General features: G+C 36.5%; 107 protein-coding genes and 1 pseudogene (1 of these 108 running past the window's edge). 59 read left to right on the forward strand and 49 right to left on the reverse strand.

From position 1 onward, the window contains the following. Nucleotides 1-946: 946 nt before the first annotated feature. A complete protein-coding gene (locus C1634_RS14460) occupies nucleotides 947-3,814 on the forward strand; it encodes a M16 family metallopeptidase (protein ID WP_109738771.1) in 2,868 nt (955 codons plus the stop codon). Nucleotides 3,815-3,873: 59 nt separating this feature from the next. Here the strand turns inward: C1634_RS14460 and C1634_RS14465 are convergent, their stop codons facing one another. The 3 genes from C1634_RS14465 to C1634_RS14475 all read right to left on the reverse strand — a co-directional run bounded on the left by C1634_RS14465 (nucleotide 3,874) and on the right by C1634_RS14475 (nucleotide 8,156). Further along, complete coding sequence (locus C1634_RS14465) at nucleotides 3,874-4,950, reverse strand: GNAT family N-acetyltransferase (protein ID WP_103232702.1); 1,077 nt, start codon at nucleotides 4,948-4,950, stop codon at nucleotides 3,874-3,876. Beyond that, nucleotides 4,947-5,945 (reverse strand): polysaccharide deacetylase family protein, encoded by a 999-nt coding sequence (locus C1634_RS14470; RefSeq protein WP_109738673.1) that lies wholly within the window; start codon nucleotides 5,943-5,945, stop codon nucleotides 4,947-4,949. Before C1634_RS14470 ends, C1634_RS14465 begins: the two co-directional genes overlap by 4 nt. Nucleotides 5,946-6,017: 72 nt before the next feature. After that, nucleotides 6,018-8,156 (reverse strand): S46 family peptidase, encoded by a 2,139-nt coding sequence (locus C1634_RS14475; RefSeq protein WP_103232704.1) that lies wholly within the window; start codon nucleotides 8,154-8,156, stop codon nucleotides 6,018-6,020. Between the two features lie 280 nt (nucleotides 8,157-8,436). On the opposite strand from C1634_RS14475, the gene C1634_RS14480 reads away from it, so the two are divergent. Next, nucleotides 8,437-8,922, forward strand: a complete 486-nt coding sequence (locus C1634_RS14480; protein ID WP_228410079.1) for a copper resistance protein NlpE — start codon at nucleotides 8,437-8,439, stop codon at nucleotides 8,920-8,922. Nucleotides 8,923-8,956: 34 nt separating this feature from the next. On the opposite strand, the gene C1634_RS14485 is transcribed toward C1634_RS14480, so the two are convergent. Then, the gene (locus C1634_RS14485; protein ID WP_103232705.1) at nucleotides 8,957-9,604 is read right to left on the reverse strand and encodes an MgtC/SapB family protein; all 648 of its coding nucleotides are present in this window, start codon (nucleotides 9,602-9,604) and stop codon (nucleotides 8,957-8,959) included. A 202-nt stretch (nucleotides 9,605-9,806) separates the two neighbouring features. Here C1634_RS14485 and C1634_RS14490 point away from each other — a divergent pair, with 202 nt between their 5' ends. Together C1634_RS14490 and C1634_RS14495 are read left to right on the forward strand one after the other, a co-directional pair. Further along, complete coding sequence (locus tag C1634_RS14490) at nucleotides 9,807-10,391, forward strand: hypothetical protein (RefSeq protein WP_103232706.1); 585 nt, start codon at nucleotides 9,807-9,809, stop codon at nucleotides 10,389-10,391. A gap of 15 nt (nucleotides 10,392-10,406) precedes the next feature. After that, nucleotides 10,407-10,805, forward strand: coding sequence for an immunity 22 family protein (locus C1634_RS14495; RefSeq protein ID WP_103232707.1), 399 nt, complete (start codon nucleotides 10,407-10,409; stop codon nucleotides 10,803-10,805). A gap of 84 nt (nucleotides 10,806-10,889) precedes the next feature. Here C1634_RS14495 and polA read toward each other — a convergent pair whose 3' ends face one another. From polA to tssO, 13 genes are all read right to left on the reverse strand, one after another. Beyond that, entirely contained in the window at nucleotides 10,890-13,724 is a 2,835-nt protein-coding gene (polA, locus tag C1634_RS14500; protein ID WP_109738674.1) for a DNA polymerase I, read from the reverse strand. Nucleotides 13,725-13,887: 163 nt separating this feature from the next. Next, a complete protein-coding gene (locus C1634_RS14505; RefSeq protein WP_103232709.1) occupies nucleotides 13,888-14,319 on the reverse strand; it encodes a hypothetical protein in 432 nt (143 codons plus the stop codon). Nucleotides 14,320-14,415: 96 nt separating this feature from the next. Then, nucleotides 14,416-14,832 (reverse strand): type VI secretion system tube protein TssD, encoded by a 417-nt coding sequence (gene tssD, locus C1634_RS14510; RefSeq protein WP_109738676.1) that lies wholly within the window; start codon nucleotides 14,830-14,832, stop codon nucleotides 14,416-14,418. Between the two features lie 440 nt (nucleotides 14,833-15,272). Beyond that, nucleotides 15,273-15,686, reverse strand: coding sequence for a type VI secretion system tube protein TssD (gene tssD / locus C1634_RS14515; RefSeq protein ID WP_109738677.1), 414 nt, complete (start codon nucleotides 15,684-15,686; stop codon nucleotides 15,273-15,275). 453 nt (nucleotides 15,687-16,139) lie between these two features. Continuing rightward, nucleotides 16,140-16,946: a hypothetical protein gene (locus C1634_RS14520; RefSeq protein WP_103232711.1), complete on the reverse strand. Its 807-nt coding sequence runs from the start codon at nucleotides 16,944-16,946 to the stop codon at nucleotides 16,140-16,142. 482 nt (nucleotides 16,947-17,428) lie between these two features. Then, nucleotides 17,429-18,295: a lytic transglycosylase domain-containing protein gene (locus C1634_RS14525; RefSeq protein WP_103232712.1), complete on the reverse strand. Its 867-nt coding sequence runs from the start codon at nucleotides 18,293-18,295 to the stop codon at nucleotides 17,429-17,431. A 67-nt stretch (nucleotides 18,296-18,362) separates the two neighbouring features. Continuing rightward, entirely contained in the window at nucleotides 18,363-20,858 is a 2,496-nt protein-coding gene (locus C1634_RS14530) for an ATP-dependent Clp protease ATP-binding subunit (RefSeq protein ID WP_109738678.1), read from the reverse strand. A gap of 263 nt (nucleotides 20,859-21,121) precedes the next feature. After that, complete coding sequence (locus tag C1634_RS14535) at nucleotides 21,122-21,793, reverse strand: hypothetical protein (protein WP_123921468.1); 672 nt, start codon at nucleotides 21,791-21,793, stop codon at nucleotides 21,122-21,124. A gap of 108 nt (nucleotides 21,794-21,901) precedes the next feature. Continuing rightward, nucleotides 21,902-22,309, reverse strand: a complete 408-nt coding sequence (tssD, locus tag C1634_RS14540) for a type VI secretion system tube protein TssD (RefSeq protein ID WP_103231497.1) — start codon at nucleotides 22,307-22,309, stop codon at nucleotides 21,902-21,904. Between the two features lie 357 nt (nucleotides 22,310-22,666). Next, nucleotides 22,667-25,072, reverse strand: coding sequence for a type VI secretion system protein TssR domain-containing protein (gene tssR / locus C1634_RS14545; protein ID WP_103231496.1), 2,406 nt, complete (start codon nucleotides 25,070-25,072; stop codon nucleotides 22,667-22,669). A gap of 47 nt (nucleotides 25,073-25,119) precedes the next feature. Then, on the reverse strand, nucleotides 25,120-26,031 hold the full coding sequence (locus C1634_RS14550; RefSeq protein WP_103231495.1) for a PKD domain-containing protein: 912 nt from the start codon (nucleotides 26,029-26,031) through the stop codon (nucleotides 25,120-25,122). Nucleotides 26,032-26,079: 48 nt separating this feature from the next. Further along, a complete protein-coding gene (locus tag C1634_RS14555; RefSeq protein WP_103231494.1) occupies nucleotides 26,080-26,604 on the reverse strand; it encodes a type VI secretion system transmembrane protein TssO in 525 nt (174 codons plus the stop codon). Nucleotides 26,605-26,615: 11 nt separating this feature from the next. Then, nucleotides 26,616-27,152 carry a type VI secretion system TssO gene (tssO, locus tag C1634_RS14560; protein WP_103231493.1) on the reverse strand — a complete coding sequence of 179 codons (537 nt, stop codon included), beginning with the start codon at nucleotides 27,150-27,152 and terminating at the stop codon, nucleotides 26,616-26,618. A 180-nt stretch (nucleotides 27,153-27,332) separates the two neighbouring features. Between tssO and C1634_RS14565 the strand changes: the two genes are divergently transcribed. The 5 genes from C1634_RS14565 (at nucleotide 27,333) to C1634_RS14590 (ending at nucleotide 32,107) form a co-directional block, all read left to right on the forward strand. After that, nucleotides 27,333-28,004 (forward strand): response regulator transcription factor, encoded by a 672-nt coding sequence (locus C1634_RS14565; RefSeq protein ID WP_103231492.1) that lies wholly within the window; start codon nucleotides 27,333-27,335, stop codon nucleotides 28,002-28,004. Between the two features lie 316 nt (nucleotides 28,005-28,320). Beyond that, nucleotides 28,321-28,611, forward strand: coding sequence for an HU family DNA-binding protein (locus tag C1634_RS14570; protein ID WP_002984212.1), 291 nt, complete (start codon nucleotides 28,321-28,323; stop codon nucleotides 28,609-28,611). Nucleotides 28,612-28,982: 371 nt separating this feature from the next. After that, nucleotides 28,983-30,542, forward strand: coding sequence for an Rne/Rng family ribonuclease (locus tag C1634_RS14575; protein WP_109738679.1), 1,560 nt, complete (start codon nucleotides 28,983-28,985; stop codon nucleotides 30,540-30,542). 231 nt (nucleotides 30,543-30,773) lie between these two features. Then, nucleotides 30,774-31,244, forward strand: coding sequence for an OsmC family protein (locus tag C1634_RS14585; protein WP_103231490.1), 471 nt, complete (start codon nucleotides 30,774-30,776; stop codon nucleotides 31,242-31,244). A gap of 212 nt (nucleotides 31,245-31,456) precedes the next feature. Then, nucleotides 31,457-32,107, forward strand: a complete 651-nt coding sequence (locus C1634_RS14590) for a response regulator transcription factor (protein ID WP_228410080.1) — start codon at nucleotides 31,457-31,459, stop codon at nucleotides 32,105-32,107. Between the two features lie 355 nt (nucleotides 32,108-32,462). Here C1634_RS14590 and C1634_RS14595 read toward each other — a convergent pair whose 3' ends face one another. The 6 genes from C1634_RS14595 to C1634_RS14620 form a co-directional block, all read right to left on the reverse strand. Next, a complete protein-coding gene (locus C1634_RS14595) occupies nucleotides 32,463-33,974 on the reverse strand; it encodes a carboxypeptidase-like regulatory domain-containing protein (protein WP_103231489.1) in 1,512 nt (503 codons plus the stop codon). A gap of 11 nt (nucleotides 33,975-33,985) precedes the next feature. Next, entirely contained in the window at nucleotides 33,986-35,350 is a 1,365-nt protein-coding gene (locus C1634_RS14600; protein WP_109738681.1) for a CsgG/HfaB family protein, read from the reverse strand. Nucleotides 35,351-35,373: 23 nt separating this feature from the next. After that, nucleotides 35,374-35,784 (reverse strand): curli production assembly/transport component CsgF, encoded by a 411-nt coding sequence (locus C1634_RS14605; protein WP_103231500.1) that lies wholly within the window; start codon nucleotides 35,782-35,784, stop codon nucleotides 35,374-35,376. 11 nt (nucleotides 35,785-35,795) lie between these two features. After that, on the reverse strand, nucleotides 35,796-36,530 hold the full coding sequence (locus C1634_RS14610; RefSeq protein ID WP_228410081.1) for a curli production assembly/transport protein CsgE: 735 nt from the start codon (nucleotides 36,528-36,530) through the stop codon (nucleotides 35,796-35,798). A gap of 7 nt (nucleotides 36,531-36,537) precedes the next feature. Continuing rightward, complete coding sequence (locus C1634_RS14615; protein ID WP_103231486.1) at nucleotides 36,538-36,936, reverse strand: hypothetical protein; 399 nt, start codon at nucleotides 36,934-36,936, stop codon at nucleotides 36,538-36,540. 115 nt (nucleotides 36,937-37,051) lie between these two features. Further along, nucleotides 37,052-37,870, reverse strand: coding sequence for a hypothetical protein (locus C1634_RS14620; protein WP_103231485.1), 819 nt, complete (start codon nucleotides 37,868-37,870; stop codon nucleotides 37,052-37,054). Between the two features lie 518 nt (nucleotides 37,871-38,388). Between C1634_RS14620 and C1634_RS14625 the strand changes: the two genes are divergently transcribed. From C1634_RS14625 to C1634_RS14650, 6 genes are all read left to right on the forward strand, one after another. Continuing rightward, nucleotides 38,389-39,018: an NUDIX hydrolase gene (locus C1634_RS14625; protein WP_103231484.1), complete on the forward strand. Its 630-nt coding sequence runs from the start codon at nucleotides 38,389-38,391 to the stop codon at nucleotides 39,016-39,018. Between the two features lie 27 nt (nucleotides 39,019-39,045). Beyond that, nucleotides 39,046-39,852: a lysophospholipid acyltransferase family protein gene (locus C1634_RS14630; protein ID WP_103231483.1), complete on the forward strand. Its 807-nt coding sequence runs from the start codon at nucleotides 39,046-39,048 to the stop codon at nucleotides 39,850-39,852. A 16-nt stretch (nucleotides 39,853-39,868) separates the two neighbouring features. Continuing rightward, on the forward strand, nucleotides 39,869-40,306 hold the full coding sequence (locus tag C1634_RS14635; RefSeq protein ID WP_103231482.1) for a hypothetical protein: 438 nt from the start codon (nucleotides 39,869-39,871) through the stop codon (nucleotides 40,304-40,306). A gap of 6 nt (nucleotides 40,307-40,312) precedes the next feature. Next, the gene (locus C1634_RS14640; protein ID WP_103231481.1) at nucleotides 40,313-41,650 is read left to right on the forward strand and encodes a UDP-N-acetylmuramate--L-alanine ligase; all 1,338 of its coding nucleotides are present in this window, start codon (nucleotides 40,313-40,315) and stop codon (nucleotides 41,648-41,650) included. A gap of 281 nt (nucleotides 41,651-41,931) precedes the next feature. Further along, complete coding sequence (locus C1634_RS14645; RefSeq protein ID WP_103231480.1) at nucleotides 41,932-42,720, forward strand: C-type lectin domain-containing protein; 789 nt, start codon at nucleotides 41,932-41,934, stop codon at nucleotides 42,718-42,720. 11 nt (nucleotides 42,721-42,731) lie between these two features. After that, nucleotides 42,732-43,523 carry a C-type lectin domain-containing protein gene (locus tag C1634_RS14650; protein WP_103231479.1) on the forward strand — a complete coding sequence of 264 codons (792 nt, stop codon included), beginning with the start codon at nucleotides 42,732-42,734 and terminating at the stop codon, nucleotides 43,521-43,523. Between the two features lie 85 nt (nucleotides 43,524-43,608). Here the strand turns inward: C1634_RS14650 and C1634_RS14655 are convergent, their stop codons facing one another. Next, on the reverse strand, nucleotides 43,609-45,447 hold the full coding sequence (locus tag C1634_RS14655; RefSeq protein WP_109738682.1) for a fibrinogen-like YCDxxxxGGGW domain-containing protein: 1,839 nt from the start codon (nucleotides 45,445-45,447) through the stop codon (nucleotides 43,609-43,611). 385 nt (nucleotides 45,448-45,832) lie between these two features. Between C1634_RS14655 and C1634_RS14660 the strand changes: the two genes are divergently transcribed. Then, the gene (locus tag C1634_RS14660) at nucleotides 45,833-46,843 is read left to right on the forward strand and encodes a helix-turn-helix transcriptional regulator (RefSeq protein WP_109738683.1); all 1,011 of its coding nucleotides are present in this window, start codon (nucleotides 45,833-45,835) and stop codon (nucleotides 46,841-46,843) included. A 110-nt stretch (nucleotides 46,844-46,953) separates the two neighbouring features. On the opposite strand, the gene C1634_RS14665 is transcribed toward C1634_RS14660, so the two are convergent. From C1634_RS14665 to C1634_RS14680, 4 genes are all read right to left on the reverse strand, one after another. After that, nucleotides 46,954-47,562 carry a hypothetical protein gene (locus C1634_RS14665; protein ID WP_103231476.1) on the reverse strand — a complete coding sequence of 203 codons (609 nt, stop codon included), beginning with the start codon at nucleotides 47,560-47,562 and terminating at the stop codon, nucleotides 46,954-46,956. Nucleotides 47,563-47,705: 143 nt separating this feature from the next. Beyond that, nucleotides 47,706-48,764, reverse strand: coding sequence for an NAD(P)H-dependent flavin oxidoreductase (locus C1634_RS14670; protein WP_103231475.1), 1,059 nt, complete (start codon nucleotides 48,762-48,764; stop codon nucleotides 47,706-47,708). Nucleotides 48,765-48,877: 113 nt separating this feature from the next. Then, on the reverse strand, nucleotides 48,878-49,582 hold the full coding sequence (locus tag C1634_RS14675) for a DNA alkylation repair protein (protein ID WP_228410082.1): 705 nt from the start codon (nucleotides 49,580-49,582) through the stop codon (nucleotides 48,878-48,880). Nucleotides 49,583-49,685: 103 nt separating this feature from the next. After that, nucleotides 49,686-50,561: an aldo/keto reductase gene (locus tag C1634_RS14680; RefSeq protein ID WP_109738685.1), complete on the reverse strand. Its 876-nt coding sequence runs from the start codon at nucleotides 50,559-50,561 to the stop codon at nucleotides 49,686-49,688. A gap of 307 nt (nucleotides 50,562-50,868) precedes the next feature. Between C1634_RS14680 and C1634_RS14685 the strand changes: the two genes are divergently transcribed. Next, nucleotides 50,869-51,303: a GNAT family N-acetyltransferase gene (locus tag C1634_RS14685; RefSeq protein WP_103231472.1), complete on the forward strand. Its 435-nt coding sequence runs from the start codon at nucleotides 50,869-50,871 to the stop codon at nucleotides 51,301-51,303. Further along, nucleotides 51,304-51,771, forward strand: a complete 468-nt coding sequence (locus tag C1634_RS14690; protein ID WP_103231471.1) for a GNAT family N-acetyltransferase — start codon at nucleotides 51,304-51,306, stop codon at nucleotides 51,769-51,771. On the opposite strand, the gene C1634_RS14695 is transcribed toward C1634_RS14690, so the two are convergent. From C1634_RS14695 to C1634_RS14705, 3 genes are all read right to left on the reverse strand, one after another. Next, on the reverse strand, nucleotides 51,745-52,644 hold the full coding sequence (locus C1634_RS14695) for a LysR family transcriptional regulator (RefSeq protein WP_103231470.1): 900 nt from the start codon (nucleotides 52,642-52,644) through the stop codon (nucleotides 51,745-51,747). The two genes, C1634_RS14690 and C1634_RS14695, sit on opposite strands and share 27 nt — an antisense overlap. 203 nt (nucleotides 52,645-52,847) lie before the next feature. Beyond that, entirely contained in the window at nucleotides 52,848-53,783 is a 936-nt protein-coding gene (locus C1634_RS14700; protein WP_103231469.1) for an alpha/beta fold hydrolase, read from the reverse strand. A 304-nt stretch (nucleotides 53,784-54,087) separates the two neighbouring features. Next, a complete protein-coding gene (locus C1634_RS14705) occupies nucleotides 54,088-54,837 on the reverse strand; it encodes a metallophosphoesterase family protein (protein ID WP_109738686.1) in 750 nt (249 codons plus the stop codon). Nucleotides 54,838-55,028: 191 nt separating this feature from the next. Between C1634_RS14705 and C1634_RS14710 the strand changes: the two genes are divergently transcribed. The 6 genes from C1634_RS14710 to C1634_RS14735 all read left to right on the forward strand — a co-directional run bounded on the left by C1634_RS14710 (nucleotide 55,029) and on the right by C1634_RS14735 (nucleotide 59,790). Next, complete coding sequence (locus C1634_RS14710) at nucleotides 55,029-55,646, forward strand: NAD(P)H-dependent oxidoreductase (RefSeq protein WP_103231467.1); 618 nt, start codon at nucleotides 55,029-55,031, stop codon at nucleotides 55,644-55,646. Continuing rightward, a complete protein-coding gene (locus C1634_RS14715) occupies nucleotides 55,643-56,527 on the forward strand; it encodes an NAD-dependent epimerase/dehydratase family protein (RefSeq protein WP_103231466.1) in 885 nt (294 codons plus the stop codon). The genes C1634_RS14710 and C1634_RS14715 overlap by 4 nt, the downstream gene beginning before the upstream one ends. Nucleotides 56,528-56,529: 2 nt before the next feature. Continuing rightward, nucleotides 56,530-56,817 (forward strand): putative quinol monooxygenase, encoded by a 288-nt coding sequence (locus C1634_RS14720; protein WP_103231465.1) that lies wholly within the window; start codon nucleotides 56,530-56,532, stop codon nucleotides 56,815-56,817. 1 nt (nucleotide 56,818) lies between these two features. After that, entirely contained in the window at nucleotides 56,819-57,571 is a 753-nt protein-coding gene (locus tag C1634_RS14725; RefSeq protein ID WP_228410083.1) for a type 1 glutamine amidotransferase domain-containing protein, read from the forward strand. Nucleotides 57,572-57,735: 164 nt separating this feature from the next. Beyond that, the gene (locus C1634_RS14730; RefSeq protein ID WP_109738687.1) at nucleotides 57,736-58,719 is read left to right on the forward strand and encodes an aldo/keto reductase; all 984 of its coding nucleotides are present in this window, start codon (nucleotides 57,736-57,738) and stop codon (nucleotides 58,717-58,719) included. Between the two features lie 102 nt (nucleotides 58,720-58,821). Further along, entirely contained in the window at nucleotides 58,822-59,790 is a 969-nt protein-coding gene (locus C1634_RS14735) for a cyclase family protein (protein WP_103234817.1), read from the forward strand. 489 nt (nucleotides 59,791-60,279) lie between these two features. Here the strand turns inward: C1634_RS14735 and C1634_RS14740 are convergent, their stop codons facing one another. From C1634_RS14740 to C1634_RS14750, 3 genes are all read right to left on the reverse strand, one after another. Continuing rightward, complete coding sequence (locus tag C1634_RS14740; protein WP_103234818.1) at nucleotides 60,280-60,723, reverse strand: carboxymuconolactone decarboxylase family protein; 444 nt, start codon at nucleotides 60,721-60,723, stop codon at nucleotides 60,280-60,282. Between the two features lie 7 nt (nucleotides 60,724-60,730). Continuing rightward, a complete protein-coding gene (locus C1634_RS14745; protein WP_228410084.1) occupies nucleotides 60,731-61,162 on the reverse strand; it encodes a DoxX family protein in 432 nt (143 codons plus the stop codon). A 63-nt stretch (nucleotides 61,163-61,225) separates the two neighbouring features. Beyond that, entirely contained in the window at nucleotides 61,226-61,798 is a 573-nt protein-coding gene (locus C1634_RS14750; protein WP_103234820.1) for a Crp/Fnr family transcriptional regulator, read from the reverse strand. A gap of 64 nt (nucleotides 61,799-61,862) precedes the next feature. On the opposite strand from C1634_RS14750, the gene C1634_RS14755 reads away from it, so the two are divergent. The 4 genes from C1634_RS14755 to C1634_RS14770 all read left to right on the forward strand — a co-directional run bounded on the left by C1634_RS14755 (nucleotide 61,863) and on the right by C1634_RS14770 (nucleotide 65,705). Beyond that, nucleotides 61,863-62,228 (forward strand): DUF1304 domain-containing protein, encoded by a 366-nt coding sequence (locus C1634_RS14755; protein WP_103234821.1) that lies wholly within the window; start codon nucleotides 61,863-61,865, stop codon nucleotides 62,226-62,228. Between the two features lie 541 nt (nucleotides 62,229-62,769). Next, complete coding sequence (locus tag C1634_RS14760; protein WP_103234822.1) at nucleotides 62,770-64,020, forward strand: quaternary amine ABC transporter ATP-binding protein; 1,251 nt, start codon at nucleotides 62,770-62,772, stop codon at nucleotides 64,018-64,020. Nucleotide 64,021: 1 nt separating this feature from the next. After that, the gene (locus C1634_RS14765; protein ID WP_076356605.1) at nucleotides 64,022-64,849 is read left to right on the forward strand and encodes an ABC transporter permease; all 828 of its coding nucleotides are present in this window, start codon (nucleotides 64,022-64,024) and stop codon (nucleotides 64,847-64,849) included. Nucleotide 64,850: 1 nt separating this feature from the next. After that, nucleotides 64,851-65,705 (forward strand): glycine betaine ABC transporter substrate-binding protein, encoded by an 855-nt coding sequence (locus tag C1634_RS14770; RefSeq protein ID WP_109738689.1) that lies wholly within the window; start codon nucleotides 64,851-64,853, stop codon nucleotides 65,703-65,705. A gap of 291 nt (nucleotides 65,706-65,996) precedes the next feature. Here the strand turns inward: C1634_RS14770 and C1634_RS14775 are convergent, their stop codons facing one another. Continuing rightward, on the reverse strand, nucleotides 65,997-66,380 hold the full coding sequence (locus C1634_RS14775) for a winged helix-turn-helix transcriptional regulator (RefSeq protein ID WP_103231610.1): 384 nt from the start codon (nucleotides 66,378-66,380) through the stop codon (nucleotides 65,997-65,999). 129 nt (nucleotides 66,381-66,509) lie between these two features. Between C1634_RS14775 and C1634_RS14780 the strand changes: the two genes are divergently transcribed. Together C1634_RS14780 and C1634_RS14785 are read left to right on the forward strand one after the other, a co-directional pair. Then, nucleotides 66,510-67,499 (forward strand): quinone oxidoreductase family protein, encoded by a 990-nt coding sequence (locus C1634_RS14780; RefSeq protein WP_103231591.1) that lies wholly within the window; start codon nucleotides 66,510-66,512, stop codon nucleotides 67,497-67,499. Nucleotides 67,500-67,502: 3 nt separating this feature from the next. After that, nucleotides 67,503-67,973, forward strand: coding sequence for a cupin domain-containing protein (locus C1634_RS14785; RefSeq protein WP_103231592.1), 471 nt, complete (start codon nucleotides 67,503-67,505; stop codon nucleotides 67,971-67,973). Nucleotides 67,974-68,351: 378 nt separating this feature from the next. On the opposite strand, the gene C1634_RS14790 is transcribed toward C1634_RS14785, so the two are convergent. Beyond that, the gene (locus tag C1634_RS14790) at nucleotides 68,352-68,816 is read right to left on the reverse strand and encodes a thioredoxin family protein (protein ID WP_228410085.1); all 465 of its coding nucleotides are present in this window, start codon (nucleotides 68,814-68,816) and stop codon (nucleotides 68,352-68,354) included. Then, nucleotides 68,813-70,879 (reverse strand): TonB-dependent receptor plug domain-containing protein, encoded by a 2,067-nt coding sequence (locus C1634_RS14795; protein WP_185145135.1) that lies wholly within the window; start codon nucleotides 70,877-70,879, stop codon nucleotides 68,813-68,815. Before C1634_RS14795 ends, C1634_RS14790 begins: the two co-directional genes overlap by 4 nt. A gap of 123 nt (nucleotides 70,880-71,002) precedes the next feature. Between C1634_RS14795 and C1634_RS14800 the strand changes: the two genes are divergently transcribed. From C1634_RS14800 to C1634_RS26570, 3 genes are all read left to right on the forward strand, one after another. After that, nucleotides 71,003-72,154: a homogentisate 1,2-dioxygenase gene (locus C1634_RS14800; protein WP_103231593.1), complete on the forward strand. Its 1,152-nt coding sequence runs from the start codon at nucleotides 71,003-71,005 to the stop codon at nucleotides 72,152-72,154. A gap of 409 nt (nucleotides 72,155-72,563) precedes the next feature. Beyond that, nucleotides 72,564-74,075, forward strand: a complete 1,512-nt coding sequence (locus tag C1634_RS14805) for a succinate CoA transferase (RefSeq protein ID WP_103231594.1) — start codon at nucleotides 72,564-72,566, stop codon at nucleotides 74,073-74,075. Nucleotides 74,076-74,275: 200 nt separating this feature from the next. Continuing rightward, nucleotides 74,276-74,461, forward strand: a complete 186-nt coding sequence (locus tag C1634_RS26570; RefSeq protein ID WP_109738691.1) for a bacteriocin-like protein — start codon at nucleotides 74,276-74,278, stop codon at nucleotides 74,459-74,461. A 31-nt stretch (nucleotides 74,462-74,492) separates the two neighbouring features. Here the strand turns inward: C1634_RS26570 and C1634_RS26575 are convergent. After that, nucleotides 74,493-74,648 (reverse strand): annotated as a pseudogene (locus tag C1634_RS26575) (IS982 family transposase); the annotation flags it as partial. Nucleotides 74,649-74,879: 231 nt separating this feature from the next. Here C1634_RS26575 and C1634_RS14815 point away from each other — a divergent pair. From C1634_RS14815 to C1634_RS14845, 7 genes are all read left to right on the forward strand, one after another. Then, a complete protein-coding gene (locus C1634_RS14815) occupies nucleotides 74,880-76,154 on the forward strand; it encodes an acetyl-CoA hydrolase/transferase family protein (RefSeq protein ID WP_103231595.1) in 1,275 nt (424 codons plus the stop codon). Between the two features lie 139 nt (nucleotides 76,155-76,293). Beyond that, nucleotides 76,294-77,085 carry a hypothetical protein gene (locus tag C1634_RS14820; protein ID WP_103231596.1) on the forward strand — a complete coding sequence of 264 codons (792 nt, stop codon included), beginning with the start codon at nucleotides 76,294-76,296 and terminating at the stop codon, nucleotides 77,083-77,085. A 237-nt stretch (nucleotides 77,086-77,322) separates the two neighbouring features. After that, complete coding sequence (gene hppD / locus C1634_RS14825; protein ID WP_103231597.1) at nucleotides 77,323-78,453, forward strand: 4-hydroxyphenylpyruvate dioxygenase; 1,131 nt, start codon at nucleotides 77,323-77,325, stop codon at nucleotides 78,451-78,453. A gap of 70 nt (nucleotides 78,454-78,523) precedes the next feature. Further along, the gene (locus C1634_RS14830; protein ID WP_103231613.1) at nucleotides 78,524-78,985 is read left to right on the forward strand and encodes a hypothetical protein; all 462 of its coding nucleotides are present in this window, start codon (nucleotides 78,524-78,526) and stop codon (nucleotides 78,983-78,985) included. A gap of 55 nt (nucleotides 78,986-79,040) precedes the next feature. After that, nucleotides 79,041-80,288 (forward strand): fumarylacetoacetase, encoded by a 1,248-nt coding sequence (fahA, locus tag C1634_RS14835; RefSeq protein WP_103231598.1) that lies wholly within the window; start codon nucleotides 79,041-79,043, stop codon nucleotides 80,286-80,288. A gap of 98 nt (nucleotides 80,289-80,386) precedes the next feature. Next, nucleotides 80,387-80,800, forward strand: a complete 414-nt coding sequence (locus C1634_RS14840; RefSeq protein ID WP_103231599.1) for a GxxExxY protein — start codon at nucleotides 80,387-80,389, stop codon at nucleotides 80,798-80,800. Between the two features lie 86 nt (nucleotides 80,801-80,886). Continuing rightward, nucleotides 80,887-81,711, forward strand: coding sequence for a flavin reductase family protein (locus tag C1634_RS14845; RefSeq protein ID WP_103231600.1), 825 nt, complete (start codon nucleotides 80,887-80,889; stop codon nucleotides 81,709-81,711). A gap of 184 nt (nucleotides 81,712-81,895) precedes the next feature. Here C1634_RS14845 and C1634_RS14850 read toward each other — a convergent pair whose 3' ends face one another. Further along, entirely contained in the window at nucleotides 81,896-82,402 is a 507-nt protein-coding gene (locus C1634_RS14850) for a hypothetical protein (protein WP_109738692.1), read from the reverse strand. A 49-nt stretch (nucleotides 82,403-82,451) separates the two neighbouring features. Next, nucleotides 82,452-83,294, reverse strand: a complete 843-nt coding sequence (locus tag C1634_RS14855) for an alpha/beta hydrolase family protein (RefSeq protein ID WP_103231602.1) — start codon at nucleotides 83,292-83,294, stop codon at nucleotides 82,452-82,454. Between the two features lie 153 nt (nucleotides 83,295-83,447). On the opposite strand from C1634_RS14855, the gene C1634_RS14860 reads away from it, so the two are divergent. The 4 genes from C1634_RS14860 (at nucleotide 83,448) to C1634_RS14875 (ending at nucleotide 87,685) form a co-directional block, all read left to right on the forward strand. Continuing rightward, on the forward strand, nucleotides 83,448-84,221 hold the full coding sequence (locus tag C1634_RS14860; protein ID WP_103231603.1) for a HipA family kinase: 774 nt from the start codon (nucleotides 83,448-83,450) through the stop codon (nucleotides 84,219-84,221). Continuing rightward, the gene (locus tag C1634_RS14865) at nucleotides 84,208-84,591 is read left to right on the forward strand and encodes a DUF3037 domain-containing protein (protein WP_103231604.1); all 384 of its coding nucleotides are present in this window, start codon (nucleotides 84,208-84,210) and stop codon (nucleotides 84,589-84,591) included. Before C1634_RS14860 ends, C1634_RS14865 begins: the two co-directional genes overlap by 14 nt. A 20-nt stretch (nucleotides 84,592-84,611) precedes the next feature. Further along, nucleotides 84,612-85,649: an alpha/beta hydrolase gene (locus C1634_RS14870; RefSeq protein WP_103231605.1), complete on the forward strand. Its 1,038-nt coding sequence runs from the start codon at nucleotides 84,612-84,614 to the stop codon at nucleotides 85,647-85,649. A gap of 194 nt (nucleotides 85,650-85,843) precedes the next feature. Further along, on the forward strand, nucleotides 85,844-87,685 hold the full coding sequence (locus tag C1634_RS14875) for a carbon starvation CstA family protein (protein ID WP_185145136.1): 1,842 nt from the start codon (nucleotides 85,844-85,846) through the stop codon (nucleotides 87,683-87,685). 75 nt (nucleotides 87,686-87,760) lie between these two features. Here C1634_RS14875 and C1634_RS14880 read toward each other — a convergent pair whose 3' ends face one another. Both C1634_RS14880 and C1634_RS14885 read right to left on the reverse strand, forming a co-directional pair. Continuing rightward, a complete protein-coding gene (locus C1634_RS14880) occupies nucleotides 87,761-90,529 on the reverse strand; it encodes a TonB-dependent receptor plug domain-containing protein (protein WP_103231607.1) in 2,769 nt (922 codons plus the stop codon). 212 nt (nucleotides 90,530-90,741) lie between these two features. Beyond that, complete coding sequence (locus C1634_RS14885) at nucleotides 90,742-93,072, reverse strand: ATP-dependent helicase (protein WP_109738693.1); 2,331 nt, start codon at nucleotides 93,070-93,072, stop codon at nucleotides 90,742-90,744. A gap of 276 nt (nucleotides 93,073-93,348) precedes the next feature. Between C1634_RS14885 and C1634_RS14890 the strand changes: the two genes are divergently transcribed. The 3 genes from C1634_RS14890 (at nucleotide 93,349) to secG (ending at nucleotide 97,226) form a co-directional block, all read left to right on the forward strand. Further along, nucleotides 93,349-94,662, forward strand: coding sequence for a M16 family metallopeptidase (locus tag C1634_RS14890; protein ID WP_103231608.1), 1,314 nt, complete (start codon nucleotides 93,349-93,351; stop codon nucleotides 94,660-94,662). A 53-nt stretch (nucleotides 94,663-94,715) separates the two neighbouring features. Beyond that, complete coding sequence (locus C1634_RS14895) at nucleotides 94,716-96,746, forward strand: M16 family metallopeptidase (protein ID WP_103231609.1); 2,031 nt, start codon at nucleotides 94,716-94,718, stop codon at nucleotides 96,744-96,746. Nucleotides 96,747-96,878: 132 nt separating this feature from the next. After that, nucleotides 96,879-97,226, forward strand: a complete 348-nt coding sequence (gene secG, locus C1634_RS14900) for a preprotein translocase subunit SecG (RefSeq protein WP_103231614.1) — start codon at nucleotides 96,879-96,881, stop codon at nucleotides 97,224-97,226. Between the two features lie 52 nt (nucleotides 97,227-97,278). Here secG and C1634_RS14905 read toward each other — a convergent pair whose 3' ends face one another. Continuing rightward, nucleotides 97,279-98,118, reverse strand: a complete 840-nt coding sequence (locus C1634_RS14905) for a glycosyltransferase family 2 protein (RefSeq protein WP_109738694.1) — start codon at nucleotides 98,116-98,118, stop codon at nucleotides 97,279-97,281. Next, nucleotides 98,114-98,725: a recombination mediator RecR gene (gene recR, locus C1634_RS14910; RefSeq protein WP_109738695.1), complete on the reverse strand. Its 612-nt coding sequence runs from the start codon at nucleotides 98,723-98,725 to the stop codon at nucleotides 98,114-98,116. The genes C1634_RS14905 and recR overlap by 5 nt, the downstream gene beginning before the upstream one ends. A 278-nt stretch (nucleotides 98,726-99,003) precedes the next feature. Here recR and C1634_RS14915 point away from each other — a divergent pair, with 278 nt between their 5' ends. The 6 genes from C1634_RS14915 (at nucleotide 99,004) to C1634_RS14940 (ending at nucleotide 103,315) form a co-directional block, all read left to right on the forward strand. Continuing rightward, entirely contained in the window at nucleotides 99,004-99,609 is a 606-nt protein-coding gene (locus tag C1634_RS14915) for an LURP-one-related/scramblase family protein (RefSeq protein ID WP_103234885.1), read from the forward strand. A gap of 22 nt (nucleotides 99,610-99,631) precedes the next feature. Beyond that, nucleotides 99,632-100,123: a hypothetical protein gene (locus tag C1634_RS14920; protein WP_103234884.1), complete on the forward strand. Its 492-nt coding sequence runs from the start codon at nucleotides 99,632-99,634 to the stop codon at nucleotides 100,121-100,123. A 143-nt stretch (nucleotides 100,124-100,266) separates the two neighbouring features. Further along, entirely contained in the window at nucleotides 100,267-101,709 is a 1,443-nt protein-coding gene (locus C1634_RS14925) for an aminoacyl-histidine dipeptidase (protein WP_103234883.1), read from the forward strand. A 14-nt stretch (nucleotides 101,710-101,723) separates the two neighbouring features. Next, nucleotides 101,724-102,143, forward strand: a complete 420-nt coding sequence (locus C1634_RS14930; RefSeq protein ID WP_109738696.1) for a hypothetical protein — start codon at nucleotides 101,724-101,726, stop codon at nucleotides 102,141-102,143. Between the two features lie 204 nt (nucleotides 102,144-102,347). Then, a complete protein-coding gene (locus C1634_RS14935) occupies nucleotides 102,348-102,929 on the forward strand; it encodes an LOG family protein (RefSeq protein ID WP_109738697.1) in 582 nt (193 codons plus the stop codon). Nucleotides 102,930-102,946: 17 nt separating this feature from the next. Continuing rightward, nucleotides 102,947-103,315: a hypothetical protein gene (locus C1634_RS14940; RefSeq protein ID WP_103234880.1), complete on the forward strand. Its 369-nt coding sequence runs from the start codon at nucleotides 102,947-102,949 to the stop codon at nucleotides 103,313-103,315. A 63-nt stretch (nucleotides 103,316-103,378) separates the two neighbouring features. Here the strand turns inward: C1634_RS14940 and C1634_RS14945 are convergent, their stop codons facing one another. Beyond that, a complete protein-coding gene (locus C1634_RS14945) occupies nucleotides 103,379-103,708 on the reverse strand; it encodes a 2Fe-2S iron-sulfur cluster-binding family protein (RefSeq protein ID WP_103234879.1) in 330 nt (109 codons plus the stop codon). Nucleotides 103,709-103,720: 12 nt separating this feature from the next. Continuing rightward, complete coding sequence (locus C1634_RS14950) at nucleotides 103,721-104,776, reverse strand: NAD(P)/FAD-dependent oxidoreductase (RefSeq protein WP_109738698.1); 1,056 nt, start codon at nucleotides 104,774-104,776, stop codon at nucleotides 103,721-103,723. Between the two features lie 153 nt (nucleotides 104,777-104,929). On the opposite strand from C1634_RS14950, the gene C1634_RS14955 reads away from it, so the two are divergent. Continuing rightward, the gene (locus C1634_RS14955; RefSeq protein WP_103232752.1) at nucleotides 104,930-105,700 is read left to right on the forward strand and encodes a DUF3108 domain-containing protein; all 771 of its coding nucleotides are present in this window, start codon (nucleotides 104,930-104,932) and stop codon (nucleotides 105,698-105,700) included. Between the two features lie 281 nt (nucleotides 105,701-105,981). Here the strand turns inward: C1634_RS14955 and pheS are convergent, their stop codons facing one another. Next, nucleotides 105,982-106,992, reverse strand: a complete 1,011-nt coding sequence (pheS, locus tag C1634_RS14960) for a phenylalanine--tRNA ligase subunit alpha (protein WP_109738699.1) — start codon at nucleotides 106,990-106,992, stop codon at nucleotides 105,982-105,984. 127 nt (nucleotides 106,993-107,119) lie between these two features. Then, nucleotides 107,120-107,779, reverse strand: a complete 660-nt coding sequence (locus C1634_RS14965) for a YceI family protein (RefSeq protein WP_103232754.1) — start codon at nucleotides 107,777-107,779, stop codon at nucleotides 107,120-107,122. A 75-nt stretch (nucleotides 107,780-107,854) separates the two neighbouring features. Here C1634_RS14965 and C1634_RS14970 point away from each other — a divergent pair, with 75 nt between their 5' ends. After that, complete coding sequence (locus tag C1634_RS14970; protein WP_103232755.1) at nucleotides 107,855-108,790, forward strand: sulfate/molybdate ABC transporter ATP-binding protein; 936 nt, start codon at nucleotides 107,855-107,857, stop codon at nucleotides 108,788-108,790. Nucleotides 108,791-109,085: 295 nt separating this feature from the next. On the opposite strand, the gene C1634_RS14975 is transcribed toward C1634_RS14970, so the two are convergent. Beyond that, nucleotides 109,086-109,430 (reverse strand): zinc ribbon domain-containing protein YjdM, encoded by a 345-nt coding sequence (locus C1634_RS14975; protein ID WP_103232756.1) that lies wholly within the window; start codon nucleotides 109,428-109,430, stop codon nucleotides 109,086-109,088. 462 nt (nucleotides 109,431-109,892) lie between these two features. On the opposite strand from C1634_RS14975, the gene C1634_RS14980 reads away from it, so the two are divergent. The 4 genes from C1634_RS14980 to C1634_RS14995 all read left to right on the forward strand — a co-directional run. Then, nucleotides 109,893-111,098, forward strand: a complete 1,206-nt coding sequence (locus C1634_RS14980; protein ID WP_103232757.1) for an RsmB/NOP family class I SAM-dependent RNA methyltransferase — start codon at nucleotides 109,893-109,895, stop codon at nucleotides 111,096-111,098. Nucleotides 111,099-111,283: 185 nt separating this feature from the next. Then, nucleotides 111,284-112,951, forward strand: a complete 1,668-nt coding sequence (locus C1634_RS14985; protein ID WP_103232758.1) for a GLPGLI family protein — start codon at nucleotides 111,284-111,286, stop codon at nucleotides 112,949-112,951. A gap of 319 nt (nucleotides 112,952-113,270) precedes the next feature. Then, on the forward strand, nucleotides 113,271-114,941 hold the full coding sequence (gene asnB, locus C1634_RS14990; RefSeq protein WP_103232759.1) for an asparagine synthase B: 1,671 nt from the start codon (nucleotides 113,271-113,273) through the stop codon (nucleotides 114,939-114,941). Nucleotides 114,942-115,183: 242 nt separating this feature from the next. Continuing rightward, on the forward strand, nucleotides 115,184-115,343 hold the 5' end (the start) of the coding sequence (locus C1634_RS14995; protein WP_228410086.1) for a hypothetical protein. 683 nt of this gene lie beyond the right edge of the window; the window shows 160 of its 843 coding nt (coding positions 1-160); its start codon is at nucleotides 115,184-115,186; its stop codon lies off the right edge, out of view.

A 115,343-nucleotide genomic window follows, 5' to 3' on the forward strand; every position in this document is an offset into this window, starting at 1 on the left:
TCAGTGGGGCAAAGATAGAAACTTAACATACACCACGCAACTTTATTTAACATAAATTTTACCTTTTATTAATATTTAAACCTAAAACACTGGTAGGCAGAGAGAAAAATTTTAAACATTTGTTTGGGAGAATGTGTGTGTATGAGGGTTGGAGGGTTGGAGCGTGTTTTGGGAGGGGATTGAGGATAAATCTATAATGAGTAATGAGTAATGAGTAATGAGTAATGAGTAATGAGTAATGGAAGGTATACCTATATATAATAGCAGAAGCTTTTTTGAAAACAACTATTCTTTATTTAAGTTGGGGCTAAAGCCAACAAGGAGGTTTTATTTTTATTAAACGAGCTCCCTTCGACTAAGCTCAGGATTATAGCCCGTTCCTATTGAATTTTTATTGTCTGGAGGATTATATGGAGAGGATCATGATTATTCGTTGACAGGATCATTCAACTACAGATTGCACGGATTTGCACAGAGGATGATCGATATAATATAGATAAGAGAGAAAGCTGATGATACAGAATACATCTATTGACAACCTAAAACCTGGAATTGTAATCTCAAAACTAAAAACACGGAACGAGAAACCCGAAAATCTAATTCATCATTCATCATTTATAATTCCCTCCCCTAGCCCTGATAAGAATGGTTACCCCACAGCTTGCGTTGGAGAGTGGGTGGGTTGAAGGGGCGGAGTGCGCTGGTGCGAGGAGTAAAAATGGATAGCAGGAAAAAGCTCCTAAATAAAAATCATATATTATATATAGTATGAAAAAAATGTGTTTACCTATCTTAATCCCCTTCAATAATGGTTATTCCTTTCTGATGATTCACCTTTTCAACTATAATAATAGATGTAATAGTCATAAAAACAGGTGAACATTTTTTTTGATTCATTACATTTGTACTGCATTCCGGATTCTAAGGAATGAAATGTGTTTTATATATGACAGACAGAAAATATAAAGAAACGGTACATACTGATAAAAACCACAACGAATATATTACAGTAACCCACGACGAAAATAACGTCAGAATCTATACTTTGAAAAATGGCTTAAAGGTTTTCCTTGCTCAAAATTTTGATGCTCCGAGAATACAGACCTTTATTCCGGTAAGAACGGGAAGTAATAATGATCCTGCTGATAATACAGGGTTGGCCCACTATCTCGAACACATGATGTTTAAGGGGACTTCTCAGCTGGGGACTCAAAACTGGGAAAAGGAAAAAGAACTTATTGACCAGATCTCGGGACTATATGAAGAGCATAAAGCTGAACAGGATCCTGAAAAGAAAAAGGAAATCTATAAAAAGATAGACGAAGTTTCTCAGGAAGCCAGCCAATATGCCATTGCCAATGAATATGACAAGGCTATTTCTTCTTTGGGAGCCAGTGGTACCAATGCTCATACCTGGTTTGATGAGACGGTTTATAAAAATAATATTCCGAACAACGAGCTTGAAAAATGGCTGAAAATAGAGAAAGAAAGATTCTCCGAAATTGTACTCCGTCTTTTCCATACAGAGCTGGAATCTGTATATGAGGAGTTCAACAGGGCTCAGGATAATGATACAAGACTTGTGAATTATGAATTGATGGATGCTCTTTTCCCTACCCATGCTAATGGGCAGCAAACAACACTGGGAAGGCCTGAGCATTTGAAAAATCCTTCCATGAAGGCTATTCATAAGTATTTTGATGAATATTATGTTCCTAATAATTATGCCATCGTCATGGTTGGGGATCTTGATTTTGAAGAGACTATTCAATTAATTGATCAGTATTTCGGGACCTTACCTTATAAAGAGCTTCCTAAAAAGACACCGGTTACTGAACAACCTATTACAGAAGTTGTAACCAGAACGGTAAAAAGCCCTACTACTCCACGGACTCAGCTGGCATGGAGAACAGATAGCTATGGAACAAGAGAAGCTATGCTGGCAGATATCGTTGCCAACATTCTTAGCAACAGAGGGGAAGCCGGATTACTGGATCTTCACATCAATCAGACGCAAAAAATGCTTTGGGGGCAGGCCTTTTCTGTAGGTTTAAAGGAATACGGCTATTTCTCCATCGTTGCGGTTCCCAAAGAAACCCAAACTCTGGAGGAGGCAAAAGACCTGGTACTGGAAGAAATTGAACTGATCAAGAAAGGTGAGTTTCCGGACTGGATGCTGCCAGCTATTATCAATGATTTTAAACTGCAGAGAATGAAAGCTCTTGAAACAACGGAAGGACTGGCCACCAATCTTTACGACACTTATATAAAAGGCAGAACCTGGGAACAGGAATTGAATGAAATGGATGAGTATGCTGCTTTTACGAAGGAAGAAGTAGTCAGCTTTGCTAATGATTTTTTCAAGGAAAACTATGTTGTCATCAATAAAGAAAAAGGAGTTAACGACAGGCTGATCAGAGTTGAAAATCCGGGTATCACTCCTATTAAAATTAACCGTGACAGCCAGTCTGAGTTTTTACAGAAAATTTTATCTGAGAAAACTGAAGATATAAAGCCTGAATTCATCAATTATGAGAAAAAGATTATCACTGACGATGTGAAAGGAAAGAAGCTGAGCTTTGTTACCAATAAATATAATGATATAGCACAGCTGCATTTTATCTTTCCTTTTGGAAGTGACAATGACAGAGATCTGGCAATTTCAACTCAACTGCTTCAATATTTAGGAACAGATACTCTTTCGCCCGAAGATTTAAAAAACGAATTTTTCAAAATCGGGATCAGTAATGATTTCAAGACCACGCATGATCAGCTGATCATCACATTGAGCGGGCTGGAAGAGAATATAGAAAAAGGAATTGCTCTTCTGCAACACTGGATGCATGATGTGAAACCTGATCAGGAAATCTATAATCAGTTTGTAGGAACTGTTTTGGAAAACCGCCAGGCCATAAAGAAGGATAAAAACCGTATCATAACAGCTCTTAACAATTATACAAAACTGGGCAGCAACTCCCGTTTTACGGATATTATTTCGAAAGAAGAGCTTGAAAGCAGCAATTCTGAAGTATTCACCGACCGAATGAAAAAGCTTTTCAAATATCCTTATCAGGTATTTTTCTATGGCAGAAATTTTGAACACTTCAAAGGATATATCGGTCAGTATATAAAAACTGAAAGTCTTCAGATAGCGGAAGCCAAACAATATCCGGAACCTGCAACGGGAGGAAATGTCAATTTCATCAACTATGATATGGTTCAGATGGAAATGAGCAAAATCGGAAAAGGAAATCTGGTGAACCCGCATCAGTTTGGAAAGGTCAATGTCTTCAATGAATATTTTGGAAGAGGATTATCTTCCATTGTTTTTCAGGAGATCCGAGAAAGTAAAAGTCTCGCCTACTCTGCCTACGTTTCTTACGCAGCCAACTCTGAACTGAATCATCCTGACTATGTGACCACTTATATCGGAACACAGCCGGACAAATTGATGATTGCTGTAGATACTCTGAATGAACTTATGGAAGAACTTCCTGAAGTGACAATCCAGTTCGAGAATGCGAAAAATGCGGCTCTGAAACAGATTGCCTCAACAAGAGTTACCCGAAATAATATATTTTTCAATACTTTGAGGTTGAAGAGGCTGAATATTTATCATGATTTCAGAAAGGATATCTATGAACAGATTCAGAATTTGAAATTTGAGGATATTAAGCATTTCTATCAGACAGAAGTCAAATCCATACATTTTAATACAGCCATTATCGGTAAAAAAGAAAACCTCGATATGGAAGCTGTTCAAAAAATGGGAACATTTAAAGAAGTAAGTCTGAAAGATATTTTCGGACATTAAGAATAAAAAACCGCTCAACATTGCTGTCGAGCGGTTTTTTTTATTTTATCGTAATTCCCTTACGTCATCATACAATCCCCATCTCCATCCTGATAATCCGGGTTAAAATCTGTGGGAAGCAATTCTAACAACTGTTGGTGAAACAGATATTCTCTTTTAAAATTACGTTCGTAGATGTAAGAAAATTCTTTTGACTGCTGTATCGCTTCGTTCAGTTTGGTCTGATAGCAGGTAAAGCCTTTCACTTTATTTTTAATCATGAAATATTTTAAAAACCGAACGACCTCATCTAATTCAGAATCTGAAAAAAGGTAAGGAATTTTAAGATATCCATCGCGGAGTTGCAGCAGCAAACAAGCTTTGAGCTTATTATTCTGATCGAAAATCTTCACCAAAAAATACTTAAATGTGTCAGCAAAACTTGAAAAGAGATATTTCTCATTTTTCTTGCCTTCCAACACCCATGGATTGTCTATAAAAACATTGATTTCTTCAGCACTGCGCTTGCCTGAAAATTTTGACAGAAAATCTGCACTTTCCTTGTCAATCCGGTCAAGAATTTCATAATTGAAGTCCGGTTTCGGTGTCGATAAGTTCTTTATTGAGATCAACCCGTTGGCAGCAGTATCCAGGATTTGAAAAAGTGGTTTTAAGGATTGGGTTGCTGGTTTTTTTTCAGGAATCATCTTAGCAGCATCGGTTCTGAAGTAATACCTCTTCCCTTCTTTAGGAAAGACATATTCAAAAACACCCATAATATTATAAAGAGCCTCTGCTTCTTTGGTAAATTCTGTAATGGCAATTCTCCCTTCATACTCTTCAAAAACCTTTTTCAGCAATGCTTTTGCGGGTCTTTTTTTTCTGTATTCAGGGTTTACATATAAAGTGCTTAACCACGTGTAACGGATTTCTTTTCCATCAATGATGAAACTATCCGGGAAACATCCTACATACCCAATCAATTTTTCTTCAAAAAAAGCCAGAATAAGCAAAGTGTCTTCGTCTGATGCTTTGGGATTTCTAATGTGAGACAGCGCACGATGCTTGGTAATCGGAAGAAAATCATATTGCTGAAAAGCTCCGGAGGATATAAAATCTTCCAGTTCTTTTCTGTTGAATGTTTTCAGCGCCATCATTCTCTTATAATCGTGTTTTTATTGATCAGTTTTTTCAGTCGGAAGTAAGCTATCTCTTTTTTCAGGATCTGTTTTCCGCTCTCTCCCATTTCCATTGGTATTCTTTGGAAGTTTCTACTCACACTGTCCAGTTTTACGCCTGCACATCCAAAACTGCAATAGATTTCTTCATTTTTAAAGAGTTCATCAAAGAAATCTTTCTGTACTTCAAAATCGGTAAACGGAAATGCAAAGCTTTCATAGAGAAAGCCATTTTCTTTTAAATAAGCAAAAGTCTTATCCGTTGTTTCTATCTGTTCTTTCAAAGATAAATCTCCGTATTTCGGGTGATCCCAGCTGTGCGAAGAGATTCCGAAACCTTTTCGGGTAAGTTCTTTTAATTCTTCGGTGCTTAAGTAGGGTTTATATTTTTTTGAATACGCTTTAAAATCTACCTCAAGTTTTTCAGCAAGCCAGTCCAAAGTATTTTTTTCCTGATAATTGATTGCTAAAATTTTCTTTTGTAAAAAGCGTCTGTCTAAATTTTTAAGCGATAAAACAAAATAAATTTCCGGATCTATGGTTTTCTTTCTCTCGGCAGCATCTGCAAGAAGGCTGGCCTTGCACCTGAACATCATATCTTTATTGTCTATGAAAGCCGGATTTACAAAATTGCAGGCATAGATTCCCTTTCGTTCCAAAATGGGAGCCGCAATATCATAAAACTCTCTGAAACCATCATCAAAAGTCAGCAGGGCAATCTTTTTCTTAGGTTTAAAGTTTCCGGACATAAATCCTTTGAACTCCTGCCAGTCTACAAACTGAAAGTTCTTTGCCATATGATCCAGATCGTCTTCAAACTGTTTTGTAGTCTTATAACGGATCACATGTTTTATATGCGGAAGTTCTTTGTCTGAGATACTGTGATAAAGAGGCAGACAGTAATCCAGCGGAAAAGATTTCCCCATATTATCTGATTCAAAGGCTGCCAAAGCATTGATGATCCTGTCTTTCATCTTATTTAAAATAAAAAAGAATCTATTCAAAACTCAATTCAAATAGATTCTTAAAGGTATAACTTTTATAAATTATTTTATCACCTTCATTTCATCAACAAGCCACTTTGAGTCAGCGAACTTCTCGATGATGAAAAGGATATATTTTGTATCTACCATGATGTTTCTGCTGAAACGCGGGTCATAGTTGATGTCACTCATCGTTCCCTCCCACTGTCTGTCAAAATTCAATCCGACAAGGTTTCCGTTGGCATCAAGCGCAGGGCTTCCAGAGTTTCCTCCTGTAGTATGGTTGGTTGCGGTGAATCCTACAGGAACGTCACCCGTTTTATCTTTATAGTTTCCGAAATCTTTTTTGTTGTAAAGGTCAATCAGTTTCTTTGGAACATCGAATTCATAATCTCCAGGAACGTATTTTTCCATTACTCCTGCAAGGTGAGTCTGGTAACCATAAGAAACGGCATCTCTAGGAGTAGAACCTTTTACTTTACCATACGTTACACGAAGCGTAGAGTTAGCATCCGGGAAGAATTTTCTGTCTTTATCCGTCTGCATCTGCTGAGCCATGAACTTTTTCTGTAAAGCATCAATTTTTGCCTGCATTGAAGTATACTGAGGATCTGCAGCTTTCATATACGTTTCTTTCATAGAAACATACAACTGATAAATAGGATCTTTCTTTAACGTTTTGATTAATTTATCCTGATTAGAAAACGCTTTATCAATATCAGTAGTCAATGCTGCTCCATTTACAGCCGTTCTTCCTGTGATGATAGAGTTTTTAGACATCTCTTCTATTACAGGCATATTCGGACTTTCATCTTTATACTTGTTGAATCCGGCAGGTAAAAATTGCGGTGCTGTTTTATTAACATACAAAGCCAATAGTTTTGCTGTTACTTTAGCATCAAGTTCAGCGCTGTAATCTTTATAGAAAGAGGTTAATTTTGTTTTTAACTTTGATACTTCCTTTTCATCCATTCTCCCTGCTTCCACAGAGGCAACAAAGTCATAATAATCACCAGCAAGCTTCAATGTTTCAGCATTTCTGATCACTTCTGTATAATAAGCATTGTTTAATGCATAAGGAGCCTGGTCGTTGTACAATTTGTTCAACTGATCCAAAGTCGTTTTAATCTCTGGGTTTTTAGCCACCAAAGAACCTTCATACATTACTTTTTTCTCAACAGCATTGGATTTTTTCAATCCTTCTACCTCACCGATCCATTTTTTCCAATAGTTTGCTACTGAAGCAAATTTTGAAGCATATTTGATACGTGTTTCATTATCAACACGCATTTTTTCGTCTAATGTTTTCAAAGCAACATCACGTACAGCAATTCTTGCAGGATCAATATCCTTCATGATTTTCTCTACGCCTATTGCAGGAAGATATTCTGTGGTTTTTCCCGGAAATCCGAATACAAAAGTAAAATCGTTTTCGTTTTTATCTTTTATAGAAACCGGTAAATAGTGTTTTGGAACGTAAGGTACGTTGTCTTTTGAGTATTCTGCAGGTTTATTGCTCTTGTCTGCATAAATTCTGAACATAGAGAAATCTCCGGTATGTCTAGGCCAAACCCAGTTGTCCGTATCACTTCCGAATTTTCCAATGCTTTGAGGCGGAGCTCCTACCAGACGGATGTCTTTATACGTTTCGATCGTGTAAGCATAGTATTTGTTTCCATAATACATAGGCTTTACCAGAATCGACTGGTAAGATTCAATTTTCTGAGCATTTTTATAAACCTCAATATTGTTGTTGATCTTTTTAGTAAGTTCCGGCTCTGTAAGGTTATCCGTACCTTCTAAAATCTGATCGGTAGCTTCTTTTATATCTACAATAAAATCTACTTTTACTCCCGGATTAGGAAGTTCTCCTTCTGTATTTTTTGCCCAGAATCCATTTGAAAGGAGGTCATTCTGAACCGTAGAATGTGCCTGAATCTGACCGAAACCACAGTGGTGATTGGTTAAAAGCAACCCTTTAGGCGAAATAATCTCTGCAGTACATCCGCCATTAAACTGTACTACCGCATCCTTTATACTTGGTTTCTGGGTATTGAAAATATCTTTTGCAGAAATCTTCATTCCCAAATCCTTCATTTCCTTTTCATTCAGCTCTGTAGGAATCCACATTCCGCCATATTGTTGTGCAAATGCCATTGCAGCAGGCAAAAGAAATACAGATAAAAGTATCTTTTTTGTCATAATCAAAATTTTGCCCGAATTTACGAAGAAAAATAAGAATAGCCTTTATAAAACGGGCGGAAAAGTTGTTAAGAAGTGGTTTTTGTAAAATGGGTTGATGATTGGGTTAAAAGTAGAAATTCATGATAAAAATGTAGAAATCTGAATCAGGAGCTATCTAACGTACAACTATCAATCAGCAGCTTTACCCTTTGGACATATCTAAAACTCTCCTCCTATGGCTCAGTTTTTGTTCATTGGAGGTAACTTTATTATTAAAAACATATTTAAATCAATTATTATGATGAAAAGCAAAGTACTCATGCTAGGAATTGCATCCACTCTATTCCTTACTTCATGTTCTAAAAAAGAAACCACTGAAACAAACGGTACTACAGATTCTGCAACAGCGATTCAACCTGCTGCTACAGACAGTATCACAAAAGCAACGCCTACAGCAGCTGGTGATACTTCGGAAAATGCATTGGACTGGGCTGGTACTTATGAAGCGACTGTTCCATGTGCTGACTGCCCGGGAATCAAGACCTCTCTAACATTGAACAATGATAAAACATTCAGCATTACTGAGGAATATCTCGACAAAAATTCAAAGACTCAGGATAAAGGATCTTTTGCATGGGATACTACAGGAAGCATGATTACTTTAAAAGGAAAATCTGTAAATTATAAATATAAGGTTGGTGAAAATATTTTGTTCCAGCTGGATATGGAAGGAAAAGAGATTGATGGTCCCAACAAAGATCTTTATATCTTCAAGAAAAAATAAAGGCTCAGGCCTTTATTTTTTTGTTTTTAGATCATTAAAATTGATACCCCTTAATTTTAGGATCATCTACCAACCGTTTGGTTAATTCTTCATGATGGCTATTTTTGCCTGTAACTCTCCAGATAACGGTAAAACCATCTTGTGAATACTGCTGTCTGATCATCAGATAGGTTAAACGATTTTCTTTAAAGATATTCTCACAATATTTAATGTCCCCTGAGCTGCTCACTGCTATTCTGTATTCTCTTACTTTATTATAATTATCAATAAAACTCTGAAGATAAGTTAAGGCACTTAGAATAATCAGAACCAAAGCAGTTCCCAACATTGCAATATAAACGTATCCGGAACCTACCGCCATTCCGATGGAAGCTGTTGCCCAAATGGTGGTTGCAGTGGTAATTCCTTCAATTTTATTATCTCCTTTGAAAATAACACCTGCACCGAGAAATCCAATTCCGGTAATGATATTGGCAGCAAGACGGTCCGGATTGGCAACGCCTATTTTTATGGAAAGAATAGTAAACAGACAGGCTCCGAAGCAGACGAGAATAAAAGTTCTGAGACCCGCAGATTTATTACGGTATTCACGTTCAGCACCAATGAACAGTCCTAAAATAACAGAAATAAGGATAAGCAGTAATTCATTTTTGACAGCGTAATGGTCCTGAAGAAAATCCATAATTTTTAATTTAAACCTAGAATAAATTTACAATAAAATACGATCGAGAAACTATTTTTGCTGCGGAGATTTTGTGCTTTCATCTCAGAAAATTTATTTCACAAAAAAACTTTTGTAATTTTACATTTTAATAGTTACAATTCTCTCATATAAAAGAGTTACAAAAGAGAATCAACAAAAAGATTGTAATAAGAACCCTCCTATGAAAAGCCTTATTTTTGCATTATTTACGGTATTATCCGGAATGACATTTTTACATGCCCAAAAAGTATTTAATGAAAATTATTCTTTTAAAAGTAGTGGATCAACCGTTGCTTTTGTGCCGATTATCAACAATTTTAAAGATAACGACGATATTACAAAGAAAATTTTAAGGGATACTCTTCAATTAAAATTTAATGATGTAGCTGTTTTGCGGGCTAATATGGATACAAAGGTGATGGATATTTTAAAGAAAGTCGCTGAAAAAGATTATAAATCCAAAGAAGTAAAAATGTTTCCCAATCTTACATCTGTAATAAGTACTGAGGAAATGAATTATATTAAAGAAAAATTCGGCAGTGCGGATTTATTGCTACTTCCGGTTGTTTTCAATGTCAACCAATCTATGGGAATGACTTTTGGGAATTCACTATTCCGGCTATATGACCTTAATAATGGCGATTTTATTCAGCAGTTTTCAGAAAAAATCAATGTTAATATAGGAGATGATGCCGGTTTTGCAATAATGACCGGTATGCTTATCAGCGGTGAAAAATATCACTTGCTAAAAAATATCAAAAAATAATACTTATATAAAATTATGGATAAAGAAATTTCACACTTCTGGTTAGGGTATTTTAAAAATGAAGAAGACTTTTATAGTTTCGTAGAGGAGGATGAAAATTATTATATAGAAGAGGAAAGCGAAGATCAGTATGTTTCCAAATTTGCAGAATCTCAGAACATCAAATGGTTTGATGACGACTTTATAGAGTATGGTTTTGAGGATGAAAGACTTGGACTTTATGACAAGTTTGCAGAATATTCTTACGCTGACCAATGGCTTCCGATCCTGGAACAAAAACTGAATGAACTAAGTCTGGATACTCCAGTGAATGCCATTATTTTTGCAACCAGATTTGCTATTCCTAATCCGGTTTCTACAGAAAACGATGATTTTTCTCTGCATTATGTAGGTCAAATAGAATATGACGTTTAATACCTAGAGATAGATACAATAAAAAACTTCCGCCCAAAAGACGGAAGTTTTTTATTGTATCATTAAGGTATGATGTAGTATTTATTAATGCGCTTCTAGCCAGTTATCTCCTACTCCAATCTCTACCAATAGCGGAACCTGTGTTTTTAAGGCATTTTCCATTTCAGTTCTGATTAGTTTTGAAGCGGCTTCAATCTCATCCGTTGGAGATTCAAATATCAATTCGTCATGTACCTGAAGCAGCATTTTTGTTTTCAGCTGTTGTTCAACGAGTTCCCTGTCTATTTTAATCATGGCAAGCTTTACAACATCTGCAGCACTTCCCTGAACGGGTGCATTGACAGCATTTCTTTCTGCGTGGCCTCTTACTACAAAATTGTTGGAATTGATGTCTTTCAGATGACGTTTTCTGCCTAAAATAGTTTCCACATAGCCCATCTGACGTGCTTTACTCACCTGCTCTGCCATGTATGCTTTCAGTTTTGGATACGTTTCAAAGTAAGCTTCAATCATTTGCTTGGCTTCTGTACGGGATAATCCGGTTTGTTCTGCTAATGCAAAAGCACCTTGTCCGTAGATGATCCCAAAGTTGACGGTTTTAGCCTGACTTCTCTGGGTTTTCGAAACTTCTTCCAAAGGAATTTTAAAGAGTTTTGCGGCTGTAGAAGCGTGAATATCCTCTCCATCCTGGAAAGCTTTGATCATATTATCCTCTCCAGAAATTTCAGCAATTAAACGAAGTTCAATCTGTGAATAATCGGCAGAGATAATTTTCTTTCCTTCTCCAGAAACAAAAGCGCCACGAATCTGCTGTCCTCTCACAGTACGGATCGGAATATTCTGCAGGTTCGGATTGACACTTGCCAAACGTCCTGTAGCAGCCGTCGTCTGCGAGAAATTGGTATGTACTCTGTTGTCTTCCTTATCAATCTGTGAAGGCAAAGCATCTACATAGGTAGATTTTAATTTCTGATAGGTTCTGTATTCCAGAATATGTTTGATGATCTCATGTTTTGAGGACAATTTCTGCAGAACATCTTCTGAAGTTGCATATTGCCCTGTCTTTGTTTTTTTAGCTTTTGGATCCAGCTGCATTTTTTCAAACAGAATTTCTCCTAACTGTTTAGGTGAATTCATATTGAATTCTTCTTCTGAAAGTTCAAAAATCGTAGCTTCTAATTGCTTCAGATCATTTTCAAGGTCAATACTTTCCTGTGCCAGCCATTTTTCATCCAGAGAAATCCCTTCCAGTTCCATTTTTGCCAGTACTTCCATCAGCGGCATTTCAATATTGTAGAAAAGCTCTTCCAGATTTTCTTTTTTCAGCTGTGGCGCGAAAAGTTCATAGAGTTGGAAAGTTACGTCTGCATCTTCTGCCGCATAATCGGTCTGTGTTCTCAGATCTGCATCTCTGAAGCTGCCTTGTTTCTTACCTTTCTTTCCAATAATGGTTTCAATAGATACAGGCTTATAGTTCAGGTATACTTCCGAAAGATAATCCATCCCATGTCTTCCATCCGGATTCAGCAGGTAGTGGGCAATCATGGTATCAAACATAGCCCCTTTAACGGTGATGTCGTACTGTTTTAAAACTTTATAATCATATTTCAGATTGTGAGCAATTTTCAGCAGGTCTTCTTTTTCAAAAAACGGTCTGAAAATCTCCAATGTCTGCAAAACTTCTTCTCTGTTTTCAGAGAGAGGAATATAGTAGGCAAGTCCTTTTTTATAAGAGAAACTCATTCCCACCAATTCTGCTTCCAGTTCGTTTAGTGAAGTTGTTTCTGTATCAAAGCAAACTACTTTTTGCTGTAAAAGATTATCAACCAGCTTCTTTTGGGCCTTAGGATTATCTATAAACTGATACAGGTGATCGTTCTGTTCAATGTTTGATTTTGTAGAAGTAGCCTGTTCCAGCTCTTCAAAATTGGCAAAAAGATCCAGCTGCATGGCCTGTCCTTTCACTTCTGCTCCAGTAGGAGTCTGCTTCACTTCTACTTCGCTAGCAACAACTGTTTCAGCAGGTGCAGAAGCAAAAGCTCTGTAAAGGTTTTCGTACAGTCTTCTGAATTCTATTTCATCAAAGACTTCTTTTACTTTTTCAAAATCCGGAGTTTCAAGATCGTATTGCTCCTGGTGAAACTCTACGGGTACATCACAGATAATAGTAGCTAATTTTTTAGACAAAATACCGCGCTCTGCAGAGGCCTCCACTTTTTCTTTTAGCTTTCCTTTCAGCTTATCGGTATTGGCCAATAAAGTTTCGATGTTTCCGAATTCTTTTAGGAATTTCATAGCGGTTTTCTCCCCTACTCCTTCCAGTCCTGGAATATTATCCACCGCATCTCCCATCATGGCAAGGAAATCAATTACCTGCTTAGGGTCTTCAATTTCATATTTTGCCTTTACTTCTTCAACTCCAAGAATTTCGATATCGCCTCCTTTTAATCCTGGCTTATAAATTTTAATTTTATCGGTCACCAGCTGTGCGAAATCTTTATCCGGTGTTACCATGAAAGTGGTATACCCTTCTTTTTCGGCTTTACACGCTATAGTACCTATGACATCATCAGCCTCATATCCTTCTACTCCCAGAATCGGAATATGCATGGCTTCCAGAATTCTGTGGATGTATGGAACAGCAATTTTGATCGCTTCAGGAGTCTCGCTTCTGTTGGCTTTGTACTCTGAAAAATCAACAGTTCTTACACTCGCCTGCCCTACATCAAAAACAACTGCCAGGTGGGAAGGTTTTTCTCTTCTGATCAATTCGATCAAAGAATTTGTAAAACCAAAGATGGCAGAAGCATCCAGTCCTTTGCTGGTGAGTCTCGGATTCCTGATTAATGCGTAATATCCTCTGAAAATCATCGCATAGGCATCGATGAGAAACAGCCTTTTATCTTGTGTTGCGTCCATATTTTGAATAATGAACAAATATATGAAAATAGGAGTAAAAGTTGGTAGTACAGGACAAGGGTTTCGGGGTATTGAGTTTCGGAATGAAGGTTACGAGGCTTGAGATCGTGAATAGTGAATTCACTTCGCTCGTCAATTCTTTGTATTAACAATCATTCACTTTCTAACAGTCATGGTTTTCGAAATTTATCTGCTCCATTTTGCTTCGATATTTTTCCATTTCTTTGCTGCTTATTGTCACTTTCTTCAGCTGTACCGGAAGTTGTTTTTTGCCGTCAGGACCTATCCATGTTCCATTCATCATGTCGCCTTCTTTTTTTATAATCATCAATCCGGTGAAGTGTTCTTCTACCATTGCAAACTGTTTTTGAGCCCCTTCTGTAACATTAAGTTCTAACCAATTGCTAACGTTATCATACTTGTACATTGCGTTGTAATAAACACCACTTCCACAGTCACTGTCTACGGACTGAAAAAATAATGTGATCGCCATTTTCCCATTAACAGTTCCCTTGTATAAAGTAGAAGAGTTTTGTGCCTGTAAGGAAATAAAAGTCATTGTAAAAGCAAGAATAAATAGAATTTGTCTGAACATGTTTGTTAGTTTTTAATAGATGGTTCTTTATTATTGATAAAAAACAAACAGCATACCAATGGTATACTGTTCCTTTTTTCTTTAAGCTGTGATGGATTATTTACCTCCTGAAGAAGGCCATAGTCCAGCGTACTGAGAAGTACCGTAGTCAATAGTTTCTGCACTGATTACGAAGCTGATCAGCATACTGTTGCTGTCTACTGCATCGAAATCTACTTCGTGCTGAATTACATATCCGTTCTCCCAGTTCAAAGTGATCAATGTTCCTTCTTCGTGAGATTTGTTGAATGTAATTTCTCCTTTTGTTGGCTTGTATTTACCGTTTAACAAGCTTTCAAGGATGTCAGATTTTTCAGTAGCTTCTACTGTTACTTTGATCAATGCGTTAGAAGGGTCTGATGCTACACGTCCTGATACATCTGTAGATCTGGATACGCTGTAGTTCATTTTTAATAATTTTTGCCCTTCTCCTCCGTTGAATTTTAAAATTCCTCTTGAATTTCTTTCTGCCATGATTGTAAATTTTAGTCGTTAGTAATAAATTGTTATTCGATAATTATATAGCAAAGATAACCTCCTTACTTTTGAAAAAAAAGCTTTTGAACAGAAATCTGAAAAAGTGTAGTAGTTCTACGATTTCATGTCGTAATTCTACGACAATTGGATTAAGACAAAAACATAACTCATTATAATCAAATACATTAACTACAATTAAAAATCAAAAATACAACATATAATATCACACTAACAAGAGAGATATTTTGTTAAAAAACGTCTTTTTATGAGGTGAAAAATCTCTCCCGATGATCTTCAAATTATACAAATTGAAAACCAAAAATAAAACTCTGATGGGTTGTTATTTTTTATAATTCTGCATAAAAAAACAGAACAGTATACTCGGATGAGTGTACTGTTCTGTACCAATTTTATTTTTACTAAGATGATGAATAGGCTTAATTACCTGCTGAAGGCCATAGTCCAGCGTACTGAGAAGTACCATAGTCAATGGTTTCTGCACTGATTACGAAGCTGATCAGCATACTGTTGCTGTCTATTGCATCGAAGTCTACTTCGTGCTGGATCACGTATCCGTTCTGCCAGTTCAAAGTGATCAATGTTCCTTCTTCATGAGACTTATTAAAAGTAATTTCTCCTTGTGTAGGCTTGTATTTACCGTTTAGCAAGCTTTCAAGGATGTCAGATTTTTCAGTAGCTTCTACTGTTACTTTGATAAGAGCGTTAGAAGGATCTGATGCTACACGTCCTGATACGTCTGTAGATCGGGATACGCTGTAATTCATTTTTAACAGCTTCTGTCCTTCTCCATTATTGAATTTTAAGATTCCTCTTGAATTTCTTTCTGCCATGATTGTAAATTTTGATCGTTAATAATATTTTGTGATTCGGTGATTGTTTAGCAAATATAGAGGCTCTTTTCTGCTAAAAAAAACTTTTAAATATAAATCTGAAAAATTGTAGTAGTTCTACGATTTCTTGTCGTAATTCTACGACAATAGATTTAACAAACCTACTCAAAACGTTATGAATAAATGATTTTTACTCACGAAAAAATAAAAATAAAAAACAACTATTTACCACATGAGTGAGAAATATTAAGATTTTTTTTAAGAATAATTACCATTTCTTAACAAAGAAAGTTACAGATAAAAATCACTTTTCACATTCATAAGCTGAGATCAGAATCCCTGTACTGTAATTTTTCACTTGCATGCTTAATCAATAAAATCTTGTCAGTAAGTAAGGCCATGATGTACATCATGGCCTTATTATTTGTATTACAGTTTTTGATCATTAGGAAATTAATCTCCAAGTCTGTAAACTAGTACCTGAGTTGATTTTTGGATCAGCTCCATTCCAGCTCCTTTACAATTACCTGATTGACCTCTACCCAAAGCTATTTGCCAGTTTTGATTTCCCGTTATTGTAGTTGCATAGGTCATTGTTGATCCGTGATTAGAAACCCCTCCCTCGATATGAGCTCCAGTGCTGTGAACCCTTGTAGTAGTCCCATTAATAGGAAAATCAACAAAATATGAGCTGATATTACATCCCGGAGCATCATGCTTTGCTTCATAAACAAATGCAATCTGATAGATTCCTTTAGGAAATTTAATTGTATTTGTGGAAGTATTATAAGTTAATCCAGGAATTGAATTTTTTACCATAGACATTGGTACGACCTGTGATTCTCCAGGGTTAAATGCCTGCAAAAAGTTAGTTTGCAAATTTTCTAAACGGAAAATAGCCGGGGCTGGAATAGACAAATCATCTAATCTGCTTGCATTCTTTACCACACCGTTGGTATCAACTACTAAGAGTCCATCTGTAGTAGTATCGCCTGCAGTAAGTCCTTGCAAACGCAAAGGATTTGTTCCATTGATATGAAGTTTGTTGGATGGTGCAGTAGTTCCTATTCCCATATTTCCTGCAGAAGTAACAGCTACATCATTAGCCTGTTGTGCTACAGAGGGCACTCCGGTTTTCGGATTATCTTTAGCTGCATCAATGTTAAAAACTCCTTGTGGATTAGGTGTATGAACACCAATTTGAGAAAATGTTTTAATACAGAACATCATTACAAGAATTACAAAATATTTTTTTTTCATAGTAAAAGTTTTTAAAATTAAAATAAGAAACTATTGCAGTTCCTTAATCAGCAGTAAACCTAAGTCAAATGAAAAAACATCAAATGAAAACCACATCCATCATAGGTATTACATCTATATAAAAACTGATTCTATGAATAAAAAATTGCACAAATCTATATCACACAGTCTTCAAATTCTTCAAAAAAATCCTATAGATTTTACATTTTTTACACCAATGTCATACTTATGTCACATATTAAAAAATTAAAGATATGTGCCTAATACTAAAAAAAATACACTCAAGACATATCAATACACCATTTATATCACATCTACTTCACATGGGTGTATTGTGCACTTAATTATGAATTGTAAATATTTACTCTAAAAATCAAAAATGGAAAAGTAAACTTAGAATTAATCGAGTAAAGTAATATTTTACAAAAAAAAACAATCAGTCAAAAAACTGATTGTTAGTATTATTTTTATCTGACCGTATATTACTGCTGCGTATTTCTTCCTTCTTTTATGGAACGAACCAATATTTTATTTTTTCTTAGCAGAAAATCAGGCATCAGATCCACCGGAAGATAAAAAGGACTTTCTCCTTTTTTCTGCAGCTCTTCTACAATACCTGGGTTCCAGACAAGGATTTTATCCATATCCACATTCAGTTCATCAGCAACTACTTTCAGGCTGAAACCTGCATTGATCTCCGTTTCTGAAAGTGCAGCATCGGTTACTTTTCGGTTTCCATCCTCAAAGAAAACTTTATTGATTCTCGAGGAGTTGTAGTTGCTCAATACACTCTGAAGTTCTCCGGTAGCATAGCATGCGTTCAGGTATTTCTTCACATGATTAATGGTTTCTCCCGGAAGATATTTGGAGAACTCATGGTATTGAGAGGAACCGGCAGCCTGCATCGCTTTGGCAATATTTCCTTCACCACAGTTATAAGCAGCCACAACGGTAACCCAATTGTTATATTTTTTATAAAGGTTGCTTAAAGAAATAGCCGCCGTTTTGGTACTTTTATAGAGATCGGTACGTCCCTGCTCTGTAAGCCCATATTGGTTGGCATGTGCTGTCATCAGCTGCCAAACCCCTACTGCTCCTGCTCCGGACGTGATATTTCTGTTAAAATGAGACTCTATCAGGGCGAGATTTCTCAAATGCTTGGGAAGCCCCTTCTGAAGAAGTAACTGTTCAATAAATTCTACAAGATCTTTATTTGCATTGATGATTCCTTTGTACTTTTTTACACTGCTTTCCGAGGTATCGGAAGCGGCAAGAAACTGTCCGTTTACCAAGATAACGGATCCTAATAATAGAAAACCTGTAAAGATATTTCTGACAATTGTTTTCATTTTAATTTTATTTATAAGCAAAAAGGTAAAAAAACGGATGTGCAAATTCGCCTTTTTGCTTCATCATTTAATCTACTTTCCAGCTTAGCTTTTCTTCTTCATTATTCCAGTCCACATGAATGGTTTGTCCGGATTTCACTTCTTCTCTTACAATCATTTTAGAGATCGGTCTGGCCAGCTGTGCCCGAATAACTCCGGAAATCTGTCTTGCTCCGTATTTGCTGCTAAATCCTCCCAGTGCAAGGTTTCTTACAGCATCTTCGGTGATTGTTAAAGCAATTCCCAATCTCGTTAATGAAGTATGAAGTGATTTCAACTGAATATTAAAGATTCTTTCTGCAATTGATTCTGTGATCGGTGCAAAAGGAATAATCTCTGTAATTCTTGCCAGAAATTCAGGTCTGAATCGTCCTGAATTTGACATGATCTGCATGAGTGATGATGATCCCGGGATTTTACCTTCTTCAAACTGTTTTACAATTTCTTCACTTCCGATATTGGAGGTGAATAGGATCAATGCATTGCTGAAATCTCCTTCTTTTCCTAATTTATCATGAACTTTTCCTTCATCCATAATCTGAAGGAATACATCAAAAACAGAATGGTGGGCTTTTTCAATTTCGTCAAACAAAACAACGGTGTAAGGCTGTTGTCTGATCTTATTTACAAGCATACCTCCTTCTTCGTATCCTACATATCCCGGAGGCGCTCCATATAATAATGCTGCGGAATGTTCTTCTTTAAATTCTGACATATCAAAACGCACCATTGCCTTTTCATCGTTGAAAAGTAATTCTGCCATTGATTTTGCCAGCTCTGTTTTACCGGTTCCGGTAGGTCCCAGAAGGAAGAAAGATCCGATAGGCTGCCCTGGTTTATTCAATCCGCTTCGGTTTTCAACGATAGCATCAGAAAGGATTTTTAGTGCATGATCCTGCCCTACAACTCTGTTCAGGAGAAGAGATTCCATATTCAGGAGTTTTTCTTTTTCCTGAGCCTGAATCTTCCCGATTGGGATATTTGTTTTAGCAGCCATTACAGCGGCCAATTCCAGTCTGTCTACTTTTTCTCTTTTCTTCGCAGCATGCTGTATAAGCTCTGCATAGGTATCTTCAATAATTTTCTGAATCTGATCTACTGGCATAGAGTTGTCTATCGACGGCTGTTCGCTCAAGGAACCCCAAAGAATTGGGCTTATTTTATCTCTCAGCAGGTTATACGTCCAGATGAGTTCATCAGCTTTATCTTTGTTGTCTGCATATTCTTCTTCTAATATGGCATCATAGCTTACTTTCCAGCTATCCAATTCTTTTTCAGAAAGCTCATCAAGCATTTTGATAGCAGCCATTGTTCTGTCTAACAAGTCGATTGCAGCATCCGGTAATTTTTTACCTTTTGCATATCTTTTCGCCAGACGTACACATTCCGGAATAGCTGTTTTTTCCACTTCAATACCGTGGTGTTTTTTGTATCCTTCAAGAAGGACATCAATCATTTTCACACAGGTCTTCTCATCCGGCTCATGAACGGTTAAAACCTCAAAACGGCGGTTGAAAGCCTGTTCCGGCTCTATAATTTTTCTATATTCTTCCTGAGTTGTAGCCCCAATTACGGTAATCTCACCTCTGGCAAGCTCAGGTTTAAGAAGGTTGGCAACGTTTCCGATGCTTCCTTTCGGGTCTAAAAGGGTATGGATTTCATCAATGAAGAGAATAGCTTTTTCAATTTTCTTACATTCATTGATTACTTTTTTCAGGCGGTCTTCAATTTCGCCTTTATAAGAGGTTCCGGCTAATAATGCTCCGGTGTCCAGTTCCAAAAGAGTACCGTTTTTAAGCATTTCAGGGACATTTCCTTTGATAATTTCAGTAGCAAAACCTTCAACCAATGCAGTCTTTCCCACACCAGGTTCTCCAATGATAATCACGTTTGGTTTGCTTCTTCGGCAAAGGATTTCTACCAGCATTCTGAGTTCTTTATCCCTACCGATAATATTTTCAACCTCTCCTTTTCTCGCCTGTGCGGTTCTGTCTACACAATAGCTTTTAATGGAAGGAAAAGAAGAATCTGAATAGTCTGAACCATTTGAAAATAGGGAAGAGAAATTTCCATCTTCTGAGACCGTAAACGGTGTATCTTTTCTATATAGATTGAATATCTCATGTTCTCGCAATGGAAGCGATTTCAGCTGCTGAAGTGAGAATACAATCTGTGGTTTTACGATTGCTGTCAGAATACATATTGGAGTAATCTCATCCAATCCTAATTTTAAACGGATATCGTCAGCTTCTTCTACAAGGGTATCTACCGCATCATCCTGTCCTACTTCATCAGGAAGATGGTTGGTTTTGGGATATTCTTCAATGCGGACATCTGCCCATTCATAGAAATAACCTGGATCTTTATCTATACTTTTCAGGAATTCATTCAGCCCGATATCTTTATGCATTAAAGCCTGCAGGATATGCGGGCCACCATAAGTTCCATTATAATTTTCCTTCGCTATCGACTGAGCAATGTGAAATAGCTGTTTTACTGTTTCGTTGGTTACTAGTACTCCCATTTATAATTTTCTTATATTAATATATTTGCGTTCTGTTTTAATGTGCTTCAGATTTGATGGTATTGATGTGTATTTTTCATCCCTGATTAACAGAGAATCAAAAAACGTTCTTTTGTCTAGCTAAAATTAAATATTTTATTCTAAACGATATAAAGATAGTTAATTCTTCACTCAGAGAAGTAACAACCGTATTTTTTTCTTTTCCAGGATGATCCCGGTATTATAATATCCTGACAAATTCTTCTCCTGAACCCTGTTTTTATTTACATATTCAAAAAATATAATAACATCAGACTGATCCACTGAAGTCCTATGTAGATATAAAATATCATCGCTGAGGGTTCTGCCAGTTCATATAATTTTTCAATAAGTGTGGTTTTAATGATATCGGAAAAGTCTGCATTTTCTGCTCCCAGATTCAATTCATCAAACTTTATTTTATTTAAGGCATAGCCTAAGATGCGCTTGAGAATTTTATTTTCTGAACTGTTTTTAAATTCATTCAACAGTTTCACTTTAGCAATGGCAAAATCTGCACTGGTTCTGATAACCGTGGGCTGTTTTGCTTTAAATACATTGATGATTTTATCTATAAAAGGAACAACAATCGTCTTTGAATGATCCTGCAACAGTTTACTGATCACCACAGACATCGCATATTTTGTGGCAAAAACAATTGTAAAAAACGGAGCAATGATCATCAGCAAATAAAAAATAGATGCAGAAACCGGTTTGGCCTTAATTGTTGTTATTAAAAATGCAAGAACTCCTGTATGCCCCAATCCCGGCCCTAAACGGTCTGATAAAATATAAATCCCCAATACAAAGGTGATGAGTGTTGATAGGATTCCTATTGCATAGATTTTCAATATACTGAAGATGAATACTGCGGATAATTTGGAAAAGTATTTCAGGTGATCAGTGATTTTGTTCATTATTGTTTTTTCGGTTATTATAGTTTTTTGCTGCGCATTCAAGTCAAAAAAGACCGCCTTAAATAGGGACAGTCTTTTTCTTATGAATGTTGATAATGTGTATAAATTCTAGCTGGATGGCCAAAGTCCTGCATATTGAGAAGTACCATAGTCAATGGTTTCAGCACTGATTACGAAGCTGATCAGCATACTGTTGCTGTCTACTGCATCAAACTCAACCTGGTGCTGGATAACATATCCGTTCTGCCAGTTCAAAGTAATCAATTTTCCTTCTTCATGAGATTTATTAAAAGTAATTTCTCCCACTGTAGGCTTGTACTTACCATTTAACAGGCTTTCAAGGATATCAGATTTTTCTGTTGCTTCTACGGTTACTTTGATAAGAGCGTTAGAAGGATCTGATGCTACACGTCCTGATACGTCTGTAGATCGGGATACGCTGTAGTTCATTTTTAACAGCTTTTGTCCTTCACCATTGTTGAATTTTAAGATTCCTCTTGAATTGCTTTCGGCCATGATTAGTAAATTTTAATCGTTAGTAATATTTTGTGATTCAGTGATTGTGTAGCAAATATAGAGGCTCTTTTCCTCTAAAAAAAACTTTTCAATATAAATCTGAGAAATTGTAGTAGTTCTACTACTTATTGTCGTAATTCTACGATAATAGATTTACATATGTTTTTATAACACCCATGAATAAAGCATTTTACGGTATATCCCATTTTTAAGATAAAAATAAATTTTACACATGAAAGAGAAATAATCAGAGGATTCAGGGGGTAAAGTTTGCGATCATCGTTTCTAATTTCATCTTCACAGCACAAAAAAAGCAGAAGTAGATACTTCTGCTTTTGATATGATAAAATGAATTTCTTAATGCTTAGTATATTCCGGTTGTTCTCTCGGAATTCTTGTCGGTGTAAAATACTCATTAAGCCAGTAAAAAGTCTGCCCGTTTTGCTGGATCTTTACAGCAGGGTTATTTCTGTTGGCAAGCATTCTGTCTGCCAGATTTTTATAATGTTGGAAATAATTTCTTACTGTTTCATTAGGAACAATTTTCGATTTCTTCCAGCCTTTCAGCTTATACTTAGCCATCAGCTCTTCATCAGAAAGGTCAAAACCTGTACTCATACCAATAGCATAAGACATTGGCAGCTCATAAAGATCTCCTTTATCCAGGAATTTGATGGTTGGATTGTACTTCTTCAGCAGCTTTACATACTCTTTCACTGCTCTCGCCTGATTAAAGTCTGCACGGTCTGCCTGAGTATTTCTGTATACTTCAGTATAAAAAGTTTTTAAGTTATCATACTCAGATTCAGAAATAAGAATTCCTTTTTCTATTCCCGGTGTAAAGTCTTTCAGATCTTTTGGAATATATCCTTTTACAAGGAATGGACTTCCGTAGTTGATCAGCTGTGCTGCAATTCCTGCAGAAACCGGATTGGTAAGTCCTGGATACAGGTATTTATATTTTAAATCAACATCTGTTCTTCCTGCTCCTACTGATGAATGGAAATATTCATTAAGCGACTTATCAACAGTCTGATTGTCTAAAGTAACCTGTGAAATAAGGCTGTCAACAGATTTTTTCAGGAATCCTGGAGTCGTGATATCTCCTTTTTTAGGGAAAATAACAAATCCCTGAGACATACTCTGCTTAGGATAAGCTAGAGAGAAGAATCCGGCATCACCTTCCACAAGGCTGAAATTATTCTTGGTAAGAACATCATACTGGTTGATGATCTTTTGTTTTTTAAGTTCAGCAATATTTTTGGCCGTATTGGTAACCACATTTTCTGCCATCAATACGAAATCATTATAGTTATCTGATGATCTCGCATTGGTCTGGAACATGATCAACCTTGCCTGAGCCTGAGTCAGTGAGCTGATTACACTGTACATATTCCCGCTTTGGTTCGCAGAGGTCCCTACAGTCACTACAATATTGGTTTCATCAGAAACGTTAGAAAGAAGGTTTCCGGCTGCTGTAAGAGCTTCTCCTACCGGCTGATACCCATTATTGCTTGCGCAGTTCATTTCATTCGTTTTCTGATCAATAAACGTGGAGATCTTACTGTAGTCTGTACTAAGATTTGATACAGAAATATTCTCCCCACAAGGGTTATTTTTGTATAAAACCACCCCGTATTTAACATTATTAAAATAAGATGGCTTTTCGAATCTAAGCTGTAGATCCTGCAGTAATGATTTTACAATAGGGGCATAAGGTGCATTTCCTGCACTTACATCCAACGCAAAGACAATATTGATATTTTTATCTCTTTCTGTAATCTCTCTGTAACGGTCAAAATAAATAGGTTCACCCAGAACATTGGATACAAAGTTCTTGCTGTAATCTAAAATATTGGTGAAGTATTTTGTTTTGGAATCCAGGGTTGGAGCTTCTTCTAATGGTAAGCTTACAGGGAAAATATTTTCCAGGGGCCTTCTTTTGTTCACATCTGTAAGAAGAATCGCCGTTTTGTTTTCGGCGTCTGATGCAGATCCTCCAGGATATCCTTCATGAATTCCCAAGGCAGAATCGTTGATCCCTGTTGTATTTTTAAGTTTAATCGCAGAACGTTCTCCCCAGGTAGAGATGACATTGGAACTCACCCATCCGTAAAGGCCTTTCCCGATGCTATCTATATCTATTGAAGGTTTTTTACCTACTAAAAATCGCTTGTTATTTTCAGCTTGTTTGTAGACATATACAATTTGTCCGTTTGGAATTTTCACCTTGGCTGCTTCAATAAGACTTGGTGAATTGAACACCATAATGGAGTCATTTTTATAATACCTTTCAGCATTCTTGATGACTTCGCTGTTACTTGGCACTACTGCTACTCTTACAGGATATCCTGTTTTTTCGCTCTTTAAAGCATTGTTCCAAAGAAGAAGGTCAGATTCCGGAATCCAGCCATATGTTTTGATTGATTTTGACGAAACTTTTTTCATTAAAGCATCCGGAACATATTCCGCTACCTTTACCATTCCGTCTCTATGTTTTAAAACCATTAATGGCTCAAGGAATTTCACTTCTTTGTAAGACTTCTCGTCATCTTTATCCAAATAAGCCGTATTTCTTGATCTGTCTGAAATAACAATCCATGGAACTGACTTTTTAGGATAACCGTTAACGACAGGGGAAGCATCCACCTGCCCGTACTGTGACGGCTCTGGGGTTTTCTTTGACGGTAACTTTACCTGGCAACTCGTCAATAATACTGATAACCCTATATAATATGCTGCTAGAGGAAATTTATTTTTCATCCTATTTTATCTTTTAATGATTGGCGCATCCGTAATATCGGACGATATTATTTGCTTTGGTTGATTTCTACTTTAGTTACACACTCCTGCTTATCATCCAGATTTACTTTTACCGTCTGGATAACCGTGTTTTTATCAAACTGAAGGCCTGCACAATACATGTAGAAGTTATTCACTTTACTGTCATTTACCTTTACTACTGTATTTTCATTGTTACACAGGTAGGTTTTCAAAAGATAATTATAATGCATATTGAAGCTGTTTCCATTGGCGATCTGCTGCAGGTGATACTTGAAATCATTATCTACTTTTGCATAAGAGTCTTCTACAGATACTTCATCTTCTGCAAGAGCATCATAAGCCGGAAGAATTTTGATACGGTGATAGATAGGCTCCTGGGTTTCTTCAGTGTACAGAGTTACCAGATAATCTCCAGGTTTTTTATAAGAATAGATCGTAAATTTATCCTTGGCATCTGTATTTCCTGATTCTCCGAATTTCCATGCAAACTGCTTGGCGTCAGAAACGGCCCGAAAAGTTACGTTCTCATTTTGCATAGCCTGAGTGACAGCTTCGATAGTTGTCGTCGATTTTGCGCTATCTTTAGGCTTCTGAACGCTTCTTGCGCCTACCATTACAGGGAAGGATTTCGTATACTTATTGTCAACGATCAAGCTCACCTGATAATATCCCGGTTTATTATAGAAGTGAATTCCACTGTTTTTATCTGAAGTTGTCCCATCTCCGAAATTCCATCTTTTGGTTTTTGCAAACTGGGTTTTATCTTCGAATAAAAGGGTGTCTCCTACCGCCAGTGAAGACGGATAAACCACTCCAACAATATCATCGGCTGAATGGATTACTTTTTTCTGCAGCCACAGAACAACCAATGCTGCGATGAGCAAAGTTGCAATAACACCGATAATAATGTTCTTCTTGTTCTTTTGAAAATAATTCATAGTTAATAATTGTGATGTGTTTTATGTGTAGTTCCTAGTATGTATTGCTTATTGTATTCTTGCTTTCAGATCCTGCTCACGCTGATAAAGCTTATTCTGCTTATCTTTAAATCCAATTCTGCATTCATCTACCTGTTTCTGGAAAATTTTGATGTCTTCCGAGGTTGTTGAAATGACTTTTTTGTCATCAAAATACATTTTATAGAATTTGGCAATCTGAGGGTAGGCATCTTTTCGGATATCAACAACGTCGGTACCATTGAAATAGCTGTTAAGGTCATTGACCCCTAATTGAATATTATTTTCCACAAAAGGCTGTGGTCCGTCATTGGTCAGTTTTGTTATCATGGTATAAGTACTGTCCATGATTGGCAGAACAACTTTTTGGTGTTGTTCAAATTCAGCTTTCTGCTCAAGATTCTGAATACCTCTTACATCTTCGTCTGAGAAGGGAGATACAAATCCTTTCAAAAAGATCACTCCCAAAAATAACATCGCTGTCACAAGCATCAGTATTAAATAAAAAAACTGATAATGCCTTTCTTTCTTAGATAGTGTGATTTGTCCTTGCATATCTTTTCTTTTTATCTTCTTCTTTTACTTCCAGTGAAATTTCTCGTAGGGTCTTTTCTAAGCTCATTATTGGTCACTTTTATTTTACCCATACATTCATCGAGATCTCTTAAAACGGTTTTCTTCTGATACTCCACTTCAATGATCTTGGCTTTCAAAGTCATCATCGGTACAATCTGCTTCATCAGTACAGCATAATGCTTAAAGCTCTGTGCACTGTCTTTACCCATAATATTTTTAGCATCCCTCACATTATCCATAATACTGGTTCTGAGGAATACATCATTCTCCACCTTATTGATATTAAGCTGGTTCATTTTGTCGTAAATATCATCAATGTGATCTCTCAGTACGTCACTTCGAAGCATCAGTTCTTTATACGCTTCAGCTTCCCGGCTGATCCCTTCCCGCTGTATATCATAACTCTTAAAAAAGAGAAATAAGCAAGCAAAAGTTACAACCGACAAAGCGACAAAAGACAGTATAAACTTCCAAATGCCTATTCTGACGTCAGATTTGTTTAATTTTTTTTCCCTGTTAGAAGACATAATTTGCGATTTGTTTGGCCTGTGAAAGTATAAAAAAAAAATTTTATGCACAATACGTAATTTCCCCAAGCCTGTTTCGTGAAAACCCTGATTAACTTAATATTAATTTCCTCTTTGATAAGTTTTTCATACATTAGACCTCTAAAATTTTAAATATCATTTGCCAAATCGATATTAAGAATGAGCAAAATATTATCTAATACCGTACGTTTTTCCATCGCTGACAGTGATTTTTATTTTAAAAAAATAATGATCAAAACACTGATGGAAAATCCTTTCTATATGCTTCTGAATGATTGTAATAATGGACATGAGCTGGTAAACAGAATCTACAGAAGACAGGAGGATGTGTTCATTATTGAACTTTTTATGCCGGTATTAAGCGGGATTGAAGCAATCAAATACATCAGAAAAAACAATTCGGAAACTCCTATTATCACTTACTCCGGTACTTATCAGGAAGATATGGCCGAAATTCTTTCGAAGATTCCTAATATCTATTACTGTCAGAAAAAAAGCACCATCATCAAGGACATTATCAAAGGAGGCATTGCTTCTGAAGATTTTGACTACCAAGCCTATTCCAAAGAATGGGAGCAGCAACCCCTTGCTGTACAGGAATATATGGACAGGCAGAAAAAAGGACAGGAGGAACTTTCTCCGGCTGAAATACAGCTGATGAGATTCTGCTATGAGGGATTCAGTAATAAAGAAATAGCAGAAAAACTTAACCTGAGCACCAGGACTATTGATACCTATATCAACCGGCTTACAGAAAAGCTGGGACTGAAAACCAAGCTTCATCTTATCCGTTTCTGTGTGGAAAATGGATATTACAATTCCAGTTTATAAAAAATTCTGATTTCAGATTCAAAATTTTAAATTCCGGATATCGGATGAGGCAGATTATTTTTCTCAAGCGCTGCATTTAAGAAAAAAATCCCCCTCAATACCTATTATTAAGCCATTTATTAAATTTTATTCATCAAAATTCTGTACCTTTATACCGCTATATTATTTTATTATTAAATTAACTTAGCCCTGCATTAATATGGTGTATACATTCAAAGCGCAAGTATTTGAATAAAAATATTTTGTCACTAATTTGCTAGTATTCAATTTTTTTAACTAAATTTGCACACCTAAAATTTAAAATTAAAATAAGGAAATGACAAAGGCAGAATTGGTAAACACCATCTCAAATAAGTTGGGAACAGAAAAGAATGAAACACAGAAAGTTGTAGAAGCTTTTATGCAGGAGATCAGAACTTCTATGTATAATGGGGATAACGTTTATCTAAGAGGTTTTGGATCTTTTATCATTAAAACAAGAGCTGCTAAAACAGGAAGAAATATTTCTAAGAACACTGCAATTGAGATTCCTGCTCATAACATTCCTGCTTTCAAACCTTCAAAATCTTTTGTAGAGAAAGTAAAAACTAAAGTTGCAGTAAAATAAGAACATTAACTGAATATTAACTAGTTACTAAAAAATTAAAATTATGCCAAGCGGAAAGAAAAGAAAAAGACACAAGGTTGCGACTCACAAAAGAAAGAAAAGAAGAAGAGCAAACAGACATAAGAAAAAATAATCTCCTTTTCTCGAGATTTACAATATAATAATATAGTTGGTGAATTTAAATTTAAAAAGTTCACTGACTATATTTTTGTTTGCAACTATATAAGATTCTTCGGATGATGGAAGGTTTCAAATATTATTTTAATAAACATATAATGGTTTTCATTCAAAATCCTTATATTTAATAGATGAATTAATCTAGAAAAAAACATCCAATCCCTATAATCTTAACAATTTTATCTTATTAAAAAATGAAGAAAGAACTAATAGTTTCGCATGAAGATGATCTTACAAAGATTGCACTGCTGGAAGACGGAAGACTATGTGAACTTCATGAGCAAGAAGACAAAAGCGATTTTATAGTTGGAGATCTGTTTATAGGAAAAGTAAAAAAACTTGCGCCCAATCTGAATGCAGCATTCGTCAATATAGGATATGACAAGGATGCATTTCTGCACTATCAGGATTTGGGACCTCAGTATCTTACATACAGAAAGTTTTTGAAAGATACTATTTCTAAAAAACAAAGCACTTCGAGCTTAAAAAATTTCGAGATACAACCCGAAATAGACAAAAACGGAACAATAGATAAAGTAATTGCCAAGGACGATCTGGTCCTGTTACAAATTACGAAAGAACCAATTTCTACAAAAGGTCCTAGAATCTCTACCCAGATTTCATTGACAGGACGTTTTCTGGTTTTAATTCCTTTTGACAATAAAGTTTCTATATCCAAAAAGATCAGAAGCTTTGAGGAAAAAGAAAGACTGAGAACCCTAATTGACAGCATCAAACCTGAGGGATTCGGCGTTATTATCAGAACTGTAGCAGAAGGAAAAAAAGTAGCCGACCTTCACAATGACATGAATCAACTGGTTCAGAAATGGGAAAGCACTTTTAAAAACATCCAGAAAAATAAAGTTCCGTCTAAAGTTTTAAGCGAAGAAGACAAAGCTTCAGCTATTTTAAGAGACAATTTTAATCAGGATTTCGTGAGTATCATCTGCGACGATGAACAAATGGTAAGCGAAATGACAAATTACGTAGAAGTAATTGCCCCTGAAAAGAAAAACATTGTCCAGTTTTATGATTCCCATATTCCTCTTCTGGAATATTACAATGTTGAAAAACAGCTTAAACAGAGCTTTGGAAAACACGTTAACATTCCAAGTTCTAAAGGCGCTTATCTTGTTATTGAACACACAGAAGCACTTCACGTCGTTGACGTCAACTCCGGGAACAATATTACCACCGGAACCGCTGTCAACAAAGAGCATGCACTGAAAGTGAACAAAATGGCCGCTACTGAGATCGCACGACAGCTTCGCCTCCGCGATATGGGAGGGATCATCGTTATCGATTTTATAGATATGCCAAACTCTGATCACAGAAGAGATCTCTACGAGCACTTGAAAGAGGAAATGAATCGCGACAAAGCTCGCCACAAAATACTTCCTCCTAGTAAATTTGGTTTGATCCAGATCACCAGACAAAGAAACCGTCCGGAAAAACAGATCGAAACCAAAGAAGAAAACCCGAACAAAGACGGAGAAATTGTTGCTCCAATTGTCATCGTGGAAAGAATGGGTGAAACCTTAAGAAACATTCTGCAGAAAGAAAAAGGAAAAGTCTACCTGCATGTACACCCATTTGTGGAAGCCTACCTTACCAAAGGCATCAAAAGTATCCAAATGAAATGGTTTATCAAATACAAAAAATGGGTAACCATCGTTCCAAGGGATTCTTTTAAATATTTAGAATACAAGATCTACAATTCCAAAAAAGAAGAATTGATAGAATTTTCTAATTAAGACAAAATTCAAACCTCCGAATAATCGGAGGTTTTTTTATTATACTTGCCAATAACAAAGAAAACAAGACAGCTCCTACGGTAACTTTTATATCAAAATTAACGACCACCGGAACTATTGACATTACTTTCCAAAATGGTACTTTAATACATAAAAAGCTCTTTAAAAAGTAAAACTCATTTCTTTTCAAAAGTATTTACCTAATTTTAGTAAATACTTTTTTTATTTATCATGAGCAGAGAACATCACTACAAAACGATCATTCAATGGACAGGAAACAAGGGAACCGGAACAAGTGGCTATAGAGACTACGAAAGGAGTCACGTAATTTCAACAGAGAATAAAACCGTAATTGACGGTTCTTCAGATCCCGCATTCCGTGGCGATAAAACGAAGCATAACCCGGAAGATCTGTTTTTATCTTCTCTTTCTGCCTGCCATATGCTTTGGTATCTTCATTTCTGTTCTGAAGCCGGTATTATTGTAACCGACTATACTGATGAAGCAACAGGTATCATGACAGAAACAGCAAGTGGAAGCGGGCATTTTACAGAAGTAACTTTACATCCTACTGTAACTGTTGCAGAAGCATCAATGATGGAAAAAGCAGAGCAGCTTCATCATAAAGCCAACGAATATTGTTTCATTGCCAATTCGGTTAATTTTCCGGTAAAGCATATCCCCGTTATGTTAGTTAAATAAATTAATAGTCAAAAATTACATCTAAAACAATGATGGATAGTGTATTTTAACAACAATAACTCTAAAAAACTCCACAAAAAGAGAATTATTTAATAAAAAATCAATAATAATAACGTTTTACCATCAATAAAAACACAATAAATTCAAAATATTTATCAATTTTATTCAAAATGTAAAGTTTTTTTCCTATTTTTATATAAACAAAACAAACCATGATGAAACCAAGATTGACCATTTTTGATGAACCCATGCTCTATACTGAGGGATTATCAAGACTGCTTACCCAAAGCAAAATTTTCAGCACAATTGACACTTGTAATTCTTTAGAAACCCTCTCCAAAAATTTAAAAAAAGATCCTCCGGAAATGCTTGTGATGAGCTCCAATATGCTAATGCTTACGGAAATCTGCAAGCTGGTAGAAAGTATTATCTCTGAACATAAAAGCACTAAGATCACCATCATTGGCAACTCATATGATATGATCGATATCCGGAAACTTTTCAACAAAGGGATTAAGGGTTATCTGGACAAAAACTGTACGTATGATGAGTTTCTGAAATCCATTAATGTTTTGCTTCTTAATGAGATCTACATTTGCGACCATGCGAAAGAAAGAATGATCAATTTCATCAGCAGTGAACAGGAAAAACCCAATCCCCACATCAAAGAACCGCTTACCCGCCGCGAAATGGAAATCCTTAAACTTATATGTGACGGAAACAGCAGTAAAGATATATCTGAAAAACTTTTTATCAGCATCAACACGGTAGAAACACACCGAAAAAGAATTCTTTTGAAACTCAATGCGAAAAACTCAGTCGGAATTGTAAAATATGCTCTTGAAAACCATATTATTGACTGAAAATCTTCCATGAACCACTCAAAAAAATTCCAAACTTTACAGTCTGGAATTTTTTTATGCCTGAATTCGGTCTTATGAATCAGACAGGCAGTTCATTATTAAACTTATTTTAAGGCTGGAAGTGAGGCAAAGAGATCAGAAACCGAGGAATGAAAAAAGCGTATGTTACTTTTGTCCTTATGTTTTATCTGCAAACAACTCAAATTTCTAATCTCAAGCTCACATCCTGGAACTTTAAACCTTAAAACCTGGACTTTATAGTAGTAATAATCATCTTTTATTTGAAAAGCCCATCAATCAAATGTCAATAAAAATGATAAACAACATTAAACATTAAACCTTGAATTTTTGAACCTTATTCATAATCCGGCATTTCTCCATTGCTGAAAAGTGAAGCACGGGTAAGATCTGTCAAACTGCTCGTAAGGTCAATTACCATCACATTTCTCTGAGAAATATTGTCATTGGAGGTATTCATAAAAATGACCTGTGCATTATTCGGTGAGAACCTTGGATCAAGATCATTGGTACCCATCACTTTTTCGCTTTCAGAAGAAATATCACTTACGACATCGGTAACCAGATTATAAATGAAGATATGCGAATCGAGCTGGCGATAGTTTCCGCTTCCATCCACATATCCTGAAACATCACGGGTAAACAGGAGAAGCTGTCCATCTACAGAAAAATTCAGCCCACCACTCGCTCCTACAGAGCCGGACAATACCGTTTTAATGATATTTCCTGTGGTATCTATCACATAAATTTTTGTGTTATAACCATTGTAATCATTGGTTTTCAAAGCAATTTTACTTCCGTCATAGCTCCAGTCACATTCGGAGATCAAACTTCCGTCCGGAGTAGTATAAACCAGGCTCAGGCCGCTTCCGTCTTTATTAATCCTGTACAGCTTATTAAAATTCGAATAAATAAGCTCCTTACCATTCGTACTCCAGGCAAAATCCATCTCATAGTTATTAAAACCGGCTACAGGCACCGTGGTTACTTTAAAAGGATTGGAACCATCCGGATTGGCAGTATAAATATGAGTGCTTCCACCTTCTGTACGGAGAAATGCTATGAGACCTGCATTATTATTTTTACGGGGCCGCCAGCTGTTGTAGGAAGAATTGGTAAACTGGAAGTTATTTCCCTGATCGTTACTGGATATGATAACAAAATTTCCATTTTGTTTTTGGGTATAATGATATCGGTTGGAAGGAACCGTGTTGGTCGTAAATTTACTGATAGAGCTTAAAACTGGCTGGTGAATGCCGTCCGAAACAGACACCTGCCAGAAGTAACTTACACCAAACTTCAGATTTGAAAGCGTATAATGATTCGCTTTCAAATCATTAACCTGAATCACATTAGTGTCAAGATTATTTTTAATTGTCAAACTGTATTTTAAGACATCCGCTGTATCGGGATCTGTAGCGCTCCAGGTTAATTCGACGCTCAAAGGTTGATTGACTGCATTATCTATCGGACTTAACAACTGTGGTGTAGCGGGAGGAGAATTCAATGATGTATCATCATCCATCTCAAAAACTACCGTTACTACCTGATTTTGGTTTTGTATATTGACTGATTGAAAGCTTGTGATATATCCTGAAAGTTCTGCTTTCAAAGAATAATTTCCCACAGGCATGGCTGCGATTTCAAATGAACCGTCTGTACCACTGAATACTGTCTGTGTCGTAGGATTGGTAAAGATTTTCACATTAGGAATCGGCACATTACTGCCTCTTTTTACGACTTTTCCTTTTAACATTCCTGTTTGAGCCTGTTCTACAAGGTCTTCATTGCATGAAAACAGACAAAAAGCAAAGATGAATATGCTGAGTATTTTAATTATAGTTTTCATAATTCGTGTTTTTATTTGTTTCCGAAGTAAAAGTTGATTCCTATACCAAAGCGTAAAGCCTGATCTTTTCTTTTCCCGTTAACCAGGCCTTCCCAATTGTCTTTGAAACCCAGGTCATATTGAGCGGAAGCTCTCAGTGAAACATTCTGGCTGATCATATATTCCAGCCCGCCACCAACCTGTGCTTTATATTGAGGTTTGTATTTTGAATACATCGCTCCTGCCCCACCGTATATGTATGGGCTAAATCTGTATTTTGGGAAAAGTAAATATTCCAGATTCACTTCAGGACCGTAATAATTTCTTTTCACAATATTTGAATTTTCCAGCGTAAAATAATTACCGTTCACTTCTACATTCAGGTAAGGAGTAAGGAAATATTTGAATCCTACTTTGCCTCCAATGTTCATTTTAGGGTCTACATAATCGTCTCGGACTTTCTGCCCTTCAACATTGGCAAATACGGAAAATTTCTGTCTGTAATTATCTGGAAATCTTCCACCGACTACTCTTCCGTTATTTTGTTCCTGTTCACTATTATATTCGTTAATTAATGCCTGATATGGCCCATTAGCATCCACAGCTTTTCCCCATATTTTATCTCTTATCCCTTCTACGATAAGAGATTTCACAGCTTTTTCAATAGCTTCGGTTACGGCAAGCTGAACGGGCTCATTCTGAGTGAGACCTACCTCAGCTTCCAGGAGTCTTTCCGTATCAATATATCTGAAAAAACTTCCGTTTACGCTGGTTGAAAGTATTGTTTTGGAGGTATAAACAGTCTTAAGAATCTCCCCGTTAAGCGTAGAAACAGCACGAAGGTAAATCGTAATTCTGTCCTGGCGATACTGTGTGGAAGCTCCGATACCGAAATACCTTGCTCCAAGTCCTCCAGTCAGAATATTGCTGTCGTAAGAAATGACACCGCCTTCAAGAAGAATTCCGGCGTACAAAAGAGGGGGAAGTGACTGGCTGTTTTTGTCTGCATCCTTTATATACTCCTGTCGTGTGGAGCGGATGATTTGTCTTTCATTGAGAAGATTGGCAATATTCTCCCTTTCGATAGGGATAAACCAATGACTGTCTTCTAATGCTTTGATGAGGATGGTAGTGGTTCCCTGAGGAACTGCCGTACTCCAGTTGTTTCCGTTTTCGGAAGGCTTATACTGGCCGGTCTGGTCTCGGAATTTGTAGACTCCTATTACAATCTTCTCTTTGGGAAGTGGGAGGTTTTTCAATTCTGCGGTAGAAGAGGTGACCTCTCCCATCGTTGGTTTTTCGGGATCCGAAGGTAAACCAAATATTGAACTACAAGCCTGCAGAATGCATAGCAGGAAACTACAGAAAAAGATTCTGGTGTAAGTGTAGGTTGTCATGGTAAGTTATTTTTAGTTATTTCCTATTTTGGGATTACGATCTCGGACTGATCGCCATTGCTGGTATCCAAAATATTGATTAAAAGTCCCTGATTAGTATTGGTAATTTGTAAATAAAGCGATCCAAAAAGATAATTTCCGGGCTTTATATTTCCATCACCAAACTGTTCATCAAACAGTTTTCTTGAAAGTTCACTGAGGATCTGTCTGTTGAGACTCTGGGTAAAACTGTCAAGAGAGTTTACACGATCCAGCAAGTTGCTGTAATCATTTTTTTCATCAAATTGATTTTGTGCATTAGCAGAGCTTAAAAGCCACTGATAATTAAACGTATCTCCTCCAAAAGCCGGATTTACCGGTTTATAGACGAGCTGCTGAGATTTTCCGTAGAAAATACCCGCAATAAAGGTCAAAATAATGATAAAGGTTTTCATGGCGGACATTTTTAGTAAATGAATTCATTTTTAATAAGGTTTTTCTTTGCGTTAAATTCTTTGATATATTTTAAGCTGTAAGTCAGCTGTTCTTTTAAATAATCTTCTGCAGGATTGGTCATAAAACTGTAAATAATTTTATCCTCAATCTGAATATTGATCTGGCCGCTTGTCCCGCGGAGGGGAAGTTCTGTAATGGTAACGGCACTGCTGCTTTTATCCGGCAGCTGGCTATACTGCATATAAAACAGATCATAAAAGTCTTTCCCAACCTTTGTTTTGGTTTCATCAATGGTAAGCCCTCTCAGTTCATAGGCAGCATCTTCTTCTATTTTGGCTGTTTTCTTTTTAAAAAGATCGCTGTTAAGCTCCAAACTGTCTTTCGCTACCAATTTCTGGGTTTCTTCATCTCTGATATAAAGGAAAGCTTTCAAGGCATCTTTTGAATCAAGATTTACGCTGATCTCTGACAGTACTTTGACTTCATTGGGATTAACCGAAAATTTACCACTCTGCTGATTGTTCGAAAGGTTTCCTCCGTTTCCTTTTTTAATAGAAACCAAAAGATAATTCAGTTCCTTGTAAACGGCAGTATTGTTCATTACAACGGCTTTCAATATAATTTGGTTTTCAAGGAGACTGCTCTCTATCCTTGCATTTACTTTTTTATCCTCCTGCCCATAAGCCCATACAGACAGGAAGGTAAAAAAAGTGCTCAGGATTAGGGAATATAAAATTTTCATCATCGGTGTTTTAATAATTTCTCATGAAAACTGTTTTATTATCTCCCTTTACATTGATCTGAATTCCATCCGAAATACTGTTGCTTCCTGTAACATCAATAATATTATTGTTCCCTTGTGCAGTAACGGCGGCTTTTGTTTCTTTATCTGTAAATGAGTTGATAAAATAGAGGGTATTGAAATCTCCCAGCTGTTTTACTACAATATTTGTATGGGCGTTAAGAGAAAGCTCGGCATTGTTATAATCTCCTATCTGAATGATATTGGAACCGTAAGAACTCTGATCCATCTGCTGCCTGGCTATAAGATTTAAGATTGTATTACTGTTGACCTTATCCCAGTCTATTTCCTGTGCCTGCAATCGCAGTAGCGCGAAAAGAGTAATAGCACTCCATTTTAAAGTAGACATGGCCTATTTTTGTATTATACATTCATGCAAACCGGAGAAAAGTGAAGGTAAAAAAGGAGAAACCCTGTAGTTTCTCCCTTACAATTTCTAAGATTTACAGTATGTGTTAAAGGGCTTAATTGGACTGATTTACAATCATTGAGTTTCCGTTACCCATCTGAGTTCCTAAATGGATATGAGAATCTCCACTTTGAGTTACCCAGGTAAAGTTACCGTTACCCATTTGAAGGTCAATAGCTGTGTTAGAATCTCCTACCTGGAACTGATAAAGTTGGTTGGCATTACCGGCTTGTATTCCCACAGAGGTATTATCATCTCCTACCTGAAGAGAAGCAGCAATATTTCCATTACCCACTTGTGCGTGAGTAGCACTGTTATCATTACCATCCTGGTATTGAACAAGAACGTTATTGGCTCCTACCTGAACTCCGGTAGCGTCATTTCTTCTTCCCAACTGAATCTGATATGCATCATTACCACTACCTAACTGAATAGCTGAAGCATCATTTCTTCTTCCGTCCTGATATTGGAAGACAGAGTTACCTAATCCAATCTGTACTGAAGAAGCATCGTTTCTTCTTCCGATCTGAATTTGATCTGTAGAATTAAGTATTCCAAGCTGCCATGTTGAAGCAGAGTTTCTGTTTCCCATCTGGCTCACATCATTTGTATTTCCGATACCCACCTGATCCACATCTATAGAGTTTCTGTTTCCGATACTTTGCGCAGTGTTGACATTTAAAATTCCAACCTGATCAATGTCTGCAGTATTACGATTCCCTGTTTGTGTTAAAGAATTGATGTTCAAAAGACCAGTCTGGTCTACAGTAGCAACATTTAAGTTTCCTGTTTGGGTAGTCACATCAATATTAAATTGAGCGAACCCGAAACTCATGGCGAATAGTGTAAGTACACCTGTAAGTAAATTTTTCATCTTAGTAAAAATTAATTGGTTAATAGTAAGGCAAAGGTAGCTTCTCCATCAAAGTGAAAAACCACCATCAAAGTGTAAATTTCAAAAGTCATTGTTTACGGGTGTAAGGGTCACCATTTTCCGTTGTAAGAAAATCATTGTTTTCAGTGAGAGGAAAACACCAACTTCATTTTCAGCTCTAAAAGTAAGTCAGTTCATAGTGAATATTGAGGTTGTGTTGACGGTTATTCTCACTCACTGTTCCCAATTTCCCATCAGCCCTGAAACATCACAGTTCAGGGTTTTACACACTTTACCATTATCAGCTCTTCAAAATTCACTTTCAAAATAAAATTGACTATTGCTATTAAAATTCAGGTTTAAAGTTTAAGATGTAACGTTCTTTATTCTTTGCTCATTACTCATCATTCATTTGCGAAACAAAATCGATCACAAAACATCTTTTCATACTAATATTTGCATAGGTTAATTAATGTTAAGGCCCTTATTTCTTCAAGATATATTGCTAAATTTGAGCTATGGAAAATTTTGGAAAAGATTTATTGAGAAAAATAAAAAGCGTGGAACTTCCCGGTGAACACGCCCATGGAGTCTTCTCTCCCCCCTCCCGTCCCGTTTTTACTTATGATGAAGTATTGGCAAAAAACCCAAAATTTGCAGCAGTCAATATCGTACTATATCTGAAAGACAACGAGTGGTATTTTCCATTGATTCAAAGAACGATTAATGAGCATGACAGACACAGCGGACAGATATCGCTGCCTGGAGGAAAACGTGAGGAAATGGATAGAGATTTTGCTGAAACTGCAGTAAGAGAAACTTCTGAAGAAATTGGGATTGATAAACATTATGTAAGGATTATCAGAGAAATGTCTCCTATTTATATTCCGCCAAGCAATTTTTATGTATATCCCTATATTTCTTATACTAAAAAGAATCCTACTTTCATTCTACAGCATAGAGAAGTTGTTGAAATAATAGAATTCCCCATCACGTCCTTCTTAAACCTGTCGGATACCCCCGAAATGATGGACCTTCCTAATGCAAGCGGACATGAAGTACCGGTCATTAATTTCAACGGATATATTATCTGGGGAGCTACAGCGATGATATTAAGTGAATTCAGCCAGTTGCTGAAAAAAATGTAACTTTGCACTACCGTGTTTAATTGAGAGATGGCGAAGAAAAATATTTTCACCGATGCATTCGGAACCCCTTATTTTTTGAAAAGGTTTATTATTTTTATTTTAGGAGTTGTATCATACAGAAGATTCAACGGCTTTAATAAGTTAAAAATAACCGGGACAGAACACCTTGTGGATCTTCCGGACTCTAACGTACTTTTTGTATCCAACCATCAGACCTATTTTGCAGATGTGGCAGCCATGTACCATGCTTTCTGTGCTGTAAACAATGGATACTTGAACACGATCAAAAATCCGATCTATCTCTTGAATCCAAAGATTGATTTTTACTATGTTGCAGCTGAAGAAACCATGAATAAAGGAATTCTTCCCAAAATATTCAAAGTTGCAGGCGCTGTAACGGTAAAAAGAACATGGAGAGCAGAAGGGAAAAATGTCAACAGAATGGTAGACATGAGTGAGGTAGACAATATTATGAAGGCATTAGACAATGGCTGGGTAGCTACTTTCCCTCAAGGAACTACTTCCGCTTTTGCACAGGGACGAAGAGGAACAGCCAAATTGGTAAAAAATCAGCGTCCTATTGTTATTCCTATTAAAATAAACGGATTCAGAAGAGCTTTTGATAAAAAAGGACTCCGCGTAAAGGTAACCGGTGTAAAACCTACGATGGAATTCAAAGCTCCTTTGGATATCGATTATGATAACGAAAAAGCACCGGAAATTTTATTGAAAATCATGACTGCCATTGAGCAGACAGAGGATTTCAACCTATTACACAGTTATGATGAAGAACTTAAAGCTAAAAAATTAGAACAAAAGGACTCAAATAATTAAAGTAAAGAAAAAAATTATGAACAAAATACTTGGAATCTTATTTGCAATCATAGTATTAGTTTCATGCAACAGCCAAAAGGTATATTCGGATTTTGATATCAGCTATTCGAAAAGCGGCGGCTTTGCTCCTATTTATGAAAATCTGCTTATAAAAGGTAATAATGTACATTATTCTTTTGAAAGCCAGGGAAAGAAACATAAGCAGGATTTTAAAATTTCCGATGAAGATTTAAAAAAACTGGATCAGGTTCTTTCTCAGAATAATTTCAGAAGAATACAGGAAGACCGTAAAAAATTGTACGACAATATTTCAACTTCCATCAACATCAAGAAAGGTCCTAATGAAGGCAGTAAATCGGATGCCAGTATGATCATTGCAAACTACCAGACCAATTGGAACAATATTCTTGAAGCTTTCCAGCAGATCATTAATACTAATGTTAAAAAACAGTAAATACAATTGAAAACCCACTTCATTGCTATTGGCGGAAGCGCCATGCATAATCTTGCGATCGCATTAAAAGACAAAGGATATCAGGTGACAGGTTCTGATGACGCTATTTTTGAACCTTCAAAATCCCGATTAGAAAAGAAAGGAATTCTACCTCAGGAAATGGGCTGGTTCCCGGAAAAAATCACTCCGGATATTGATGCTGTCATTCTTGGGATGCATGCACATCAGGATAATCCTGAGCTGGCAAGAGCAAAAGAACTGGGACTCAAAATATATTCTTATCCGGAATTTTTGTACGAGCAGTCTAAAAATAAAACCCGAGTTGTCATTGCCGGTTCCCATGGTAAAACAACCATTACCTCAATGATTCTTCACGTTTTGAATTTCCACCAGAAAGAGGTGGATTTCATGGTGGGAGCTCAGCTTGAAGGTTTCGACTGCATGGTAAAGCTGACACAGGACAATGACTTCATGGTATTGGAAGGGGATGAATATCTTTCTTCTCCCATCGATCTGCGTTCAAAGTTTTTACTATATCAACCCAATATCGCTTTAATGAGTGGTATTGCATGGGATCATATCAATGTTTTCAAAACATTTGATGATTATATTGATCAGTTCAGAAAATTTGTAGCAAGCATTACAGCAGGTGGAGTTCTGGTGTACAATGAAGAAGATGCTGAAGTGGTGAAAGTAGTGGAAAATGCTGAAAACTATTTCAGAAAAATTCCTTACAAAACGCCTGAATACGAAATCAATAACGGTAAAGTCTATTTAAAAACCGAAATGGGAGATGTTCCGCTTTCTGTTTTTGGAGCACACAACCTGTTGAATCTAGAAGGAGCAAGACATATCTGCCGACAGCTCGGCATTATGGATGAAGATTTCTATGAGGCTATTATGAGTTTCAAAGGAGCATCCAAACGTCTTGAAAAAGTAGAAAGAGAGGATAAAGGAACACTTTATAAAGATTTTGCCCATGCACCAAGTAAGGTGAAGGCTGCTGTAAAAGCATTTGCAGAGCAGTTTAAAAATGATAAAAAATATGGATTTCTGGAACTTCACACGTATTCCAGCTTAAATCCGGCTTTCCTTGAGCAATATGACCACGCAATGGATGGTCTGGAAGAGGCTGTAGTTTTCTATTCTGAAGATGCGTTAAAGATCAAGAGAATGGAGCCTATCTCTCCTGAATTTATCAAAGAAAAATTCAAAAATGAAAAGCTAAGGGTTTTCACAAATGCTGAAGATCTTCATGCCTACTGGAATACATTGGATAAAACGGATGGTGTTTATTTAATGATGAGTTCCGGGAATTTCGGGGGTCTTGATTTAACAAAATAATGATCATCTATACAGAGATCGTTTAAAAATTCTCAACATACTAAAAACTCCTTTCAACTGAAAGGAGTTTTTTATTTTTCAAACAAACAAATCATTACAATAACCAAAATATGATTTATTTATTTCATGATAAATCAATTATTAATAAAAAATATTCATAAATAAACAAATACAAATATAAATTTAATTTTAACACAAGATTATAATGCTTTAACAATCAATATATTACATTTATTATTGTAAAATATTTTTATATATTTGGTACGCAAAAAAACATAAAAATGAAAAAAGCGATCTTGTTTATTATTTTACCTTTTGCTGCAAATGCTCAAGTTGGGATCGGAACTAATATTCCGACAAAAACTCTTGATGTCAACGGAGAATTACGTATCCGTACTTTACCTATAGGGGTGGCTGCCGATGATATACTCTCTACTGATGCCTCTGGAAATGTAAGAAAGATTGCCAGAACCGACCTTAGTGGCGGATCATCATCCGGATTCAATAATTCCATACTAGGATATGATCCTAAACCAGTCGCTACGAGACCTCAACCACCAGGCGCAGTACCGGGAGGAGGTACAGCCACTGAACTAGGCTGCAAGAAATGGGCAGGAAATAATCATACCTATTGTGCCTATCAGCTTTCACAGGCTATTAACTGGTTCAACGCATACAACTTTGGGAAGCAAATGGGCGGATACCTTGTTACCATGCCTAATGACGCTGAGAGAACGTGGGTGAATACCAATATCGTAGCTTCCGGAACAGGCTATAACTTAGCCAACAATGTATGGATTGGCTTTAATAAAATTCAGAGACCGGGAAATCCGGATCAGCTCCAGTGGATTACAGGGGAAGAATTCAGAATCAACTGGTCTACCAACCCTGCCACTACAGAAAATTGGTTTAATCCCGGAGAGCCTAACAATTCTGGAGGAGTGGAAGGAGCCACCCACATATTTGCAGGCAGTGCAAATGCTGAGAGAAGATGGAATGATTTGAATGGTTCACTGACTACGAATTCAAGTATTTCTATGAACCAGCTTATTATTGAGTTTAATGAATAATAATCGCACCTATGAAAAAATCAATTTTACTATTCATTATATTCCCTTATCTCGCAAGTGCCCAGGTTGGCATAAATACAACTGCTCCTTCAAAAACACTTGACATCAATGGAGAGCTACGAACCCGTACTTTACCCCAAGGTAATGCAGCTGATGATATACTCTCTGCCGATACCAATGGAAATGTAAGAAAGATTGCCAGAACTGACCTTAGTGGTGGAACAGCATCCGGATTCAATAATTCTATATTAGGATATGATCCTAAACCGGTAGCAACAAGACCTCAGCCACCGGGTTCAGTACCGGGAGGTGGTACTGCTACTGAAATCGGCTGCAAAAAATGGACAGGAAACAACCATACCTATTGTGCGTATCAGCTTTCACAGGGAATCAACTGGTTCAATGCATACAGCTTTGGAAAGCAAATGGGAGGGTATCTTGTTACCATGCCTAATGATGCTGAAAGGGTCTGGGTTGCAACCAATATTGTAGCTTCCGGAACAGGTTATAACTTAGCCAACAATATATGGATCGGCTTTAATAAAATTCAAAGACCCGGTAATCCGGACAGACTTCAATGGATCACGGGAGAAGAGTTCAGAATGAACTGGTCTACCAATCCTGCCACCACAGAAAACTGGTTTGCAACAGGAGAACCTAATAATTCCGGCGGAACAGAAGGATCTACTCATATTTATAATACTGCAGGAAACACGGAAAGGAGATGGAATGACTTAAGCGGAGCAACCACTACTTTTACCGGCTCAGCAATGAACCAGCTTATCATTGAATTCAGTGAATAAAAAATAAAAAAAGCTTCAGAATATATTCTGAAGCTTTTTGGTGAAAATATAAGTATTGTGTTTTAATAAGTTATAAGTTTTTTGATTATTTTATCCAATACTGAATAATACGGCCTTCATAATTACCTGATTTAAGATTTAAATTATGTGGTCTCCAGTTTGCCCAGCCGTTATTACAGAAGCTTGCCCCTCCATAATCATCCGTACTGTTTGAACAGGTTCCAATATGATGGTTAAGCTGGCTTTCGTTATTCATATATAATCCAAAAAGATCATTCAGATAATATTTATTGAAAGTATAAGTCTGCCCACCCGGATAGGTATAAGTCAGATTATTGGCAGGTGTATTGTTGGATGCATATCCATTTCCTCCAAAAATTCCGGTGAAGAAACTAGCCTGACTGTACAGCCCTGGTATATTCAATTGAAAGTCAACACCATTTAATTTATATAAAGTAACCCCTGTAACAGGTTTCCCAAAATCAAATCCGAATATTTTTCCTTTGGTTGTATTTCCATAGGTAGTATAGTTCCCCGTTGCCAGGTTACCGTCCGTAACAATTGCGTTCAAATAATTATTTTTTACCCAGTTATCATTTATAGGAGCAACTGTAGAGCTTTCTATATCAGATACAGTAGTACCTATCTGCCCTTTTTCTTTGATTGAAAAACGATATTCTTTTGAAGTGGAAGTACTATTGCCTATATTACTCACAGCTGCCGCCGGTAAAGAAAATGCATATTCATTAAAGATCCCGGTTTCTGTAGTTACTGCGTTTCTGGCTGCCTGAGTAGCCCATGACTCATTCTGTGTTTGTTCTACTACCAAAATCTGTCTTTCGGAAAGAGATTTAATTAAGGTCCAGCCGCCATTAGACATATCACAATAGGTTTTATAGGGGTTAGAGCTTGCATCCTTCACCCAATAGTAGCCGTCTGTTGTTTTTCCGGCACTAAAAATTTCAAGGCATCGGTTGGCAGGGTTGGCAAAGGTTCCTACTGTGGTCCCAAAAGTAACATTAAAAGTACATACCTGAGGATTTGCACCATTGGTGGTAAAAGAATAGGAATAAGTCCCGGCCCCGGCTGGAATTCCTACTCCATGCAGCGTAAAGCTGGTATTAGCTACAGTAATATTTTCAGTTGTTGTAAAACTTACACCGTTATTAGTGGAGGTAGTAATATTAACAGTTCCTGCAGTATTTACATTAGAAAGAGGAATACTCACTGTATTGGTATTATAATCAAGCTGTACCGGACTGTTATAGATTCCTGAGACAGAAGATCCTGAGCAGTTAATACCATAACTTACCTGAGAGCTTAGGACGTTTACCGTTTTAGAAGTACATGTGGTATCTGTAATTCCTTCATATGAAAAAGAAAGGGTATCTGTTTGCGGGCCTGTAACAGGTGTACCTACCCCATTGAGATTGATAACATATGTTCCTGCCCCGGGAAATACTCCTGATTTTTCGAAATAATATCCATTGGGTGTTTTGGCGAGAATATTATAAGTACCACCAATGGTTACTGTAACTGATACTGACACGTAATTATTATTATTTAATGGTGTTCCCTGTGTATAGCTTCCATATACTTTAACTGAATTACAATCTGTTGTATAGGCAGCTTTCTGACCGTTCCCACACAAGCTTATCCACGCTGTGTTTCCAGCATTATAATAATTATAACATTTCTGATCTGTATTATAAATAATAAGACCGTCTTCTGTTGCAGCCGCACCAATAGCATCTCTTTGTGCGGTTGTAAGAAGTGGAAAAAGAATTCCGGTATTATTATTTTTAGACATTACATGAAGGGCTGCTTTCGGATTAGGAGTTACTGTATTTATACCTACCTGAGACAACAATCGCAATGAGATTAAAAAGATAAGAAGAGAATAGAGTTTTCTGTGTTTTTTCATTTATTTGAAGATTATTAAAATATTAGAACATCAATTGTAGTATATTTTACACTGGGTTTATGTATCCTGCAATGGAATACTTTATATGAAAACTTAAATTCTACTAAAAAATATCACCTGAATATTTTTACTAATTTTATGCAGCTTTAGTATTTTTATTAATTTTACAGCGTCAAATAATCATAGAAATTTTATAGGTCTTTATTTATTTGATTACAACCTCAGTAAACAATCAATTTGTACTTGCTGCAAATCTAGAGGTTTGAATAAATCAGGTAAACAGAAAATCAGTCAAAATTCAATATCAACTGAATAAAAGATAAGATATTGTTTAAAAGACATTTAAATAAAATATTTTTGAAAATTATTTGGAAAACACTTTTTAATGGAAAATTTTTATTTAGAAAATATTGAAAGTCTTAAAAAAAGATTTATTCAGCAGTACAATATTCTGACCTATTGTATACTCATTATACTCATTTTTGTTTTTCAGTTCTATATTTATATCCCCAGGATGTCGCATTACCTTTTAGGCGGACTTATTTTCCTGATTTACAGTAATTTTCTGATAAAAAATAGATATACTGCCAACCAGATCATAAGAGCATACATGATTATTGCACCAGCCTATCATTTTTATATTATGCTTACTTTTTGGAATAACTCAATCAGTTTATTTGCAACCTTATTTCCGCTTCCCCTTGCCGCTTATGTATTCTTTTCAAAAAAATCAGCGGTCAGGTATTTATTGTATATGCTGGGGAATATTTTGGCGTGTTACATCACCTTAACTGTGTTTGACATACATTTTCCTAAATACGCTCACAACGAGGTTATTTTTTCGGATATTCTCAACTTCATATATACTTTTTCGGTCATCATTTTGCTATTTATTTATCATGACAAGCTTAATAAATTCCAGATCCTTACCGGTAGCAAAACTGAGCTGGATTTCAATGTCCAATCAATAGATCAACATTCAGAATTTCAGGACACGGACAAATCAGTAAAAAAAGAAAGTACAATAGATCAGAAGACCGTTAATGAGGTATTTGAAAAACTCAACTATATTATGAGTACAAAAGAACTATTCAAGGATCCAAAGCTTAACATTTCAATGCTGAGTATCCAGTTGAATATGAATTATAATTATCTTTCCAAAATCATACGAAATAAAGGATATCAGAATTTCAGTGCTTACCTGAATGAATATAGAATTAACTATGTAAAAAAGCTTATATCCGAAACTGATCTTCAAAAAATCACTCTGATGTATATCTACACTGAGGCTGGATTTTCAAACCAAACTACCTTCAACAGGGTATTTAAACAAATAGAAGATATTACCCCTTCAGAATATATCCACAAGAAATTTCCTTCTCAGGATATTCAATAGCCAATTGATATTTAATCTATACAGCAAAAAACAATACAATATTTCATTGGTATAATGAATTACAAGATTATTCCTTAAAAAAATAAAGATTATTTTTAGTTTTTATATTCTTATCTTAATTTTCTATTATTGGTCAGCTCAATACTTTTTATGGAGCCTACCGGTGAAATTTTTATCGTTTTACTTCCTTTAGCCAGATAAATATAATACATACTGTTGGATCCTATCAGATGAACCAGTTCAGACTTTTCATCGTTATAATTTAATGTATAATCATATTTAAGTCTGTTTTCCTTTATTCTTTTGGTTAATGTCATCCCTTCACCCCATCCTATTCCTACGAAGAAAGACAAAAGCATCATAGCCAGAAATCTTACAAACATATTGGTAAAGTGATTTTCAATAGCCTCTTTACTCATGCTTTCATGCTCTTTGAGAGATGCCATTTTTAGTGCCCACTTTTTATTTTTACTACTTTGCTTTGATAAATAAGATGGAAAGGCAAACGAAGACGCCACTATAATCATGAGAGCGATCAATATGGCAGGATGAGACGCCAACGTAGCAATGGGACTGATCAGGATATCCATTATGGTGGAGTATTTTAGAATATTAATGCCTAGCTGGTAGTAGAAGACACTTTCCTTTAATATTCCCATCACGACAAGAAAAAGATATCCGAACGGAAGTGATCTTTGAATTCCTTCTGAAAATTTCATGTATATTTTCTCTGGTTTTAGTTTTAATATTTAATCAAATGAATATTCCTGAAAGATTTTAACAAAAAACCAACTTTCCGGTACATCAAATGATTCTTATCCACGAAAATATAAAATTATCCTCAATTTGAAAGCATATCGATCTATCTTTCACATTCTCTGATCAGTTTCGTCAAGATTTCCTCTGTAGAAAGTTCACTATATTGATGAATAGACTGTCCTATCCAAATTCCTACAAATTCAGGATTCTGCAGAGATTTTGCTGCTTTGCGTAAGGCGTTGGTTAGCTTGTTCTGATAAGGGTATGGTAAAATGTATTCTGAGTGCTCAACAAGGTCTATAAATTTGTTTCTCACTCCTCTGGCATACCTTCCGGAGAAACTTTTCGTTAACATAATTTCATCTTCTTGTACCCTTTTAAGCCGTTCTTTTTCAAAAGGCTGCAAGGCACTTTCCTGGGAAGCCAACAAAAGATTACCCACCTGGAATCCTTGTGCTCCCAAATCTTTCACAGCCTGTAAGGTTTTTGCTCCATAAATTCCACCAGCATAGATCAAAGGTACTTTTACATGATCATAAACTTGTGATAACAAAGACAACCCTCCGATCTGCGGAATATTTTCAGCTTCGAAACTTCCTCTGTGGCCACCTGCTTCTATCCCTTGAACACAGATGATATCAATACCGGATTTTTCAAGAAGTAAAGCTTCTTTTACAGAGGTACAGGTTCCGATAAGAATGACCCCGTTTTCTTTTAATTTTTGAATACTCTGATCATCAAGATTCCCAAACGTAAAGCTTATAATCTTGCAGTCTTCCTCAATAATGGCATCCACCTGCTCATGATAGCCGTTTATGCTGAGGTCCTCAAGATCCGGAAGGCTTACATCAATATGATTCTCTTGGGCAAGCTGCCCGATAAAGCGTTTGGTCCTAACAAATTTTTCTTTTAAAGCCTCTGTTACTTCAGGAATGTGATGTACAAAAATATTCGCGGCAAAAGGTTTGTCTGTAAGTTTCTTCGTTTCCCTGATAAGCTCTATAGATTGATCTGTTGACAGATCTGCCAGTGCCAGCGATCCCAGACAATCTGCTTTTGCAGCTGCGGCCACCATCTGTACCGTACTCACTCCAAACATCGGAGCCTGAATCACAGGATATTTTACCCCTAATCTTTTACTGATTGTATCCGGCCAAAACATAAGAATTATTTTTATTAAAATGTACGAAGAATGAAGCAATGCCTATTATTAAATAATATGATATTGCTCACAATTTATCGTTTAAGGTTCTTGAAAAGTGGTGAAAAACAAACTTATCTAGCTTTCCTGAGCTCTTTGTAGTACAACTTTGATTCTGCATCAAGTTTTTCTGTGGCATAAGAAAATGTGACTGCAGGCATTGTTTTCGCGTAAGTAGTAAGAAAACTTTCTAATTTATTTTGGTCTTTTTTCCCAGCTTCTCTTACCCAGCTTCCTACCGCTTTATTCACGAGTTCGTTGGGATCATTCACAAGTATTTCTGCAATAGCAAAAGTGTCATGTACATCATTTTCCCTGATAAATGCATGAGTGCTTACAATAGCTGTTCTTCTTTCCCACGGACTATCGGACTGGGCAAGCTGGTATAAAACATCCCTGGGTTTATCTATAAGATATTCTCCGATAATATAACGGGCTGCTCTGTCCACAAAATCCCAGTTATTCAATCGGTCGTGGCGGTTCAGATACAAATCATACAGCTGTTTCTTTTGATCTTCAGACGTCTTTTTACTTCTAGCCTGGAAATCCATAATACTCACCGCTCCCATTCTTACTTCATAAAAATCACTATCAAGAAGTTGATTGATCTCTTCCAAAGACATCGCAGAAAACTCCTTAGCCGTAGTAAAAACATCTCCGAATTTCACTCCGAAGCTTTTGGTAACACCATCGTTTCCCTTGAAAAATTTCTCCACTTTATCGATCTCTTTTTCATTCTTAAATAAGGCGAGTGTTTCTATGAATTCTTTTGCAGTCATGGGTAGTATCTATTTAAAATCCCACAGACTTCACAATACCTCAGATTCTTGATCTGTACATTCATGAAAGCTGTGGGAGCAATTTTATTTTAAATTTTTAAAACTAAATATCTGCTACAGAATTTAGCATTTTCTGTTCCCATTCCGGATCTTTAGGATCAAAGAATAATCTTTTTCCTGTATCTAAAGAACGAACAACATTCATTTCATCTTCTGTCAGTTCAAAATCAAATACATTAAAGTTTTCTTCAATTCTTGATGGTGTCACCGATTTTGGAATGACCACAAATCCTTCCTGCAGGTGCCATCTTAAGATTATCTGAGCAACTGTTTTACCATATTTCTCTGCGATCGCTTTCAGATCTGCATTGCTTAAAAGATTGGCATTTCCATTTCCTAGCGGGCTCCACGGCTGCGTTACGATATTATTTTCTCTGTCATAGACCTGTAATTCTTTTTGCTGGAATACAGGGTGCAGCTCGATCTGGTTGATTACAGGCAAAACAGTAGAATTGGCTTTCAATTCCTCCAGCTTTTCAATGGTAAAATTACATACCCCTATTGCTTTGATCTTTCCTTCCTGATAGAGTTCTTCCAAAGCTTTCCATGTTCCCAGGAAGTCTCCATACGGCCAGTGGACAAGATACATATCAAGATAATCCATCTGTAATCTGTCTAATGTTCTCTGGAAAGCGCTTTTTGTCTTTTCATATCCATGATCCTGAACCCATACTTTTGAGGTGATAAACAAGGTATCTCTGTCTACTCCACTATTTTTTACCGCAGTACCCACTGCTGTTTCATTTTGATAAATAGCTGCCGTATCAATCATTCTATATCCTGTCTGAATCGCTTTGATTACCGCATTCTCGCATTCTTTCAAGTCTTCCATCTGCCATACTCCAAAGCCTAAAGCTGGAATATCTACTCCGTTATTTAAAGTTACCACAGGCTGTCCTGTATAGGTTTTCTTTTGCATAAGTCTTTATTTTAGTTATTAATATAAAGTGATAAACAAATTTGCGACAAAAAATTGAAAATTCTGCTTACCAATTTTACTGTTTCTGTTAAAAAATTGTTATTTGATAGGCGATTAATAATCTATGAAAATTTGTTTCGTTAAACTACCCCGTCTTTTTGCTTTGCAAAAATCCACCCCTTCAGAGAAGGAGAATGAATACTCAACAAAATACCTCTACTCCCACTTCTAACTTCTAACTTCTAATGTATGCTCCAACTGGTATCCCATCGCTATTTTCATTATTTTTGTTTAAATTTTAAAAATCATGTCACAAAATATCAGACTGGCTGCTGCAGAGGATTATCCGAGAATTATGGAAATCTGGGAATCGGCTGTAAAAGCAACTCACGATTTTCTTACAGAGGAGGATTTCAATCATTTCAAGGAAGCTATTCCGAGGGATTATCTTCCCAATCTGGAAGTCTATTTAATTATTGAAAATGATGAAGCGAAAGGTTTTGCTTCCGTAGCGGAAGGTAATCTGGAAATGCTTTTCATTCATAATGACACCCGTGGAAAAGGCTATGGAAAAACACTTTATCAGTTTATGAAAGAACAAACAGGTCTTACCAAGGTAGATGTCAACGAGCAAAATCCACAGGCAATCGGGTTCTATGAAAAAATGGGTTTCAAAAAAGTGGGAAGATCAGAAAAAGATGGCTCAGGAAAGGATTATCCACTTATTCATATGAGCTTGTAAATGGAAAATTTTGCTTTTAAGAAATTAAATTCTGATGTAGAAATACCTTATCATTTACTACTGCTGGCCGATGAAACCAAAGAAGCGATTGATCAATATATTTTCAAATCCGACCTCTATCTTTTACATGACGGGACCGAAAACATTGCGGTGATGGCATTGTACAAAAACAGTGATACAGAACTGGAAATTAAAAATGTGGCAGTGATTGAAAGCTACAGAAATAAAGGAATCGGAAGTATCCTGATGAATAAAGCCAAAGAAATTGCGAAAGAAAATCATTATAAAACACTGACTGTTGGAACGTCGGATACCGGCTTCCAACAGATCAGATTTTATGAGAAAAACGGTTTCATCAAACAAGGAATTCTGAAAGATTTCTTTATCGAAAATTATCCATTTCCTATCTATGAAAACGGTTTGCAGATGCGGGATATGATCTTACTTGCCCATCACCTTGCGGAATAGCCCTTTGATATGTTCTATTTCCGTTTGGTAATTGGTATTTTTTCTACATCCGAAATAAAGTGTGTTTTCAAGCTTTTTCTTTCCTTCCCAGATCAGCTTCACATCACCACTTTCGATTTCATTTTTACACAAAAAGTCCGGGATAACCGCTAATCCGGTTCCGCCTTTCAGACAACGGATGATTGAATTGAGGTTAGGAACGATATAATTAGGGCGGAAATTAGGTTTATGACCGAAATTCAAGGTCCAGAATTGGAAAAGGTGTTCCATATCTCCGGTTGTTCCGTACCATTTTTCATTTTTCAACCATTCCTCAATCTGCTCGGCATCTTTTGTTTTCAACACTTTATTGAAGGCTGCTTTATCGACATCTTTTCCCCCTACCAGAATAATCTGCTCAGAAGAGAATGCTTCATGTTCTATATTGGGTGAAGATCCTTTTTTCGGTGTAATGATAAGGTCCAGAATTCCTTTATCCAGCTGATCAAGCATTTCAGGATATTCTCCAAAACTGATAATCAGGTTAAACGGTAATGAAGAAACATATTGCTCCAGCGTTGTCTGGAACGTCTCAAAACACATCCCCACACTAATGGTTGGAGTATGCTTCTCTGTGGATTTCTGAAAATTCTTCTCTACATCCTCCAGTTTGGTAAGAGGCTCAGCTACTGCATTGAATAATACTTTTCCACGCTCTGTCGGAAGCATTTTTCTTCCGGTTCTGTCGAACAATTTATATCCTACATAAGCTTCTAATGAACTTAAGTGCAGGCTTACTCCCGGCTGGGATATGAATAAAGCGTCCGCAGCGCCCGTCAATGTCCCGGTTTTATAGATCGCCTTGAAAGTACGATACCATTCTAAATTGACCATGACTTAATTATTAATATTATAATGCAAAATTACAAAATAATTATAATACTGATATCATTTTTAAAACATATCAATTCGTTGATAATTTTAATGTACTATTTTTTTGTTTTTAGTAAGGTCGGAAAACTTGAGCCTGAAAGAGGGAAGCCACAACTTCCCTCTTATGTCTGCAAGACTCTTCATTTTCATTACCTGAATTCCAATTATTTTACGATCTGAATAATCGTATTCTGAAATTTTTCTGGTTCGTCTTTATGAATCTGGTGGCTCGACTTTTCAAATAAAAATAAGTCTTTCTTAGGTGCTTTTACTTTTTGAAAATATTCAGTGGTAACTCTGGTAGAAGTTTGGACATCGTTTTTACCAACAAAAAAATAAATAGGGCATTCTACTTTCTTTAAAGTCTTTGGAAGGTCAATATTCATAACTTCGTTCCATGCAGGAGACCATGTTTTTGACCACTGCAGAAACCCTTTCTTGAAATCGTCACCTGTCACATACTTCTTACCATCTTTATAAAAAAGCCATTTTCTTAAATAAAATAAGTCTTCATCAACTTTGAAAGGAATATGTACACTTGCCAATTCTTTACTGGCAACAGGATCTTCTTTAAAATAATCTTTTAAAATTCCAAGCAGCTCTTTCTCACTCACCAATTGGCTGACAACTGGGTTTACTGCAAAATAGGCGTGTAAAAGTTCGGGATGATTTCTAACAATATAAAAACCTAAAGCATTTCCCCAAGAGCTTCCCAATAGATATATTTTTTCCTGTTTTAATTCTTTTCTAAGAAAATTAATAACCTGATAAGTATCTTTTCCCATAAGCTCCACTGAAGGCTGAACGGGAGAAGGATTCAGTTCAAGAGTTTTTCCGGCATCTCTCTGATCCCATTGAACAATGGTAAATTTATCTTTCAGGAGATTCGTAAAAGAGTCTGCATTTTTCCGCATTGAACTTCCCGGGCCACCTGATAAAAATAAAAGTATTGGCTTACTGGCGTCATCTGTTTTAATATCTATGGCTTGTTTTATCCCACCAATTTCAGGGGTAAGAAGGGTATCTATTTTTACTTTCTGTAATTGTGCTAAACTCAATACGGATAATAGTAAAAAAATAAAAAGAACTGCTTTTTTCATGATTTCTAAATTTTAATTTGACTTGAATAATCTATTGCAAATATCTTTCAGAGAATCTTCAAAAAAGTATCAATAAAAATAGTCGAACTGATTTTAATAAATAAATGAGTTCGACCATTTACACATAAAGGTACGAGTAATTACAAAACACTACAAATCAATTATTTAAAATTAAAACATAGGTTTAACTAGTCTATTTTCAATGCAATATGAAAAGACGATTTTGAATTAAAATTTGTTGCAGAGGGATGCGAAAACAAACAAGCGGAAAAACACGGTCCTAAAAAGGAAGAAAATATTCTATTTATTGTTTTACTGATATCTTTTTATTGCTTAAAAAATGAGCATAATAATTAGGAATCCCACTTTTCTCTATCCCGAGTAAAGTTTGTTCGAGTGGATAGGTTATCTGTACAATTTCCGGGGTAATATTTTCCTCATCCAGAGTTAAAATAAGATAAGAAGCCAAACGGTTGTCTTCTTTGGACCTGCCTACAGAACCTGCATTCACAGCCCATCCATTATTTTCAAAATGTTTTACAAATGATAAATGGGTATGCCCCATTACAATGACATCAGATTGAGATTCTTTCAGCATGTCGGAAAAAACCTCATCGTTTTCAGATTCATACATATAAGTATCATTGCTGGTAAGACTGGAATGTACAAGTTGGATATTCCAGTGCCTATTCCCTATCTTATAGTTTAATTTCAAATGAAAAGGGAGTGCTGATAAAAACCTTTTGTTTTCTTCTGTAATATGCTTTTTGGAATGATCAATGGCAATAAACCTGACTTCTGTTTCTTCTTCTGAGTGTTTAGATAAAGGAATAACAGGAATATCAAAAGCAATTCTTTCATCATGATTTCCCATCAAACAAGGGATATTTAAGCTTCTCATCTTTTCAATCACTTCATTTCCCCAGGGAGCAAAATCTACTAAATCCCCCAGACAGAATTTCTGACGAATCCCTCTTTCCTCTATATCCTTCAACACCGAATCCAGCGCAGGAAGATTCCCATGCACATCACTAAAAACTGCAATCTGTATCATATTCACTCTATTTGTCACAACAAATTTACAAGAGAGCCCTGACAACAGGATCAAAAAGCAGTATGACATTTCACATGATTGGTAAAATTTAAATTATCATTATTATGATAGTTACGTATAATTTATATTATTTTTATTATACAAAGATCCATCCTAACTTTGCAGAGTAAAATTTAAACAATCATAAAAAAATGAAAAAAGTATTAATCATCAACGGAGGACAGAATTTCGGACATTCCGGAGGAAAATATAATCAAACGATTGCAGAAAATACAGTAGCCGTTCTTAAAGAATTTGATAATGTAGAAGTAAAGATAACCAATGTAAGCGAAAACTATGATAAGAATGAAGAAGTACAGAAGTTTGTCTGGGCAGATTATATCATTTACCATACTCCGATCTGGTGGTTCCAGCTTCCGAATGGATTGAAAAAATATATCGATGAAGTGTTCACAGCAGGTCATGCCAAAGGAATTTATATGAGCGACGGAAGAAATGCCGAGAATCCTGAAATCAACTATGGAACAGGTGGAATGCTTGGCGGCAGAAAATATATGCTGACGACAAGCTGGAATGCTCCTGCAACAGCCTTCACTTTACCTGGAGAGTTCTTCAGTGAAAAAAGTGTGGACGATGGACCATTATTTGGTTTCCATAGAATGAATGCTTTTGTTTCTTTAGAAAAAATGGAAAGCTTTCACTTCCATGATGTAGAGAAAAATGCAAATATAGAGCGTGACATGAAGCTTTATAGAGAGCATGTAAGAAACGTATTTGAAAAAGAATTGAAACCAGAATTGGTATCATGAAAAAAGTACTGATAACAGGTATTACCGGCTATATTGGCGGAACTATCGCAAAAAAACTCCTTGACAGGAATTATGAAGTAACAGGACTGGTTCGTAATGAAACTCACGCAGAGGAACTGGAATCATTAGGCATCAAAACTATTGTGGGGAATATCCATGATGAAGATCTTATAAAAACAGCTGTTTCTGATGTAGATGCTGTCATCCATAATGCGGATTCAGCTGATGATGCCTATACAGCAGATAACTTTATCAAAGCATTGGAAGGAAGTCATAAAACTTTTATATTCACTTCAGGTTCAGCTATTTTTGGAGGAAAGGAGAATGGTAAAAAAAGTGACTTTATCTTCAGAGAAGATTTTCCTTTGCAGCCAAGATTGGAAATGGCATCCAGGGTATTGATCAACAATTACGTCCTGCAATCGGCAAACAAAGGGATAAGAAGTGTCGTTATTGTTCCTACAATGGTTTACGGAGAAGGTCTGGGAATAAAAAAAGACAGTATTCAGATTCCGGCTCTTATCAATTTTTCTAAGGAAAAAGGACATGGTGTCTATTTTGGTGAAGGTGAGAATATCTGGTCTAACTTACATATTGAAGACCTCGCAGAACTGTATGTACTTGCCTTGGAAAAAGCAAAAGGAAGCTCTATCTATTATGCTGAAAATGGTTCGTCTTCCTTAAAAAACATTGCAGAGAACATCAGCAAAAAGTATAGCTTAAAGCCAGCAAAGTCATTAAGCATTCAAGATGCTGTTAATAAATTTGGTCCTGCAGGAGGCTATTTCGGCTTTGCATCTAATAGCAGATGCAGCTCAGATAAAGCCAAAGCAGAACTGGATTGGAAACCTATCTATAACTCAATTGAAAATTTTATTTAATTATGAAAATTCACCTTACAGCCATTATAAAAGCCAAAGAAGAACACCAGTCAGAAGTATTGGAAGTTCTTCAGAATATGGTAAAAGAAACAAGAAAGGAAGAAGCATGCGAGCTTTATAATCTTCATCAGGGAATTGAAGACAAAAACGAATTTGTTTTCTACGAGATTTGGAAAAGCGCGGAAGGATTGGCTCAGCACAATCAGCAGCCTTACATCCAGGCATTCGGAGTTTTGGTAGATGAAAAGCTTCAGGAAAAACCACAGATTTATACCACCAATATCATTTAAGATGAAAAAATTAGCGTTTTTAATGCTGGCTATCTTCACGATAGGATTCATGCAGGCACAAACCAAAAAATCAAAAAATATGAAAAAGAAAATCTTATTCGTCGTAACCAGCCATGATAAAAAAGGGAGCACTGGTGAAGATACAGGATATTATTTGGGCGAAGTTTCTCACCCATGGGAAGTTCTTCACCAAGCAGGATATAAAATTGACTTTGTAAGCCCAAAAGGAGGAACTCCTCCGGTAGATGGATTTGATTTGAAAGATCCTGTCAACAAGGAGTTCTGGGAAAACAAAGAGTATAAGAACAAGATTGATCATTCTATGACACCCTCGCAGGTGAATCCAAAAGAGTATTCAACCATCTTTTATGCCGGAGGACACGGAGCTATGTGGGATTTTGCGGATAATACGGAACTGGCAGATATCGCTTCAAAAATTTATGAAAATGGAGGTATTGTAGCAGGGGTATGTCATGGTCCGGCAGGTTTGGTGAATATCAAACTGAATAACGGAAAATATCTTGTAGACGGAAAGAAAATCAATGCTTTTACCAATGAAGAGGAATCTGAAGTAAAATTGACAAATGTTGTTCCTTTCTTATTGGAAGATAAACTGAAAGAAAGAGGGGCAAAATTTGAAAAATCGGGGCTTTGGCAGAATCATGTTGTTGCAGATCAGAGAGTGATCACAGGTCAGAATCCACAGTCTGCAAAAAGTGTTGGAGAAGCAATTTTAAAAGAATTAAAGAAATAACAGTCAATTTTTAACCACAAAAGTCACAACAGTTTTTCAGATACTTAAGTTATTAAAAGTGTCATTGAAACTGCGAGAATTCCCCTCCTCCGGAGGGGTGGCAGAAATTCAAAGAATTTTTGACGGGGTGGTAAATAAAAACAATCAATTTTAAAACAAACAAAATGGAATATAGAAAATTAGGAAACACTGATTTGGAATTATCAACCATCACACACGGAGCTTTTGCTATCGGAGGAAATATGTGGGGAGGTAATGAAAAACAGGACTCTATCAACTCTATTCACGCATCATTGGATCATGGAGTAACTTCTATCGACACGGCACCTTTCTATGGTTTCGGATTGAGTGAGGAAATGATCGGGGAAGCCATTAAAGGAAAAGACCGTTCAAAAATTCAGCTTTTAACAAAATTCGGGCTGGTATGGGACGGAAGCAACAACGGAAAAGGAGAGTTTTTCTTTGATGCTGAAGACGAAGGAAAAACGATTCCGGTATATAAAGTAGCTTCTAAGGAAAACATCATCAAAGAAGTTGAAGAAAGTTTAAAAAGATTAGGAACGGATTATATTGACCTTTTACAGCTTCACTGGCCAGACAGTACAACTCCTATCTGCGAAACAATGGAAGCAATGGAATTATTGATCCAGCAAGGAAAAATCCGTACCGCAGGAGTAAGTAATTACAGTGTAGCCCAGATGGAAGAAGCCAACAGAACCTTAAAGCTTGCCAGCAACCAGGTTTCTTACAGTATGCTGAATAGAGCCATTGAAAACGATCTTGTTCCTTATTCTTTGGAAAACAATTCAGGAATTATTGTGTACAGCCCGATGGAAAGAGGTCTTTTGACCGGTAAATATTTCAAGGAAACTCAATTAAAAGATAACGATCACAGAAACGGATATTTCTCACAGTTTGACTTGAACAAAGTAAAAACTTTCTTAGAAAAAATTGAACCTATTGCACAGGAAAAAGGAGCCAGCCTTTCTCAACTGGTTTTAAGATGGACTACGCTGCAGCCGGCAATTACAGTCGTATTGGCAGGAGCAAGAAATGCACAGCAAGCCATCGAAAACGCAAAAGCAATGTCTATTGACCTTTCACAGGAAGAATTGAACTTCATCAATTCAGCGTTGAGCGAAATTTAATATAAACGCTGGAAGAAGGAGGATGGAAGTACTATCAGACTTCATAAACCTCCCTCTCCCCTCTTCCAGCCTCCTTTCCCTAAACCTCAAACATCATAGAAAATGAAAAAGAATCTGATCAAAATGTTCGGATTGGTAACCTTATTGACCCTAAACAGCATTACATTAAAGGGGCAAACGCTTGTCAATCCGGAAGATCAATCATGGTATCCTTCTGCTTACGGAGCACAGGACGAAATCGGAGCGGCCAATCTATTGACTCCGGAAGTTGTAAAACAGGCTTTAGGACTGGTAAAACAAGGTAAAACGCTAGCACTTGCTGTTCCAATTGATAAAAACCTTCCGGCTTTCAGACACAGAAGCTTCAATCTATACAACATTCAACCTGGGGAACAGGGAGGAAAAAGCATAGGCCCGAATAAATTCACCTTCAATGATGAATTGGTCAATGGATGGACCGGAGTGGGAACACAACTGAACGGTATCGGGCACATTGGTATTGACAACACTTACTACAACGGAAATAAAGCAGCAGATTTTGTAACCGTAGAAGGCGTGAAAAAGCTGGGTGTTGAAAAAGTACCGCCATTCGTTACCCGCGGTGTAGTCCTTGATATGACTGCTCATTATGGAAAATCAATTGTACCCGGAGGAACAGAATTTACTGTAGAAGACATCAAATCCGTTTTAAAGAAACAGAACCTTACGCTAAGAAAAGGAGATGTCATTCTTTTCAATACGGGATGGCTTGAATTGATCGGTAAAGACAACAAACAGTTTCTGGAAACAGAACCGGGAATAGGAATGGAAGCAGCAAAATGGCTTGCCGATCAGGGAATCGTTGCTTTTGGTGGAGACACCTGGGCTTCTGAAGTATATCCCAATCCGAAAACCAAAGAAGAATTTCCAATCAATCAATTTATGCTCGCTAAAAAAGGGATTTATAATCTGGAGCTGATTGACAGCCGTCCTTTGGTGAAGCAAAAAGTCTGGGAATTTTTATTCGTACTGGGACAACCTCTGTATGTAGGATCTACCCAGGTGAATGTGAATCCTGTTGCAATTTATTAATTTAAATACTACAGTATGAGGTTGTTTAAACTTTTATATTCATTATTTTAACCACAAAAGACACAAAAGTTTTAAACATTTAAGTTTTTTCAGAATCAGGCCTTATGCGTAATAAGTACACCTAAGTTTTGTAAAAAACTTTAATTTTCATCTTGTGTGAACTTTTCTGCGGTATCATTTTAAACTTACTTAAGTGAACTCAAGTGTATTAAAATGAAACCTTTGTGACTTTTGTGGTTTGGTAAAATTCAAACAACTTTTATATCCGAGAAACGGAGAGACAATGTAATTCCGGTTTAAAAAATAAAATTAACCTTTAGATTTATTTTTAGAATTAATACCCAAACCGCGTTACACTGTCACTTTGCATCTTGCATCAAAACGGCCTTTCAAAAATTTGAAAGGCCGTTTCTTAAAATAAAGTAAACATCCGCAGATGATGCAGTCTTCATCAACTTCCATCCTCCATCACCCATCTTCCTGGCTTCACTATTTTCCAACCGGAAGATGAGTACTCACTGCAATTCTGTTCCATGCATTGATCGTTACAATAGCCATAATAATCTGTGCAATCTGGTTATCATCAAAAAACGACTTTGCTTTTTGATACGTTTCTTCAGTTAATCCTTTGTCGCTTATCAATGTAATTTCCTCTGTCATCGCCAAAAGCACCTGCTCTTCTTCTGTAAAGAATTCTTTTGCTTCTGTCCATCCGTTTAGAATGAAAATTCTTTGAGGAGTTTCCCCATATTTGATGGCATCTTTTGTATGCATATCAAGACAAAAAGCACATTTATTGATTTGTGAAGCTCTGATCTTAATCAGTTCCTTCTGAATGTGTGTCAATGAAATTGTTTGTAGGTATCCTTCCAATCCAAGCATCGCTTTATACGCTGCTGAGTCTACTGTTGCAATATTTAATCTTGCGCTCATTATATTATTATTTTTTGGTTAATTGATCTATACTTAAAGAATATTGTTGTTGAACTGCCAATAAAAGAGCCGCAGCACTTGCCACCCAAACAGAATAGTTTAGTGGGGCTTTTGGTCCTGATGCAATGGTCATGGATATGGCAAAAATCAACAGCAGAATACTGCTTCCGTAAGCCGCAATTTTAGTTTTAAATCCTACTATCAGCATCAGAGGAAAAAGGATTTCTAAAAAGGTAGCGGCATATGCTGAAAATGTACTCAAAGCTTCCGGCAGAAAAAACGTCAGCTGTCTTGTATATTCTTCAAAACTGGCCATGTTTCCCCATGATGAGTTTTCTTTGCTCCATAACCCGAACCGGTCTGCCACTGCAGAAAGCATGGTTACCCCAAGAGCAAGTCTTAAAAATAGCTGCGGAAATTGATTTTTTGTATCTGTCATTGTATTGGCTTTTAATAACATGACAAATTTCCGCTTTCTGATCCGTAAAAATCTTAAACTGGTTTAAGAACGTAATTTTGCCCTGATTTCACTCAGATATTCTGGCGTAAAACCTAAAAAGGAAGCAATTAAGTATTGCGGAATTCTTTGGATAAACCAAGGATACAACGTACTGAAATGTACATAATATTCTTCTTTTGTCATCTCATAAATATAACGGATTCTTTTTTCCGCAGCAGCATATGCTGTTTGGTATACCATTCTGAAATAACGTTCCATAATGGGATGCTTTTCCAATAGAAGTTCCTGAGACTGAAAATCAATGGTCAAAATTTTAGAATTTTCTACAGACTGAATATTAAAGCCTGACTTCATCTGTTTTTCAAAAGCAAAAGTATCTGACATCCACCAGTTTTCTATAGCAAATTCCGTGGTTTGTTCTACTCCTTTTTCATTGACGAAAAACTTTCTCAGACATCCTTCCAAAACAAAATATTTCAACTTACAAACATCACCCTCAAGCATCAGGTTTTCTTTCTTTTTCACTTTTAAAACCTGAAAAAAAGAAATGATCGAAGTAAATTCCTCGTCATTGACCGTAATGAATTTATCTAAATGTGTTTTGAAAGCTTCCATTGTAAAATTTAGTAACCAAACTTAACTTTATTTTTTTAGTTTTACAATGAGAAAATATTGAATCATGGAAATCATTGCTAAAATTCTGATCGCAGTCGTTGCACTGGAACATATTTATATTCTTTGGATGGAAATGTTTGCATGGGAAACTAAAGGAAAAGAAGTTTTCAAAGCTGCTCTTCCTGCAGAAATGTTTAAACCCACCAAAGGATTAGCCGCCAACCAGGGCCTTTACAATGGTTTTCTGGCTGCAGGATTGATCTGGTCATTTCTGATTAAAGATCCGCAATGGCAAACGAATGTAGCACTCTTCTTTTTAGGATGTGTAGCTGTAGCAGGAATCTATGGAGCAATTTCAGCGACTAAAAAAATATTTTTCGTTCAGGCTTTGCCCGCTATCCTGGCCATTATTGCCGTTTTATTGAAGTAATTTCATTGTCCTTATTTTTAAAGATCTTCTTAAAAATATTTACATGATCAATACCCTCTTATCTTTTATGATAAGGGAAAAATTACTATGAATATCTCCTCCCATCATCAGACTTAAAACCAGCTTCTTACGTCCCAAAAAATCCATTTAATATAAAATTCGTAAATTTGCATCGTCATAAAAGATTGATACACAGTTTTTTTTATATTGACCTGCATTGTGATGAAATGCAGAAATTCAAGTTGTTCAGTACACATATCCGTAATTACTTCATCAGTAATTTAATTGTAGAATCGATGTAAAAGATTAAGTTCTTTTTACATGATACACTCTTTTTCTAGAGTATAATCTATTGAAATATTTAAAATAAACATAAGGCTTAGATGCTTTGTGGCTTTATTTTTTTGTAAAAAGCTTCTATCATGATAAGAAGCTTAGTAGATTATTTTATGCTATCGTCATCACCAGAACAACAATGTAAAATGGGGTATAATGAATTGGTGTACAATTTTTTATACCATTAATTAAAAAAAATCTGAATATGGAAAAAAATGAAAACAGTAGAAAAGTAAAACTTAAAGTTGAAGATCTGACTATTATTTTTGGTAAAAACAAAGAGAAAGCACAGGAACTTTTAGACAAAGGTTTTTCCAAAAAGGAAATTCTTGAAAAAACAGGCTGCACCATAGGAATCAACAAAGCAAGTTTTGAAATCTATGAAGGTGAATTCTTTGTCATCATGGGGTTGTCGGGAAGTGGAAAATCCACTTTGCTGCGCTGTCTTAACAGGCTGAATGAGCCCACTTCAGGAAAAGTATACATCAATGACGATGATATTACCAGTAAAAACAATAAAGAACTTCTGGAAGTAAGAAGAACGGAAATGAGTATGGTGTTTCAAAAATTTGGATTGCTGCCCCACCATACTATTTTAGACAATGCCGGTTTCGGACTGGAAATCAGAGGAGAAGACAAAGCTTCCCGTAATGAAAAAGCACAGAAAGCACTGGACATTGTAGGATTGAATGGTTTCGAAAATCAGTATCCTTCCCAACTTTCAGGAGGAATGCAGCAGAGAGTAGGATTGGCAAGAGCTTTGGCCAACGATCCTGAAGTCCTGCTGATGGATGAAGCTTTCTCCGCACTGGATCCTTTGATAAAATCTGAAATGCAGGATCAAATGCTTGAGCTGCAAAATACATTGCAAAAAACCATTGTCTTCATTACCCATGATCTGGACGAGGCCATTAAAATTGGTGACCGTATCGTTATTATGAAAGATGGTGTCATAGAGCAAATAGGAACAGCAGAAGATATTTTGACTAATCCTGCAAGCGACTATGTAAAAGCATTTGTAGAAAAAGTGGATCGTAAAACAATTATCACCGCCAGATCTTTGATGTTCGACAAAGCTACGGTGGTACGTTTCAGAAAAGATGGTCCTGAAGGAGCTTTAAGAAAAATGAGAGCAACAGGATTGGAAAACTTACCTGTCGTAGATTTTCAAAATAAATTTCTTGGGTTTGTGACCCTTAATGATGTCGTTCGAATCGCAAAAAAGAAAGAACCTACAGTAGAATCAATTATCAACAGCAACGTTCCTTCAGTCTATCCGGAAGTTACTGTAGAAGAAATGCTACCGTTAATTTCAGGAAATAAATCGGCTATTGCCGTGGTAGACGAAAACAATAAATTTTTAGGTCTTATCACCCAATTATCTCTCATCATAGAAGCTACTAAGTTTAACGAAGAAGAGATCATTGAATTAAAAGAAATCGCAAACAATCAATAAGATGAATAAAACTATAGATATAGGTCAATATGTAGAAACTGCAATCAATTGGCTCACAGAAAATGGAAAACCTGTATTTGATGTCATAAAACATGTGGGAAACTCTTCTATTATGGGAATTGAATGGGTTTTGGTACATACTCCCTTTTATGTTATCATTCTCTTTTTTACGCTGCTGGCATTATGGAAAGCAGGAAAAGGCATCGCTGTTGTCACGGCAGCCGGGCTGAGTTTAATATTTTTAATGGGATTATGGAAAGAAACCATGGAAACTTTGGCCCTTATTTTTGTAGCAACTATTACGGCCCTTATTATTTCTATCCCTCTGGGAATTTGGGCTGCGAAAAGTAAAATAGCCGCAAAAATTATCCGCCCTTTACTGGATTTAATGCAGACAATGCCTGCATTTGTCTATCTGATTCCAGCTGTATTGTTTTTCAGTATCGGTAAAGTACCCGGTGCTTTTGCAACCATCATTTTTGCAATGCCGCCTGCGGTACGATTAACAACATTGGGAATTGAAGCCGTTCCGAAAGATATCGTAGAAGCAGCCAGAGCTTTTGGAGCTACCAACCGCCAGATTCTGTTTAAAGTAGAACTTCCCTTAGCTATGAAAACAATTTTAACAGGGATCAATCAAACCATACTATTATCCCTATCCATGGTTGTTATTGCAGGAATGATTGCTGCGGGTGGTCTAGGTGAAAAAGTATTGGAAGGAATTAATAATCTGGATATCGGATTAGGATTTGAAAGTGGTTTATCCGTTGTGATTTTAGCCATTATCCTTGACCGGATTACCCAGGGATTTGTAAAGAAAAAACAATAAGATGAAACAATTAAAATATCTATTTTTCCCCTTTTTAATAGTGGTATTGGCTGCATTAAATTCGTGTGAAAATATAAAAAGCTCTAAATATATTACCATAGGAATGGTAGATGGCTGGGCGGAAGATGTTGCGATGACCCACGTTGCTAAAGCCATTTTGGACCAGCAGGGATATCATGTTATTATTCAAAAAGCCTCTACAGATATGATTCTGGCTTCGATGAATAATGAAGATACAGACCTTTTCATGGGAGTCTGGCTGCCTTACACCCACGCTAAAAAACTCGCTAAGTTTCCGGGATTAGTTCATCTTGGAACCAATTACAACAACGGCCGTATAGGATTGGTCGTTCCGGAATACGTTCCGGTGCATTCCATTGAAGAACTTAATCAACATCAGGAGCAATTCGATCATAGAATCATTGGAATTGAGAAAGGAGCCGGATTAACAACCGGAACGGATAAAGCCATTATTGATTATAAACTGGATTATAAACAGATCAACTCTTCTACCATTGCCATGATCACCGAGTTACAGAATGCCATACAACGCAAACAATGGATTGTGGTAACAGGATGGCAGCCCCACTGGATGTTTGGCAAAATGAAGCTTAAATTTCTTGACGATCCCAAAAAGATCTTTGGTGAAGCAGAACAGATTAAAACCTATTCCAGAAAAAGCTTTGGTAAAGACCATCCGGATGTAGCCAAATTCTTTTCCAAAGTCCATTTTGATGATGAAACGATGTCTGATCTTTTAATGAAAATGGAACAGAGTAAAAATAAAGAAGCCACCGCTAAGGAATGGGTAGAAAACCATTCTGATCTGGTCAAATTATGGCTAGATAAAAATTAATATAACGATACAATTTGGTATTACTTAAAATCCTCAACTTTCCATGAGTCTGAGGATTTTTTCATCAACATAGATTATTTGATCTTTTCTCTATGAAGCAATATTTATTAGTAATCGCAAAGGCGCAAAGAAATTTAATAACATACTGCTTTAAGGCGCAAGAAAATCAAATATTTTCAGCAAGTTTGTTTCAGTTAAATTCAACAGAACTAAATTTTATCAAAGATAGAATCCTTGCGCCTTAAGACATATTTAAAGGAAAATTCTTGCGTCTTTGCGTTTTCCAATATCTCATAACGATCCCATTGATTCTTTAATTTTTTCCCGATGGATTATTCCCCAATTGACTAATGTTTCTGTTACAGGAAATACAGATTTCCCATATTCTGTCACCGCATACGTTACCGTAATAGGTTTCGTATCCTGAATGGTTCTTGTGATCAGGAGATTGGTTTCCAGTTCTTTTAATTCTTTGCTCAGCATTTTAGCAGAAATCCCCTCAATACTGCGTTCCAGTTTTTTAAAATGAATCATCTGATCTGGTCTGTTCGTCAGATATCGTAAAATCATCAGTTTCCATTTTCCTCCCAATACATCCAGACTGTCACGCATTGCGAACAATTCTTCTGTACAGTTTGCTTCTCTTTCGATGCCGTTTTCTATGATTTTTGCCATAATAGTTTCATGAAGGTAACTAGTTACCATTAGTTAACTAGTAGCAAATATAAACTATTCCCTCTTTACATTTGTGTATCAAATTAAACGTATGAAATCGCATGATTTCTAAAATATAAATATCTACGTATGAAAGCAGTTATTTTAAATAAAAACGGAAAACTGGAAGATGGTTTTGCCGAGCAGCCCCAGCCCAAAGGCAATGAAGTTTTAATCCAGATCAAAGCAAGCGGTTTCAATCCTATCGATTACCAGATGCTTGAAAACGAACTCGAAAGAAAACTGATCAGTTCCCCGATATTGGGAAGAGAATCATCGGGAATCATAGTTGGCAAAGGTCCTGAAGTGACACAATTTAATATTGGTGACGAAGTCTATTGTGGCAGCGGTTCTATGGGAAGTAATGGGACTTATGCAGAATATATAACTGTCCCTGAATCTATTGTTTCGTTGAAACCAAAGAATATTTCTTTTGAACAGGCAGCTTCCATTCCTTCGGTAGGACTTACTTCTTTTCAGATCTTTAACCGTTTGAAACTAAATCCCGAAAATACCATTCTTGTAACAGGTGCAACCGGAGGAGTTGGTTCATTTTTGATCAAACTTTTATTAGCTCATAATATCCGGCAGATCACAGCAACTGTTGGCAGTGAAGAAAACAGACAGGTTCTTCTCAATATGGGGCTAAAAGATTATCAGATCATCAATTACAGAGAAGAAAATCTTATTGAAAACATTTTAAAAGCCAATAATAATCAACCTTTCGAGTTTGGGATTGATCTGGTAGGAAATTATATGTCAGAAGTGACTGCAGAAGTTTTAAAGATCAATGGAACCTATGTAGATGTAACTGCTTTAGTCACCAAAGATGCACATGAAACCCTTTTCAACAAAGGAAGCCTGATTATGAATATCTCCAATTACACTTATGGAATGATCAAAAAATATGAGTATTACAAAAACAGCTTACTTGAAATAAAAAGTCTCATCGAAACCGGAACTATTACGCCACCTCAGCATAAGATAATAGGAAATCTTTCTTTGGAAACCGTTCTGCAGGCACATTCTATTTTAAAAAACAATCAGACCCAAGGCCATAAACTCATCATGAAACATTAATCTATGAACAAAATACCAAGACGAATCGTAACAGGAATTAAAGACGGAAAATCTATCATTATAGAAGACCAGCAGGTAGAAAATGCAGTGGAACATTTTCCGGGATTGATCATTTCAGATGTGTGGAATACGCAGACAATGCCGGCAAGCTTAGATATTGAGACCAGAATTCCCAATACAGGATTCCCACAGACTCCTAAAAATGGCACCTATTTTCGGTATGTAGTTGTTCCTCCCGATAAAGACTTAGGGGTTGAATGGAAGAAAAATGAGCCTCACCCCATGATGCATCAAACTCCGACACTGGATTATATCATTATCCTGTCCGGCGAACTCTACCTCATCATGGAAGAAGGAGAAACACTTCTGAAACCTGGAGATATTGTCATTCAAAGAGGGACTAATCATGCGTGGAGCAACCGCTCTGATGAACCTTGCATTCAGCTGGCGGTGTTGATCGATGCAGAGATTTAAATTAAAATTTATTTTGTTGGAAAACGCAAAGGCGCAAAGAAGAATAAATGATATGTTGTTTTTAAGACGCAAGAAAATCAACGATTTCCAGCAAGAAATGATCTATAAAGTATTAGAAATGTACAATTTTATCGCAGATAAAATCCTTGCGACTTAAAAACGGATAAAAAAAGAAAAACTTTGCGCCTTCGCGTTTTCCAACAAAACTTAGAAACATTAAAAAAACTCACGCATATTTTACATAAACATCTGCGTAATCTGTGCAATCTGCCGGAAATAAAATATAAACAGTATTCAACTTTATCGCAGAGAAAATCCTTGCGACTTAAAAAGGATTAAGGAACGATAAAACTTTGCGCCTTTGCGTTTTTCCAACAATTACAAAGCAGAAATTTCCAACAGTTTCTGCTTCATTTTTTCAGGCGTCATCTGCCCTTCCTGATAATAGACCAAATTCTGATGCTTATCCAGGAATACCCATAACGGATACACAGGCTGATTTTTATTTTTAGACAAAGCCAGCGCCAACTCATGAATTCCTGAATTTCCATTCTGCAGATATTCAAATTCCTGATTCTGGAAATGAATTTTCTCCTTTGTTTTTTCTGCCTCGAAATTGACAAAATAAAAATGATCGTTTAATATATTCACCAGCTCTTTATCTTTACTCATACGGAAAGACTCAATCTTACACACCGCACACCAATCGGTATAAAGATGGATGACAACCGGCCTCGGATTTTCTTTCTGCAAAACATCCAGGTCAGAAAAAGTGCCTGTCTTCATCTGAGACAGATAAAAACAGGGCACTAACATTAAAAATAAAGCTATTTTTTTCATCATAAGGTATATTTTACCCCCAGAAATCCTCTGATACGCTGCATAGGAGCATAGCCGTATGCAGTATCAAATGTATAATGGTTGGGATTGTTGATAGGGTCATCAATATGTTTATTAAATGGGTCAAACGGTCTCATCAAAGGGTCTTTAGGAGTAAAATTGAATAAATTTTTCACTCCGCAATACACCTCAAATCCTGATTTGAAACTCTTGGACACCTGAATATTGGCCAAAGAATAGAATGGTGAATATTCCGGGCGGTAGTCATTCACTAAAACAGGAAGTCGCATCGGTCCGTAAAACTGTCCGGTAAAATCTACCGTCAGGTTGTTCGGAAATTTATAGGTCAGGTTATATGTTCCACTCCACTTTGGAGCATGCAATTGCTGTGTTTTCTGATTTTCATTATCAAATTTTTGATAGACATCCAGATAAGTCACTCCCAGATTCACACTCAGAGGAAACTGAAAACTAAAATCCACATTCAATGAAGCTCCTCTCGAAATTCCATATCCATGCAGGTTGTCATAAATAATTTTAGTAGGATCAGAATCAAAATCACCTACAATTTTATTACTGAAATAGGTATAAAATGCAGAAGCATCAAGATTCACCATTCGGTTTCCTACAGGAATTTTCCAGATATAATTTAGATTTCCGTTGACAGACCGTTCTGGTTTCAGGTCTGATTTTACAACCACTTCCCGGGAACCTGTCAATGCTGCATGATCTTCTGTAAATAAATTAACAACTCGGAATCCTGTTCCGAAGTTGAAACGCAGCGTGTGATATGGGTTTGGGGAAAACTTCCATGCGAATCTCGGAGAATGAATAGAATGATGTACTTTATCATAATCATATCTGTATCCTAGCAACAAAGTGTTTTTTTCATTGATTTCCCATTGATCCTGGATAAAAGCTCCCCAGATCGGAGACTTCATCGGTGCATTTGTGATCCCGTCTGGCGCTAAAGTTCCCGGCGTATTATCATCATAAAATGTTCTTTTAAAAGTAAGTCCGGCCGTGATATCGTGTTTTCCGAAACTTCTGTCCCAATAAGTCTGAACAAAAGCTACTTTTTGTGTGGCATTGAAAGGATTGGTTCCGTAAAACGAATTCTGGTCATGGTAATTGTAAGAAAACTGGGTCACGATATGTTCTTTCATAGGCCACTCGTACAATCCGAAAACCTCTGCCCTGTTCGTATAAATACTTTCTCCGTAGACCTGATCACTACCACGGAAAGATTTGTTCCATTGCATTTCTCCCCCAAAACGATCTTCATACAGGTATCTTAAAGCGAAACTCGCCTGTCGGTTTTCTTTTCTTTTAAAATTCCATTTGTTGAAGACAGAAATTCTACTTTGCAAAGTAGCATCCGTAAAATTATCTTTATTCTGATCTATTCTTTCTTGAAAGCTGAAATAATTTAAACTTAATAATGAAGCAGCATTCTTTCCTACATTGAATTTGGTTGAAAGATCCACATTATTTTCAAACCAACCGGTTGTCATCAGATCAACACTCAGCTTGGGAGCTGTCAGTGCATTTTTGGTGATAATATTGATGACTCCCCCCATTGCTTCAGAACCGTAAATGGAAGATGCAGGACCTTTTACCACTTCTATTCTATCCACCAGACTATTCGGAATTCCGCTCAGTCCATATACTGTGGAAAGGGAACTTACAATCGGCATTCCATCAATAAGGATCATGGTGTATGGTCCTTCCAATCCGTTGATATGAATATCTCCTGTATTGCACACAGAGCAATTCAGCTGAGGCTTTACTCCATTTACCATCGCAATAGCCTCAAAAATGCTTGGTGTCGGGTTTTTCTGAAAAAATTTCTGACTGTAGATCTCAACCGCTACCGGGCTTTTTGATCTGCTCATCGGTTTTATGGTTCCCGTAACCACTACATCCTCTATGGTACTCGTCTTGATTTCTCTTTTGGTAACTTTTGCAGAATCAATGCTTTTGTTCTGCTGTAAACTTAAGCTGTCTGTCTCCTGGGCAAAACAATATGATGATAAAAAAGTAATAGAAAATAATATTCGCTTCATGAAATTAAAATTGTTAGACAAATCTAACAATTATTTTTTAATTACAAAACTTTATGGGAAAAATATTGATTGAGCCAATTCATGAAAAATGATTAAATTTGAGAAACTACATATGAAAGTAAAATGAGATATCATCTAGCGGGAAATATCCCACCAAAAAGACATACGATCTTTAAGTCTCCAGAAGATAAATTTTACTATGAACAGCTCTTCGGTACAGAAGGCTTCCATGGTATTTCTTCTCTGTTATATCATATCCACCGCCCTACACAGATCAAATCTATCGGTGAGCCGAAAGATGTTACTCCCAAAATAGCTGTGGAAAAAAACATCGCCCCAAGAATGTTCAAAGGGATGAATGTTACTCCTGAAGATGATTTCATGGACAGCCGAAAAATCCTTTTGATGAACAATGATCTGAAAATGGGTTTGGCAAAGCCAAGAAAATCAATGGATTATTTCTACAAAAATGCGGAATGTGATGAGCTCTTATATGTTCACCAGGGAACAGGAATTTTAAAAACATTTGTAGGAGATCTTGATTTTGTAGCCGGAGATTATCTTATTATTCCAAGAGGAACAATCTACCAGGTAGAGCTAAAGTCTGATGATACTGTATTTTTTGTATTGGAAAGCCACTCGCCTATTTATACTCCGAAAAGATACAGAAATGAATTCGGGCAGCTTTTGGAGCATTCTCCATTCTGCGAAAGAGATATGATTGCTCCTGCTTTTAAAGAACCTATTGACGAAAAAGGAGAATTCTTAATCAAAGTAAAAAAAGAAAACCAACTTACGGATTTTATCTATGCAACACATCCGTTTGATGTAGTAGGCTGGGATGGATATTTTTATCCGTATAAATTCAATATTAAAAACTTCGAGCCTATTACAGGACGAATCCACCAACCGCCACCGGTGCATCAGAATTTTGAAGGACACAATTTCGTAGTGTGTTCATTCTGTGCAAGAATGTATGACTATCATCCGCAGGCTATTCCGGCACCTTATAATCACTCTAATATTGATTCTGATGAGGTATTATTCTATACAGAAGGGGACTTCATGAGCCGTAATCACATTGACCTGATGGACTTCACCCTTCACCCAGGCGGAATTGTACACGGACCTCACCCAGGAGCGATGGAAAGAAGTATCGGTAAAAAATTCACAGAAGAATATGCGGTAATGGTAGATCCATTCCGTCCATTAAAAATCACCGAAGAAGCTTTAAAAGTGGAAGATCCTTCTTATAAAACTTCATGGCTGGAATAATTTATTCTTAGAACAAAAACAGTTTTACCCTTTTGATATCAACCACAAAAGATTAAACACTTAAGCTTTATAAAGTGAATTCTATTTGCTTCAAAAGAGCACTAAAGATTTTCTTCTAATGTGTACTTTATATGATACTATTGAACACTTTCTTAAGTGAACTAAAGTGTTTAAATATAAATCTTTGTGACTTTTGTGATGAAAAGTTCTAATAGATATATTTAAAAGTAAAAAAGTCTATCAGGTTCATACCAAAAAGTATTACTGAATACATACAAAAGACGCTTTAAATCCTTTATTTAAAGCGTCTTTTTTCGTAAATTTGTAAGGTATGGTTAACATATTTGACCATCATTATTTTTCATAACGCATCCTAAGTAATGGTGGTTTAAAACAAAATCAATATTACATGTTAGAAAGAATCAGATTAGAAAGTTTACACCAAAAAGTAACTACGGCAGAAAATGCTGTAAAAATCATTAAAGACGGTATGACCATAGGGTCCAGCGGCTTTACAAAAGCAGGTGACAGTAAGGCTATCTTGCCGGCACTCGCTGAAAGAGGAAAAACAGAAGACCTTAAAGTCACTTTGATGACCGGAGCTTCACTCGGCCATGGTACCGACGGAAAACTGGCCGAAGCTAATGTTTTAAAGAAAAGAATGCCCTTCCAGGTAGATCCTATCCTAAGGAACAAGATCAACAGCGGGGAAATTCTCTTCATCGACCAGCATTTAAGTGAAAGTGCCGAACTTCTTCACACTAAAAATCTTCAGAGCATTGACGTAGCGATTATCGAAGCTGCCTATATTGAAAGAGACGGAAGCATTGTTCCTACCACTTCTGTGGGAAACTCAGTGACATTTGCTGCTTTGGCTAAAAAAGTGATTATCGAGATCAATACAGAAGTTCCTGAAGAAGTCTACGGAATCCACGATATTTACCAGGCAGAAGATTATCCTTACAGAAATGTTATTCCAATTGTAGCCCCATGGAACAAAATCGGGAGAAAAAGTATTCCTGTTGATCCCGATAAAATTGAAGCCATTGTTTTTACCAACCTTAAAGACAGTCCTGCCGATATTGCAGAACCGGACGAAAAAACAACCGCTATTGCCAAACACCTTCTTGGTTTCTTTGAAAATGAAGTGCTTTTAGGACGACTTACAGATCGATTGCTTCCGCTTCAGGCAGGTATCGGTAAAGTAGCGAATGCGGTGCTTACAGGATTCAAGGACAGTAACTTTTATGACCTGACGATGTTTTCAGAAGTTCTTCAGGACAGTACTTTTGATCTGATAGATTCAGGTAAATTAAGTTTTGCCTCTGCTTCATCCATTACTGTTTCCAAGGAATGCTATGAGAGAGTCCTGGGAAATCTTTCAAAATATAAAGACAAGTTCGTTTTAAGACCTCAGAATATTTCCAATACTCCGGGACTGATCAGAAGATTAGGGGTAATAGCCATCAACACTGCGATTGAATTCGATATCTATGGAAACGTAAACTCTACCCATATCGGAGGTACAAAAATCATGAACGGAATTGGAGGTTCCGGAGACTTTGCAAGAAATGCTTATTTAAGTATTTTTGTTACCCAAGCTGCTTCAAAAGGCAACAATATCTCCCATGTCCTTCCAATGGTTTCCCACACTGATCATACAGAACATGATGTTGATATTCTTGTGACAGATGTTGGATTGGCAGATTTAAGAGGATTGGCACCAAGAGAAAGAGCACAGAAAATCATTGATAACTGTGTTCACCCTGATTATAAGGAAGAATTACAATCCTACTTTGACAGAGCTTGCGAAAAAGGAGGTCATACCCCTCATTTATTACAAGAGGCATTCAGCTGGCATCTGAGATTCTCCGAAACAGGAAGCATGAAACAAAAGACAACAGTTGAAATTTCCAATTAATCTGGGATTCGATTTAAGCAAATTTTAAAAATAATTGACCGTCATTTAATTTTCTCAAATTGAATGACGGTTTTTTTGAAAAGAAACCATTACTTTAAAATAAATCATATATATCGGAATTAATTTTTAAATTTAAAAGATTTAAAAAGCGTAATCCGAAAAGCTATATGAGTAGGAAAAACTAATACAATAAATTATTTATGAAAAATCTTAAAAAAATGAAGAGAAACGAGTTAAAAAATGTAAAAGGAGGAGATAATCCTACACGCGTCGTTTGTGTTCAACTTATGAATCAATTTGTAGAAGTGTTTCCTGAAGATTTTTGCTATAATCCACAAAATTCGGGTCATACGGTATGCGTATGTAAAAGACTTTATGGTCTATAAAAAATATTATCATTAACGTGAGGTTGATATAAGCAAAGTTTAAAAATAATTGACCGTCATTTACTTTATTTAAGTTGAATGACGGTTTTTTTTTGGAAGAAACAATATGCGATCAGACTTCTCAAAATATTCACCATAAAATTGTTTGCGCATCTGTGTTGGCATCTTCTACCTAACAGTGATTTTTCCAAACTCAGCTCATTAAGAATTCCATAACAACACGATAAATAAAGAACTGAATGCTAAGATATTTAGTCCTTTATTTTTAGATTTATCCAAATCTACTCCACATGACAAAAGTCTTTTTATTATAGTTAAGATATTTGGAATCGGTGTTATTATAAATATTATCTTTGAAAGAAGAGAGGTATTTTATGAACAATATAAATACTCTGAGCACCCTTAAAAAGAACAAAATATGAATAATTACATCAGCGCAGAAGAAGCAATATATACCATAAAAAGTGGAAACCGTGTCTTTTTTCACGGCAGTGCATGTACTCCCAATTACCTGATTGATGAGCTGGCAAGACAGTCTAATCGTTTGCAAAATGTAGAAATGGTTTCCATTACCCAACAGGGCAATGTAGAAATTGCAAAACCGGAATACAAAGACAGTTTTTTCATCAATTCTTTATTTGTTTCCACTCCTGTGCGTGATGCAGTAAACTCCGACAGAGGAGACTTTGTACCTGTTTTCTTAAGTGAAATTCCTATTTTATTCAGAAAGAATATTCTGCCTCTGGACGTAGCAATTATTACGGTTTCCCCTCCTGACAGACATGGTTTCTGTACATTGGGAACTTCTGTAGATATCGCAAGAGCAGCTGTGGATACTGCAAAGATTATTGTTGCCATTGTGAATCCCAGAATGCCCAGAACACATGGAGATGGTATGATCCATATCAGCAGAATTCATAAACTGGTTTGGCATGAGGAAGAGCTTCCAACAGTAGATTATGGTTCAAAAGTAGGTGCTGAAGAAATGCTTGTAGGAAAAAATGTGGCAGAGCTTATTGAAGATAGATCTACCCTTCAGATGGGCATCGGGACCATTCCTGATGCGGTTTTGAAATGTCTTACCAATCACAAAGACCTGGGAATTCATACAGAGATGTTGAGTGACGGCGTTATTGACCTGATTCAGGATGATGTGATCAACAATAAATATAAAGGGTACAACGATAATAAAACCATTACAAGTTTCTGTTTTGGAACCAGAAAACTCTATGATTATGTGGATGACAACACTGTATTTGCCTTCAGGGATGTAAGTGAGGTCAATTTCCCGATCAATATCATGAGAAACAAAAAAATGGTAGCTATCAATTCTGCCATTGAAATAGACCTTACGGGACAGGTTTGTGCTGATTCTATCGGAACGATGCAGTACAGCGGAATCGGAGGACAAATGGACTTTATGCGTGGTGCAGCTTTAAGTGATGACGGAAAACCTATCATAGCCATTACCGCAAGAACGAAAAAAGGAATTTCAAGAATTGTTCCTTTCCTTAAGCAGGGAGCAGGCGTAGTCACAACCAGAGGTCATATTCATTATGTTGTGACCGAATACGGAACGGCTTATCTCTATGGAAAGAATCTTCGACAGAGGGCACAGGAGCTCATTAGCATTGCCCATCCGGACGATAGAGAAATGTTGGAGAGAGCCGCCTTTGAAAGATTTAAACACTGATAATCAAAACATAAAAATTTTTAAGTTACTTTTACGTCTGAAACGGTAAAACATATTTTGAACCGGCATCCGTAAAATCATAAAAAAGCGCTAATATTTTGGCAGTATTTTTGATAAAACTCTTTCAAAAACAAGGAAATTGAAAACTATATATAATTCGATACGAGAAGAAGTTGTAAAGCATTCTAAGGTAAGGAATTCTGTTTTGGGGAATGTGAATGAATGGAAAAGAAGCCATTATATTATTCTTTCCGAAATTATTAAAGATGAACTCTCTGAGGCTGAGGAACTGAAAGGAGGGAAAAAATTTGAAATTGGAAATACCATTTCCCATGTGACTCTTCAGCGATTTTTTGAAAACGATTACCAGGATAAAACACATAATGATCTCAGGTTTTTAAAAACTCTGGATAAGATCTGTATTTTCTTAGGATACAAGGATCTTAATGATTATATCCTTTCTATAAGATACAAGAAACAAAACGTTGAAGAAACTGATAATCAATCCTATCTTACACAGATGGTTTATGATTACTGTGCAACTGCTTTTGAGTTCTGCAAACAGTTTCCCAATCATAATACCAAGCTTTTTAAAGACCTGGTTTTTGATGACTCTCCATTCTTGGAAAGGGTTTCTCAGTTCAGCAAAGAATTGTGTGATAAAGATTTTCATCTGGTTACCAAAAACAACAGATCCAATTATGAAGTTTTTGACATTCAGATTGTTACTGATGAGCCAGACAAAAAAATACTCGAATCTCAGGAGTTCTGGAATCTCCTTTTCAAAGTAGGAGAAACCGGAGAAGAACATTTTGTAAACCAACTGAGTACACAAATATACTTCATCAGAAAAGTAGACAATACCTGGAAGATATGGGATAACTATAATCCTGATGCCGGTATGCTCAACAGGAAAATTGAAACAGTCTAAAAATAAAAAGCCGTAGAGAATCTCTACGGCTTTCATGTTTCGAAACATTTTTTCTCACTTGTATTTTGTATTACAAATGTAGGAAGACGATTTTAAACTTAAGAAACTTAAATATACTTAAGTAAACTCTTCTTTAACGTTATGTTAAATATATTCAATGAATACAGGGGAATATTTTCGCCATATCTAAGAATTTTGTAATTTGCATACCAATAAAATAAAAGTAAAAGAGAAAATATGTCAACACTTACATTTGCCGAGAAAATTGCTCAAGCAGAAAATTTCTTACCGATCAACGGTACAGATTACATTGAGTTTTATGTAGGAAATGCAAAACAGGCTGCCCATTATTACAAAACCGCTTTCGGTTTTCAGTCTGTAGCTTATGCCGGTCCTGAAACAGGAGTAAGAGACCGTGCATCTTATGTGCTTCAACAGGGAAAAATCAGATTGGTATTAACTACCGGATTAAATTCTGATTCTCCTATCAGTGAGCACGTAAAAAAACATGGTGACGGAGTAAAAATTTTGGCACTTTGGGTAGATGACGCTTATGCAGCTTTCGAAGAAACAACTAAAAGAGGCGGAAAACCTTATTTAGAGCCTGTAACGTTAACTGATGAGCATGGTGAGGTAAGAATGTCGGGAATCTATACGTATGGAGAAACCATTCACATGTTTGTTGAAAGAAAAAATTATAACGGACCTTTTATGCCTGGGTATGAAAAGTGGGAAAGTGATTATAAGCCTGAAGAAGCAGGTTTATTATACGTAGACCACTGTGTAGGAAATGTGGACTGGAACAGAATGGTTCCAACAGTTGAATGGTATGAAAAAGTAATGGGATTTGTGAATATTCTTTCTTTTGATGACAAGCAGATCAATACAGAATATTCTGCGTTGATGTCTAAAGTAATGTCAAACGGAAACGGATTTGCAAAATTCCCTATCAATGAGCCTGCAGAAGGTAAAAAGAAATCTCAGGTAGAAGAATATCTTGATTTCTATGAAGGTGAAGGTGTACAGCACATCGCTGTGGCTACGAAAGACATTATCCACACGGTAACTGAACTGAAAAAACGTGGTGTAGAGTTCCTTTCTGCTCCGCCAGAAGCCTATTACGATATGGTTCCTGAAAGAGTAGGTCATATTGATGAAGATCTTAAAAAACTTCAGAACTTAGGTATACTTATTGATCATGATGAAGAAGGGTACTTACTACAGATCTTTACTAAGCCTGTAGAAGACCGCCCTACTCTATTCTTCGAGATTATTGAAAGACATGGTGCACAGAGTTTTGGTGCCGGAAATTTCAAAGCTTTATTCGAAGCATTGGAGAGAGAGCAAGAAAGAAGAGGTAATCTTTAATTTTACGTTAAAAATATAAGTTTTGTCAGAATACCGTATTCTGGCAAAACTTTTTTATAAAACACAGTATATGAGAAAATTTTTAATCGGGACTCTTTTTCTGGGAACATTAGGGCTTAAAGCTCAATATGGATCTTTGAATGAAATCCTAAACCGACTTGAACAAAGAAAAGGCATCAATCAGCATCTTGAAAATGTAAATGTTGACAACAAAAAGTTCGTTTTCATCAAAGATGAAGCCGATCATACAGAACGGGACTTTATTATTATCAAAGGGAATAATGCCACTTATGTAGAAGTTTTCGATGATAAAGCTACAGGAGAAAGCAGTTCCAATGTTTTTACCGGTGATATTATCAGGAAAAAAAATATTATTTCTTTAAGAGCAAACATGCTTGAAAACAAAAAAATCCCAATGCCTGTTACCAAAACTCTATTATTGACCCAGCAGGACAATATTCTGTACCTCATCGATGTCAATACCAGAGATCGATGGATTGATGAAGCATCTTACTCAAAAAAAGCAAAATAAATATTCTGAGGAAATCTCTCAGCGTGATCTTTAAATCTAACTAAAATCTAAACTTATGAAATCATTTGTAGACTATTCCTCAAATTCGGATTTTTCCATCCACAATATTCCTTTCGGAGTCGCAGTTTTTAACAAAGAATATATCGGATGTTGTACAAGAATCGGAGATCAGATAATTGATCTTGCTACTTTGTACGATCTTGGGTATTTCGAAGATATTGAAGGATTAGACGACAATGTTTTTGAAGCCTATACCATCAACGAATTTATCGAACTGGGTAAACCTGTTACCAATGCCATCCGTACTAAAATTCAGACTTTATTACAGGAAGGCTCCACTTTATCAAAAGATCAGAAAACGATTGAAGAAGCTTTCTACGACCTGGATAAAGTAAAAATGATCATGCCTCTTCACATCCCGAATTACACTGACTTTTACAGCAGCATCGAACATGCTACCAACGTAGGAAAAATGTTCCGTGATCCTGAAAATGCTTTATTACCCAACTGGAAACATTTACCGGTAGGTTACCACGGAAGAGCATCCTCTATCGTAGTTTCAGGTACAGAAATCAACCGTCCAAAAGGTCAGATGAAGCCTGCAGATGCAGACAAGCCTGTTTTCGGACCATGTAAACAACTTGATTTCGAATTGGAAATGGCTTTTGTCATCAACAAAAACACGGAGATGGGAGAAAGTATTTCTACAAAAGAAGCAGAAGATGCTATTTTCGGAATGGTCGTTTTCAATGACTGGTCTGCAAGAGATATTCAATCATGGGAATATGTTCCACTAGGGCCATTCCTTGCGAAAAACTTCGGTTCTTCTATTTCTCCATGGGTAGTTACTCTTGAAGCTTTAGAACCATTCAGAACAGCTTCTCCAACTCAGGATCCTGAAGTTTTGGACTATTTAAAATTTGACGGTGATAAAAACTACGATATCAACCTTGAAGTATATATTCAGCCTGAAAATGGAGACCAAAACCTAATCTCTGAGAGCAACTACAAACACATGTACTGGAATATGACCCAGCAATTGGCTCACCACACCGTAAACGGATGTAATGTGGAAGTGGGCGACCTGTATGCAAGTGGTACCATTTCAGGAAGCGATCCAAAATCTTTCGGTTCTATGCTTGAACTGACATGGAGAGGACAAAATCCTTTATCATTAAGCAACGGTGAAGAAAGAAAATTCATTGAAGATAACGATACTGTTACCATGAAAGCATGGGCTGAAAAAGATGGTATGAGAGTAGGCTTCGGTGAAGTTTCCGGTAAAATTATTCCAACACTTTAATAACTATTTAAACACTTTAGTTTTTAAGTTAAAAATTATGATAAAATCAAGTTCACTTTAGTTTTTGAAAATCTACGATTTTCATTTTTTCCTTCGTTATGATTACTCAAAAAATAATTAATGATCTGTCTTATAAAGTTGTTGGAGCTTGTATTGAGGTCCATAAATTAGCAGGTCCTGGATTATATGAAGAAGTTTATCATCAATGTTTGGAAAAAGAATTTAAATTATTAGGTTTAAAATATCAAAGTGAACTTGAAATACCATTTTTCTATAAAGGAAGCTATATAGATTGTAAATTAAAATGTGACTTTTTGATTGAAGATTTGATTGTTTTAGAAATAAAATCAGTTGTTGAAATTCATCAGATTCATAAAGCACAAACTATGAATTACATGAATCTATTAAAGCGACCTCGCTCAATTTTAGTTAATTTCAATGTTACCAACCTTTATCACGAAGGCTGTGAGTTCTTTGCTTCTAAACTATTTAAAGAACTTCCCAAAGAATGAAAATCGTAGATTTTCAAACTTAAGTGCTCTTCAATAAGGCATTGTCATAAATAACTAAAAATAACTTAAGTGTTAAAAGCAAAAATATGAAAACAGTAATCCCCTCCGAGATAACCTCCGTACAATTGCAGACGATTATGCAGACGGCAGTTTCACCACGCCCGATTGCTTTGGCTTCTACAGTGGATAAAGATGGTACGATCAACTTATCTCCGTTCAGTTTTTTTAATATGTTCAGTACGGTTCCTCCGATCTTGATTTTTTCACCATCAAGGAGAGTACGTGATAATACAACGAAACATACGCTTGGAAATGTTCTTGAAGTACCGGAAGTCGTTATTGGAACAGTGAATTTTCCAATTGTACAGCAGATTTCTTTAGCTTCTACAGAATATGAAACCGGAGTGAATGAGTTTATCAAATCTGGATTGACAATGAAAGAGGCAGATCTTGTACAACCTAAACTGATTGAAGAATGCCCCGTAAACTTTGAATGTAAAGTTTTAGAGGTAAAATCGTTGGGAGATCAGGGAGGTGCCGGAAATCTTGTGATCTGTGAAGTTCAGAAAATCCACATCAGAGAAGAATATCTGAATGAAGCAGGAAATCTGGATCAGAAAAAACTGGATATGGTGGCCCGCTTAGGCAGCAATTGGTATTCCAGAAGCAACGAAAACAGCCTTTTTGAAGTTCCAAAACCTTTGGTAACAAAAGGAATTGGCTTTGATTTGCTGCCGGATTCTATTAAGTACAGCAAAGTGTTTACTGGAAATGATCTTGGGATGCTTGCCAATACAGAAATATTACCTGCGGGTGACTTCCATGCTGATGAAAATATTCATGCTGATGCCCAGAAATTACTTCTGGAAAGCAAAGTTGAAGAAGCTTGGGTTTTACTCACTATCCAATAAAAAAAGCGGTCTGAAATTTCAGGCCGCTTTTTTTTATATGGGGAGCTGGATGCCAGAGGCTGGGAGTCTATAAAGTCTTCTGAATAACGATTTCCCCAATTAATAATCTTTTGGAAAAAAGTTCTATTTTGATTTCAATAGATATGGAACACCGTTACTAGCTTCCAGCTTCCCTACTTATATTTTACTTCGCTTTCAATGATTCTGAAACAGTAATTTTTCCTTTTTCAGCAAAGTCTGTTGCTTTACCATTTTTATCAATGGAAACATTCAGGTTGTCATTTTTAGCGTCATAGTAAATGCTTGTAGCATATCCTGGACAATCGTGCTGCTTACATCCTGTCAGCTTATAAATTTCGTTTTCAGAAGTCACAGGACTTTCCACATTGAAATTCTTTACCATTTCATCATATTGGGTTCCTACTAACTTTTTCAGCCTTTCTGTGATGCTTTTGTCTTCAAAGAATTTAATATCATGGGGATACTTTCCTACATTTTTAGTAATAATATTAGCTGCTCCTGAGGCAGCAGAAGGAGATGCAACAGAATCGTTTTTTGGGGTTGATACAGAATCTTTGGGCAAAGTTGTGGCCAAAGTATCTGTGCTTACAGAAGATTCTGTTTTTGCTTCTTTTTTACATGAAACAACACATAATGACAGCGCGAATGCGCCTGCAATAATTTTTTTCATAATTATACTGATAGGGTGATTAATTTATAATAACGTAATTTCAAACGTTTTATTTCAATTTTTTATTTATAAAATCAATACACTTCTCGGTGACAGTATTCAAATCTTGTGGTAAAACGGTTTCTACCCATGGTTCTTTGGCACCAAACGTATGGTTGGCATTTTCAATCAGAAACAGTTCAGAATTGGGGTGAAGGATATGAAGATGTTCAGCCTGTTTCACCTCTACTGCTTCATCCTCTGTTCCATGAATAATCAGCATATGAGCTTTGGCCATTTCTGTAGCCCGCTCTACATCAAAACGATGAATATTGTTCTCATAATCTTCATAAAACTGATAGTAGTGAGGCATTTCCTGTTTGGTACGCCCGTTCAGCGCATAATATACCCCGTTATTTTTCCAGTTTTCGAACGCTTCTCTCTTTGGAAAACGGTCCAAAGTATCTACACTGGCCAATGTGATCAAACCATTGATTCTTTCGTCTTCAAAAGTTTTAACAATCGAAATACCTCCTCCTCTGCTGTGTCCGATCAAAATAATTTTTTCATCATCAACATGCGGATCTCTGCTAAAATGATCAATAACAACGCCCAGATCGGAAAGTTCCTTAGAATAATTATTATAGCCAAAAGCCTCAAGATCAGCAAAATCCATCGGATTATCCGTTGTTGTTCCGTTATGTGAAAAGTTAAACTTAACGAAGAAAAAACCTGCTTCGCCAAACTTTTTGGCCATCAGATCCCAGGCTCCCCAATCTTTATAACCTTTATATCCATGAACAAATATTACGAGTGGAAGCTTTTCTTCAGTGTCTGTATAAAAAATATCAGCAAGAAAACCTTTTGTTTCTTTATTTTCTAAATATATATTCTTTTCATTAATTACATTCATAAAACAAATGGGGCTTATTTAATAGTATGTACACTTATATCATGTATTCAAATTGAAATTTATGAAAAAAAACCTGTTTTTCAATGTTAATTCCCAGTTTCTTTTTATCTAAAGTCAAGCTGAAGTTTATAAAAATAGCCTTATTTTTGTTTCATGCAGAATTTAAGAACTGTAACCGTGATGCGTTACATTCTGCCCCTGAGAGAAGGAGGATCTCTTCCCGCTCTGGCAGAAGCTGATGATGATTTCAAATATGTATTAAAATTCCGTGGTGCAGGCCATGGGGTAAAAATGCTGATCTCCGAACTCTTAGGCGGAAAAATTACAGAAGCATTAGGACTTAAGATTCCTGAACTTGTTTTTGTCAATCTTGATGCCGATTTCGGAAGAACGGAAGCTGATGAAGAAATACAGGATCTTCTGAAATCTTCCGAAGGACTGAATCTTGGGTTACATTATCTTTCCGGTTCTATCACCTATGACCCTGGAGTAAATGTCGATCCGCTTCTGGCCTCAAAAATAGTGTGGCTGGATGCTTTCATTACCAATATTGACCGTACTTTTAAAAATACAAACATGCTGATGTGGCACAAAGAACTTTGGATCATCGATAATGGTGCTTCGTTCTATTTCCACCATTCATGGCAGAATTTTGATACCGCGGCAAAAACGCCTTTCAAATATGTGAAAGACCACGTACTTCTTCCAAAAGCAAAAATGCTTGACGAAGCAGACAAATTTGGCCACGAGGTACTGAATGACACCTTTTTCAGAGAACTTGTCAATATGATTCCTGAAGACTGGTTACATTGGAATGATGCCGATGAAACGCCTGATGAAATCCGTGAGATCTATTTTCAGTTTATGAAAACCAGATTAGAAAATTCTCAAATCTTTGTAAACGAAGCGAAAAATGCAAGAGGATAAAATATATGAATATGCGGTAATACGCCTGGTACCTAAAGTTGAAAGAGAAGAATTTTTCAATATCGGATTGGTGATGTTTTCCAAAAAGGAAAAATTCATCAAAGCGGAATTCTATTTATGTCCGGATAAATTCAAACTGATGCATAGCAAGCTGGATTATGATGATGTTTTCTATAATCTGGAAAGCTTTCAGAAGATTGCCAGTGGAGATAAAAACGGTGGTCCTATTGCTCTCCTTGACATCCCGGAACGATTCCGCTGGCTGACGGCTGTAAGAAGTGCTGTTGTACAGACATCAAGACCTCATCCCGGAAAATCCAAGGATCTGAATACTACTTTTGGTAAGCTTTTTGAGGAATTAGTAAAATAACGAATCCTAAAAAATTTATTATGAATTTACCGACCAACAACATATCAAACTACAGGTTTTTCGCAAACCTGTTTTTTGTTTTATTTTTAAGCCTTTCCAGTTCATTTTTTTCTCAAAACTTTTCACAAGTACCCAACCCTGCACCTTCTGTAAAAAGTACATTACTTCCCGAAATAGCCAATCTGTCTGAAGATATCATATATAAAACCAATAGGAAAGGAAATCCTGTTAAACTGGACGTTTTTACACCCAAAAACATTTCAGCCAGCCAGCAGCTTCCTGTGTTGATCTATGTACATGGAGGCGGATGGGTAGAAGGTGATAAAATAATCCATTCGGATAATTATGTTGAAAGTACCATTGCAAAACTGATGGCAAAACAGTATGCTGTAATCAGTATCAATTATACTCTTCTGAATGACAGTACTCATTTTCCGTTACCTTTGGAAGACACTAAAGATGCCATAAGATGGGTAAGAAAGAATGCAGAAAAATACCATTTCGATGGTAATAATATCGGGCTTTTCGGAGCTTCGGCAGGAGCTCACCTTTCTTTGCTTGCGGCCTATACTCCGGATAATACTTTTATTGGAAACCCGGAACTTTCATCTTATTCTGCCAAAGTAAATTATGTGATTGATCATTATGGACCTGCTGATCTGAACAAGTTATTTCATACCAAACTTGGAACAATTCCCGTAGCCTTGATTGGGCTGATGTCGAAAAAAATCGTCAGTTTACAGCAAAATCTGGTGAAGGGACTTTCCGGCTACGATGTCAGAAAAGATCAGGACAGAGCGATTAATTATTTAGAAACCATATCTCCCGTTAATTTTGTTTCAGGAGGTGTCCCCACCTTAATTGTTCAGGGAAATAACGATAAAATTGTCCCTTTAAGCCAATCTAAAAAGCTTCACAGAAAACTCAACAGGGCAAAAATTCAGAATTCTTTAATCATCGTTGATGGCGGAGTACATGGTTTTGGTACTACTGATAAAGTTTATCTGGATCAACTTACAGATCAGATGGTAGATTTCATTCTTTCACAGAAGAAATAATATACATCAAGCTATTTAAAATAAAATCAACTCATTAAAATCCAATATAATAAATAAAAGAACAACAACAAATTTGCTAGATTGATATACATATTGATATTTTTTACTTGAGAATTAATTACCTTGGCTATTGTTTAAACTATTTATAACAAAAATGCTAATAATTTAATTATTCATTAATAAAAATAAGTGATATGGAATATTTAAATAATATCAATGCTCTTACCCTCATATTTGCTTCAGTTCTTATTTTTGCCATAGCGTACCGATTCTATGGTATTTTTATCGCTAATAAAGTTCTCAGGCTGAATGACCAGAATGTAACCCCTGCTGTAGAGTTTGCAGATGGTAAAGATTATGTAGCCACCAATAAAAATGTACTTTTCGGACATCATTTTGCAGCTATTGCTGCTGCCGGACCGTTAGTGGGTCCCGTTCTCGCAGCACAGTTTGGATATCTTCCCGGTGCATTATGGATTCTGATCGGTTGTGTATTGGGAGGCGGGGTGCATGACATGGTTGTACTCTTTGCATCTGTGAGACACAAAGGACAGAGTCTTGCGACTATTGCTTCGAAAGAAATCGGAAAAGCAACAGGAACGGTAGCCGGTTTTGCGATTCTTTTCATTCTAATTCTTACGCTAGCGGGTTTATCTTTGGCTTGTATCAATGCGATGCATGAAGCCTCATGGTCTCTTTTTACGGTAGTGATTACCATGCCCATTGCCATCATTATGGGACTGATAATGCGTTATAAAAAGAACAGTGTTTTGTTTGCAAGTATTTTAGGCGGTATACTTTTGATTGCCGGAATCATTGGAGGTCACACTCTGATGCAGAATCCTACCATGAATAATCTATTTTCCTGGGATATTAAAACGATTTCTATCGCGATTCCTCTGTATGGTTTTATTGCTTCTGTATTACCTGTTTGGTTGCTTTTAGTTCCCAGAGATTATCTTTCTACCTATTTAAAGATAGGAACGATTATCATGCTGGCTATTGGGGTAATTGTCATTCATCCAACAATACAGATGCCGGCTATTACAGAATTTGTAAATGGTGGAGGCCCTATTATTGGAGGTCCGGTACTTCCTTTTATTTTCATTGTGATTGCCTGTGGAGCGATTTCCGGATTCCACGCTGTGATTGCGACAGGAACGACTCCGAAAATGCTTACCAAGGAAAGAGAAATTCTTTTCGTAGGATATGGAGCAATGCTTGTAGAAGGTTTTGTAGCTTTGATGGCACTTATTGCAGCCTGTACATTGATGCCGGGTGATTATTTTGCGATCAATACGCCTAAGGAAGCCTATGATTCTTTTCTTGCGACACACCCTTCTCTGCATGGGGTAGACATCGATTATTATTCACAAAAAATAGGCATTGACCTGTATGGCAGAACCGGAGGGGCGGTTTCTCTGGCGGTAGGAATGGCTCATATCTTCAATAAAATTCCGTACATGGATCAACTGACTGCGTATTGGTATAATTTTGCGATTATGTTTGAAGCGGTATTTATTCTTACTGCCATTGATGCAGGAACAAGGGTTGGACGTTTCTTTTTACAGGAAATGCTGGGCTCTGTGGTTCCAAAATTTAATGATAAAAACTGGATTCCCGGAATTATTATCAGCAGTCTTCTTTTCACTTTTGCCTGGGGATATCTCGTGTACACCGGAAATGTAAACAGTATCTGGCCGTTATTCGGGATCAGTAATCAGCTATTGGCTGCCTGTGGACTTATCGTCTGTACAACGATGCTGATAAGGATGAACAGGGGAAGATATGCTTTATGCTCGGCTGTTCCCGGAGTTTTTATGGCTATCATTACTTTCTGGGCAGGTTATATTCAGGTGACCGCTATCTATATTCCAAAAGGACAATATTTACTGGCGGCATTAGCGGCAACAGCAATGATTCTTATGCTTATTGTATTTATAGGAGCCTTCAGGAAATGGTATCAACTTCTTCGGATCAACACAACGGAGATTGATCATTATGGTGAACCGGTGAAAGAACTGGTGGAAAGATAACATTCATCTTATCATAAAGAAAAAACAGTTCAGAAATTCTGAACTGTTTTTTTATAGCATTATCTTTTGTTTTATTTAAAAATTGAAATTAAGTCTTGCAAAAACATATCTTCCATTTTGACCAAACTGTGAAGTGGAACGTGAATAGATGAACTGGTCATTATTCGTAGAAGCAGCAAGATTTTTCGTTGGATAAATATCAAATAAGTTATTTACACCCAAAGTCAATCCTACGTTTTTCGTAAACTGATAGGCAGCAGACAGGTCGGTAATAATCTTATCTCCGATCTGTTGGTGCTCATTAAAATCAATGATACCGTCTCCATTTACATCAATAATATCAGCCCCTGTCACTTTTCCAAAATAAGTGTTTCTCAGATAGAAAGTAGCGCTTTTCCATGTAAGAGTATGGGAAAGACTGGCTTTCACTCTTGGCACTGCTTCTTCCAGATATACTCTTGATTTTTCTGAGAAATATACTTTCTCAAGCTGTGGTGATTGTAAAAGTCCTGCAGAATGGATATCTCCTACCTGCTTGGTTTTATTAAGGTTAATGGCAAAGCTATTATCCAGCTTAAATCCTGAAAATCTTGCATTATGAGAGATGACAACATCCAACCCTTTTGTTTCTGTATCGATTGCATTGGTAAAGAACTGTGCAGCATTGATTCCTAATTGATCATAAGCTTCCTGTGCTTTCTGAGGAACACTTGCTCTTAAAAACTGATCGGTAAGGATAACACGGTTATCAATTCTTGTGAAATATCCATCGGCTGTGAAGCTAAGTCCTACTGAAGGAACTTTGTAGGTAAATCCTACACTCGCAGATTTGGAAGTTTCCTGCTTCAGTTTTGGCATATCCAATAACCCGGCAAGTTGAGAATCATTGCTGAAAGTTCCTACTTCCAACAGTTGATTATTCGTGAATAATGTAGATGTTACATTATAATAAATCTGGTGGATAGATGGTGCTCTGAATCCTGTAGAACCCGCAAATCTCACATTGAAATTAGGGGCTACTTTAATTCTTGAAGCTAATTTATAATTGAATGTAGAACCGAAATCAGAATAATTTTCATATCTCGCTGCAGCATCTACCAATAACCAGTTTGTGAAATTGAATTCAACATCTGCATAAGCTGCCACCGACTGTCTATTTTTATCCACAGCATTCTCAGGCTTGAATCCGTTAAATACCTGCGATCCTCCCGGAAGCGCTGCCCCGAAGAAATCCGTAGGCCTTACAGAATTTCCGTTCCATATATTTCCGGAAGCATCATACGTTGCATAAGAAGCTTCTTCGCCCTGAGTAATTTTAAAATTTTCATAACGATGTTCTGCCCCAAAAGCGACATTAATTCCTTCCCATACATCATATTTTTTTGAGAAGTCTAAATTGATGGTATTTTGAGAAAATCGTAATCCACCCGCATTAAACTCTCTTGGTGAAGCAAAACGTAAGGAGGTGTTTCCTGTATTCTGAATATTATAAGTAAATGAATTCTGCCCATAGGTGTTACTGAAATCAATATTCCAGCCCTCCCATTTTCCTTTGATTCCGGCAGCCAATGAGATATCCTGAATATCTGTTCCAATCTGTGGAAGATAACCGTTTGGATATAATCCTGTAAAAGTTCTGCTTTCTCTGGGTCTCCTGTAAAATCCTCCGGAAGTACCATGCCTTAAGCTGTATCCTCCAAAAGTGTAGACTTTCCAGTTGTCATTGATTGGCAGCTCGGCATTCACAAAAAGCTGGTGGTTATTCAGCTTAGACTGCCCTACCTGCATATTAAAATCCTTTCTGTCCTGTCCTCTGTAAGCCAGTTCCTGGTCTGTGATATAATTAAGCTGATCTGTTGTAAAAGCCCCTGATTTCAGGACGTTTTGCAGTCCGGAAATAGTATTGGCACCCTGGATAGCATTTTGCAAGTCCTGAGAAAAATAGTTTACATTCTGAGCATACTGATGAATGTAATTAACAAGCTGCTGTGAATTGGGTGTACTATTTATATTCGTAAAAAGTGAAGAAAGATTCACCCCATCATTTAAAGCACGCTGTTCGATCGCATTGTAAGCATTATAAATCGGTGAATTTTCAGTTCCTGCTCTGGAAGTAGGATTTCTGAACTGTGAAGACCAGGTAATATTAAAGAAACCGCCTTTAGTTCCGATTTTATTCCCATAGTTCAGATCCAGCTGAATATTCTGACCGTCGAAATCTCCGGTATGGTCATTGGCTGTTGGTGTCAGGTTTCCCCCATAGCTGATCTGTCCTGCCAGTTTTCCTGTATCTCTTTTCAGATCGAGATTGATCACTCCGGCAATGGCATCAGATCCATATTGTGCGGAAGCTCCATCTCTTAATACTTCAATTCTGTTTAATGCAAAGGACGGAATGGCATTCAGGTCGGTTCCTACCGTTCCTCTTCCCGGTGTTCCGTTGACATTCACCAATGCGGAAGTATGTCTTCTTTTTCCGTTAACTAAAACCAAAACCTGATCCGGTCCCAGCCCTCTCAGCTGTGCGGGATCCAAGTGGTCTGTTCCATCTGAATTGGTCTGAATAGTGGATGTGAAAGAAGGCGCCACAGCATTCAGTATTTGTCCTATATTGGTTTGTGGAAGAATCAGTGAAGATTCTTTTACGTTGAATACATCTACAGGAACCGGGCTGTCTGTTTTAGATCTCGCTCCGGCTCTTGACCCCAATACGACTACTTCTTCTACATTATTGGTCTTTATACTGTCTTTATTTGTTTTTATGCTGTCTTTTTCCTGCCCGTAAGTAAAAACACCGAGGAAAAATAAAACAGAGGCCGAAAGAATAGTTTTCTTATTTGTCATAGTTTAGAATTTGATTGAACATTTATGTTTTTACAGGGTGCAAATGTAAAATATATTTATTAGTCTACAAAATAGATAGACTTTGTTTTTATAAAAAATGGTTATCGTTTCTTTCTATCTCACATTTAGAATTAAGATAATTTAAAAAATTTTCAATAAAAAAACGGATCCAAAAATTGAATCCGTTTTCTTTATATTGTATTATTCTGAAATTAAATCTTGGTCAGTTTAGCATATTTCAGGATCAGATTTTTCTCTCCTTCATGGATAAAAATAACCTTCGCTTTGATATTCTGAGGATCTGTTCCATCCAGAAAACTCACTTCTCCAATTCCGAAACGGTCATGTCTCACTTTATCTCCCACTTCAATATCCTGGGACGAAGCTCCGCTTGGATTGATAATTTTTGCAGTGCTTACTGGCTTCAGTTTTCTTACTTCCTGTCCTGGTTTTGAAGCATCTCCTTTATCTATTGTCTTTTTCTCAACCTTTTTAAAAGATTTCATTTCAGAAGGATGTTCATCAAAAATATTAGATTTCACTCCTGCATTATTGATAAATCTTTTTTCCAAAACCGGATTAAGGAATTCAATGTATTCATCATCAATTTCACTTAAGAATCTTGAAGGCTCCGCATCCGTGATTTTCCCCCATTGGAAACGGGAAACAGCATATGAGAAAAACACCTGTTTTTCAGCTCTCGTCAATGCTACATAAAATAGTCTTCTCTCCTCTTCCAGATCTTCTCTGGTTGCAGAACTCATAAAACTTGGGAAAAGGTTTTCTTCAAGTCCTACCAAATGGACTACCGGAAATTCCAATCCTTTTGAAAGGTGAATCGTCATCAATGAAACCATATCATCTTCCAGATTCTTATCCTGGGTATCTGCAGAAAGCGCAATATTTTCAAGGAAGCTGGAAAGGCTTGGGTCTCCATCTTCCAGCTGTATCTGCTCCTCAATGAATCCCTGCATAGAGTTCATCAATTCCTGAACGTTTTCTACTCTGGAAATTCCTTCCGGAGTCTGATCATCTTTCAAGAATTTGATTAGACCACTTCGTTTTGCCACTTCCATAGCAACACTGTAAGCCGTCTCTGTTTTCAGCAATACCTGGAAAGCCTTTATCATGGACCAAAAGTCATTCAGCTTGTTTAAAACTCCGTTATTCAAGCCTAATTGCGGTGAATACATCGGAAGATTATCCAGGACTTTTGAAACCGCAATATTGTGAGCATCTGCAAAAACGATCAGCTTGTTCTGTGTGGTCTCTCCAATTCCTCTTGTAGGATAATTGATAATCCTCATCAACGCTTCAGAATCATTTTCATTGATCAGAAGACGCAGATATCCAATAAGGTCTTTCACCTCCTTTCTTTGGTAGAAAGAAAGTCCTCCATAGACTTTGTATGGAATATTTTTACGTCTCAGCGCATCTTCAAATGCACGGGTCTGAGAATTGGTTCTGTATAAAATAGCAAAATCGCTGTACTTCCTCTGGTCCCGGTTACGAAGTTCCCAGATATTTCCAGCCACGAAATTCGCTTCATCAGCATCGGAAAGAGATCTGTATATTTTGATCTTATCTCCTTCTTCATTATCACTGAACACGTTTTTCTTAAACTGCTGCAAGTTTTTTGCAATCACAACATTCGCAGCATTTACGATATTCTGTGTAGAACGGTAATTCTGCTCCAGCGACACCGTTTTAGCATCCGTATAATCTTTTTTAAAGTTTAAGATATTGTAGATATTCGCACCACGGAAGGAATAGATGGACTGTGCATCATCTCCCACCACACAGATATTTTCAAATTTTGAAGCCAGAGCTTTTACAATAAGATACTGTGAGTGGTTTGTATCCTGGTACTCATCTACCATGATGTATCTGAATCTATCCTGATATTTTGCCAGCACTTCCGGAAAACGAGTAAGCAACTCATTGGTTTTCAACAACAGGTCATCAAAATCCATAGATCCGTTTCTGAAACACTGATCAACATATCGCTGGTAAATCTGACCGATGAATTTCATATTCGCCTTTTCATCAGCTTCCATCAGTTCAGGATTATTGAAATAGGCCTTTACCGTAATCAGGTTGTTTTTGTAATTTGAAATTCTTGCCTGAACTTTCTTTGGTTTATAAAGATCTGCATCAATATTCATATCCTTCAGCACTTTTCTGATCACGTTCAGGGAATCCTGCTGATCATAAATGGTAAAATTGGAAGGATATCCAAGATAATGCGCCTCGATTCTTAAAATTCTTGCAAAAACAGAGTGAAAAGTTCCCATCCAAAGGCTCCTTGCATTGCTGTCGCCTACTACTTTTGCGATACGGTCTTTCATTTCACGTGCCGCTTTATTGGTAAAGGTAAGAGCCAGGATATTGAAAGGGTCTATTCCATTATGTATTAAATGGGCAATACGCATGGTAAGTACACGCGTTTTCCCGGAACCAGCTCCCGCAAGCACCATCAAAGGTCCTTGTAAAGAAGTAACGGCTTCATATTGTGATTCATTGAGTCCTTTCAAATAATCCATACAGCAAAAAAATTTTGGGAACACAAAATTAATGTATTCAGAGGAGAATTCAAACTTTCATATAGAAGTTAGATTATTAGAGGTTAGAATTTAGAGACTGGCAGAGCATTGGCTTGAAAAAAGGGTTTGTCGTTGAATTGGTGAAATAAAGAAGGCGTAAGAAAATATATTTTTTATAGATGGGTTCTAATTTTCGACTTCTTACAATATATTTTATAAAGATCTGTAACAATTAATTCACTTTTCACACTAATTGGTAAACAATTTCTAAATTTTATGAAAAAGCGACTTCTTTCTGCTGCTGCCGTAGCTTTCTTCGGGCTAATGCTGAATGCACAGCAAATCAAATTCGAAGAATATGACCTTCCCAATGGTCTTCACGTAATTCTTCATCAGGATAATTCTGCACCGGTTGTCACGACGGGGGTAATGTACCACGTAGGTGCAAAAGATGAAGTAAAAGGCAGAACAGGTTTTGCTCACTTCTTTGAACACCTTTTATTCGAAGGAACTCCTAATATTAAAAGAGGAGACTGGTTCAAAATCGTTTCTTCAAACGGGGGTGAGAACAACGCCAACACGACCAATGACAGAACGTATTACTACGAAACATTCCCTTCCAACAACGAACAGCTTGGCCTTTGGATGGAAGCGGAAAGAATGCGTCACGCAGTTATCAACCAAATTGGAGTGGATACACAGAGAGAGGTTGTAAAAGAAGAAAAAAGATTGAGAATGGATAACCAGCCTTATGGAAATCTTTTCACAACGATTCAGAAAAACTTATTTACCAATCACCCATACAACTGGCCAACAATTGGTTCTATGGAAGATTTAAATTCTGCTAAACTAGAAGAATTCCAGGCGTTCTACAAAAAGTATTACGTTCCGAATAATGCGACTTTGGTAGTGGCGGGAGACATCAAGCCTGAGCAGACTAAAAAATGGATTGAAACATATTACGGAGGAATTCCAAAAGGAACAATTTACCCGAAAGATTTCCCGAAAGAAACTCCTATTACTCAGGAAAAAGAAGTTACTGCTACTGACCCGAACATTCAGCTTCCAGCTTATATCTTTGCTTACAGAACCCCTGCTAACAAAGAAAAGGATGCTTATGTTTTAGATATGCTTTCTTCTTATTTAAGTAATGGTAAATCTTCAGTTTTATATAAAAAATTAGTTGACCAGGAAAAGAAAGCGCTTCAGGTAGGAGCCTTCAATCAGGGTCTTGAAGATTACAGTATTTTCGCATTCTATGCGATTCCGATGGGACAGACTACAAAACAGATTTTACAGGCTGACATTGATGCTGAAATCAAAAAAGTACAGACGACTTTGATTTCTGAAGAAGATTATCAAAAGCTTCAAAACCAGTACGAAAACCAATTTGTAAACGCCAACTCTAGTATTCAGGGAATTGCTGCTTCATTGGCAACCAATCATGTATTGATGGGTAACACGAATTTGATCAATAAAGAAATCGACATTTACAGAGCTGTCACAAGACAGGATCTTCAAAATGCGGCTAAAAAGTATCTTAATTCTAACCAAAGAATAATCATTAATTACGTACCTGAAAAAAAGTAATCATTTCAACTTCTCAGGTTAAATTATGATTATTTAAAATTAAATTTTTACAAATGAAAAAGCAATTAACATATATAGCTGCAGCGTTTTTCTTTACAGGAATGGTTTCAGCACAAAAAATAGATCTTAATGCAATGCCGAAACCGGGACCTACTCCTGCGATCAACATTGCCAAGCCAAAAACTTTCCAGCTAAGCAACGGTCTTACAGTAATGGTTGTGGAAAACAACAAACTGCCAAGAGTAAGCGCAAGTCTTTCTATGGACAGACCTCCGTACAATGAAGGAAGCGTAACCGGAGTAAGCCAAATCATGGCTGAACAGTTCGAAAACGGAACAACAAACATCAGCAAAGATGACTTCAACAAAAAAGTAGATTATCTTGGTGCTAATCTTAATTTCTCTTCTAATGGTGCTTCTGCCAACTCACTTTCAAAATATTTCCCTGAAGTATTAGGTTTGATGGCTGATGCGATCATTAATCCTAAATTCTCTGCTGAAGAAATTCAAAACTCTAAAGAAAGAGCTGTAGAAGGATTAAAATCTGAAGAGAAAAATGCATCTTCTATTGCTGGAAGAGTTTCTTCTGCTTTGATGTATGGAAAAAATACATCAAGAGGTGAATTTGAAACAGTTGAATCCATCAACAAAATTCAGCTCGCTGACGTACAAAATACGTATAAAAAATACTACGCTCCGGATAATGCTTACTTAGTAATCGTTGGAGACGTAAAATTTGATCAGGTAAAATCTTTGATCGAGAAATCTTTCAATGGTTGGAAAAAAGCCAATACTCCTGTCGCACAATTAGAGCCAGCTTCTAATGTTGCTAAAACAGAGATCAACGTAGTGGATGTTCCTTCTGCAGTACAGTCTGTTGTTTCATTAAACAACCTGAACAACCTGAAGATGAAGGATGCCAACTATTTCCCTGCAACAATCGCTAACTACATTCTTGGTGGTGGTGGTGAAGCAAGGCTTTTCATGAACCTTCGTGAGAAGAACGGATTTACTTACGGTGCATATTCCAGTATGGTTGCCAGCAAGTATTCTCCACAGTTCTCTGCAAGTGCAAGTGTAAGAAATGAAGTTACAGACAAAGCTGTTAAAGAATTCATGAATGAACTTAACGCTATTTCTACTGTAAAGCCAGAAGAGTTGGAAAATGCTAAAGCTAAACTGAAAGGATCTTTCATTATGTCTTTGGAGCAGCCAGCTACTATCGCAAGATTTGCTTTAAACCAAAAAGTTCAGGACTTACCTGCTGACTTCTATACCAATTACTTAAAATCTATTGATAAAGTAACTGCTGCAGATGTATCAAATGCTGTAAAAACTACAATTTTACCAAACCAAAGCAGAATTTTCATCGCTGGTAAAGCGGCTGATATTTCTGAAGGATTGGAGAAACTTGGGTATCCTGTAAAATATTTCGATAAGGAAGCCAATCCGGTAACTAAACCTGCTGCACAGAAAGTAGATGCAAGTGTTACCATTGGATCTGTTGCTGACAAATACATCAACGCGATCGGGGGTCTTGCTGCTGTTCAGAAAGTAACTTCTATCACGACAGATGCCACTACAAAAATCCAGGGTATGGATATGACGATGAAACTGATCCAGGCTAAAGGAGGAAAAATGGCAATGGATATGAAAATGATGGGAAATACCGTACAAAAAATCATTTTTGATGGGAAAGACGGATACATGGAAGCTCAGGGACAAAAAATGCCTCTGAATGAAAAACAGAAAGCTGAAATGTCAGATCCGGAACTTTTCCCTGAACTTACTTTTGCTAAAAGTACAGAATACAAACTGGCAGGAATCGAAAAGTATAATAACGAAGACTCTTACGTAGTAAAAGGAACTAAAGACACTTACTATTACAGTGTAAAAACGGGCCTTAAGACAGGTGAAGTGAAAGCTGGAGAAGGTGGATCTATCCCTACAAGCTATGCAGATTACAAAGATGTCTCAGGAGTGAAACTTCCGTTTACCATCATTCAGAATATGGGCGGAATGGATATCAACCTTACTGTAAAATCTTACCTGATCAATCAGGCTAAAGATTCAGATTTCAAATAGGAACCTCTTATTTTTATAGAAAAAACGGCAACAATTGTTGCCGTTTCTATTTTTATCAACATTTGGCGACATCTTTCTTTGTCATTCAGTAAAAAAAGATTAAATTTGCCCATTCAAAAAGATATCAAATTAATGGATACTATATTTACACTATTGATGGTTCTTGTTATGGTTGCCAGTGTTTTATTGGTAATTATCGTTATGGCACAAAATCCAAAAGGAGGAGGCCTTTCCAGTACATTCGGAGGTGCATCATCTGCACAGTTTGGAGTACAAAGAACCAATGATTTCATGGAAAAAGCAACATGGACTCTAGGCGCAACTATCATCGTTCTTATCCTTTTGAGCGTTGTTATTACAGGTAAGCCGTCTCAGGTAGCCCCTAATCAGCCAGCGAAGAAAGAAGCTCCTGCAAAACAGTCTGCTCCTGCTTCTTCTACAACAACTCCGGCTAAAGCTCCTGTGGCACCGGCAAAATAAGAAGAATACAATCTTACATAAAACAAAAGCAACTCAAAATTGAGTTGCTTTTTTATTTTAACCTGATCTTTTCTATCTGATGCCGAAGCTTCAATCCTGCTTTTAAAAATGAATACTGCACGGGCTTCGATTCTTTATAATATTTATCAATAAAGATCTGCATAGCGCCGTAGAATCTCTTGAGATATACTTCATCTTTGATCGTGCTTTCTCCCTTGTGATGAAGAATGGAAACTTTTCCATAATAGAAATTCTTATACCCGTTTCTTAAAAAGGTATAGCAAAGATCAATATCTTCTCCATACATAAAGTAAGCTTCATCCAGACCTCCTATTTTTTCGTAAACCTCTCTTTTAGCCAATAAAAATGCTCCTGTGATCACGTCTATTTCATCAACAGCATCTTCTTCAATATCATTTCTGTAATAGGTTTTTGAATTGTTCTTTTTAAAATTGGTAAACAGCTTTTCAAAAGAATTAAACATATCCGGTACCGAGCGTTTACTTTCAGGCAGAAAATGCCCTTCTGCATCATGCATTCTTACACCCAGACATCCGAAAGAAGGCTGAGAGTCTGCAAAGTCCAGAAGTTCTTTCATATAAAACCCTTCTAATTCCGTATCAGGATTCAAAAGCAGTATATATTCTCCTTTTGCAGCTTGAACCGCCTGGTTATTCGCTTTTGAAAACCCACCGTTCGTTTCAGAAGATATAAAATGTACACTTGGAAACTCGGGAATAAGGTTTCCCCATGAACCGTCTGTAGAAGCATTATCAATAACAATCACTTCATATTCTATCTCCTGTATATACTTCTGAAGAGACAAGAGACAGCTTCTGAGCAATCGGGTAACATTATAATTAACAATAATAACGGACAGCTTCATATTAATCCTTTTCGTTGTATGGCAGCCTGTTGATAATAGATCTTCCTAAAGAAATTTCATCCGCATACTCCAATTCATCCCCTACTGAAATTCCTCTTGCAATGCTTGAAAAATTCACATTGAAGCTCTTAAATTTCTTGTAAATATAATAAGCGGTAGTATCCCCTTCCATGGTGGCACTCAATGCAAAAATAAATTCCTTCACCTTACCGTCATTCAGTTTCTTTTCAATACTTGGAATATTCAGCTGGCTGGGTCCTACCCCTTCCATTGGAGAGATTTTCCCGCCAAGGATCAGATATTTTCCTGTATATTTCCCTGTATTTTCAATAGCAATTACATCCCGTACATCTTCAACAATACAGATCAATTCACCATTTCTCTTTTCATTACTGCATATTTCACAGATATCAAAATCTGAAAAATTATGACATTCTTTACAATATTTTATTTCGTTGACAAGATTAATCACGGAGTTTCCAAGACTTACGGCTCTGGAATTGGGCTGCTTCAACAAATGTAATGCTAATCTCAAAGCTGTTTTTCTTCCAATCCCAGGCAATCCCGAAATCTCATCTACCGCCTTTGCCAACACTTTACTTGGGTAATCCATAGGTACAAAAATAAGGATTAAAGTTGAGGAAATGAGTATGAGAAGAGATGATAAATTGTATGAATCACCTGTGAATCGTCAATTCGTTTCACTTATGAAAATTTATTCTAGGGAGATCTATTTACTATTGATTTTGCGCAGCGAAAATTGATTCCTGATTATCGATCAACATCCGGCTCCAGAATGTCCCAAAACGATATTTTAAATTTTCCCAATACCCATAAACTCTAAAAAAACCTTTATATTTGCGGCTTAAATTAATATGAAAAAAAACTAACATGGTACTTAACAATCTTAACTATCCTCTGGATTTCAAATTCAAAATCACTACTTTAGCAAGTGACTTCAACATTACTGACAAAAACGGGAATTATGTAGCGTATGTTCGTCAGAAAATGTTCAAGTTGAAAGAAGATGTTATCGTTTTCAATGATGAGAGCAAGTCTAAAGAACTTTTCAGAATCAGAGCAAATAAATGGATTGATTTCAATGCATCCTATTCTTTGAATGACATTGTTGACAATAAAAACTTCGGTAGATTGGCAAGAAAAGGAATGCGTTCTATCTGGAAAGCAAGTTACGATATTCTGGATGCCAAAGACCAGCCAAAGTTTAAAGTTCAGGAAGACAGTGCCTGGGTAAGATTCTGGGACAGTTTTGTAGGAGAACTTCCTATCATCGGAATGTTCACTGGCTATTTCCTTAATCCTTCTTATACAGTAACAGGTATTGATGGAAAAGCTTATTTTAAACTGAAAAAAATGCCTTCATTCTTTGGAAGAAGATTTCAGCTGGACAGATTGATTGATATTGATGACGAGGAGGAAAGCCTGGTAATCCTTTCTTTATTAATGATGACACTTCTTGAAAGAGCAAGAGGTTAAAAAATAACAAAACCACAAACACATGAAATATTTAATCATTTTATTTTCCGCATTTCTATTGGTAGCCTGTAAAAAGGAAAAAGAAACCGTTTCAGGTTCTGCCCCTGCTGATTCTTTACATATTGCTAAAGATTCTGCTTCAATTGGATCTTCATCAGGAAATATTCTGGTGGGAACCATTCCTTTTCCGAAAGAAATTAAAGAATGTTCTTGCTATTTTGCTGTAAGCAAAGCTGATTTTGAAAATGAAAGATACATCTATGCAGATGATGCCGGCAAAACAGCCTACATGATGCTGGATGGCAAAAGACTGGCTATGAATCTTATTTCATCAAGTGATATGGAAGTAGATGAATTACTGACCAAAGAAATAGAAAATGATGATTATAAGATCTCTGTAAAAGGTAAAAAAGTAAAAGGCGAAGAAGCTTTACTGTTTGAAGGTACTTTGACTATTGAAAAGCCGGATGGCACTACTTTCACTACCCCGATTTATGGAGAGTGTGGATGTTAATAAGAGCGAAATCTCAAAAAGATAAAAAGGCAGATTAACAAAAATTTGTTGTTTTATTTTTTTGCCTTCAAATACATACAAAAATGCTTCTGTATCCTACGGAAGCATTTTTTATTTCGTAAATTTGAGAAAAATAAAATTCAATGGAATTATCTAATATAGAACCGCAGATAATCTGGAAAAATTTTTCAAAGTTAAATGCTGTTCCAAGACCTTCAAAAAAAGAGGAAAAAGTAATTGCTTTCATCAAAGGATTTGGTGAAGATTTAGGACTGGAAACTACGGTAGATGAAGTAGGAAATGTCATTATTAAGAAACCTGCCACTGCAGGAATGGAAAACCGTAAATCTATCGTGCTTCAATCGCACCTTGATATGGTTTGCCAGAAAAACAACGATGTGAATTTTGATTTTGAAACAGAAGGAATCAAAATGGAAATTGATGGTGACTGGGTAAAGGCAAAAGGAACTACTTTAGGGGCTGACAATGGCTTAGGAGTGGCTACAATCATGTCTATCCTTGAAAGCTCAGATATCCCTCATCCTGCATTGGAAGCTCTTTTCACAATTGATGAAGAGACAGGAATGACGGGTGCTTTAGGATTAAAACCAGGTCAATTGGAAGGACAAATTCTATTGAATCTTGATACGGAAGAAGACGACGAGATCGATATCGGTTGTGCAGGAGGAGTTGATGTAACGATTACTCAAAATTATCCAACTGAAGCATCAAAAGGACAAATTGTAAAGATCACCGTAAAAGGTCTTCAGGGAGGACATTCCGGAATGGATATTCACAAAGGTTTCGGAAACTCCAATGTTATTTTGGGAAGACTTCTTTATAAAGGGTTGGAGAAACAAAATATAGAATTGATCTCAATCGACAGCGGTGGATTGAGAAATGCAATTCCAAGAGAAGGTGCTGCGATTATTTCAGTAAGAAATGCGCAGGAATTTATGGAAGAAGCAACCGCTCTTAAAAAGGATATTTTGGAAGAATTTGCTTCTGTAGAACCGGGACTTCAGATCAATATTGAGAACTCTACATCTTCTGACAAAGCTACTTCTGAAGCAGATTCCAAAAAGATCATCCTTACTTTAAAATCTCTTCACAACGGAGTATACAGAATGAGCCCGGATGTGGCAGATCTTGTAGAAGCTTCTAACAACGTAGCAAGAGTAGAACTAAAGGGTGGAGAACTTAAGATTTTAAATCTTACGAGATCATCTGTAGATTCTTCTAAATATTCAGTAGCGGAGCAATTGAAATCTGTAGCAGAACTGGCTGGAATGAATGTTGAATTCAGCGGTTCATATCCAGGATGGAAACCAAAACCAGGTTCAGAGATTGTACAATTGATGGAGAAGCTTTACACTGAGAAGTTCAATGAAAAACCTCATGTAGTAGCTTGTCACGCAGGTCTTGAGTGCGGTATCATCGGTGCCAACTATCCAGAAATGGAAATGGTAAGCTTTGGACCAACCATCAGAGGAGCACACTCACCTGATGAAAAAGCCAATATTCCTTCAGCACAAAAATTCTGGAGCTTCCTGAAAGATATTTTAGCGAATATTCCTCAGAAATAAACACATTAAAAGTTATGATTGGAACCTGGAAAGGAAAATATAAATACAGCGTCAGGCAAAGCTCTGAGTTATATGATAAGGAAATTGAATTCTTATTAAAAATAACAGAGTTTGATGGTGAAAATTTTATAGGAACAGTACAGGATAATGATCATAACTATGGAACCAGGGGGATAGGAACCATCAAAGGAAAGATTAATGATAAAAACATAGAATTCATTAAGCAAATGCCTATAAAAACAACAGTGTCTATGAACGGGAAAAGGATAGAAAATGAATATGAGAAACATAAACCCATCTATTATACTGGCATATCAAATCTTAAAAACTCTTATTCCGGACATTGGAAATTTAAAGGAGCTGATTTCATCAACAGATTATTTCATCTTCTTTTTGCAGTGAAAGGTACCTGGGAAATAACCAAAATAGAATAAACTAATATTAAATATCCAAAGTCTTATGATTTTGGATATTTTTAGTTTTTAATCTAAATATTTTTATTTAATTATAAAGGTGCTTCGACAGGCTCAGCATGACGCTGTTAAAAATTCATCTCTAAAAAAAACAGTTAGTATTAGAGATGTCATGCTGAGCCTGTCGAAGCATCTAAACAAAAGAATAAAAACAAATCATATACTATGAAAAGTATCACCGTATTCTGCGGCTCAAGTTTCGGCTCGCATGACATTTACAAAGAACAGGCATTCCTGCTGGGACAAACCTTAGCAAAACAAGATATACAACTCGTTTATGGCGGTTCGGAAACCGGCTTAATGGGAACAGTAGCCAATGGGGCTTTAAGTGAAAATGGTAAGGTAATCGGAGTCCTGCCCCAGTTTTTACAAACCAAAGAAATTGCCCACAAAAATCTGACAGAGCTCATCATCGTGGAAACCATGCATGAAAGAAAAACCAAAATGAATGAACTCTGTGATGGAATCATCGTACTACCAGGCGGTTATGGAACACTGGAAGAACTCTTCGAGATGATCACCTGGGCACAGCTCGGGCTTCACAAAAAACCGATCGGAATTTTGAATATTGATGGTTTTTATGATGATCTGATCAAATTGATTCAAACCATGGTGGATAAAGAATTCTTAAAGCAGGTCAACAAAGATATGCTCCTAGTGAGCGATACTATTGAAGATCTGTTGGAAAAGATGAGAAACTATCAAGCTCCTACAGTTTGGAAAGTGATTTCTAAGGAAGAAATTTAAGTTTTATAATCTTTCACATGAATAACTACAACGTTAATAAAGAAATGCTTGGAGTTGCCACAGTATTTGTAACTATACTCGTTATTGTTCCTGCTCTTTCTTCTTATTTTATGGAAGATTGTAAGACTGCGATGGAAAGAGTCAAGAAGCAAAAATGTAAAATTAGAGTCGAAAGTATTGAAGGTATAAAATCTCTTAAATTAAAGGGAACTATTCCTGAAAGCAATCAGCCTTGTGAATGTTATGACAACGGTCAATGGTGGATTTCCTATAAAGATGAAATAGAACCGGGAGATTACTTTATAAAGAATGAAGGTGAAAGTTACTTAGAAATCATTAAAGAAGACACTCTAATCAGACACGAGTATATATGTTCTCAGAAATAAATATAAAAACAAAACCCGTCCGAAAATTCGGGCGGGTTTCTTATTAAGATTAAAAAATATTTTCTAAGGATAAGGAGCAATTGCCACTTCGAGCCCTTCCATGGCATCGGCAATATGTAACTGGCATCCCAATCTGCTGTTCTCTTTCACATGGAAAGCTTCAGCAAGCATTGCATCTTCTTCATCTCCCATTGTTTCCAAACCGGGATCATTAATTACATATACCTGGCATGAAGCACACATCGCCATTCCTCCGCATACACCAATAGTACCTTCTTCTGCCAATTCATAAGCACGGATAATTTCCATTAGATTCATGGACATATCCGTAGGAGCTACGACATCGTGGGTTACACCTTCTCTGTCGGTGATTTTAATATTAACATCTGACATAATTCTGCAAAACTAGTCAATTTTTTTCACAACTGCCTTCTCTGCTTCTTTACGGCTTCCGTCAAATCCGTCTACACCACTTACGGTTGTATATTTTAGAACGAATTTTTTACCTGGATTTAATCTGTTGTACACACTTTGACACATTAAAGTAGCTTCGTGGAAACCACAAAGGATCAACTTCAATTTTCCAGGATATGTATTGATATCTCCAATGGCGTAGATTCCGTCAATGTTTGTCTGATAATCAAGAGCATTGTTTACAACAATTGCATTTTTCTCGATATTCAATCCCCAGTTTCCGATCTCACCCAATTTTGGAGTCAACCCGAATAAAGGAATAAAATAATCTGTTTCAATATCGTAAGCGTCCTGTCCATCAACCTGTACGGTAATCGCTTCAACCTTTCCGTCACCTTTAACACCAGTAACTTCAGCAGGAGTGATTAATTTAATTTTTCCCTGGTTTTTCAGATCCTGAACTTTCTCTACAGAATCCAAAGCTCCACGGAACTCATTTCTTCTGTGAATCAATGTCACTTCACTCGCAACATTGGAAAGGAAAACACTCCAGTCCAAAGCAGAATCTCCACCTCCGGCGATTACTACTTTTTTGTTTCTGAAATGCTCAGGCTCTTTAACGAAATATTCAAGACCTTTTTCTTCATAATCAGCAAGATTGTCGAAAGCAGGTTTTCTAGGCTCAAATGTCCCTAATCCACCCGCGATTGCAATTGCTTTACATCTGTGAACAGTTCCTTTATTAGTGATCACTTCAAACCACTCATCATCTACCTTTGTATAAGAAACAGCGGTCTCACCTAAAGTAAATCCAGGTTGAAACTGCTTGATCTGCTCCATCAAATTATCCACCAATTCTCCAGCGTTTACTGAAGGATACCCTGGAATATCGAAAATAGGTTTTTTAGGATAAAGTTCTGCCAACTGCCCTCCCGGCTGTGGAAGCGCATCAATAATATGACACTTCATTTTTAGTAAACCAGCTTCAAAAACTGCAAAAAGTCCTGTAGGCCCCGCACCTATGATCAATATATCAGTGGTTATCATAATCTTTAAGATAATTTAATTATACATGTAGCTGCAAATTTACTAATTTTAATGCGAAGCATATTTAATTGATTCTAAATAAAAACCTGAGATTTGTCAAATATCTATCAATTAAGATTTTAAATTTGGCAACGTTTTTGTAAATGTCTTGTTATGAAGAAAATTTTAAACCTTTTTGCAGTACTTATATTCTTTTTAGGTTCGGCCCAGATTGATAACATCGCAGACGGCGAATCTATCACTCTTAGAATTCACTACGGTTTCCTTAATGCAGGAACTGCGAACCTTACCACAAAGCAAACGAACTACAAAGGGGTACCCCATCTCTATGTAAAAGGGACAGGGCAGACTACGGGTGCTGTAAAAGCATTCTTCAAAGTGGAAGATTTATATGAAAGCTTTATCAATACACAGACAGGTTTACCAAGCTTTTATGTCAGAAATGTACGTGAAGGAAGCTACCGCCAGCATTTTGAAACGGTTTTCAATCACGATAATAATACTTTGATTTTAACGGATAAAAAGACGCCTGCCAATGGGTCTAAGGTTTTAAAATCTGTAAAAGGTGTTCAGGATATGCTTTCCTGTTTTTACTATTTAAGAAGTAAAAGCCCGGATGAATTGAAAGTGGGAACCATCATCAATATGAATGTATGGATTGATGACGAGATGTTTCCTTTTCAGTTAAAAGTAACAGGAACAGAAAATTTAAATACAAAATTCGGTACCATCAATTGCTTAAAGATTATTCCATCCGTAAAAAGCGGAAGAGTATTTAAAGAAAAAGAAGGGGTAACGATGTGGGTTTCCAACGATGCCAATCACCTTCCTATGCTATTGAAAGCTGAACTGGCAGTAGGTTCATTGAAAGCAAGTATTGATGATTATAAAAATGTAAAATATCCTTTAAAATTTAGCAAATAAAGAATCATTATTTTTTTTTTAAATATAGAGCCTGTAAATAATTTTACAGGCTTTTTTATGTTCAATGTAATAGAATGTTAATATTGATTGTCTTAATGATAGAGGCAGACAAAAGAGCTGCAGCATGTCAATACTTCGTTTCGACAGCAGTTGATTCAAAGTATGGGCATAAGAAACAGACACGTGTAAATTTTTCAATAAAGATCAGTTTTTAGTTACGTTTTGTTTCTTAGGTCAGTAATTAAAAACAAAAACCTCCGGAGCTCCGGAGGTTTGATTTTTTATAGTGTTTTGAATTGTTCCAGTGTTCTGATATCATTTTCGAAGAACATTCTGATGTCACTCATCTGGTAAAGAAGCATCGTGATTCTTTCAATTCCCATTCCGAATGCATATCCTGAATATTTCTCAGAATCGATATTCACATTTTTCAGTACGGCAGGATCTACCATTCCACATCCCATGATCTCCAGCCATCCTGTTCCTTTCGTAATTCTGTAATCTGTTTCAGAGTTTAATCCCCAATACACATCAATTTCAGCACTTGGCTCAGTGAATGGGAAGAATGAAGGTCTCATTCTGATTTTAGATTTTCCGAAAAGCTCAGTGGTAAAGAACTGAATCGTTTGCTTTAAGTCTGCAAAGCTTACATTCTCATCAATATATAATCCCTCAATCTGGTGGAAAATACAGTGAGAACGTGAAGAGATCGCTTCATTTCTGAAAACTCTTCCCGGAGATAAAATCCTGATTGGCGGCTGATTTTCTTCCATATAACGAGTCTGTACGGAAGAAGTATGCGTTCTTAAAAGAATATCCGGATTCTGCTCAATAAAGAACGTATCCTGCATATCTCTTGCCGGGTGATATTCCGGAAGGTTAAGCGCCGTAAAGTTATGCCAGTCATCTTCAATCTCAGGACCGTCTGCTACTGCAAAGCCAATTGATTTGAAGATTTCGATAATTCTGTTTTTAACAAGATTGATCGGGTGTCTTGAGCCCAGATCCAATGGAAAAGCAGGTCTTGTAAGATCTTCTTTTTCTACCACAACAGAAGTTTCAGAAGAGCTTTTCAAGTCTTCCAATTTTACAGCAACTGCTTGTTTTAAAGTATTGATCTTCTGTCCGAAATCTTTCTTCTGGTCGTTAGGAACTTCTTTTAATGTTTCGTAAAAATCATTCAGAACCCCTTTTTTACCGTTGTACTTAATTCGGAAGTTTTCGATATCTTCCTTAGAGCTAGCATTGAAGCCATTTACTTCGATCAGTAGTTCTTCTATCTTTTCTATCATTATTTTACCCTTTCAAAATGTTTTGCAAAAATACGACTTTTAAGTTTAAAAATAAGTCCGTTATAAAAAAATCTGCCTCTTTTTCGGGAGGCAGACTTCAATCACTTATTTCACTTAAATAAAAAAATTATTTCTTTTCTAAAGCTTTAACGCTGATCTGAAGAGTTACCTCATCTTTAATTACACCGTTTTCAGCAGGAGCCTGGAACTTCACCCCAAACTCTTCTCTCTTGATATCTTTCGGTTCAGTAGCTACACTCACCTCTCCATCCTTCACAGAAACATTAGCCTTAAACTGAACTGGTTTTGTAATTCCTTTAATGGTTAAATTACCTTCTAAAAGAGTATTATAATCTCCTTCCGTAGCCGGAGTTACTTTTGTAATTTCATAAGAAGCTGTCGGGAATTTTTCAACTTCAAAGAAATCACCACTCTTCAGGTGACCATTTAATTTTCCTAAATCTTCCGGGCTGTCTTTCAAGTCCACAGAAGTTAATGAATTCATATCAGCAACGAACTTTCCGCTTTCCAGTTTTCCGTCTTTCACCGTCACATCTCCACTTTCAAACTTGATTGTTCCAAAATGGCTCGTATTTTCAGATTTAAATACTTTATATCCCTTCCATTCAACCTTACTGTTTAACGTATCCAAAGTGAACTGGCTACCTTCTTTGGTAGTTGTCACCTCATTACTTTCACTGGTAAGCGGTTTATCTTTTTTACAAGAAACCATTACAGCAGCAATAAATAACGCAGGAATCGCTAACGAAAACAGTTTTTTTCTCATTTTTGATTTATTTTTATTAGTTCCGCTAATATAATAAAAAAAATTATGTTTTCATAAAAACCTTACATTTGTAATATGCTATTAGAAATAAACAATTTATTTTTCTCTCACACCAAAGAAAATCCCCTGTTTCAGAACCTTAACCTAAGGTTTGAAGAAAACAGAATTATAGCACTTGCGGGAGAAAGCGGATGCGGAAAATCTACTCTTCTCAACCTTATTTATGGTCTTCTTGATTGGGAAAGCGGAGAAATTATTTTTAACGGAACACGACTTTTGGGACCGAAAGGAAACCTCGTTCCCGGAGAAGCAGAAATGAAATTCGTAGCACAGAATTTTGATCTTATGCCTTACGCTACCGTTGCCGAAAATGTAGGGAAGTTTATTTCGAATATCAATTTAAAACAAAAAAAAGAAACCGTAGCGGAACTTCTTGAGGTAGTAGGACTTCAGGAATTCGCCAATGTACTTCCCAAATATTTAAGCGGCGGGCAACAGCAAAGAGTGGCCATTGCCAGAGCCCTGTCTGTACTTCCAAAACTTCTGATTTTAGATGAACCTTTCAGCAATCTGGATTTTCCGAGAAAAATTGAACTCAGAGAACGTCTTTTCAGATATGTAAAGCAGCATGGCGTTTCTTTAATCATCTCTACTCACGAACTTAAGGATATTATGCCATGGCTGGATCAGATCGTTATTTTACAGGACGGAAGACTGATTCAAAATGACAGTCCGGAAGAAACTTACAAACGTCCTTACAACTCTTATGTTGCAAAATTATTCGGAGAAGTAAATATCTTCAGCGAAACTGAAGCTGAAGATTTCCAGCTTTCAAAATTCTCCTATTACCCTAAAGAAATAAAAATCACCGAAACCGGTCTCGAAGCAGAAGTCCTTGAAAGCCGATTTGCAGGAAACTATTATTGGAATAAAATTAAAGCAAGGAATAAAGAAATAGTGGTTTATACTGATGAAAAATTAGAGGGATTGATTACTATTTCTTTTATATAAAGCGAAAGACAAATTTGCTTACCAGATGAGTCTTTATTTACGATTTTACTTTTCAGTATACATCATATAAGATCTACATTTTCTTATACTTACCCATAAAAAAAGTACAAACATAAGAATCAGTTATAAAACTTTTTCTTACATTTGTACCTCCAAAGCATAAGGAAATTTTTGGTTATTTCTCTTTCTGCCTTCCAGACGGACATTAGCAATCTTGCAATTAAGTCTTATGAAAGATTACACTGTCCAATTTTTTCCTTTTCTTATTTTTATGGCATAAAAAAACAACGTTTTCTTATGCTTTCTTTACAAACTCTGACTTAAGAGCCATTGCTCCGAAACCATCAATTTTGCAATCAATATTATGATCACTTCCTGGTCTTAAACGGATATTCTTTACTTTAGTACCCGCCTTTACAGGTTTTGGCGCTCCTTTTACAGGAAGGTCTTTTACTACCACTACAGAATCTCCATCCTGAAGTTCGTTTCCGTTTGAATCCAATATTTTTCCTTCGCTGGCTGCCTCAGAAACGACCTCCTCAGGGTTCCATTCGTGGAAACACTGGGAACAGACCATCATATTATCGCTCGGATAGGTAAACTCGGAGCTGCATTTCGGACAAAGTACTGTATCACTCATATTTTTAATTTTTGCAAAGGTAGAGCTTTTTAGAGGTTGAAGTCAAGAGATAAAGCTCAGTATAATAGATAATAAGCATATATTAATATAACACAATATAGTGAATTAATGTAAATTAAATAAACTTGCTACAAAGAAAATAAAGTATAGTAATGAACAGTGTATATTTTGTTAGCAAATATTTTTCATTAAGCAAAAACATAAGTTTATTTGTTCTAAAGGGAAAGGCTATTGTCAACAAATAAAAAATATAAATATTCGGAAAATATTTACAAATTCAGCATTAAAATGTATTTCTACACTCAAAAAATCAAAAAACAGATTGACTTTACATCAATAATACTAGATCAGATCGCATTACTCCCCCACTCTAAACTCTTACAATTCCCAAACTCATCAACTCAATCTTCAACTCTCAATTAAAAGTCGTATTTTTGCAGATTCAAACAGCGAAGCAAATTTATGGAACTTATTCACAGAAACTTGGCAATCGGAATTCACGATGCCCTACAGGAGACATTTTTTGAGAAAAACAAATATGCCGATAAAGTTATTGAAAGACTTTTGAAAGCAAACAGAAAATGGGGAAGCCAGGACAGAGCTGTTGTTTCTGAAATTTTTTACAATATTATCCGTTGGAAAAAACGCCTTGAATACTATATGGGTGAAGGGGTGAAACCTAACAATATCTACAAACTCATCATCGCCTATTTGCTTTGGAGCAAAACCAATTATAAAAAATTTGAAGAATTTGACGGAATCAAAATCGCCGATATTCTTACAAAGCTTAAAAAGAATAGTGTTCCTACAAAAGCAATAGAACATTCTATCCCTGAATGGCTGGCTGAAACTCTTGAAAAAGAATTGGGGGCTAACTGGGAAAGAGAAATGCTTGCTCTGAACGAGCAGGCTCCTACGGTTTTAAGAGCGAACTCATTAAGAACAACTCCTAAGGAACTTATTTCGGATCTTTCTGATGAGGGAGTCGTAGCTTTTCCTATTAAAAATTATCCTGATGCTGTTCAGCTGGAAGAAAAGAAAAACGTTTTCCTTACTACAGCTTTCAAAGAAGGATTATTTGAAGTTCAGGATGCCTCTTCTCAGAAGATCGGTTATTTCCTTGATGTACAAGAAGGCCAGAGAGTGGTGGATGCGTGTGCAGGTGCAGGAGGAAAAACACTTCACTTGGCAGCAATCATGAAAAACAAAGGTCAGATCATAGCATTAGACATCTTTGAGTGGAAATTAGCTGAATTGAAGCGTCGTGCAAAAAGAGCAGGTGCTCACAATATTGAAACCCGTATGATTTCTGACAACAAAGTCATCAAACGTCTTCACGAAAAAGTAGACAGACTTTTGATCGATGCACCATGTTCAGGTCTTGGAGTTTTAAAAAGAAACCCGGACAGTAAATGGAAAATTGATCAGGACTTTATTGACAGAATTAAAAAAGAACAGCAACAAATTCTTCAGGACTATTCTAAAATGCTAAAAAAAGGAGGAAAAATGGTATACGCAACGTGTTCTATCCTTCCTTCTGAAAACAATATGCAGGTAGAAGAATTCATCAAAAGCAATCCTGGATTCAAAATGGTTAAAGATGAAAAAGTAATGCCTAGCCAAGGGTATGACGGATTCTATATGGCTTTGATTGAGAGAGTTTCTTAATCTGAACCAATGAAATATATAAAACTACTCTATTTTTTGGAGTAGTTTTTTTTGTTTTAAAGATTTTCCAAAAAAATGTAACAATTTTTGTAACATTTCCACTACATTGTCTACTAACTGTATAGATTAAAACCGTATGATGCTGTGGAAAGTTTATAATAACTTTGCAGTAAACTCATTTATTTATGCATACAAGAATTGTTTTCAACTTTCTAGCTGTTTTTTTATACTGTCTGTTTTCTGCACAGACCTACGAAATTCAGTATACCAGTTCATATAACGGAAAAACAACTGCTGACCAGCCCTCCACCATAGTTTGGGTTAATGAGAAAGAAAATTTCATCCTCAACAGTACAATCAAAGAACAAAAAAGCAACTTTCCTTATGAAATCACTAAGGTTGAAAAGCCATTAAACACAATTGTTTCGTATGCTTTTTTAAAACCAGAATCCATTATTTCAACATCGGATGCCGAGTCTGTAGGAAAACAGGATTTTGAACTCACCAATGAAACAAAAAAAATCTTAGGATACAACTGTAAAAAAGCCGTTACAAAGGTTAATTCAAATACCATTGAAGTCTGGTATACAAATGACCTGAAGCTGAAAGGCGGACCTTCTGTTTTGGGACAGAATTTAGGGCTGGTTCTGGAAGTTGAGCGAAATAAAAACTCTTTAGTTACAGCCAGTTCCATTAAGAAAATTAAAAATACAGGAATTGAAAATATCCTGAAAGGAAATATACAAACTACCGATCAGCTGGGGTACAAAGACCTTCTTTGGAAAAGCAGATTCATCACCCTGAACGTTTTTGAAAATGAAATGATCAATTTCTCTGACGCCTCCAAATCCGACGACCAGATCAGGAGATATGCTAATGGTACCATTATTCTTAAAAAGATAAAATTTCCTGCTATTACAGAAGGTGAAAACATTTTTGTAGAACTGAAACAACAGTCGAACGGAGATGCCTATGACAGAACCGGAACTGTATTTTTTATTCCACAGGATAAAGAAAAGTCTTTTTTTGATGGATTGGAAAAAGGAGCAAAAACACTTCCCGTCTACGAAAACGGAAATGGAAAGCAGTATTACGGAATAACGACTACAGATGTCTACAGTCCTGCTATGGAAATGATGCGATTCTTTACCCCTTTTGGAATCCAGAAGTTCAATCATATTCAGCTTAAAGGAAAAACCTGGCAGACGATCAGCCCTTACCGAGAGGATATCACAGAGCTGAAACCTGCATTATCAGGAAAAGAGCTTTGGGTGGGTACATTCATTGGCAATTATGATAAAGGAGGACACAAAGTAAGTCTTGATATTACCATTCACAAGAGTGATCAGAATATTTATAAAAATAATATCGCCATCCCTTTATTTAATACTTTAAATATTATGGAAATGGCTGGGCAGGACTATTCTACGATGTTTAATCAGGATAAAGGACTGCTTGTTAGTTTCACTCTAAATAAAGATCTGAAAAATGCGCAGCTAAGATATACCACTACCGGACATGGAGGCTGGGAAAACGGAGATGAATTCGTTCCAAAAGCCAATTCTATTTTTGTTGATGAAAAACCGGTATTTTCATTTGTACCATGGAGAACAGACTGCGGATCATATCGTCTTTATAACCCTGCTTCGGGAAATTTCCCGGACGGGCTTTCTTCATCAGACCTCAGCAGATCAAACTGGTGCCCGGGAACGGTTACCAATCCTAATTTCATTCCTCTTGGAGATTTGAAAGCGGGAAAACATACAATTCAGGTAAAAATTCCACAGGGTCCTACAGAAGGAACAAGTTTCAGCTCATGGAATGTTTCGGGAACGTTACTGGGAGTCCAATAAAAACAAAACCTTCTTGCATGAGAATTGCAAGAAGGTAAAAACACAAATGATGAAAAAAAATTATTTCGAGCCACAAAGTAAGGGTTAAAATTCATATAATAAATTACCATAGATTAATAAATATGTCATTTTTATTTCGTATGATATTGCATGAATTTTAGCCAACTAAAAAAAATTAATCAAACACCTGTTAATTTCAATAAATAGTTAAAATTTTTAACTTAAAAACATAAATTGATTAAAAAAATTCGTTTTTAAATATTTTTTATTGTTATTCATAAACATCACCTTTACATTTGTTCCATAAATAATAAAAATTATGTGTGGAATTGTATGTTTATTCGACGCCCAGCAAAAAACTGAAGTATTAAGACCTCAGATTTTAGAAATGTCAAAAAAAATCCGTCACAGAGGACCGGATTGGAGTGGAGTTTTTCAGGACGAAAAAGTAATTTTCTCTCATGAAAGACTTGCCATTGTAGATCCTACCTCTGGAAAACAGCCTTTATTTACAAAAGACGGGAAAGTAGTATTAGCGGTCAACGGCGAAATCTACAACCATAGAGAATTAAAAGAAGAATTTCCTGATTATGAGTTTCAGACCCAGTCTGACTGTGAGGTTATTCTGGCTCTTTATAGAAAATACGGAAAAGATTTCGTTGAAAAACTGAACGGGATCTTCGCATTCGCATTATATGATACTGAGAATGATGTTTATCTTATCGCCCGTGATCATATGGGAATCTGCCCTCTATATCAGGGGTGGGACAAAAACGGAAACTATTATGTAGCTTCCGAATTGAAAGCTCTTGAAGGGGTATGTAAAAAAATAGACACCTTCCTACCGGGACATTTTGTTTACAGCAAAGACGGTGCTGATCTTCAGCAATGGTACACCAGAGACTGGGATAGTTTTGATCAGGTAAAAGAAAACGAAACAGATATCGCAAAGTTGAGAAAAGGTCTTGAGGATGCCGTTCACAGACAATTGATGAGTGATGTGCCTTATGGAGTACTTCTTTCAGGTGGTTTAGATTCTTCGGTGATTTCAGCGATTACTGCAAAATATGCCCGTCAGAGAATTGAAAGCGGAGATACACAGGAAGCATGGTATCCAAGACTTCACAGTTTTGCTGTAGGACTTGTAGGTTCTCCCGATCTGGCAGCGGCTCAAAAAGCAGCAAAACATATAGGATCTGTTCATCATGAAGTCAACTTTACGGTTCAGGAAGGACTGGATGCCATACGCGATGTCATCTATCACCTTGAAACATATGACGTGACCACGATCAGAGCATCCACCCCGATGTATCTTCTGGCAAGAGTGATCAAATCTATGGGAATCAAAATGGTGCTTTCGGGAGAAGGTTCTGATGAATTGTTCGGTGGATATCTATATTTCCATAAAGCTCCCAATGCAAGAGAATTCCATGATGAAACGGTAAGAAAACTGGGTAAACTTCACCTGTACGACTGCTTAAGAGCCAACAAGGCATTGATGAGCTGGGGTATTGAAGGCAGAGTTCCTTTCCTTGATAAAGAATTTATGGATATTGCGATGACTCTTAACCCACAAGATAAAATGATCAATACTGCTGAAGGAAAAATTGAAAAATGGGTATTGAGAAAAGCTTTTGAAGATATGCTTCCAGATTCTATTGTATGGAGACAAAAAGAACAATTTTCAGATGGTGTAGGCTATTCATGGATCGATACCTTAAAAGAAGTTGCTGAAAAAGAAGTAACGGACGAAATGATGGCTAACGCAAGATTCAGATTCCCGCTAAACACTCCTCAGAACAAAGAAGAATACCGATACAGAACTATTTTTGAAGAACATTTCCCAAGTGAAACCGCTGCCGCTACTGTGCCATCTGTGCCATCTGTAGCCTGCTCCACTCCTATCGCTCTGGAATGGGATGAAGCTTTCAAAAAAATGAATGACCCAAGCGGAAGAGCCGTGAAGGTACATGAAACGTCATACGAGTAGAGAATAGATTAGCCAATTATGAATCGTCAATTCGTTGCATTTGTAAATTTTCATCGTGTAAAATAATTCACAATTCACTTTACATGGCAACAACTGCCTATTGAGAATCAGGCACAACGGCTAACTCCCTCAGTTATAATTTATCAATCCTGTAGCAATACAGGATTTTTTCTTGAATTAACGATAATAATATAGCATAATTTAACTGACAATCCAAAATAATATCTAATAAATAATTATATTTGGAAAACGAAAATATCAATTATAAAAAAATGAGAAGAAACCTTACTGTTTTATTTGCTTTATTAGCCATAAGTTTTGCTTTTGGACAGGGAAAATATGGCAAATATCTGAATTCAAAAAAGCTTGCTTTAGCTTATAAGAGTGTGAAAGATGCAGATA

Origin of the sequence: Chryseobacterium viscerum, from assembly GCF_002899945.2 — a bacterium.
In the GTDB taxonomy this organism is placed as follows: Bacteria; Bacteroidota; Bacteroidia; order Flavobacteriales; family Weeksellaceae; genus Chryseobacterium; species Chryseobacterium viscerum.

Bases quoted from the DNA above. Each gene is read 5' to 3' on its own strand.
- C1634_RS14955 (WP_103232752.1), top strand. From the start codon at position 104,930: ATGAAGAAAATTTTAAACCTTTTTGCAGTACTTATATTCTTTTTAGGT.
- C1634_RS14790 (WP_228410085.1), bottom strand. From the start codon at position 68,816: ATGATGAAAAAAATAGCTTTATTTTTAATGTTAGTGCCCTGTTTTTAT.
- C1634_RS14860 (WP_103231603.1), top strand. From the start codon at position 83,448: ATGCAGAATTTAAGAACTGTAACCGTGATGCGTTACATTCTGCCCCTG.
- C1634_RS14795 (WP_185145135.1), bottom strand. From the start codon at position 70,879: ATGAAGCGAATATTATTTTCTATTACTTTTTTATCATCATATTGTTTT.
- C1634_RS14895 (WP_103231609.1), top strand. From the start codon at position 94,716: ATGAAAAAGCAATTAACATATATAGCTGCAGCGTTTTTCTTTACAGGA.
- fahA (WP_103231598.1), top strand. From the start codon at position 79,041: ATGAAATCATTTGTAGACTATTCCTCAAATTCGGATTTTTCCATCCAC.
- C1634_RS14655 (WP_109738682.1), bottom strand. From the start codon at position 45,447: ATGAAAAAACACAGAAAACTCTATTCTCTTCTTATCTTTTTAATCTCA.
- C1634_RS14495 (WP_103232707.1), top strand. From the start codon at position 10,407: ATGGATAAAGAAATTTCACACTTCTGGTTAGGGTATTTTAAAAATGAA.
- C1634_RS14920 (WP_103234884.1), top strand. From the start codon at position 99,632: ATGAAATATTTAATCATTTTATTTTCCGCATTTCTATTGGTAGCCTGT.
- C1634_RS14595 (WP_103231489.1), bottom strand. From the start codon at position 33,974: ATGAAAACTATAATTAAAATACTCAGCATATTCATCTTTGCTTTTTGT.
- C1634_RS14975 (WP_103232756.1), bottom strand. From the start codon at position 109,430: ATGAGTGATACAGTACTTTGTCCGAAATGCAGCTCCGAGTTTACCTAT.
- asnB (WP_103232759.1), top strand. From the start codon at position 113,271: ATGTGTGGAATTGTATGTTTATTCGACGCCCAGCAAAAAACTGAAGTA.
- C1634_RS14710 (WP_103231467.1), top strand. From the start codon at position 55,029: ATGAAAAAAGTATTAATCATCAACGGAGGACAGAATTTCGGACATTCC.
- C1634_RS14840 (WP_103231599.1), top strand. From the start codon at position 80,387: ATGATTACTCAAAAAATAATTAATGATCTGTCTTATAAAGTTGTTGGA.
- C1634_RS14615 (WP_103231486.1), bottom strand. From the start codon at position 36,936: ATGTCTACTTTAAAATGGAGTGCTATTACTCTTTTCGCGCTACTGCGA.
- C1634_RS14550 (WP_103231495.1), bottom strand. From the start codon at position 26,031: ATGAATTATTTTCAAAAGAACAAGAAGAACATTATTATCGGTGTTATT.
- C1634_RS14970 (WP_103232755.1), top strand. From the start codon at position 107,855: ATGCTATTAGAAATAAACAATTTATTTTTCTCTCACACCAAAGAAAAT.
- C1634_RS14465 (WP_103232702.1), bottom strand. From the start codon at position 4,950: ATGATGGCGCTGAAAACATTCAACAGAAAAGAACTGGAAGATTTTATA.
- C1634_RS14855 (WP_103231602.1), bottom strand. From the start codon at position 83,294: ATGAATGTAATTAATGAAAAGAATATATATTTAGAAAATAAAGAAACA.
- C1634_RS14610 (WP_228410081.1), bottom strand. From the start codon at position 36,530: ATGATGAAAATTTTATATTCCCTAATCCTGAGCACTTTTTTTACCTTC.
- C1634_RS14620 (WP_103231485.1), bottom strand. From the start codon at position 37,870: ATGAAAAATTTACTTACAGGTGTACTTACACTATTCGCCATGAGTTTC.
- C1634_RS14750 (WP_103234820.1), bottom strand. From the start codon at position 61,798: ATGGAAGCTTTCAAAACACATTTAGATAAATTCATTACGGTCAATGAC.
- C1634_RS14740 (WP_103234818.1), bottom strand. From the start codon at position 60,723: ATGAGCGCAAGATTAAATATTGCAACAGTAGACTCAGCAGCGTATAAA.
- C1634_RS14675 (WP_228410082.1), bottom strand. From the start codon at position 49,582: ATGACTGCAAAAGAATTCATAGAAACACTCGCCTTATTTAAGAATGAA.
- tssD (WP_103231497.1), bottom strand. From the start codon at position 22,309: ATGGCCGAAAGCAATTCAAGAGGAATCTTAAAATTCAACAATGGTGAA.
- C1634_RS14645 (WP_103231480.1), top strand. From the start codon at position 41,932: ATGAAAAAAGCGATCTTGTTTATTATTTTACCTTTTGCTGCAAATGCT.
- C1634_RS14935 (WP_109738697.1), top strand. From the start codon at position 102,348: ATGAAAAGTATCACCGTATTCTGCGGCTCAAGTTTCGGCTCGCATGAC.
- C1634_RS14670 (WP_103231475.1), bottom strand. From the start codon at position 48,764: ATGTTTTGGCCGGATACAATCAGTAAAAGATTAGGGGTAAAATATCCT.
- C1634_RS14575 (WP_109738679.1), top strand. From the start codon at position 28,983: ATGAAGAAAGAACTAATAGTTTCGCATGAAGATGATCTTACAAAGATT.
- C1634_RS14735 (WP_103234817.1), top strand. From the start codon at position 58,822: ATGAAAAAGAATCTGATCAAAATGTTCGGATTGGTAACCTTATTGACC.
- C1634_RS14885 (WP_109738693.1), bottom strand. From the start codon at position 93,072: ATGGATTATTTGAAAGGACTCAATGAATCACAATATGAAGCCGTTACT.
- C1634_RS14915 (WP_103234885.1), top strand. From the start codon at position 99,004: ATGGTACTTAACAATCTTAACTATCCTCTGGATTTCAAATTCAAAATC.
- C1634_RS14745 (WP_228410084.1), bottom strand. From the start codon at position 61,162: ATGACAGATACAAAAAATCAATTTCCGCAGCTATTTTTAAGACTTGCT.
- C1634_RS14880 (WP_103231607.1), bottom strand. From the start codon at position 90,529: ATGACAAATAAGAAAACTATTCTTTCGGCCTCTGTTTTATTTTTCCTC.
- C1634_RS14730 (WP_109738687.1), top strand. From the start codon at position 57,736: ATGGAATATAGAAAATTAGGAAACACTGATTTGGAATTATCAACCATC.
- C1634_RS14760 (WP_103234822.1), top strand. From the start codon at position 62,770: ATGGAAAAAAATGAAAACAGTAGAAAAGTAAAACTTAAAGTTGAAGAT.
- C1634_RS14850 (WP_109738692.1), bottom strand. From the start codon at position 82,402: ATGAAAAAAATTATTGCAGGCGCATTCGCGCTGTCATTATGTGTTGTT.
- C1634_RS14930 (WP_109738696.1), top strand. From the start codon at position 101,724: ATGATTGGAACCTGGAAAGGAAAATATAAATACAGCGTCAGGCAAAGC.
- C1634_RS14965 (WP_103232754.1), bottom strand. From the start codon at position 107,779: ATGAGAAAAAAACTGTTTTCGTTAGCGATTCCTGCGTTATTTATTGCT.
- C1634_RS14775 (WP_103231610.1), bottom strand. From the start codon at position 66,380: ATGGCAAAAATCATAGAAAACGGCATCGAAAGAGAAGCAAACTGTACA.
- C1634_RS14845 (WP_103231600.1), top strand. From the start codon at position 80,887: ATGAAAACAGTAATCCCCTCCGAGATAACCTCCGTACAATTGCAGACG.
- C1634_RS14940 (WP_103234880.1), top strand. From the start codon at position 102,947: ATGAATAACTACAACGTTAATAAAGAAATGCTTGGAGTTGCCACAGTA.
- hppD (WP_103231597.1), top strand. From the start codon at position 77,323: ATGTCAACACTTACATTTGCCGAGAAAATTGCTCAAGCAGAAAATTTC.
- C1634_RS14590 (WP_228410080.1), top strand. From the start codon at position 31,457: ATGATGAAACCAAGATTGACCATTTTTGATGAACCCATGCTCTATACT.
- C1634_RS14680 (WP_109738685.1), bottom strand. From the start codon at position 50,561: ATGCAAAAGAAAACCTATACAGGACAGCCTGTGGTAACTTTAAATAAC.
- C1634_RS14535 (WP_123921468.1), bottom strand. From the start codon at position 21,793: ATGAACAAAATCACTGATCACCTGAAATACTTTTCCAAATTATCCGCA.
- C1634_RS14605 (WP_103231500.1), bottom strand. From the start codon at position 35,784: ATGAAAACCTTTATCATTATTTTGACCTTTATTGCGGGTATTTTCTAC.
- C1634_RS14505 (WP_103232709.1), bottom strand. From the start codon at position 14,319: ATGTTCAGACAAATTCTATTTATTCTTGCTTTTACAATGACTTTTATT.
- C1634_RS14950 (WP_109738698.1), bottom strand. From the start codon at position 104,776: ATGATAACCACTGATATATTGATCATAGGTGCGGGGCCTACAGGACTT.
- C1634_RS14890 (WP_103231608.1), top strand. From the start codon at position 93,349: ATGAAAAAGCGACTTCTTTCTGCTGCTGCCGTAGCTTTCTTCGGGCTA.
- pheS (WP_109738699.1), bottom strand. From the start codon at position 106,992: ATGATAGAAAAGATAGAAGAACTACTGATCGAAGTAAATGGCTTCAAT.
- tssD (WP_109738677.1), bottom strand. From the start codon at position 15,686: ATGGCAGAAAGAAATTCAAGAGGAATCTTAAAATTCAATAATGGAGAA.
- C1634_RS14485 (WP_103232705.1), bottom strand. From the start codon at position 9,604: ATGGATTTTCTTCAGGACCATTACGCTGTCAAAAATGAATTACTGCTT.
- C1634_RS14585 (WP_103231490.1), top strand. From the start codon at position 30,774: ATGAGCAGAGAACATCACTACAAAACGATCATTCAATGGACAGGAAAC.
- polA (WP_109738674.1), bottom strand. From the start codon at position 13,724: ATGGACGCAACACAAGATAAAAGGCTGTTTCTCATCGATGCCTATGCG.
- C1634_RS14630 (WP_103231483.1), top strand. From the start codon at position 39,046: ATGGCGAAGAAAAATATTTTCACCGATGCATTCGGAACCCCTTATTTT.
- C1634_RS26570 (WP_109738691.1), top strand. From the start codon at position 74,276: ATGAAAAATCTTAAAAAAATGAAGAGAAACGAGTTAAAAAATGTAAAA.
- C1634_RS14685 (WP_103231472.1), top strand. From the start codon at position 50,869: ATGTCACAAAATATCAGACTGGCTGCTGCAGAGGATTATCCGAGAATT.
- C1634_RS14635 (WP_103231482.1), top strand. From the start codon at position 39,869: ATGAACAAAATACTTGGAATCTTATTTGCAATCATAGTATTAGTTTCA.
- C1634_RS14530 (WP_109738678.1), bottom strand. From the start codon at position 20,858: ATGGGAGTACTAGTAACCAACGAAACAGTAAAACAGCTATTTCACATT.
- C1634_RS14780 (WP_103231591.1), top strand. From the start codon at position 66,510: ATGAAAGCAGTTATTTTAAATAAAAACGGAAAACTGGAAGATGGTTTT.
- C1634_RS14625 (WP_103231484.1), top strand. From the start codon at position 38,389: ATGGAAAATTTTGGAAAAGATTTATTGAGAAAAATAAAAAGCGTGGAA.
- C1634_RS14875 (WP_185145136.1), top strand. From the start codon at position 85,844: ATGGAATATTTAAATAATATCAATGCTCTTACCCTCATATTTGCTTCA.
- C1634_RS14720 (WP_103231465.1), top strand. From the start codon at position 56,530: ATGAAAATTCACCTTACAGCCATTATAAAAGCCAAAGAAGAACACCAG.
- tssR (WP_103231496.1), bottom strand. From the start codon at position 25,072: ATGAAAAATAAATTTCCTCTAGCAGCATATTATATAGGGTTATCAGTA.
- secG (WP_103231614.1), top strand. From the start codon at position 96,879: ATGGATACTATATTTACACTATTGATGGTTCTTGTTATGGTTGCCAGT.
- C1634_RS14460 (WP_109738771.1), top strand. From the start codon at position 947: ATGACAGACAGAAAATATAAAGAAACGGTACATACTGATAAAAACCAC.
- tssO (WP_103231493.1), bottom strand. From the start codon at position 27,152: ATGTCTTCTAACAGGGAAAAAAAATTAAACAAATCTGACGTCAGAATA.
- C1634_RS14700 (WP_103231469.1), bottom strand. From the start codon at position 53,783: ATGAAAAAAGCAGTTCTTTTTATTTTTTTACTATTATCCGTATTGAGT.
- recR (WP_109738695.1), bottom strand. From the start codon at position 98,725: ATGGATTACCCAAGTAAAGTGTTGGCAAAGGCGGTAGATGAGATTTCG.
- C1634_RS14870 (WP_103231605.1), top strand. From the start codon at position 84,612: ATGAATTTACCGACCAACAACATATCAAACTACAGGTTTTTCGCAAAC.
- C1634_RS14800 (WP_103231593.1), top strand. From the start codon at position 71,003: ATGAGATATCATCTAGCGGGAAATATCCCACCAAAAAGACATACGATC.
- C1634_RS14525 (WP_103232712.1), bottom strand. From the start codon at position 18,295: ATGAAAACAATTGTCAGAAATATCTTTACAGGTTTTCTATTATTAGGA.
- tssD (WP_109738676.1), bottom strand. From the start codon at position 14,832: ATGGCAGAAAGAAATTCAAGAGGAATTTTAAAATTCAACGGAGGAGAA.
- C1634_RS14725 (WP_228410083.1), top strand. From the start codon at position 56,819: ATGAAAAAATTAGCGTTTTTAATGCTGGCTATCTTCACGATAGGATTC.
- C1634_RS14945 (WP_103234879.1), bottom strand. From the start codon at position 103,708: ATGTCAGATGTTAATATTAAAATCACCGACAGAGAAGGTGTAACCCAC.
- C1634_RS14475 (WP_103232704.1), bottom strand. From the start codon at position 8,156: ATGACAAAAAAGATACTTTTATCTGTATTTCTTTTGCCTGCTGCAATG.
- C1634_RS14830 (WP_103231613.1), top strand. From the start codon at position 78,524: ATGAGAAAATTTTTAATCGGGACTCTTTTTCTGGGAACATTAGGGCTT.
- C1634_RS14480 (WP_228410079.1), top strand. From the start codon at position 8,437: ATGATGAAAAGCAAAGTACTCATGCTAGGAATTGCATCCACTCTATTC.
- C1634_RS14715 (WP_103231466.1), top strand. From the start codon at position 55,643: ATGAAAAAAGTACTGATAACAGGTATTACCGGCTATATTGGCGGAACT.
- C1634_RS14925 (WP_103234883.1), top strand. From the start codon at position 100,267: ATGGAATTATCTAATATAGAACCGCAGATAATCTGGAAAAATTTTTCA.
- C1634_RS14665 (WP_103231476.1), bottom strand. From the start codon at position 47,562: ATGAAATTTTCAGAAGGAATTCAAAGATCACTTCCGTTCGGATATCTT.
- C1634_RS14470 (WP_109738673.1), bottom strand. From the start codon at position 5,945: ATGAAAGACAGGATCATCAATGCTTTGGCAGCCTTTGAATCAGATAAT.
- C1634_RS14490 (WP_103232706.1), top strand. From the start codon at position 9,807: ATGAAAAGCCTTATTTTTGCATTATTTACGGTATTATCCGGAATGACA.
- C1634_RS14520 (WP_103232711.1), bottom strand. From the start codon at position 16,946: ATGAAAAAAAAATATTTTGTAATTCTTGTAATGATGTTCTGTATTAAA.
- C1634_RS14690 (WP_103231471.1), top strand. From the start codon at position 51,304: ATGGAAAATTTTGCTTTTAAGAAATTAAATTCTGATGTAGAAATACCT.
- C1634_RS14565 (WP_103231492.1), top strand. From the start codon at position 27,333: ATGAGCAAAATATTATCTAATACCGTACGTTTTTCCATCGCTGACAGT.
- C1634_RS14785 (WP_103231592.1), top strand. From the start codon at position 67,503: ATGAACAAAATACCAAGACGAATCGTAACAGGAATTAAAGACGGAAAA.
- C1634_RS14600 (WP_109738681.1), bottom strand. From the start codon at position 35,350: ATGACAACCTACACTTACACCAGAATCTTTTTCTGTAGTTTCCTGCTA.
- C1634_RS14570 (WP_002984212.1), top strand. From the start codon at position 28,321: ATGACAAAGGCAGAATTGGTAAACACCATCTCAAATAAGTTGGGAACA.
- C1634_RS14770 (WP_109738689.1), top strand. From the start codon at position 64,851: ATGAAACAATTAAAATATCTATTTTTCCCCTTTTTAATAGTGGTATTG.
- C1634_RS14555 (WP_103231494.1), bottom strand. From the start codon at position 26,604: ATGCAAGGACAAATCACACTATCTAAGAAAGAAAGGCATTATCAGTTT.
- C1634_RS14980 (WP_103232757.1), top strand. From the start codon at position 109,893: ATGGAACTTATTCACAGAAACTTGGCAATCGGAATTCACGATGCCCTA.
- C1634_RS14765 (WP_076356605.1), top strand. From the start codon at position 64,022: ATGAATAAAACTATAGATATAGGTCAATATGTAGAAACTGCAATCAAT.
- C1634_RS14865 (WP_103231604.1), top strand. From the start codon at position 84,208: ATGCAAGAGGATAAAATATATGAATATGCGGTAATACGCCTGGTACCT.
- C1634_RS14660 (WP_109738683.1), top strand. From the start codon at position 45,833: ATGGAAAATTTTTATTTAGAAAATATTGAAAGTCTTAAAAAAAGATTT.
- C1634_RS14695 (WP_103231470.1), bottom strand. From the start codon at position 52,644: ATGGTCAATTTAGAATGGTATCGTACTTTCAAGGCGATCTATAAAACC.
- C1634_RS14650 (WP_103231479.1), top strand. From the start codon at position 42,732: ATGAAAAAATCAATTTTACTATTCATTATATTCCCTTATCTCGCAAGT.
- C1634_RS14755 (WP_103234821.1), top strand. From the start codon at position 61,863: ATGGAAATCATTGCTAAAATTCTGATCGCAGTCGTTGCACTGGAACAT.
- C1634_RS14805 (WP_103231594.1), top strand. From the start codon at position 72,564: ATGTTAGAAAGAATCAGATTAGAAAGTTTACACCAAAAAGTAACTACG.
- C1634_RS14815 (WP_103231595.1), top strand. From the start codon at position 74,880: ATGAATAATTACATCAGCGCAGAAGAAGCAATATATACCATAAAAAGT.
- C1634_RS14705 (WP_109738686.1), bottom strand. From the start codon at position 54,837: ATGATACAGATTGCAGTTTTTAGTGATGTGCATGGGAATCTTCCTGCG.
- C1634_RS14985 (WP_103232758.1), top strand. From the start codon at position 111,284: ATGCATACAAGAATTGTTTTCAACTTTCTAGCTGTTTTTTTATACTGT.